Source organism: Arthrobacter sp. SW1, assembly GCF_001766675.1.
Taxonomy (GTDB): domain Bacteria; phylum Actinomycetota; class Actinomycetes; order Actinomycetales; family Micrococcaceae; genus Arthrobacter.
Window position 1 is genome coordinate 1 of the sequence record NZ_MJLT01000068.1, and the last position, 112873, is coordinate 112873.

105 protein-coding genes, 3 tRNA genes, 1 pseudogene and 1 riboswitch (1 of these 110 cut by a window edge) are annotated in these 112873 nt (G+C 67.3%); of the genes and pseudogenes, 73 read left to right on the top strand and 36 right to left on the bottom strand.

All coding sequences use genetic code 11. The annotated features are described in order from the left end of the window. Positions 1 to 299 precede the first annotated feature (299 nt). Positions 300 to 965, bottom strand: coding sequence for a response regulator (locus BIU82_RS17815; RefSeq protein WP_070350805.1), 666 nt, complete (start codon positions 963 to 965; stop codon positions 300 to 302). Further along, positions 962 to 2725, bottom strand: coding sequence for an ATP-binding protein (locus BIU82_RS17820; RefSeq protein ID WP_253182843.1), 1764 nt, complete (start codon positions 2723 to 2725; stop codon positions 962 to 964). Before BIU82_RS17820 ends, BIU82_RS17815 begins: the two co-directional genes overlap by 4 nt. Positions 2726 to 2892: 167 nt before the next feature. On the opposite strand from BIU82_RS17820, the gene BIU82_RS17825 reads away from it, so the two are divergent. Together BIU82_RS17825 and BIU82_RS17830 are read left to right on the top strand one after the other, a co-directional pair. Then, complete coding sequence (locus BIU82_RS17825) at positions 2893 to 4374, top strand: CitMHS family transporter (protein ID WP_070350806.1); 1482 nt, start codon at positions 2893 to 2895, stop codon at positions 4372 to 4374. Positions 4375 to 4551: 177 nt separating this feature from the next. Then, positions 4552 to 5397, top strand: a complete 846-nt coding sequence (locus BIU82_RS17830; protein ID WP_070350807.1) for an HAD family acid phosphatase — start codon at positions 4552 to 4554, stop codon at positions 5395 to 5397. Between the two features lie 76 nt (positions 5398 to 5473). Here BIU82_RS17830 and BIU82_RS17835 read toward each other — a convergent pair whose 3' ends face one another. Then, positions 5474 to 6913 (bottom strand): SLC13 family permease, encoded by a 1440-nt coding sequence (locus BIU82_RS17835; protein ID WP_070350808.1) that lies wholly within the window; start codon positions 6911 to 6913, stop codon positions 5474 to 5476. A 10-nt stretch (positions 6914 to 6923) separates the two neighbouring features. Beyond that, complete coding sequence (locus BIU82_RS17840; protein WP_070350809.1) at positions 6924 to 8042, bottom strand: PrpF domain-containing protein; 1119 nt, start codon at positions 8040 to 8042, stop codon at positions 6924 to 6926. Positions 8043 to 8282: 240 nt separating this feature from the next. On the opposite strand from BIU82_RS17840, the gene BIU82_RS17845 reads away from it, so the two are divergent. The 9 genes from BIU82_RS17845 (at position 8283) to BIU82_RS17885 (ending at position 18927) form a co-directional block, all read left to right on the top strand. Beyond that, positions 8283 to 9221: a LysR family transcriptional regulator gene (locus BIU82_RS17845; RefSeq protein WP_070350941.1), complete on the top strand. Its 939-nt coding sequence runs from the start codon at positions 8283 to 8285 to the stop codon at positions 9219 to 9221. A 108-nt stretch (positions 9222 to 9329) separates the two neighbouring features. Continuing rightward, a complete protein-coding gene (gene gatC, locus BIU82_RS17850; RefSeq protein ID WP_070350810.1) occupies positions 9330 to 9626 on the top strand; it encodes an Asp-tRNA(Asn)/Glu-tRNA(Gln) amidotransferase subunit GatC in 297 nt (98 codons plus the stop codon). A 4-nt stretch (positions 9627 to 9630) separates the two neighbouring features. Beyond that, positions 9631 to 11199: an Asp-tRNA(Asn)/Glu-tRNA(Gln) amidotransferase subunit GatA gene (gene gatA, locus BIU82_RS17855; RefSeq protein WP_070350811.1), complete on the top strand. Its 1569-nt coding sequence runs from the start codon at positions 9631 to 9633 to the stop codon at positions 11197 to 11199. Next, positions 11199 to 12707, top strand: a complete 1509-nt coding sequence (gene gatB, locus BIU82_RS17860) for an Asp-tRNA(Asn)/Glu-tRNA(Gln) amidotransferase subunit GatB (protein WP_070350812.1) — start codon at positions 11199 to 11201, stop codon at positions 12705 to 12707. The genes gatA and gatB overlap by 1 nt, the downstream gene beginning before the upstream one ends. A gap of 232 nt (positions 12708 to 12939) precedes the next feature. Further along, entirely contained in the window at positions 12940 to 13974 is a 1035-nt protein-coding gene (locus BIU82_RS17865) for an ABC transporter permease subunit (protein WP_070350813.1), read from the top strand. Between the two features lie 2 nt (positions 13975 to 13976). After that, a complete protein-coding gene (locus BIU82_RS17870; protein WP_070350814.1) occupies positions 13977 to 14888 on the top strand; it encodes a carbohydrate ABC transporter permease in 912 nt (303 codons plus the stop codon). 43 nt (positions 14889 to 14931) lie between these two features. Further along, entirely contained in the window at positions 14932 to 16590 is a 1659-nt protein-coding gene (locus BIU82_RS17875; protein WP_070350815.1) for a sugar ABC transporter substrate-binding protein, read from the top strand. 51 nt (positions 16591 to 16641) lie between these two features. Beyond that, the gene (locus BIU82_RS17880) at positions 16642 to 17664 is read left to right on the top strand and encodes a LacI family DNA-binding transcriptional regulator (RefSeq protein WP_070350816.1); all 1023 of its coding nucleotides are present in this window, start codon (positions 16642 to 16644) and stop codon (positions 17662 to 17664) included. 72 nt (positions 17665 to 17736) lie between these two features. Beyond that, on the top strand, positions 17737 to 18927 hold the full coding sequence (locus BIU82_RS17885; protein ID WP_070350817.1) for a Gfo/Idh/MocA family oxidoreductase: 1191 nt from the start codon (positions 17737 to 17739) through the stop codon (positions 18925 to 18927). 7 nt (positions 18928 to 18934) lie between these two features. Here BIU82_RS17885 and BIU82_RS17890 read toward each other — a convergent pair whose 3' ends face one another. Together BIU82_RS17890 and BIU82_RS17895 are read right to left on the bottom strand one after the other, a co-directional pair. Beyond that, the gene (locus tag BIU82_RS17890) at positions 18935 to 19867 is read right to left on the bottom strand and encodes a LysR family transcriptional regulator (protein ID WP_070350818.1); all 933 of its coding nucleotides are present in this window, start codon (positions 19865 to 19867) and stop codon (positions 18935 to 18937) included. A gap of 135 nt (positions 19868 to 20002) precedes the next feature. After that, positions 20003 to 21340, bottom strand: coding sequence for an amidohydrolase family protein (locus BIU82_RS17895; RefSeq protein ID WP_070350819.1), 1338 nt, complete (start codon positions 21338 to 21340; stop codon positions 20003 to 20005). Positions 21341 to 21551: 211 nt separating this feature from the next. Here BIU82_RS17895 and tdh point away from each other — a divergent pair, with 211 nt between their 5' ends. From tdh to hutI, 5 genes are all read left to right on the top strand, one after another. Continuing rightward, complete coding sequence (tdh, locus tag BIU82_RS17900) at positions 21552 to 22598, top strand: L-threonine 3-dehydrogenase (protein WP_070350942.1); 1047 nt, start codon at positions 21552 to 21554, stop codon at positions 22596 to 22598. Positions 22599 to 22607: 9 nt separating this feature from the next. Further along, positions 22608 to 23828 carry a glycine C-acetyltransferase gene (locus BIU82_RS17905; protein WP_070350820.1) on the top strand — a complete coding sequence of 407 codons (1221 nt, stop codon included), beginning with the start codon at positions 22608 to 22610 and terminating at the stop codon, positions 23826 to 23828. A 7-nt stretch (positions 23829 to 23835) separates the two neighbouring features. Then, complete coding sequence (locus tag BIU82_RS17910) at positions 23836 to 25197, top strand: 6-phospho-beta-glucosidase (protein WP_070350821.1); 1362 nt, start codon at positions 23836 to 23838, stop codon at positions 25195 to 25197. A 70-nt stretch (positions 25198 to 25267) separates the two neighbouring features. Next, complete coding sequence (locus tag BIU82_RS17915; protein WP_070350822.1) at positions 25268 to 26362, top strand: FAD-binding oxidoreductase; 1095 nt, start codon at positions 25268 to 25270, stop codon at positions 26360 to 26362. An 11-nt stretch (positions 26363 to 26373) separates the two neighbouring features. After that, positions 26374 to 27612: an imidazolonepropionase gene (gene hutI, locus BIU82_RS17920; protein ID WP_070350823.1), complete on the top strand. Its 1239-nt coding sequence runs from the start codon at positions 26374 to 26376 to the stop codon at positions 27610 to 27612. Positions 27613 to 27691: 79 nt separating this feature from the next. Here hutI and BIU82_RS17925 read toward each other — a convergent pair whose 3' ends face one another. Continuing rightward, a complete protein-coding gene (locus BIU82_RS17925) occupies positions 27692 to 31579 on the bottom strand; it encodes an endo-alpha-N-acetylgalactosaminidase family protein (RefSeq protein ID WP_070350824.1) in 3888 nt (1295 codons plus the stop codon). A 287-nt stretch (positions 31580 to 31866) separates the two neighbouring features. On the opposite strand from BIU82_RS17925, the gene BIU82_RS17930 reads away from it, so the two are divergent. The 5 genes from BIU82_RS17930 to BIU82_RS17950 are packed head-to-tail and all read left to right on the top strand — an operon-like array spanning position 31867 to position 36365. Next, a complete protein-coding gene (locus BIU82_RS17930; protein ID WP_070350825.1) occupies positions 31867 to 32811 on the top strand; it encodes an SIS domain-containing protein in 945 nt (314 codons plus the stop codon). An 8-nt stretch (positions 32812 to 32819) separates the two neighbouring features. Then, positions 32820 to 33764, top strand: a complete 945-nt coding sequence (locus tag BIU82_RS17935) for an ROK family protein (RefSeq protein WP_070350826.1) — start codon at positions 32820 to 32822, stop codon at positions 33762 to 33764. After that, on the top strand, positions 33761 to 34714 hold the full coding sequence (locus BIU82_RS17940; RefSeq protein WP_070350827.1) for a hexose kinase: 954 nt from the start codon (positions 33761 to 33763) through the stop codon (positions 34712 to 34714). Before BIU82_RS17935 ends, BIU82_RS17940 begins: the two co-directional genes overlap by 4 nt. After that, positions 34711 to 35550 (top strand): class II fructose-bisphosphate aldolase, encoded by an 840-nt coding sequence (locus tag BIU82_RS17945; protein WP_171906580.1) that lies wholly within the window; start codon positions 34711 to 34713, stop codon positions 35548 to 35550. The genes BIU82_RS17940 and BIU82_RS17945 overlap by 4 nt, the downstream gene beginning before the upstream one ends. A gap of 23 nt (positions 35551 to 35573) precedes the next feature. Beyond that, positions 35574 to 36365 carry a DeoR/GlpR family DNA-binding transcription regulator gene (locus BIU82_RS17950; RefSeq protein WP_070350828.1) on the top strand — a complete coding sequence of 264 codons (792 nt, stop codon included), beginning with the start codon at positions 35574 to 35576 and terminating at the stop codon, positions 36363 to 36365. Between the two features lie 29 nt (positions 36366 to 36394). Here the strand turns inward: BIU82_RS17950 and BIU82_RS17955 are convergent, their stop codons facing one another. After that, positions 36395 to 37075 (bottom strand): histidine phosphatase family protein, encoded by a 681-nt coding sequence (locus BIU82_RS17955; RefSeq protein ID WP_171906581.1) that lies wholly within the window; start codon positions 37073 to 37075, stop codon positions 36395 to 36397. A 49-nt stretch (positions 37076 to 37124) separates the two neighbouring features. On the opposite strand from BIU82_RS17955, the gene BIU82_RS17960 reads away from it, so the two are divergent. Next, positions 37125 to 37904, top strand: coding sequence for a CPBP family intramembrane glutamic endopeptidase (locus BIU82_RS17960; protein ID WP_070350830.1), 780 nt, complete (start codon positions 37125 to 37127; stop codon positions 37902 to 37904). A 29-nt stretch (positions 37905 to 37933) separates the two neighbouring features. Here BIU82_RS17960 and BIU82_RS17965 read toward each other — a convergent pair whose 3' ends face one another. Both BIU82_RS17965 and BIU82_RS17970 read right to left on the bottom strand, forming a co-directional pair. Further along, positions 37934 to 38221 (bottom strand): hypothetical protein, encoded by a 288-nt coding sequence (locus BIU82_RS17965; RefSeq protein WP_070350831.1) that lies wholly within the window; start codon positions 38219 to 38221, stop codon positions 37934 to 37936. A gap of 172 nt (positions 38222 to 38393) precedes the next feature. Further along, positions 38394 to 39032 (bottom strand): VOC family protein, encoded by a 639-nt coding sequence (locus tag BIU82_RS17970; RefSeq protein ID WP_070350832.1) that lies wholly within the window; start codon positions 39030 to 39032, stop codon positions 38394 to 38396. A gap of 192 nt (positions 39033 to 39224) precedes the next feature. On the opposite strand from BIU82_RS17970, the pseudogene BIU82_RS17975 reads away from it, so the two are divergent. Continuing rightward, positions 39225 to 40556 (top strand): annotated as a pseudogene (locus BIU82_RS17975) (bifunctional o-acetylhomoserine/o-acetylserine sulfhydrylase); the annotation flags it as partial. A gap of 118 nt (positions 40557 to 40674) precedes the next feature. After that, positions 40675 to 40791: riboswitch (SAM riboswitch) on the top strand. A gap of 13 nt (positions 40792 to 40804) precedes the next feature. Beyond that, on the top strand, positions 40805 to 41926 hold the full coding sequence (locus tag BIU82_RS17980; protein ID WP_070350834.1) for a homoserine O-acetyltransferase: 1122 nt from the start codon (positions 40805 to 40807) through the stop codon (positions 41924 to 41926). 24 nt (positions 41927 to 41950) lie between these two features. Here the strand turns inward: BIU82_RS17980 and BIU82_RS17985 are convergent, their stop codons facing one another. Genes BIU82_RS17985 through BIU82_RS18000 form a run of 4 tightly spaced genes read right to left on the bottom strand, consistent with a single transcriptional unit; the run spans position 41951 to position 44679 of the window. Beyond that, positions 41951 to 42253 (bottom strand): DUF1905 domain-containing protein, encoded by a 303-nt coding sequence (locus tag BIU82_RS17985; RefSeq protein WP_070350835.1) that lies wholly within the window; start codon positions 42251 to 42253, stop codon positions 41951 to 41953. A gap of 1 nt (position 42254) precedes the next feature. After that, the gene (locus BIU82_RS17990; RefSeq protein WP_070350836.1) at positions 42255 to 42659 is read right to left on the bottom strand and encodes a hypothetical protein; all 405 of its coding nucleotides are present in this window, start codon (positions 42657 to 42659) and stop codon (positions 42255 to 42257) included. A 27-nt stretch (positions 42660 to 42686) separates the two neighbouring features. After that, on the bottom strand, positions 42687 to 43826 hold the full coding sequence (locus BIU82_RS17995) for a winged helix DNA-binding domain-containing protein (RefSeq protein WP_070350837.1): 1140 nt from the start codon (positions 43824 to 43826) through the stop codon (positions 42687 to 42689). Between the two features lie 34 nt (positions 43827 to 43860). Further along, positions 43861 to 44679, bottom strand: a complete 819-nt coding sequence (locus BIU82_RS18000; protein ID WP_070350838.1) for an SGNH/GDSL hydrolase family protein — start codon at positions 44677 to 44679, stop codon at positions 43861 to 43863. A gap of 93 nt (positions 44680 to 44772) precedes the next feature. Between BIU82_RS18000 and BIU82_RS18005 the strand changes: the two genes are divergently transcribed. Further along, the gene (locus BIU82_RS18005; RefSeq protein ID WP_070350839.1) at positions 44773 to 45426 is read left to right on the top strand and encodes a phospholipase; all 654 of its coding nucleotides are present in this window, start codon (positions 44773 to 44775) and stop codon (positions 45424 to 45426) included. A 70-nt stretch (positions 45427 to 45496) separates the two neighbouring features. On the opposite strand, the gene BIU82_RS18010 is transcribed toward BIU82_RS18005, so the two are convergent. Beyond that, positions 45497 to 45724 (bottom strand): RNA-binding S4 domain-containing protein, encoded by a 228-nt coding sequence (locus tag BIU82_RS18010; RefSeq protein ID WP_070350840.1) that lies wholly within the window; start codon positions 45722 to 45724, stop codon positions 45497 to 45499. Positions 45725 to 45756: 32 nt separating this feature from the next. Here BIU82_RS18010 and BIU82_RS18015 point away from each other — a divergent pair, with 32 nt between their 5' ends. The 4 genes from BIU82_RS18015 to BIU82_RS18030 all read left to right on the top strand — a co-directional run bounded on the left by BIU82_RS18015 (position 45757) and on the right by BIU82_RS18030 (position 50705). Then, entirely contained in the window at positions 45757 to 46752 is a 996-nt protein-coding gene (locus tag BIU82_RS18015; RefSeq protein WP_070350841.1) for a DMT family transporter, read from the top strand. A 102-nt stretch (positions 46753 to 46854) separates the two neighbouring features. Next, on the top strand, positions 46855 to 48240 hold the full coding sequence (locus BIU82_RS18020; RefSeq protein ID WP_070350842.1) for a glycine--tRNA ligase: 1386 nt from the start codon (positions 46855 to 46857) through the stop codon (positions 48238 to 48240). Between the two features lie 2 nt (positions 48241 to 48242). Further along, positions 48243 to 49205, top strand: coding sequence for a GNAT family N-acetyltransferase (locus BIU82_RS18025; RefSeq protein ID WP_070350843.1), 963 nt, complete (start codon positions 48243 to 48245; stop codon positions 49203 to 49205). A 36-nt stretch (positions 49206 to 49241) separates the two neighbouring features. Next, positions 49242 to 50705 (top strand): YibE/F family protein, encoded by a 1464-nt coding sequence (locus BIU82_RS18030; protein ID WP_070350844.1) that lies wholly within the window; start codon positions 49242 to 49244, stop codon positions 50703 to 50705. Positions 50706 to 50719: 14 nt separating this feature from the next. Here the strand turns inward: BIU82_RS18030 and BIU82_RS18035 are convergent, their stop codons facing one another. Next, positions 50720 to 51505, bottom strand: a complete 786-nt coding sequence (locus tag BIU82_RS18035; protein ID WP_070350845.1) for an SDR family oxidoreductase — start codon at positions 51503 to 51505, stop codon at positions 50720 to 50722. Positions 51506 to 51660: 155 nt separating this feature from the next. Here BIU82_RS18035 and BIU82_RS18040 point away from each other — a divergent pair, with 155 nt between their 5' ends. The 6 genes from BIU82_RS18040 to BIU82_RS18065 all read left to right on the top strand — a co-directional run bounded on the left by BIU82_RS18040 (position 51661) and on the right by BIU82_RS18065 (position 57185). Further along, a complete protein-coding gene (locus tag BIU82_RS18040; RefSeq protein ID WP_171906582.1) occupies positions 51661 to 52323 on the top strand; it encodes a TetR/AcrR family transcriptional regulator in 663 nt (220 codons plus the stop codon). Between the two features lie 41 nt (positions 52324 to 52364). Further along, positions 52365 to 53546 (top strand): tRNA dihydrouridine synthase DusB, encoded by a 1182-nt coding sequence (gene dusB, locus BIU82_RS18045; RefSeq protein ID WP_070350846.1) that lies wholly within the window; start codon positions 52365 to 52367, stop codon positions 53544 to 53546. A gap of 9 nt (positions 53547 to 53555) precedes the next feature. Then, positions 53556 to 54866 (top strand): deoxyguanosinetriphosphate triphosphohydrolase, encoded by a 1311-nt coding sequence (locus BIU82_RS18050; protein WP_070350847.1) that lies wholly within the window; start codon positions 53556 to 53558, stop codon positions 54864 to 54866. 24 nt (positions 54867 to 54890) lie between these two features. After that, positions 54891 to 56837 (top strand): DNA primase, encoded by a 1947-nt coding sequence (dnaG, locus tag BIU82_RS18055; RefSeq protein ID WP_070350848.1) that lies wholly within the window; start codon positions 54891 to 54893, stop codon positions 56835 to 56837. Positions 56838 to 56900: 63 nt separating this feature from the next. Continuing rightward, a tRNA-Asn gene (locus BIU82_RS18060) sits at positions 56901 to 56973 on the top strand. A 139-nt stretch (positions 56974 to 57112) separates the two neighbouring features. Then, positions 57113 to 57185, top strand: a tRNA-Asn gene (locus BIU82_RS18065). Between the two features lie 90 nt (positions 57186 to 57275). Here the strand turns inward: BIU82_RS18065 and BIU82_RS18070 are convergent. The 3 genes from BIU82_RS18070 to BIU82_RS18080 are packed head-to-tail and all read right to left on the bottom strand — an operon-like array spanning position 57276 to position 59290. Further along, positions 57276 to 57683 (bottom strand): hypothetical protein, encoded by a 408-nt coding sequence (locus BIU82_RS18070; RefSeq protein ID WP_070350849.1) that lies wholly within the window; start codon positions 57681 to 57683, stop codon positions 57276 to 57278. 55 nt (positions 57684 to 57738) lie between these two features. After that, a complete protein-coding gene (locus BIU82_RS18075; protein ID WP_070350850.1) occupies positions 57739 to 57963 on the bottom strand; it encodes a glycine zipper domain-containing protein in 225 nt (74 codons plus the stop codon). 49 nt (positions 57964 to 58012) lie between these two features. Beyond that, the gene (locus tag BIU82_RS18080) at positions 58013 to 59290 is read right to left on the bottom strand and encodes a multidrug effflux MFS transporter (RefSeq protein WP_070350851.1); all 1278 of its coding nucleotides are present in this window, start codon (positions 59288 to 59290) and stop codon (positions 58013 to 58015) included. Between the two features lie 144 nt (positions 59291 to 59434). Here BIU82_RS18080 and BIU82_RS18085 point away from each other — a divergent pair, with 144 nt between their 5' ends. From BIU82_RS18085 to BIU82_RS18110, 6 genes are all read left to right on the top strand, one after another. Beyond that, a complete protein-coding gene (locus tag BIU82_RS18085; RefSeq protein ID WP_070350852.1) occupies positions 59435 to 60271 on the top strand; it encodes a phage holin family protein in 837 nt (278 codons plus the stop codon). A gap of 44 nt (positions 60272 to 60315) precedes the next feature. Next, positions 60316 to 60951 (top strand): CDP-alcohol phosphatidyltransferase family protein, encoded by a 636-nt coding sequence (locus tag BIU82_RS18090; RefSeq protein ID WP_070350853.1) that lies wholly within the window; start codon positions 60316 to 60318, stop codon positions 60949 to 60951. After that, positions 60951 to 61856 (top strand): DMT family transporter, encoded by a 906-nt coding sequence (locus BIU82_RS18095; protein WP_070350854.1) that lies wholly within the window; start codon positions 60951 to 60953, stop codon positions 61854 to 61856. Before BIU82_RS18090 ends, BIU82_RS18095 begins: the two co-directional genes overlap by 1 nt. A gap of 108 nt (positions 61857 to 61964) precedes the next feature. Next, positions 61965 to 63161: a glycosyltransferase gene (locus BIU82_RS18100; RefSeq protein WP_070350855.1), complete on the top strand. Its 1197-nt coding sequence runs from the start codon at positions 61965 to 61967 to the stop codon at positions 63159 to 63161. A gap of 107 nt (positions 63162 to 63268) precedes the next feature. After that, positions 63269 to 63342, top strand: a tRNA-Ile gene (locus BIU82_RS18105). A 152-nt stretch (positions 63343 to 63494) separates the two neighbouring features. Then, the gene (locus BIU82_RS18110) at positions 63495 to 64688 is read left to right on the top strand and encodes an acyl-CoA dehydrogenase family protein (RefSeq protein ID WP_070350856.1); all 1194 of its coding nucleotides are present in this window, start codon (positions 63495 to 63497) and stop codon (positions 64686 to 64688) included. Between the two features lie 12 nt (positions 64689 to 64700). On the opposite strand, the gene BIU82_RS18115 is transcribed toward BIU82_RS18110, so the two are convergent. After that, on the bottom strand, positions 64701 to 65219 hold the full coding sequence (locus BIU82_RS18115) for a M23 family metallopeptidase (RefSeq protein ID WP_074466464.1): 519 nt from the start codon (positions 65217 to 65219) through the stop codon (positions 64701 to 64703). Between the two features lie 425 nt (positions 65220 to 65644). On the opposite strand from BIU82_RS18115, the gene rpsB reads away from it, so the two are divergent. The 6 genes from rpsB (at position 65645) to BIU82_RS18145 (ending at position 70509) form a co-directional block, all read left to right on the top strand. Continuing rightward, on the top strand, positions 65645 to 66478 hold the full coding sequence (gene rpsB / locus BIU82_RS18120; RefSeq protein WP_070350857.1) for a 30S ribosomal protein S2: 834 nt from the start codon (positions 65645 to 65647) through the stop codon (positions 66476 to 66478). A gap of 120 nt (positions 66479 to 66598) precedes the next feature. Then, entirely contained in the window at positions 66599 to 67435 is an 837-nt protein-coding gene (gene tsf / locus BIU82_RS18125) for a translation elongation factor Ts (protein WP_070350858.1), read from the top strand. Positions 67436 to 67589: 154 nt separating this feature from the next. Then, positions 67590 to 68327: a UMP kinase gene (gene pyrH / locus BIU82_RS18130; protein ID WP_070350859.1), complete on the top strand. Its 738-nt coding sequence runs from the start codon at positions 67590 to 67592 to the stop codon at positions 68325 to 68327. A gap of 95 nt (positions 68328 to 68422) precedes the next feature. After that, positions 68423 to 68980 carry a ribosome recycling factor gene (frr, locus tag BIU82_RS18135; RefSeq protein ID WP_070350860.1) on the top strand — a complete coding sequence of 186 codons (558 nt, stop codon included), beginning with the start codon at positions 68423 to 68425 and terminating at the stop codon, positions 68978 to 68980. Further along, a complete protein-coding gene (locus BIU82_RS18140) occupies positions 68980 to 69903 on the top strand; it encodes a phosphatidate cytidylyltransferase (RefSeq protein ID WP_070350861.1) in 924 nt (307 codons plus the stop codon). The genes frr and BIU82_RS18140 overlap by 1 nt, the downstream gene beginning before the upstream one ends. A 21-nt stretch (positions 69904 to 69924) precedes the next feature. Beyond that, entirely contained in the window at positions 69925 to 70509 is a 585-nt protein-coding gene (locus BIU82_RS18145; RefSeq protein ID WP_070350862.1) for a DivIVA domain-containing protein, read from the top strand. On the opposite strand, the gene BIU82_RS18150 is transcribed toward BIU82_RS18145, so the two are convergent. The 5 genes from BIU82_RS18150 to BIU82_RS18170 are packed head-to-tail and all read right to left on the bottom strand — an operon-like array spanning position 70506 to position 75006. Next, on the bottom strand, positions 70506 to 71210 hold the full coding sequence (locus BIU82_RS18150; RefSeq protein ID WP_070350863.1) for a hypothetical protein: 705 nt from the start codon (positions 71208 to 71210) through the stop codon (positions 70506 to 70508). The genes BIU82_RS18145 and BIU82_RS18150 overlap by 4 nt on opposite strands. A gap of 42 nt (positions 71211 to 71252) precedes the next feature. Beyond that, complete coding sequence (locus BIU82_RS18155; RefSeq protein ID WP_070350864.1) at positions 71253 to 72716, bottom strand: cation acetate symporter; 1464 nt, start codon at positions 72714 to 72716, stop codon at positions 71253 to 71255. Further along, positions 72713 to 73093 (bottom strand): hypothetical protein, encoded by a 381-nt coding sequence (locus tag BIU82_RS18160; protein ID WP_070350865.1) that lies wholly within the window; start codon positions 73091 to 73093, stop codon positions 72713 to 72715. The genes BIU82_RS18155 and BIU82_RS18160 overlap by 4 nt, the downstream gene beginning before the upstream one ends. Continuing rightward, on the bottom strand, positions 73090 to 73809 hold the full coding sequence (locus BIU82_RS18165) for a LytTR family DNA-binding domain-containing protein (RefSeq protein WP_070350866.1): 720 nt from the start codon (positions 73807 to 73809) through the stop codon (positions 73090 to 73092). Before BIU82_RS18165 ends, BIU82_RS18160 begins: the two co-directional genes overlap by 4 nt. A gap of 30 nt (positions 73810 to 73839) precedes the next feature. Beyond that, positions 73840 to 75006 (bottom strand): histidine kinase, encoded by a 1167-nt coding sequence (locus tag BIU82_RS18170; RefSeq protein ID WP_070350867.1) that lies wholly within the window; start codon positions 75004 to 75006, stop codon positions 73840 to 73842. Positions 75007 to 75200: 194 nt separating this feature from the next. Here BIU82_RS18170 and BIU82_RS18175 point away from each other — a divergent pair, with 194 nt between their 5' ends. Together BIU82_RS18175 and BIU82_RS18180 are read left to right on the top strand one after the other, a co-directional pair. Further along, positions 75201 to 75581, top strand: a complete 381-nt coding sequence (locus BIU82_RS18175) for a DUF485 domain-containing protein (protein ID WP_070350946.1) — start codon at positions 75201 to 75203, stop codon at positions 75579 to 75581. 68 nt (positions 75582 to 75649) lie between these two features. Then, positions 75650 to 77206: a sodium/solute symporter gene (locus BIU82_RS18180; protein ID WP_070350947.1), complete on the top strand. Its 1557-nt coding sequence runs from the start codon at positions 75650 to 75652 to the stop codon at positions 77204 to 77206. 83 nt (positions 77207 to 77289) lie between these two features. Here the strand turns inward: BIU82_RS18180 and BIU82_RS20240 are convergent, their stop codons facing one another. Beyond that, positions 77290 to 78066 carry a hypothetical protein gene (locus BIU82_RS20240; RefSeq protein ID WP_074466466.1) on the bottom strand — a complete coding sequence of 259 codons (777 nt, stop codon included), beginning with the start codon at positions 78064 to 78066 and terminating at the stop codon, positions 77290 to 77292. Positions 78067 to 78193: 127 nt separating this feature from the next. Beyond that, positions 78194 to 78661 carry an Lrp/AsnC family transcriptional regulator gene (locus BIU82_RS18190; RefSeq protein WP_070350868.1) on the bottom strand — a complete coding sequence of 156 codons (468 nt, stop codon included), beginning with the start codon at positions 78659 to 78661 and terminating at the stop codon, positions 78194 to 78196. A gap of 252 nt (positions 78662 to 78913) precedes the next feature. On the opposite strand from BIU82_RS18190, the gene pdhA reads away from it, so the two are divergent. From pdhA to BIU82_RS18205, 3 genes are read left to right on the top strand one after another with little or no spacing between them, the layout of a single operon-like run. After that, positions 78914 to 80023, top strand: coding sequence for a pyruvate dehydrogenase (acetyl-transferring) E1 component subunit alpha (gene pdhA, locus BIU82_RS18195; RefSeq protein ID WP_253182848.1), 1110 nt, complete (start codon positions 78914 to 78916; stop codon positions 80021 to 80023). Further along, positions 80023 to 81033 carry an alpha-ketoacid dehydrogenase subunit beta gene (locus tag BIU82_RS18200; protein WP_070350870.1) on the top strand — a complete coding sequence of 337 codons (1011 nt, stop codon included), beginning with the start codon at positions 80023 to 80025 and terminating at the stop codon, positions 81031 to 81033. The genes pdhA and BIU82_RS18200 overlap by 1 nt, the downstream gene beginning before the upstream one ends. Continuing rightward, positions 81030 to 82394, top strand: coding sequence for a dihydrolipoamide acetyltransferase family protein (locus tag BIU82_RS18205; protein WP_070350871.1), 1365 nt, complete (start codon positions 81030 to 81032; stop codon positions 82392 to 82394). The genes BIU82_RS18200 and BIU82_RS18205 overlap by 4 nt, the downstream gene beginning before the upstream one ends. 20 nt (positions 82395 to 82414) lie before the next feature. Here the strand turns inward: BIU82_RS18205 and BIU82_RS18210 are convergent, their stop codons facing one another. Then, the gene (locus BIU82_RS18210) at positions 82415 to 83053 is read right to left on the bottom strand and encodes a TetR/AcrR family transcriptional regulator (protein WP_070350872.1); all 639 of its coding nucleotides are present in this window, start codon (positions 83051 to 83053) and stop codon (positions 82415 to 82417) included. 135 nt (positions 83054 to 83188) lie between these two features. Between BIU82_RS18210 and BIU82_RS18215 the strand changes: the two genes are divergently transcribed. Genes BIU82_RS18215 through BIU82_RS18245 form a run of 7 tightly spaced genes read left to right on the top strand, consistent with a single transcriptional unit; the run spans position 83189 to position 91029 of the window. Beyond that, positions 83189 to 84796 (top strand): carboxyl transferase domain-containing protein, encoded by a 1608-nt coding sequence (locus BIU82_RS18215; RefSeq protein WP_070350949.1) that lies wholly within the window; start codon positions 83189 to 83191, stop codon positions 84794 to 84796. A gap of 6 nt (positions 84797 to 84802) precedes the next feature. Then, positions 84803 to 86953 (top strand): biotin carboxylase N-terminal domain-containing protein, encoded by a 2151-nt coding sequence (locus BIU82_RS18220; protein WP_070350873.1) that lies wholly within the window; start codon positions 84803 to 84805, stop codon positions 86951 to 86953. Next, positions 86940 to 88103, top strand: a complete 1164-nt coding sequence (locus tag BIU82_RS18225; RefSeq protein ID WP_070350874.1) for an acyl-CoA dehydrogenase family protein — start codon at positions 86940 to 86942, stop codon at positions 88101 to 88103. Before BIU82_RS18220 ends, BIU82_RS18225 begins: the two co-directional genes overlap by 14 nt. 32 nt (positions 88104 to 88135) lie before the next feature. Beyond that, positions 88136 to 88924: a CoA transferase subunit A gene (locus BIU82_RS18230; RefSeq protein WP_070350875.1), complete on the top strand. Its 789-nt coding sequence runs from the start codon at positions 88136 to 88138 to the stop codon at positions 88922 to 88924. After that, positions 88921 to 89676 carry a CoA transferase subunit B gene (locus BIU82_RS18235; RefSeq protein WP_070350876.1) on the top strand — a complete coding sequence of 252 codons (756 nt, stop codon included), beginning with the start codon at positions 88921 to 88923 and terminating at the stop codon, positions 89674 to 89676. Before BIU82_RS18230 ends, BIU82_RS18235 begins: the two co-directional genes overlap by 4 nt. Next, entirely contained in the window at positions 89673 to 90191 is a 519-nt protein-coding gene (locus BIU82_RS18240; RefSeq protein ID WP_171906583.1) for a MaoC family dehydratase, read from the top strand. The genes BIU82_RS18235 and BIU82_RS18240 overlap by 4 nt, the downstream gene beginning before the upstream one ends. Then, entirely contained in the window at positions 90178 to 91029 is an 852-nt protein-coding gene (locus tag BIU82_RS18245; protein ID WP_070350877.1) for a CoA ester lyase, read from the top strand. The genes BIU82_RS18240 and BIU82_RS18245 overlap by 14 nt, the downstream gene beginning before the upstream one ends. Positions 91030 to 91102: 73 nt before the next feature. Here BIU82_RS18245 and BIU82_RS18250 read toward each other — a convergent pair whose 3' ends face one another. After that, positions 91103 to 92560 carry a lipase maturation factor family protein gene (locus BIU82_RS18250; RefSeq protein ID WP_070350878.1) on the bottom strand — a complete coding sequence of 486 codons (1458 nt, stop codon included), beginning with the start codon at positions 92558 to 92560 and terminating at the stop codon, positions 91103 to 91105. 57 nt (positions 92561 to 92617) lie between these two features. On the opposite strand from BIU82_RS18250, the gene dxr reads away from it, so the two are divergent. The 7 genes from dxr (at position 92618) to BIU82_RS18285 (ending at position 99348) form a co-directional block, all read left to right on the top strand. Next, positions 92618 to 93802: a 1-deoxy-D-xylulose-5-phosphate reductoisomerase gene (dxr, locus tag BIU82_RS18255; RefSeq protein ID WP_070350879.1), complete on the top strand. Its 1185-nt coding sequence runs from the start codon at positions 92618 to 92620 to the stop codon at positions 93800 to 93802. Positions 93803 to 93868: 66 nt separating this feature from the next. Continuing rightward, positions 93869 to 95200 (top strand): site-2 protease family protein, encoded by a 1332-nt coding sequence (locus tag BIU82_RS18260; RefSeq protein WP_070350880.1) that lies wholly within the window; start codon positions 93869 to 93871, stop codon positions 95198 to 95200. Positions 95201 to 95241: 41 nt separating this feature from the next. Further along, positions 95242 to 95535 (top strand): YciI family protein, encoded by a 294-nt coding sequence (locus tag BIU82_RS18265; protein WP_070350881.1) that lies wholly within the window; start codon positions 95242 to 95244, stop codon positions 95533 to 95535. Between the two features lie 44 nt (positions 95536 to 95579). Continuing rightward, entirely contained in the window at positions 95580 to 96746 is a 1167-nt protein-coding gene (gene ispG / locus BIU82_RS18270) for a flavodoxin-dependent (E)-4-hydroxy-3-methylbut-2-enyl-diphosphate synthase (protein WP_070350882.1), read from the top strand. Beyond that, entirely contained in the window at positions 96709 to 97593 is an 885-nt protein-coding gene (locus tag BIU82_RS18275) for a GNAT family N-acetyltransferase (protein ID WP_070350951.1), read from the top strand. The genes ispG and BIU82_RS18275 overlap by 38 nt, the downstream gene beginning before the upstream one ends. 129 nt (positions 97594 to 97722) lie before the next feature. Further along, on the top strand, positions 97723 to 98463 hold the full coding sequence (locus tag BIU82_RS18280) for a hypothetical protein (protein WP_070350883.1): 741 nt from the start codon (positions 97723 to 97725) through the stop codon (positions 98461 to 98463). Positions 98464 to 98646: 183 nt separating this feature from the next. Beyond that, positions 98647 to 99348 (top strand): hypothetical protein, encoded by a 702-nt coding sequence (locus BIU82_RS18285; protein WP_070350884.1) that lies wholly within the window; start codon positions 98647 to 98649, stop codon positions 99346 to 99348. A gap of 36 nt (positions 99349 to 99384) precedes the next feature. Here the strand turns inward: BIU82_RS18285 and BIU82_RS18290 are convergent, their stop codons facing one another. From BIU82_RS18290 to BIU82_RS18300, 3 genes are read right to left on the bottom strand one after another with little or no spacing between them, the layout of a single operon-like run. After that, positions 99385 to 100032, bottom strand: coding sequence for a TetR family transcriptional regulator (locus tag BIU82_RS18290; protein WP_070350885.1), 648 nt, complete (start codon positions 100030 to 100032; stop codon positions 99385 to 99387). Further along, positions 100029 to 100772 (bottom strand): ABC transporter permease, encoded by a 744-nt coding sequence (locus tag BIU82_RS18295; RefSeq protein ID WP_083292419.1) that lies wholly within the window; start codon positions 100770 to 100772, stop codon positions 100029 to 100031. Before BIU82_RS18295 ends, BIU82_RS18290 begins: the two co-directional genes overlap by 4 nt. A gap of 11 nt (positions 100773 to 100783) precedes the next feature. Then, on the bottom strand, positions 100784 to 101575 hold the full coding sequence (locus tag BIU82_RS18300) for an ABC transporter ATP-binding protein (RefSeq protein ID WP_070350952.1): 792 nt from the start codon (positions 101573 to 101575) through the stop codon (positions 100784 to 100786). Between the two features lie 142 nt (positions 101576 to 101717). Between BIU82_RS18300 and BIU82_RS18305 the strand changes: the two genes are divergently transcribed. Both BIU82_RS18305 and BIU82_RS18310 read left to right on the top strand, forming a co-directional pair. Next, entirely contained in the window at positions 101718 to 103529 is a 1812-nt protein-coding gene (locus tag BIU82_RS18305) for a proline--tRNA ligase (RefSeq protein WP_070350887.1), read from the top strand. Continuing rightward, on the top strand, positions 103526 to 104317 hold the full coding sequence (locus tag BIU82_RS18310; protein ID WP_070350888.1) for a TSUP family transporter: 792 nt from the start codon (positions 103526 to 103528) through the stop codon (positions 104315 to 104317). Before BIU82_RS18305 ends, BIU82_RS18310 begins: the two co-directional genes overlap by 4 nt. Positions 104318 to 104332: 15 nt before the next feature. Here BIU82_RS18310 and BIU82_RS18315 read toward each other — a convergent pair whose 3' ends face one another. Next, the gene (locus BIU82_RS18315) at positions 104333 to 105040 is read right to left on the bottom strand and encodes an alpha/beta hydrolase (protein ID WP_070350889.1); all 708 of its coding nucleotides are present in this window, start codon (positions 105038 to 105040) and stop codon (positions 104333 to 104335) included. A gap of 72 nt (positions 105041 to 105112) precedes the next feature. On the opposite strand from BIU82_RS18315, the gene BIU82_RS18320 reads away from it, so the two are divergent. Then, positions 105113 to 106498: an aminotransferase class V-fold PLP-dependent enzyme gene (locus tag BIU82_RS18320; protein WP_070350890.1), complete on the top strand. Its 1386-nt coding sequence runs from the start codon at positions 105113 to 105115 to the stop codon at positions 106496 to 106498. Positions 106499 to 106515: 17 nt separating this feature from the next. On the opposite strand, the gene BIU82_RS18325 is transcribed toward BIU82_RS18320, so the two are convergent. The 3 genes from BIU82_RS18325 to BIU82_RS18335 all read right to left on the bottom strand — a co-directional run bounded on the left by BIU82_RS18325 (position 106516) and on the right by BIU82_RS18335 (position 109616). After that, positions 106516 to 107538 (bottom strand): aminoglycoside phosphotransferase family protein, encoded by a 1023-nt coding sequence (locus BIU82_RS18325; RefSeq protein WP_070350891.1) that lies wholly within the window; start codon positions 107536 to 107538, stop codon positions 106516 to 106518. Positions 107539 to 107771: 233 nt separating this feature from the next. Then, positions 107772 to 108500: a VIT1/CCC1 transporter family protein gene (locus tag BIU82_RS18330; RefSeq protein ID WP_070350892.1), complete on the bottom strand. Its 729-nt coding sequence runs from the start codon at positions 108498 to 108500 to the stop codon at positions 107772 to 107774. A 51-nt stretch (positions 108501 to 108551) separates the two neighbouring features. After that, the gene (locus BIU82_RS18335; RefSeq protein WP_253182844.1) at positions 108552 to 109616 is read right to left on the bottom strand and encodes a DUF4439 domain-containing protein; all 1065 of its coding nucleotides are present in this window, start codon (positions 109614 to 109616) and stop codon (positions 108552 to 108554) included. Between the two features lie 113 nt (positions 109617 to 109729). Here BIU82_RS18335 and rimP point away from each other — a divergent pair, with 113 nt between their 5' ends. From rimP to infB, 4 genes are all read left to right on the top strand, one after another. Further along, complete coding sequence (rimP, locus tag BIU82_RS18340; protein WP_070350894.1) at positions 109730 to 110338, top strand: ribosome maturation factor RimP; 609 nt, start codon at positions 109730 to 109732, stop codon at positions 110336 to 110338. Beyond that, positions 110338 to 111318, top strand: coding sequence for a transcription termination factor NusA (gene nusA / locus BIU82_RS18345; RefSeq protein WP_070350895.1), 981 nt, complete (start codon positions 110338 to 110340; stop codon positions 111316 to 111318). The genes rimP and nusA overlap by 1 nt, the downstream gene beginning before the upstream one ends. A gap of 174 nt (positions 111319 to 111492) precedes the next feature. Beyond that, a complete protein-coding gene (locus tag BIU82_RS18350; protein WP_070350896.1) occupies positions 111493 to 111846 on the top strand; it encodes a YlxR family protein in 354 nt (117 codons plus the stop codon). A gap of 152 nt (positions 111847 to 111998) precedes the next feature. Beyond that, positions 111999 to 112873, top strand: the beginning of a protein-coding gene (gene infB, locus BIU82_RS18355; RefSeq protein WP_070350897.1) for a translation initiation factor IF-2. The gene runs 1948 nt beyond the window's last position; only the first 875 of its 2823 coding nucleotides appear in the window; the start codon lies at positions 111999 to 112001; its stop codon lies off the right edge, out of view.

Here is a 112873-nt window from a genome sequence, read left to right on the forward strand (position 1 = left end):
GCGGACCTCTTCCCCGTTTCCCGAGGCCCTTCAACCCAGCCTTCCGAACCCAGGCTGCCCCGGTCGCTGGATTAATCCCGCAAGCTTTAGCAGCCGCCGTCGTGTCCTGCAGACGATCAAACACTACGAAAAATGCGTCCTTATGTTCCTGCCGGTACCAGCCAGAACCTGATGAATCACCGCTTAAACGAACCACGGTCGTTGCAACTCCCGAAGTCAGGGTGTTGCAACGACCGCTAGAACCCGCCGCGCGTTTTCGGGGCCCCAACTGTACGTTCGCGCCGGGTTTTAAAGGGGATTCAGCGCTTTCCCGGGACGCCGTAGCGGTGTTCCGGCCGGCCGGTGGTTCCGTAGCGCAGTTGGATCTCGACGGCGCCGTCGTCCGCCAGCGAGGACAGGTACCTTTGCGCGGTAGCCCGGGAGACCCCCACCCGCTCGGCCACTTCCGCGGCGGAGTACTGCTCACCAGGTTCGAGGGATTCCAGCACGGCCGATTCCGTGGCCGAACGCGGTTTGCCCGACGACGACACCTCCCCGGCGAACAACGCCCGGCGCGCTTTTTCGATGGTGTCCTGGTCCACCGCCTGCTGCCGGTCCAGGATGCGCCGGTACCGCGCATAGGCGCGCAGCTGCTGCGAGAGTGCCTCGGCGGTGAACGGCTTCAGCAGGTAGGCCAGGGCGCCGCGGCGGGTGGCGGTGCGGATGGACTGCGCATCGGAGGCAGCCGTGAGCATCATCGCGTCCACATCCAGCTGCCCCAGCAGGTCCAGGCCGGATCCATCCGGCAGGTAGACGTCCAGCAGTACCAGGTCCGGACGCAGGCTGTGCACCGACTGCAGTGCCTGTGCCGTGGAGCCGGCCGGCGCCAAGGCCAGGAACCCCGCCACTGAATCCACGTAGGCCGCGTGCAACCGCGCCACGTGGAAGTCGTCGTCGACGATCAGCACCCTCAGGTCCGTGCTCATTCTTCCTCTTCCGTTCCGTTGCCGGCCAGGGATGTGACCCCTGGCAGCGATGCCATGAAAACCGCGCCCGGCCCGACGGGCGATCCCGGGTCCAGGACCCGCACCTCGCCGCCGCGCCGCCGGGCGAGTTTCCGGCTCAGGGCGAGCCCCAGTCCATGCCCGCCTGCCGCCGCGGACCCGGCTCCGCCGCCTGCCGCCGTCGTGAACCCTTCGGCGAACACGGCCTCGGGATCGTTGCCGCCCAGCCCGTCGCCGGAGTCCGCGACCACGATATGCAGCGTGCCGCCGTCGGCCCCGTTTCCGGCACGCGGCGGCTCGTCGAGCAACTCCACTTCCACCCACCGCTCAGCCGCAGAGCCGGCGACGGCGGCATTGACGGCGTTGTCGATCAGGTTGCCGAGCACGGTGGTGACGTCCTGGGGGTCGCTGACCGTGCCGCGCACCAGGGTTTCGGGCCCGATCCGCAGCACCACGCCGCGTTCGTCCGCGCCCACGCTTTTCGCCCCGATGAACGCCTGCAGGTACGGATCCTGCAGCAGCCCGGCCTGTTGCACCGGGAAGGTCAGCGGCCCGGTTTCGGAGATCTTCGCCAGGTACTCCTTGGCCTGTTCGTTGTGGCCGATGCTCAGGAAGCCCGCGATTGTGTGGAGCTGGTTGGCGAACTCGTGGCGTTGCGCCCGCAGGGCGGTGGACATGGTGCCGACGGCGTCCAGCTGGCGGGTGAGCTGCTGCAATTCGGTGCGGTCCCGCAGCATGACCACCCAGCCGAGGTCTTCCTTGCGGTGCAGGGCCTTGCGCGCGTTCACCACCAGCACCCGCCCGGCGGCCAGGATCTCCACCGCTTCGGCGTCGTGCATGGCGTCCCGGGTGAGCGCCTTGAGTTGTTCAGGTACGACGGCGGCCGCCCAGGGCTGCCCGATCCGCACCGAGGCGGCGGCCGGGGACGCCGGGCCGCCGCCGTCGTCGGGCAGCTCTTCTTCGGGAATGTCCAGCAGGCGCCGCGCGGCGGCGTTGAACACCGTGATGCGGCCGTCGGCAGAGACGCCGATGACGCCGTCGTCCACGCCCTGGAGGACGGCCACTTGGTCGTGGACCAGGGTGCTGATCTCCTCCGGTTCCATTCCGAGGGTGAGCCGCTGCAGCCGGCTCCGCAGCAGGAAGGACGCGAGCACTCCGGCCAGCAGGGCGCCGGCTGCGGTCAGCGCGATGGGCACGATGTCCTGCCGCAGGCTTTCGCCCAGGGACTCCATGGAATAGCCCACGCTGACTTCGCCCACCACGGTGTTTGTGCCGGGAGCGTAGACGGGCACCTTGGCGCCCGCGGACGGTCCCAGGGTTCCGGTGTTCCGGGTGGTGACTTCCTTGCCGGCCAGGGCTTCGCCGGGGTCGGTGCTGACGGGCTCGCCCAGGCGTTCCGGTTCGGGGTGGGCCAGCCGCAGGCCGGTTTCGTCCGTGACCACCACAAACAATGCCCCGGTGCGCTCGCGGGCCGCTTCGGCGGCCGCCATGATGGGACCCTTGGCCAGGATCTCCGCCGGGGGAGTGCCGCGCTCCTTGCTGATGGTCGCTACGGCCGAGCGGATGTCCGGGGCCGCGGCCACGGTGCGCGCCAGGGTGAGCGCCTGGTTCTCGGCCTCGGCGCCGATTCGTTGGTACACGAGCCAGGCGTGCACCGCGCCGCTGAGCAGAACCACCAAAAGGACGACGCCGAGCTGCAGCAGCAGCGTCTGGGTGGAAAACCGCATGGCGAACCGTGGCATGGCTCCATTGAATCACTGGCCGCGGCGATTTGAGCAAAACGAGCAAAATGCTGGCAACGAGCACTATGCCAATCAAATCCGGCAAACCCGGTGACCTGACTCACCCCGCCCTACATTCGTAATGCGCACCACACCGACGTGATGCCATTCATAGTTAGGAGCCGGCCGTGCTGGTACTGCTTGGATTCGCCATGATCGCGGTTTTCATGGCGCTGATCATGACGAAGAAGTTGACGCCAGTGCTGGCGCTGATCATCGTCCCCACCGTCTTCGGCCTGTTCGCAGGCGCCGGGCTCGGCATCGGCGACATGGTCATGGATTCGATGAAGTCCATGACCTCCACGGCCGCCCTGCTCATGTTCGCCATCGTCTACTTCGGCCTGATGATCGACGTCGGGCTCTTCGACCCGCTGGTGAAGTTCATCATCCGCAAGCTCGGCAACGACCCCGCCAAGGTGGTCCTCGGGACGGCAATCCTCGCCGCCGCGGTCTCCCTGGACGGTGACGGCTCCACCACCTTCATCCTCACCACCGCCGCGATGCTGCCGGTCTACCTGCGCCTGAAGATGAGCCCCGTGGTCCTGACCTGCGTGGCGGGCCTCGCCAACGGCACCATGAACATCCTGCCGTGGGGCGGCCCCACCGCCCGCGCCGCCACCGCGCTGAAGATCGACGTCAACGACGTCTTCGTTCCCATGGTCCCGTCGCTGATCGCCGGCCTCGTGGTGGTCTTCGCCTTCGCCTGGATCCTCGGCATCCAGGAGCGCAACCGCCTCCGCTCCACGGCTCCGGAAATCTGGGGCGAACTGGCCGACCTGGATGACGCGTTCGACGGCGGCGCCGGCACCCCTGCTGCGGGCGGCACCTCCCGCGGTGGTTCGGCCCGCCCAGCCGGCACCGGTGTGTCCGGCGCCCGGCCGTCCGGCAACGGCGGCGTCGCCGTCCTGGAACGCAAGGAAACCGAGCTGCTGGTCGATGACCACGACACCGCCATGGCGGATACCGCCCTCGATCCGAACCGCCCCACCCTGCGCCCCAAGCTGTTCTGGTTCAACCTCGGCCTCACGGCCGCCGTCATGACCATGCTGATCATGGACCTGGTTCCGCTGCCGTACGTCTTCATGGTGGGCTCCGCCATCGCCTTGCTGGTGAACTTCCCCAAGGTCAAGGACCAGGGCGCCCAGCTGATCGCCCACGCACCGTCGATCGTCGCCGTCGTCAGCATGGTCATGGCCGCCGCAGTCCTCACCGGTGTGCTCACCGGAACCGGCATGGTGGAAGCCATGTCCGCCTGGCTGGTGCAGATCATCCCCTCCAGCATGGGTCCGTTCATGGCGGTCATCACCGGCCTGCTGAGCATCCCGATGACGTTCTTCATGAGCAACGACGCCTTCTACTTCGGTGTGCTGCCGGTCCTGAGTGAAACCGCCGCCCACTACGGCATCGGCGCCGCGGACATGGCCCGTGCCTCCATCACCGGCCAGCCCTTCCACATGCAGAGCCCGCTGGTCCCCGCGATCCTGCTGCTGGTGTCCCTCTCCAAGGTGGAACTGGGCGACCACCACAAGAAGGTCCTGTGGCGCTCCGCCGTGGTCTCCGTCGTCATGCTCGGCGTCGGAATGCTGACCGGGGCCATCGGCATCGGCTGATTTCCCTTCAACCCCCCAACGCGGGGTCAGTTACGGCCCATGTTGCCGCCAAACATGGGCCGTAACTGACCCCGCGTTGCTGTGCGGCGACATAATCCGGCGGAGTCTGGTTACTCCCGATAAACATTGGTTTACTGGCGAACGTGACAAGGACGTCACCGTGATCAAGGAGGCTCAATGGGTATCGAACGCCGGACCATGCTGAAGGGACTGGGCGCAGGCGGAGTGGCAGGAGGCCTGGCGCTGTTCGCCGCCGGTCCCGCCAAGGCCGAGGCATCGCCGGAAGTGCAGAATATTCTGTCCGCCGCCGTGGCGTGGCGGGTCACCGCCGCCGAGCGCGACATGCTGTACCGGCAGGCCTTCAACATCGCCCGCGATCGGCTCGACAACGCCCTCCGCGGTGTCGGCCAGCAGCGGCGGGGCGCCAAACCGCTGGCGTTCATTTCCGACGTCGACGACACCGTCCTGTCCTCCAACCCCTACTGGGAGATGCTGATCGCCGCCGGCAAGCAGGCGTTCGACGACGAACTGTGGGACGCCTGGGTCCGGGAGAACGGCCCCACGGCGACGTCCGGCGCCGTCGAATTCACCCGTTACGCGGAAAGCCGCGGCGTGGAGGTTTTCTACGTTTCCCAGCGCGACCAGGGCCCGGACACCCAGCAGATCGGCGTCGCGAACCTGCGTCACGTGGGCCTGGCCTACGCCGACGACGAGCACGCCATCTTCCAGCGCGAGTCCTCCAACAAGGAGCCGGCCCAGCAGGCCATCGCGGACAAGTATCAGGTCATCGCCTTCCTGGGCGACAACCTGAACGACTTCCGCCGCCGCTACTACGTGAAGTCCGTCGAAGAGCGCCGTACCCTTGCCGCCGAGGACGCCGAGCGCTTCGGCCGCGACTTCATCCTCTTCCCGAACAACACGGATGGCCACTGGATGCGGGCCATCTTCGGCACCAGCGAGCCGGCGGACACCCCGGAATACCGCGCCCGGATGCTGCTGGCAGCCCAGGGCAAGGTCCTCTGACCCTCCCCAAAGACAAGGCAGGACGGCGAGTGCAAAGGTGCACTCGCCGTCCTGCTCTGTTTCAGGTCCGGGGAAGTTACACGAGGCCGGTGGGAACCAGGAGTGCCCAGGCCAAGCCGGGAGCCGCGAGGACAACGGCGCCCGCGTACATCATCAGCTGGCGGTAGACGCGCTGGCGGTCGTCTTCGCGGGCGTTGGCAACCACCAGCGCACCGTCGGTGGAGAAGGGCGAAACGTCCACCACCGTGGCGGCGATAGCGAGAGCTGCGACCGTGCCCGAGGCGCTCAGCGAACTGGTGGCCAGCAGCGGGCCGGCCATCGGGATGAAGGCGGTCAACAGGGCGGTGGAGGAAGCGAACGCGGAGCCGACGCCGATCACGTAGCAGAGGACCAGTGCGATCAGGAGCGGTGCGCCCAGTGCGAGCGCCAGCTCGGCGAGGGTATCGATCACGCCGACGTGCTGCAGCAGCGAAACGTAGGTGATCATGCCTGCCACCAGCAGGACCGTGGACCAGGAGACGCCGCCGATGAACGTCTTGTGTTCCTTGATGTTGACGAAGGCCAGGAGGAGGCCCGCCGAGAGGGCTACGAATCCGATCGGCATGTGGAAGCCCAGGGTGCACACCAGGATCGCGGCGATCAGGCCCAGGGTGAGGATCTGCTGGCCGTGCGGCCGCGTTGCCTGGGCGGTATCGATGCCTGTGTAGCTGTTGGCGTGGTTGTCGCGCAGCTTGCCGAGGAGTCCGAAAAGCACAAGCGTCAGGACCGAGAGGATGAAGTTGACGGCGAAGCTGGCCAGGAACAGTGCTTCCTGGGAAATGGGGAAGCCGTTCTTCAGGGCGATGTCGTGGACCAGCACGCCGGCGACGGACAGCGGGGAGAAGCCTCCCGCATGCGCTCCGTTGATGACGAAGGCGCCCATCACCACGGGGTGGATGCGTGATTCATAAGCCAGCCCCAGGGCGGCCGGGGCCAGGAGCGCGACGGCGGCCGGTGAGAAAGTGCCCAGTGCCGTCAGCGCTGCGGCCATGAGGAAGAACACCCAGGGCATGAGGAGCGTCCTGCCCCGGACCAGGCGCACGCAGGCCTGGACGATGATGTCGATGGTCCCGTTCCTCTGGGCCATGCTGAAGAAGTAGGTGACTCCGATGATCGTGATGACGATGTTGGCCGGGAAATCCGCGAGGATCTCTTTGTCTTTCATGCCCAGCATGAAGTAGCCGACGCCGAAGGAGGCAACCAGGCCCATGACCCCGATGTTCAGGGGCCACTTCGTGGCGACGATGAACATCCCGACGAGGATGATGAGCGGGATGATCTGCGTGGCGGTCATGGTCGGCTCCGATCCCGGGGCCGCCGCGGAGCTGGAGAAGACACCTCCAAGCAGGAGGGCAAGCAAGCCCAGGGCCGTGATGGCGGCTACCGTCACCAGAAGGATACGGCGGCGGCGGTCGGGCCGGGGGGAGCTGATCTCGTGGTTCGTGCTGGATGCAGTCTTTTCTGCGGTGTTGCTCATGGCTTTCTCCTCATTGAGTGGCGCCGGCGAAGGAGGCGTCAACGGCGCTGCCGAGGACCTCCGGAAGGTGGATGACGGTGCTGGCGATGGTGCGGGCGGTGCGGTCGACGCCGACCAGCAGTGACCCGTCCCGTTCTTCGCTCCAGGTTTCGATGACTCCGGCCGGCGTGCGCAGCCGGAGGGTGCTGTGGTGGGATGCGCGCGCCATCCCGTCCAGGACGGTGCCCGTGGTGCGGGCGGCGAGGGTCAGGGCGATGCTCCCGGTAATTGCCAGGGCCGGGTGCGGTTTGCCCATCGACAGCATCATGGCGCTGAGGTCACTGTCCGTGTCGGACCGGGCGGGAGGGGCGACGATCGCGACCTTCGGGATGGCGCGGGCGGCATCGCGAGTGGTCGCGGCCAGGCCCATGCGGACTGCGGCTTCGCGGCGGATCTCCTCCAGGAGCTGCAGCTGCGGCCCCACTGCGGCGGCCCAGCCTTCGTGGCGCTCCGGATCGAGGCCCAGATCCGCCGCGCGGAGAATGACGAGCGGCGCGCCGGCGTCGACCATCGAAACGGTCCAGCGGCGGCCGGACGCCGTCAGGGTGTCCGACGGCGAACCCGTCGGGAGCAGCGCGCCCGTGGTCTTGCCTGCGGGGTCCCGGAAGCCGAGTCCCACCCGGTATCCCGGGAACGGTACGCCCGGCATGTGCGCCTGCGGAACGATCGGAAGGGCGCCTGAGGGGGTGGAGACCTGCTGGATGATGATCTGCCCGGTGTTGGTATTGCGCGTCACGATCTGCGTGACGTCCCCGGTGGGAACCACCCAGCCCTTTTCGATGGCGTAGAGTCCGACGACGGCCGAGCAGTTGCCGCAGTTGCTGCCCCAGTCGACCGTGGCTTCTTCGATGCCGACCTGGGCGAAAGTGAAGTCGACGTCTACCTCTCCGCTGTGGGGTCGGTCCAGGATGACGGCTTTGCTGGTGGTCGACGTTGCGCCGCCGACGCCGTCGATCTGCCTGCTGTCGGGGCTGCCGAACAACCGTGGAAGAAGTATGTCCGGGCCGGCCGGGGCCTCGCCGAGCTGCGCGCCTTCAAAGACCCAGCACTTGCTGGTGCCTCCCCGCATCCACTCTGCTTCGATCTTCATGGTGTGTGTTCCTTGCCTTCAGTGCTGCCCGCGTGTGCCGGGCTGTTTCGAGATTGACGCAGATCACAAATGAAGACAATGTTGGATTTATGGACACATATGTAGCGATTCTTAATTCACTGCGGGAGTTGGCTTGGAAGGAGCAGTTTGGCGGTCTGTGCCGAGCGACGCTTCGCAATGCTGTAGCCGTCAAAGCACCAGCCTGCATAGGATGAACTGATCCATCAGGAGGGTGAAGTGTTGCTTAACGAAGAAGGTCAGGAATTATTCGACATCCGGCGGCTGGCACTGCTGGTGGAGGTCGTCGAGCAGGGCTCGGTGACGGCCGCGGCGGAGATGATGATGTACACGCCGTCGGCAGTGTCCCAGCAACTGCGGAAGCTGGAACAGGAAGTCGGCCAGCCCCTCCTCAACCGGAAGTCCAGGGGAGTGGTGCCCACGGAGGCAGGGCAGCTGCTTGCGGGACATGCCCGGAAGATCGTGGCCCAGATGCGCGCGGCCCAGGCTGATCTGGCTGAGATCGCCGGGCTGAAGCGCGGTTCCCTGGCGATTGGAACCTTTCCCACGCTCGCCGGATCGTTCCTGCCCGTGGTGCTCCGGACCTTCAAGAAGCGGTACCCGGCCATCAATCTCTCCCTGCGGAGCGCACGCTTCGATGACCTGGTGGCCGATCTGCACTCCGGCGCCACCGGGTTGTGCCTTCTCTGGGACTACCCGTGGAACCGCTTCCGGGACGATTCCATCCGCATCACCGAGGTCTTCGAGGAAAGTACCGTCCTGCTGGTTTCGCGCAACCACCCCCTGGCCGGCCGGGATGAGATCTCCATGGAAGAGCTCCGCAAGGAATCGTGGATCGTCCGCGCCGAGGCGCATCCCGTCGTCGAAGTGCTCCAGCGCGCCGCCCATGAGGCCGGCTTCGAACCAAGCATCGGCTTCCTGGCCAACGACTACCAGGAAGCCCAGGTGATGGTCAGCGTGGGGATGGGAGTGGCCATGGTGCCGAAGACGGCGGTGGCCCTGCAACACCCCGATGTCAGGGTCATCAGCCTCGGCTCCGCGGCCCCCTTGCGCAGGGTGTTCCTGGCCCAGCGCCAGGACAAGGTCTATGCGCCGGCGGAGGTGGCTTTCCATTCCACCCTGTTGGAGATTGCCCGCGAACGTGCTGCCGACTATCTGTAGGCAGCCGGCCAAGAGACCGTGCCGGGGAGCCGCCGGCCACCGTGCGGCGAGCCAGCCCAACCAAAGTAGACTGGTCCGGAAAACCATTTGAACTTGCAGGGGAGATCCATGGCTGCGATCAACCGTGACGATGTGGCGCATCTCGCGCGGCTCGCTCACATTGAAATGAGTGCCGAAGAGCTGGACCGGATGGCGGGCGAACTCGCCGTCATCGTGGACTCGGTGAAGTCCGTCAGCGAAGCCGCCGGGGACGATGTCCCGGCCACGTCCCACCCGATCCCGCTGAGCAACGTCTTCCGCGAAGACGTCGTGGGCCACACTTTCACCGCCGAGCAGGCGCTGTCCGGAGCACCGGACGCCGCGGAAGACCGTTTCAAGGTCCCGGCCATCCTGGATGAGGACTAAGACCATGAGTGAACTGACCAGCAACGAACTCATCCGCCTCTCCGCCGCGGCCCTGGCCGCAAAGCTGCGCGCCGGCGAGGTGACCTCCGTCGAGGTGACCCAGGCGCACCTGGACCGCATCGCCGCCGTCGACGGCCAGGTGAACGCCTTCCTGCACGTCAACGCGGAGGAAGCGCTCGCCGTCGCCGCCGAAGTTGACGCGATCCGCGCCGCCGGCGGGGCTGCCGCCGAAGAACTTCACGAACTGGCCGGCGTGCCGATCGCCGTCAAGGACCTGATCGTGACCATCGGCCAGCCCACCACGGCCGGTTCGAAGATCCTTGAGGGCTGGCACAGCCCGTACGACGCCACGGTCATCAAGAAGCTGCGCGCCGCGAAGATGCCGATCCTGGGCAAGACGAACCTGGACGAATTCGCCATGGGCTCCTCCACGGAACACTCCGCCTACGGCCCCACCCGCAACCCCTGGGACCTGGAGCGCATTCCGGGCGGTTCGGGCGGTGGCTCCGCTGCCGCCGTCGCCGCTTTCGAAGCGCCGCTGGCCCTCGGCACGGACACCGGCGGTTCCATCCGCCAGCCCGGCGCCGTCACCGGCACCGTCGGCGTGAAGCCCACCTACGGCGCGGTGTCGCGCTACGGTGCCATCGCCATGGCGTCCTCGCTGGACCAGATCGGCCCGGTCTCCCGCACAGTGCTGGACTCCGCGCTGCTGCAGGAAGTCATCGGCGGCCACGACCCCTTCGACTCCACCTCGCTGACCGACTCCTTCGACAACCTGGTGGAAGCCGCCCGCACGGGCAACGTCCAGGGCATGAAGATCGGCATCATCAAGGAACTGCACGGCGAGGGCTACCAGGCCGGCGTCGAGAACCGCTTCAACGAATCCCTTGAGCTCCTCAAGGAAGCCGGCGCGGAAATCGTCGAGGTCTCCTGCCCCAACCTCAAGTACGCCCTGGGCGCCTACTACCTGATCATGCCGTCCGAGGTGTCCAGCAACCTGGCCAAGTTCGACGGCGTCCGCTTCGGCCTCCGCGTGCTGCCGAAGGAAGGGCCCATGACCATTGAGCGCGTCATGGCTGCCACCCGCGCCGCCGGCTTCGGCGACGAAGTGAAGCGCCGCATCATCCTGGGCACCTACGCCCTGAGCGCCGGCTACTACGACGCCTACTACGGCTCGGCCCAGAAGGTGCGCACCCTGATCCAGCGCGACTTCGACGCCGCGTTCGCCCAGGCCGATGTGCTGATTTCCCCCACCGCGCCCACCACGGCGTTCAAGCTGGGGGAGAAGCTGGACGATCCGCTGGCGATGTACCTCAACGACGTCGCTACCATTCCGGCGAACATGGCCGGCATTCCGGGCTTGTCCCTGCCGGGCGGCCTGGCCGATGAAGACGGCCTGCCCGTCGGCATCCAGCTGCTCGCCCCGGCCCGCGAAGACGCCCGCCTGTACCGCGTGGGCGCCGTCCTCGAGGCACTGCTCGAAGAGAAGTGGGGCGGCCCGCTGCTGGCACAGGCGCCCTCGCTGGTCGAACCTGTCGAGACCCTCGTCGAAACCCACGGAGGTTCCAAGTAATGTCGACTGACACCATCCTCAGCTTCGAAGAAGCCATGGAGAAGTACGATCCCGTCCTTGGCTTCGAAGTCCACGTGGAACTGAACACCAAGACGAAGATGTTCTCCTCCGCGCCGAACGTCTTCGGCGACGAGCCCAACACCAACGTCAACGAAGTGGACCTCGGCCTGCCGGGCGTGCTCCCGGTGGTGAACAAGGCCGCCGTCGAGTCCTCCATCAAGATCGGCCTGGCGCTCAACTGCAAGATCGCCGAATCCTGCCGCTTCGCCCGGAAGAACTACTTCTACCCGGACACCCCGAAGAACTTCCAGACCTCCCAGTACGACGAGCCCATCGCGTACGACGGCTACCTGGACATCGAACTCGAAGACGGCACCGTCTTCCGGGTCGAGATCGAGCGCGCCCACATGGAAGAGGACGCCGGAAAGCTCACCCACATGGGTGGCGCTGCGGGCCGTATCCAGGGCGCCGACTACTCGCTGGTGGACTACAACCGCGCTGGCGTCCCGTTGGTGGAAATCGTCACCAAGCCCATCCAGGGCGCCGGCAGCCGTGCCCCGGAACTGGCCAAGGCGTACGTCTCGGCCATCCGCGAAATCGTGAAGAACCTCGGCGTGTCCGACGCCCGCATGGAGCGCGGCAACGTCCGCTGCGACGCCAACGTGTCCCTGCGCCCGCACGGCCAGGAACGCTTCGGCATCCGTTCCGAGACGAAGAACGTGAACTCGCTGCGCGCCGTCGAGCACGCCGTCCGCTACGAGATCCAGCGCCACGCCGCCGTCCTCGATTCCGGCCAGCCAGTCATCCAGGAAACGCGCCACTGGCATGAGGACACGCGGACGACGACGTCGGGCCGCGCCAAGAGCGACGCCGACGATTACCGCTACTTCCCGGAGCCGGACCTGGTTCCCGTCGTGGCCTCGCGTGAGTGGGTGGAGGAGCTGCGTGCCACGCTGCCCGAGCCGCCCGCCGAGCGCCGCAAGCGGCTGAAGGAAGCCTGGGGCTACTCCGACCTCGAGTTCCGCGACGTGGTGAACGCCGGCGTCATGGACTCCATCGAGGAGACTGTCGCCGCCGGTGCCAGCGCTTCGGCCGCCCGCAAGTGGTGGATGGGCGAGATCGTGGGCCGCGCCAAGACGGCCGACGTCGACCCCGCCGAACTCGGCGTGAGCCCGCAGACCATCGTTGAGCTCAACGGCCTGGTCGAAGAAGGCAAGATCAACAACAAGATGGCCTCCCAGGTGCTGGACGGCGTCCTCGCCGGCGAAGGTACCCCGGCCGAGATCGTCGAGAAGCGCGGTCTCGCCGTCGTGTCCGACGACGGTCCGCTGCTGGAAGCCATCGACGCCGCCCTGGCCGCCCAGCCGGACGTCGCGGAGAAGATCCGCGGCGGCAAGGTCCAGGCCATCGGCGCGATCGTCGGCGGCGTCATGAAGGCCACCCGCGGCCAGGCGGACGCCGGCCGCGTGCGCGAGCTGATCCTGGAGAAGCTCGGCGTCGAGGGCTGATAGCCTCCCAAGCCGCCAGGCCCGCGGCGCCTGCGTTCCATTGCGTGGACAGCAGGCGCCGCGGGCCTTGTGCATTCCGGGGCAGTGACCGCAGACCGCCGACTCGGCGGTGGATGAAACCGTACTTTTTCACGCAGTTTCAATCATTTTCTTGCAAAGGTGTCTGGCGTCACTTATGGTTTGTTAAACGGTTAACGAACGTGGCCTGAATCACAGGCACTGAGGAGACTCCATGAATTCCACGGCGGAAGCGCCCCCGGTACTGCCGGAAGCGGATGACGCGCAGGCGGGTGCAAGGGGCCGCCGCCCCGGTGGCCGCACGGTGACGAAGGACGCGGCGAGGCCGGGAAGGAAGAGCTTCCGCTCACGCCTGCGCCGTGACAAGCAGATGCTGCTGATGATGGTTCCGGGCGTCGTCTTCCTGCTGCTGTTCTTCTACATCCCGATCCTGGGCAACGTCATCGCCTTCCAGGATTACCAGCCGTTCCTCGGCATCGGGGACAGCATGTGGGTGGGCTGGCAGAACTTCGTGGACCTGTTCGCCAACCCGGACTTCCTGCGGGCGTTCTGGAACACCCTCTACCTGGCCGCATGGCAGCTGGTGTTCCTGTTCCCCGTGCCCTTGGTCCTGGCGCTGATTGTCGACTCGCTGATCAGCACCCGCGTCCGCCGGGTCTTCCAAAGCATCGCGTACCTGCCGCACTTCCTGTCCTGGGTCCTGGTCATCGCGCTCTTCCAGCAGATGCTCGGCGGTGCCGGCTTCGTGAACAACACACTCCGGCAATTCGGCATGGATCCCGTCCCGTTCATGACCAACCCGGACACCTTCCCCATCCTGGTGGTGGTCCAGATGATCTGGAAGGACGCCGGTTGGGCGATGATCATCTTCCTCGCGGCACTGGCCAGCATCGACGCCTCCCTGTATGAGGCCGCAGCAGCCGACGGCGCCGGACGCTGGCGCCGGATGTGGCACATCACGCTCCCGGGACTGCGTTCTGTGATCGTCCTGCTGTTGATCCTGCGGATCGGGGACATCCTCTCCGTGGGCTTCGAGCAGTTCATCCTGCAGAGGGACGCGGTGGGCGCCGGGGCCGCCGAGGTCCTGGACACCTTCACGTATTACACGGGCGTGGTCGGCGGCGGCTGGAGCTCCGGTGCCGCGGCCGGCCTGGCCAAGGGCGTGGTCAGCGCCCTGCTGATCTACGCCGCCAACAAACTCGCCCACCGTTTCGGCGAGGACGGCATCTTCGCAAAGAAAGTCGGCTGAGCATGGCAACCACACTTTCCCCCAAGCGCGCATTCTCCCCGAAGCGTCCCGTCTGGAAGGAACGGCCCTCGCCGCTCTACCAGACCATCAAGACCCTCGTGCTGCTCCTGTTCAGTGCGTCGATCATCGTGCCGATCCTGCTGGTCGTCTCCACCTCCCTGGCGGACAAGGAACAGCTGGCCCAGGCCGGCGGCTTCGTCCTGTGGCCCGAACGGCCCACCCTGGAAGCCTACGAAACCATCTTCAAGGGCCCCATGGTGCTGAACTCGCTGGGGGTCAGCGCCTTCGTGACGATCGTCGGGACCATCCTGGCCTTGTTCGTCACCATCACCATGGCCTACGCCACCAGCAGGCCCGTGCTGTTCGGCCGTCCGGTGGTCCTCGCGGTGCTCTTCACGCTGCTCTTCGCCCCGGGCCTCATCCCGTCCTTCCTGATGATCAAGGAACTGGGCCTCCTGGACAGCCTGTGGTCGCTGATCCTGCCGGGCATCTTCGGCGCCTTCAACTTCGTAGTGATGCGCTCCTTCTTCATGAACATCCCGCAGGAACTCATCGAAAGCGCCCGCATCGACGGCGCCTCCGACTGGACCATCCTGTGGCGCATCGTCATGCCGCTCTCCAAGGCGGTGATCGCCGTCGTCGGGCTGTTCTATGCGGTGGGGTTCTGGAACTCCTTCTTCAACGCCCTGCTCTACATCAACGACCACAGCAAATGGCCCATCCAGCTGCTGCTGCGCAACTTCGTGGTCCAGGGATCCGGCGCCGCCGACGGCCTGGGCATCTCCTCGGTGCCGCCCAGCCAGTCCATCCAGATGGCGGTCGTGGTGGTGGCACTGGTCCCGATCCTGCTGGTCTATCCCTTCCTCCAGAAGCACTTCACCAAGGGCGTCCTCACCGGCGCGGTGAAGGGCTGAGTTTCTTCCGAATTGTCCATACCCAATCGAAAGGCATGAACAGATGAGTGCACCACGCAACACCGGCTTCAGCCGGCGCGGCTTCCTCGGCCTGGCCGGACTTGCGGTCACGACGGCGGGCCTTGCCGCCTGCGGTGGCGGCGGCACCTCCGGCGGAAGCGGCGGAGCTGCCGCCTCCGCCGGGGTCAAGCTCCCCACCTACAAGGAATTCACCGGGGTCACCGCCGACCTCGCCGGCAATTCCAAGGGCCTGCAGGCTGCGTTCTTCAAGCTTCCCGAAGGCGTTACCTCCGTCAAGGACGCCCCGCTCAAGGGCAAGGTCACCGGCCTCACCGAGACCTTCGAAACCATGAGCCCCGGCATGAAGGACAACCCCTTCTGGCAGCGCCTGAACGCCAAGCTCGGAGGGGAGCTGGAACTGCAGATCGCCGAGGACATCGGCGACGGCTACCCGGCCAAGTTCGCCACCGTCCTGGCCAGCGACGACCTGCCGGACATGATGTGGGTGCCGCCGAACCAGGGCATCCCGAACGTCGGGCCCATGCTCGAGGCCAAGTTCCAGGACCTCACCAAGTACCTCTCCGGTGACGCCGTGCTCGAGTACCCCAATCTGGCCGCACTCAAGCCGGATTCCTGGAAGACCGCCGTCGTGAACGGCAAGATCTGGGGCGCGCCCATCCCGAGCACCCCCTTCGGGCAGATCATGTCCGGCCGCCGCGATGTCTGGGAGAAGGTAGGCGGTCTGACCGCCACCTCGGCCGAGGAGTTCCTGGAGAAGGCCAAGGAGCTCACCCGCCCGGCCGAACGCAAGTACGCTCTGGAACCGGCCTACATCAACATCCTGCACATGGTCACCGAGTGGTTCGGCGCACCCAACTCCTGGGCGGTCAACAAGGACCGCACCCTGACGCACCTGTTCGAAACCGAGGAATACGCCGCCGGCGTCGAATTCACGGCCAAGATGTTCGCCGCCGGGGTCTTCTACCCGGACACCAATGTCCCGGACATGCGCAACCGGGTGGCCAACGGCAGCGTGGCCGGCCAGGTGCTGGTGGGCCCGCACGACATCAAGGCTTACCGGGCGTTCAACAAGGACCAGGCGTTCGACATCCTGGTGCCGTTCAGCGCGGACGGCAAGGTCAAGCCCACCTATGACATGGGCTACGGAACCGTGGGCTTCACCCCGTTCAAGAAAGCGGATGAAGGAAAGATCCGCGAGCTCCTGGCGCTCATCAACTACCTGTCCGCGCCGTTCGGCACGGTGGAGTACATGCAGAAGAACTTCGGCGAGGTGGGCAAGGACTACACCCTGGACGCCAAGGGCAATCCGCAGCTCACGGAGTCCGGCTCCACCAACCTGCCGGGCCTGGTCTCCGCCCTGAACATCATGTCCAGCCCGGAGAACGTCATCTTCAACCCGGGCTTCGACGACGACACCAAGTACATCAACGAACAGCAGAAGAAGCTCCTGGAGATGGCCTGGCGCAACCCCACGAACGGCACGTACTCGGACACCAACTCCAAGGTGGGCGCCAAGATCACCAAGCAGCTGCGGGACAAGGTGGTGGACATCATCACCGGGCGGGCGAAAATCTCCGAACTGGAGGCCGCGGTCAAGCGCTGGAAGTCCGAAGGCGGCGACAAGATCCGCGACGAGTACCAGGCGGCTCTGCCGGCTGACGTCCCGGTCTTCCGCGCCTAGCCGGCCGCAGCAGGGCAGACTGGGGCTGCAGCGAAAGTGAAGGGGGAGAGCATGGCCAGGACAGCAGGCAGCGGAACACGCCCGACCATCCGCATGGTCGCCGCGGAGGCGGGTGTTTCCACGGCCACGGTGTCCTATGTGATGTCGGGCCGCCGGGGCGAAGGCGGGCCGGGCGTTTCGGATATCACCGTGGAGCGCGTGCGCGCCGCGGCCGAACGCCTGGGCTACCGCCCCAACCAGGCGGCCCGGGCCATCCGGACCGGGCGCACCAACACCGTGATCCTGTCCCTGACCATGCTCTCGGACCCCTGGTCCCTGTCCGTGATCGAGGCCGTGCAGCGGGTTGCCGCCCCCTTGGGGATCACGCCGATGATCCTTGGCGATGCCGATTGGGTGAAGGTGCTGCAGAGCCACGACGCCGATGCCGTGTTCGTGGACGCCGTCAGGCCGGAGCAACGCGGGGCCTTGGAAGGATTGGCCGCCCGGGGCACCACCCTGGTGGTGTTCGACGAAGAGCTCGGGGCCGAGGGCTTCGACGTGATCCGTTCCGTGGCGGGCCCCGGCTGCGCCCTAGCGATGCAACACCTGCTGGCGGGCCACCGCAAAGTGGGCTGCCTGGTTCCCGCCCGCGGCGGGACCCCGCCTGCCGGGCGCCGCTACGAGGCCTACACCTCGGCGCTCGCCGGCGCCGGCATCGCGCTGAACGAGGACTTCGTAGGCACGTTCGACGGCACCACCACCGGCGCCTATGCGGCCACGATGCGCCTGCTGTCCGGCGAAGACCGGCCCACCGCCCTGTACGCCACCTCCGACTATGCCGCCATGAGCGCCGTCAATGCCGCGCAGCGGCTGGGGCTGACCGTGGGCCGGGACGTGGACATCATCGGCGTCGGCAACGCGATCGAGGGAGAACGGATGACACCGTCGCTGAGCACGGTGGGCCCGGTGGACTTCTTCGAGCGGGTGGCCCGGCTGCTGCTGAAACGGGCGGTCGACGGCGGCACCCGGGAACCGGAGGTCCTGGACTTCCCGTGGCAGCTCTTCGTCCGCGAATCGGCGCCGCACCGCGCTTGAGGCGCCGCACCGCAGCGAAGGTCCCGCGCCGCGCTGACAACGACAGACTTTATTGAGAACAGAGAGAAGGACATGGGAAGCGAAGACATGAAGATCGGCGTGGTGGGCTTCGGCCTGCGCGCGGGGCTGTGGCGCCACGCGCACAAGCCGGGGCAGGGTTCGGAGGTGACAATCGTCTGCGACACCAGCGAACGCGGCCGGGCCGACGCCGCCGGGCGGATCCCCACCGCAAAGGTGACAGGTGACCTCCAGGAGCTGATCGACAGCGGCATCGACGCTGTCCTGGTGCTCACCCCGGACAGCCAGCACGCCGCCGTCGCGGTCCGCACGCTCAAGGCGGGCATTCCCACCTTCTGCGAAAAGCCGCTGGACATCACCATCGAGGCCGCCGATTCCATCCTGCAGGCCGCCTACGACAGCGGCACCCGGCTCTACGTGGGCCACAACATGCGCCACATGCCCGTGGTGGTGCAGATGCGCCAGCTGATCGAGCAAGGCACCATCGGCGAGGTCAAGGCCGTGTGGTGCCGGCACTTCGTGGGCCACGGCGGGGACTACTACTTCAAGGACTGGCATTCCGAGCAGAAGAACGTCACGTCCCTGCTGCTGCAAAAAGGCGCGCACGACATCGACGTCATCCACTGGCTGGCGAACGGCTACACCAGGCGGGTGTCCGCCGTCGGGGACCTCGCCGTGTACGGCGCGGTGACGGACCGCAGCGACAACAGCGCCAAGCGCATGGGCGAGTGGTTCTCCCTGGACAACTGGCCGCCGGCCGAACAGCACGGGCTGGCCGAGCACATCGATGTCGAGGACATCTCCATGATGAACATGGTGCTGGACAATGGCGTGCTCGCGTCCTACCAGCAGTGCCACTTCACGCCGGACTACTGGCGGAACTACACCGTGATTGGTACCAAGGGCCGGATCGAGAACTTCGGCGACGGCCCGGGGGAGCGGATCGGCGTCTGGACCACGCGCACCCTGGGTTACGCAGAACCGGAGGAGGTCATCACCATCCAGGACGGCGAGGGAGGTCACGGCGGCGCCGACCCGCGCCTGATCGCCGAGTTCCTGCGCTTCGCGGCCGACGGCGGACCCACCCAGACCTCGCCGGTCGCCGCCCGCCAGGCCGTCGCAGCCGGGGTGCTCGCCGCGGAATCGCTGCGGTCCGATGGCGGTGCCCGCGAGGTACCGGAGCTGCCTGCCGCACTGCTGGAGTACTTCGAGGACGGGCAGCCGGCGCGCGTGCCGAGCAGCTGAGCCGTTGTCAGGCGGGGGTGGACACCAGCTTGTCCACGACCTCCCGCAGCAACCCGGCGACGTGCTGGACCGCCTGGCGCCGTGCGTTCTCGGGACGGATCAGCATGTCGATGCGGCGCCGGGTGGCAATGCCCTCAAGCGGCCTGAGCACCACGCCCTGCGAGAGTGCCGCCGCGGCGGCGGTGTGCCGGGGAAGCAGCCCGAGCACGCCGCTGCCGGCCACCACGGCGGCGACTGTGGCGTAATCGTTGACCCGGTGCGCGATGTGCGGCGCCCGGCTCGCCACCGCGGCGACGGCGGCCAGCACATCCGCGGGAGAGTAGCCCGGGCGGCTGGAGACCCAGCTTTCACCGGCGACGTCGGACGGCGTGAGTGAGTCCTTGACTGCCAGCGGGTGCGTGGCCGGGAGTGCGACGTCGAAAGGTTCTTCCGCGAGCGGCAGCACCAGGATCCGGTCCGCCGGCCAGTCCTCGCTGTGCGCCATGCGGTGGGCGAGCACGATGTCGTAGCGGGCGGTGAGCGCGGGAAAGCCCTGCTGCGGAACGTCCTCGTCGGCCAAGCGGAGACGGGGCACACCGCCGTCGTCCGTTGTTTCGGAAGCGAGCCGCGCGGCAAGGCGGCCGAAAATCGCCTGCCCGGCGCTGTGGAAAGCACTGACGGACACGGTGCCGGCCGGATCGTCGTGGTAGCCGCCGATCGCCGCGTGCGCGTCGGCCATGGCGCGGATGACGGCGCCGCCGGCGTCCGCGAGCACTTGGCCCGCGTCGGTGAGGACCAGGTTGCGGCCTTCCTTGCGGGTGAGGGGCACCCCGGCGCTGCGCTGGAGGAGCGTGAGCTGCTGCGAGACGGCGGAGGGCGTGACCATCATGGCTTCGGCAACGGCTTTGACGCTGCCCAGTTCGCCGAGTTCACGCAGCACTTGGAGCTGGCGGACATCCATAAGCCAATCCTAAAGCGTGCGCCCACTCGGTGAAGGGTTCGCTCAACCGTCAACGTGCGCGAGCGTACAGCTGCGGCCCCGAAATCAGCGATTCCGGGGCCGCAAGTGTACGTTCGCGCTTAAGGAAGGGGGCGCTTAGAGCTCGTTGCGCACCACGACGCCCTGCGCGACGACGGCACGCACCTTTTCGAGGGCGCTTCCGTCGCTCAGCGGGTCGGCATCCACCACGACGGCGTCCGCGAAGCCGCCCGCCACGAGGCGGCCGGCGCGGCCTTCCCAGCCCAGCAGGCGGGCGGAATAGGTGGTGGCCGCGCGCATGGCTTCCAGCGGGGAAAGTCCGGCTTCGTTCAGGAGGCGGACTTCGACGCCCAGCGGGGTGACGTCGTTTCCGAAGGAGTCCGTGCCGGCAACGATCGTCACGCCCGCCTCGTGGGCGGCCTTGACGGCAGCCTTGTGGATGGGCGTGTACTCCTTGCCGCGGGCGGCGAGGACCGGGTTGCTGGAGCGGGCCATGCTGGAGATCGCGTCCATGGTGGGGGTGAAGTGGGTGCCGCGGCGGACCATCTCGGCGATGGTCTGCTCCGAGACGAACACACCGTGCTCGATGCTGGCGACGCCGGCGCGGACGGCGCCGTCAATGCCTTCGGCACTGTACGCATGGCAGAGAACGCCGGCGCCGCGGGCGGCCTTGACCACGGCGGAGAGCTGCTCGACGTCGTAGACCAGTTCGCGGGGATCCTGCTCCGGGAGCCCGGCGCGCGGATTGGCGCGGGTCTTGATGACTTCGGCGCCGCGGGCGAGGTTGACGCGGGTCAGGTAGGCCAGGTCCTGCGGATCGGTGATGCCGTTCTTGAGGGCGGCCAGGGGAGCGAGGTCCGGGTCGGCCAGGATCGAATCGCCCTGCTCGGGCGAGATGAACAGACCGGCCGGGCGGACGCGCGGGGAAGCACCCGGCACCCAGCCGGGCAGGGCGGCGAGGGCGACGTCCTGGTAGAAGCTGCTGGAACCGCTGCGGAAGGCGGTGACGCCGCCCTGCAGCAGGATCCGGGCGTCGGAAAGGGCGTTGGCGTGGACATGCGCATCCACCAGGCCCGGGGTGACCCAGCGGCCGGAGGCGTTCAGCACGGTGGCACGGCCGGCGACGTCGGCCACGGCCTTCCGGGTGGCGTCGCGGGTACCGACGGCGGTGACCTTGCCGCCGTCGAGCACCAGGACGCCGTCTTCGATCGCGTCTCCGGTAAGCGGGTCCACGATGGTGCCACCCTCGATGATGACGGCGCCGGGGGTGGCGGGGCGGCCGTGGTAGTTCGGTCCGGCGGGTGGTTCGGCGGCCTGGGCCGCGGGTGCCGAGCCGAGTTGGGCGGCGATGCCGGCCGCGGAAATACCGGCCAGTGCGGCCGCGCTGGCGAGGACTCCGCGGCGCGAGGGGGCAGCGGACGGGACAGCTGCACTGCTGTGGTCATGCAAGCACATGGTTACTCCTTGGGGAAGGCGCCGCCCTTGGGACAACAGGCGACGCCGGTGTACCCACCACCATATTTGGTATACCAAAGCGGATTCAAGCCTTTCCGGCGGGATGACGCGACGTTGTGGTCCCCCAGGGCTAATGGTGTAGCAATTCCTAAACTATTGAGTGAGATACTTGAGCTTGTTCTAAGTCATTGCAGGGCTTGTAATGGGAACCATGAAGGCTCTCTACAAGTCCGGCCCGCACGCCGGCTTCGAACTCGTCGACCGGCCCGAGCCCGAGGCCGGCCCGGGCGACGTCAAGATCCGCGTGATGACCACCGGCATCTGCGGCACCGACCTGCACATCCAGTCCTGGGACGCCTGGGCGCAAAGCATCATCGAAACCCCGCTCATCGCCGGCCACGAGTTCTACGGCGAGGTCGTGGCCGTCGGCGAAGACGTCCGCGACGTCAAGGTCGGGGACAGGGTGTCGGGCGAAGGCCACGTGGTCTGCGGCATTTGCCGCAACTGCCGCGCGGGCCGCCGCCAGATGTGCATCCACACCGTATCCGTCGGCGTCCAGCGCGACGGCGCGTTTGCCGAATACGTCGTCATCCCGGAAACCAACGTCTGGGTGCACCACGATCCTTCCGTCACTCCGGAACTCGGCGCCATATTCGACCCCTTCGGCAACGCCGTGCACACCGCCCTCAGCTTCCCGCTCGTGGGCGAAGACGTGCTCATCACCGGCGCCGGACCGATCGGCCTCATGGCGATCGCCGTCGCCCGCCATGCCGGCGCCCGCAAGATCGCCATCACCGACGTTTCCGCATCCCGGCTGGAACTGGCACGGACCATGGGAGTGGACCTCGCCGTCGACGTTTCCAAGATGCGCATCAGCGAGGCCCAGAAGGAACTGGGCATGCGCGAAGGCTTCGATATCGGCCTGGAAATGTCGGGACATCCCACGGCCCTGCCTGAGATGATCGACAACATGAACCACGGCGGACGCATTGCCATGCTCGGCCTGCCCAGCCAGTCGATCGACATCGACTGGGGCAAGGTGGTCACCCACATGCTTACCCTCAAGGGCATCTACGGACGCGAGATGTTCGAAACCTGGTATGCCATGAGCGCCATGCTGTCCTCCAACCCCGCACTGCACCGCAACATCTCCGCCGTCGTCACGGACAAGCTGTCCGCCACGGACTGGGAGAAGGGCTTCGAGATCGCCCGCGGCGGAACCGGCGGCAAGGTCGTCCTCGACTGGACCGAAATCTAAGGAGATCCCTTGTACACCTCGATCAAAGACCAGCTGCAGGGCGAACTGGACGAGATCCGCAGCGCCGGACTCTTCAAGAGCGAACGCCACATCGATTCCCCGCAGGCCAGCCACATCGCCGCCGGCCCCCTCGGTGAGCCGTCCCGGCAGGTGCTGAACTTCTGCGCCAACAACTACCTCGGCCTGGCAGACCACCCGGACATCATCGCCGCCGCCAAGTCCGCCATGGACGAGCGCGGCTTCGGCATGGCCTCCGTGCGCTTCATCTGCGGCACCCAGGACCTCCACCTGGAACTGGAGAAGAAGGTCTCGGAATTCCTTGGCACCGAGGACACCATCCTGTTCTCCAGCTGCTTCGACGCCAATGGCGGCGTGTTCGAATCGCTCTTCGGCCCCGAAGACGTCATCATCTCGGACTCGCTCAACCACGCCTCGATCATCGACGGCATCCGCCTGAGCAAGGCCAAGCGCTTCCGCTACGCCAACCAGGACATGGCGGACCTCGAAGCCAAGCTCCTTGAGGCCGCAGGCTCCCGGCGCAAGATCATCGTCACGGACGGTGTGTTCTCGATGGACGGCTACCTCGCCCCGCTCGCGGCCATCTGCGATCTCGCCGAAAAGCACGACGCCTTGGTGATGGTGGACGACTCCCACGCCGTCGGCTTCATGGGTGCCACGGGCGCGGGCACTCCCGAACACGCCGGCGTCAGTGACCGCGTGGACATCTACACCGGTACCTTCGGCAAGGCCCTGGGCGGCGCGTCAGGCGGTTACGTCTCCGGCCGCGCCGAAATCGTGGCGATGCTCCGCCAGAAGGCCCGCCCGTACCTGTTCTCCAACTCGCTGGCCCCGGCCATCGTGGCCGCCACGCTCAAGGCCCTTGAGCTGGTCCAGGGCTCCGGTGAACTCCGCACCAAGCTCTTCGACAACGCCGCGCTGTTCCGCCGCCGGATGAGCGAGGAAGGCTTCGAATTGCTCGACGGCGAACACGCCATTGTGCCGGTCATGTTCGGGGACGCCGTGGCCGCCGCGAAGGTGGCCGCCGAGATGCTCGAACACGGCGTGTTCGTCACAGCGTTCAGCTACCCGGTGGTCCCGAAGGGCGCTGCCCGCATCCGCGTACAGCTCTCCGCGGCCCACAGTCCCGAGGACGTGGAGGCCTGCGTGCAGGCGTTCGTGAAAAGCCGGGACGCCGTGAACTCGTCCGCGGGCCAGGCTGCCGGACTCTGACACGGCCATGATCCTCACACTGCTGGGCGGTGGCGGGTTCCGGGTTCCGCTGGTCTATTCAGCCCTGCTGAAGGACCGGCGGCCCGGGCGCGTCACCGAACTGCGGTTGTGGGACCACGACGCCGGACGGCTGGCCGTGGTCGCGAGCGTCCTGGAGGAGCAGGCATCCGGCATGCCGGACGCGCCGCGGGTGCGGCTGTTCACCGGGCTGGCCGAGGCACTGCCGGGCAGCGACTTCATCTTCTCGGCGATCCGGGTGGGCGGCATGGCCGGCCGGGCCGCCGACGAGCGGATCGCCCTGGAGCACGGCGTCATCGGCCAGGAAACCGTGGGCGCGGGCGGCATCTCCTACGCGCTGCGGACCATCCCTGTGGCGGTGCGGATCGCCGGAGCCGTGCGCAAGCACGCGCCCGAGGCCTGGTTCATCAACTTCACCAACCCCGCCGGGGTCATCACGGAGGTTCTGAACACCTTGCTCCAGGGCAAGGTGGTAGGCATCTGCGACTCCCCGGCAGGGCTGGCCCGGCGGGCGCTCGGCGCGGCGGGATTCCCGGGCCTGGACATCTACGCAGGCAACGTCGGAATCGACTACATCGGCCTCAACCATCTGGGCTGGCTGCGCGGTCTGACGGTGGACGGCGCGGACGTCCTGCCGGAGCTCCTGGCGGATGCGGCCGCCGTCGAATCCTTCGAGGAAGGCAAACTGTTCGGCGCGGCCTGGCTGCAAGCCCTCGGGGCGGTGCCCAATGAGTACCTGCACTACTACTACTTCCGCCGCGAGAACCTGCTGGCCGAACAGGAAGCCGCCGCCAGCCGCGGGGCCTATCTCGAACGGCAGCAGGCGGCGTTCTACGCCGCGGGCACCTCTGAAAGGGAATCGGCGCTACAGCGCTGGGAACGGGTCCGGATGGACCGCGAGCAGACGTACATGGCGGAAAACCGCGACGCCGTCGGGACCTTTGAGCGCGACGCCGAGGACCTGCAGGGCGGCGGCTATGAAGGGGTCGCCCTGTCAATCATGCGTGCCCTCAGCGGCGCTGAAGGCAGCGAAGCGCGGCTGATCCTGAACATGCCCAACGCGGGCACCCTGCCCGGCCTGGACCACGACGCCGTCATCGAAGCCCCTTGCCTGCTGGGCCCGGACGGAATCCGGTTGCTTCCCGCGGCGCCGCTTCCGGACTACGCCGCGGGCCTCGTCACCACCGTGAAGGCCGTGGAGCGGGCCACCATCGAAGCCGCGCTGGGCGGTTCCCGCAACGCCGCTTACCGTGCCTTCGCCATGCACCCGCTGGTGGATTCCGTCCGGGTGGCCCACGCTTTGTTGGACGGCTACATGGCGCACTTCCCGGAACTGGCCTACCTGCGCTGAACTACCGGCGCTGGCATCTACCTGCGCTGGCATCTACCTGCGTCAGGCGCCGGGCTGGCAAGATGGCCTGATGGCTTCGAATTACGATGTGGTGATTGTCGGCGGCGGTGTCGCCGGGCTGTCCCTGGCGTCCGCGCTCGCGGGCAAATGCTCCGTGGCGCTCGTGGAAGCGGAACAGACCCTCGCCTACCACACCTCTTCCCGTTCGGCGCGCCAGCTGATCCCCAGCTATGGGCCCGCCGTCGTGCAGGAACTCACCGTCCGCACGCTGGAACTGATCGCAGAGCGCGACGCCGGACGGGACGTTCCGGTCCTGACGCCCCGGCCCTTCATGATGGTGGGGGACGAAACAGAGCTGAAGGCCGAGGCCAGCGGGCACATGCGCCCCATCACGCACGCCGAGGCGCTGGAGCTCTGCCCCGTCCTCCGGCCTGAGGGCTTCACCCACGCCGGCCTGGACACCGGCTCCTTCGCCTGCAACGCCCCGGTCCTGCTGGAAGACCACCGCAGCCGCGCGGAAGCCGCCGGGGCCGACATCATTACCGGCGCCCGGGTCCACTCCGCCCAGCGCATCGGCTCCGCCTGGCAACTCGGCGCGGGAACCGAAGGGCTCGCCGCCGCCGTCGTGGTCAATGCCGCCGGTGCGTGGGCCGACGAACTGGCCGTCCTCAGCGGCGTGGAGAAAATCGGGCTGCAGCCCTACCGGCGCACCGCCGCCGTCGTGAACGTGGACCATCCGCTGCCGCCCGGCACGCCGATGGTCGCTGAAGCGGCGCACCGTTGGTACTTCCGTGCCGAGGGCGGCCAGGTGCTCGTTTCGCCCGCCGAAACAGTGCCGAGCGGGCCCGAGGACGCCAAGCCCCGGCCAGGTGACATCGAAGCGGTCGTGGAGCAGCTGAATTCGCTGACCACCCTTGGCATCCGATCGGTGGACCGGGCCTGGACGGGGCTCCGCACCGAGGCGGCCGACGGCGTGCCGGTGGTGGGCTTCGACGCCGAGGCCCCCGGCTTCTTCTGGCTCGCCGGCCAAGGCGGCTACGGCTTCCAGACCTCGTCCGCGATCGCCGAGTTGGCGGCCGCGGCAATCCTGGATTCCTCCGGCAGTAGTCCGGTATCCCGGACACCGTCGGAGTTGGCGGCCACCCGCTGGTCCGTCCGCCGATGAACAATTGATCCATGACTACGGGGCTCACCAGCGGACACGCAAGCACACTGATCCATAACATCGGCGAACTCATGACCCAGGACCGCGAACACCGCGTCCTGCGTGATGCCGCCGTCGTGATCGAGGGTGAGCGGATTTCGTGGATCGGTCCGGCATCGGAGGCACCCGCCGCGGATGCCGCCGTCGACGCCGAAGGCCGCGCCGTGCTGCCCGGCTGGGTGGATTCGCACTCGCACCTGGTCTTCGCCGGAGACCGTACCGCCGAATTCGAAGCCCGCATGGCGGGGGAGAGCTACAGCGCCGGCGGGATCGCCGTGACCATGGGAGCCACCCGTGCCGCCGGCGAAGAAGAACTCACCCGGCTCGTCCGGGAACGCGTTGCCGAAGCCGTGTCCCAGGGCACCACGTACCTGGAGAGCAAGACCGGTTACGGTCTGGACGTGGAGCACGAGGCGAGCAGCGCCCGGATCGCCGCCGCCACGGTGGACGAGGTCACCTACCTCGGCGCCCACCTGGTCCCGGCCGGCGTGGACCCGGAGGAGTACACGGAACTGGTGTGCGGGCCCATGCTCGACGCTGTCCTGCCGCACGTGCGCTGGGCGGACGTGTTCTGTGAACGCGGCGCCTTCAACGAAGACCAGTCCCGCCGCGTCCTCACCGCCGCACGCAACGCCGGCCTGGGCCTGCGCGTGCACGGCAACCAGCTGGGCGAAGGCCCCGGCGTGCAACTCGCCGTCGAGTTCGGCGCGGCCAGCGTGGACCACGTGAACTACCTGTCCGACGCCGACATCCAGGCGCTCGCCGGAACTTGGGCGGGCTGGGACGCCGCAGCCGGGACGGGTACCCGCGGTACGGTGGCCACGTGCCTGCCGGCCTGCGACCTTTCCACCCGCCAGCCGCTGGCCCCGGGCCGCGAGCTGATCGACGCCGGAGTGCAGATCGCGCTCGCCGCCAACTGCAACCCCGGCACTTCCTACACCAGCTCCATGGCCTTCTGCGTCACCACCGCGGTGCTGCAGATGCGCCTGAGCGTGCACGAGGCCGTCCGCGCCGCGACCTACGGCGGTGCCCTGGCCTTGGGCCGCGAGACCGGCAAGGACGTCGACGGCGAGCGCGCGGTGGGCTCGATCGCCGTCGGGCACCGTGCGGACCTGCACATGCTCAAGGCACCGTCCGCCACGCACCTGGCTTACCGTCCCGGCATCCCGATGACCCACGCGGTCTGGCGCGCCGGCGTCCGCGCAGTCTAAGCCGTCACCGTAAACGCGGGGTCAGTTGCGGCCCATTCCGATGCCTCGGATGGGCCGCAACTGACCCCGCGTTGCTGTTTTAAGGTGTGCAGCTGAACTTGGCGTCTGCCCAGTCGGCGTGGTCGTTGCCGTTGCCGTCGCCGGCGTCGTTGGCCACGAGGTCCACATACCGGGCGCCGCTGACGTCAACCGTGAGCGGCCGGGGAGCACTCGTGGCACCGAGGACCGGGGTGGTGACCTTGGTGGTGCCGTCCGCCACCACCGAGAACTTCACGCTGCCGCGGCTGGCCTGGGCGTCATCGATTCCCACCACAGCGGTGAACGTGCTGCAGTAGCCGCCAAGGTAGTAGCGGATGGTGCTGTTGGCGTGGGCGCCGAGGCCCTTGGCGAAAACGGTGCCGTTCAGTGTCAGCGGCTTGCCGTCGCCGCTGCCCTGTTCACCGTTGGACATGTCCTTCTCCACCGGACCCCAGCCGTTCGTGGCGCTCACCCAGGGGTGGTCGCTGGCGAACACGGTTGCCTGCGGAGGCTTGGGCAGGGTGCGCACCGTGGTGGTGGTGCTGATGGTCCGTTCCCCGGCCGGATCCGTGGTGGTGCTATAGCGGGCTGTGGCCTTCACCGGGTAGGCGCCGTCGGCGGAGGCGGGAGCCGTCAGTTTCCAGGTGGTGGCCAGCCGCCCGCCTGCCGGAAGCGTGCCCGCGGTGGCGGGGCTTGCCGGCGTCGCGGTCCAGCCCTCGGGGAGGGTCAATTCCAGGGTGAGGTCCTTGATGTCTGCCGGTTCATCGGAGACGAAGGTGGTCACGAAGTCCTGGGCCTTGCCCTGTTCGATCACATCGCCCTGGAGCGCGGCACTCAGCTGGGCACATGCGGGAACGGCATCGGACGCGCCCAGGTCCTCCACGAGGAAGTTGTCCAGGGTGAAGTCGGAGCCGCCGGAACTGCCGCTGCGCTGCAGCCCTACGAAGTAGTCCCCGCAGAAGCCGGCGTCAAGGATCTGCTCGAAGCGCGCCGTCGTGGTCTGCTTGGCGATCGGCTGGATCCCCGTGACGGCCGGACCGGCCGGGGAGTCGTAGCCGGACATCCAGGAGTACTGCCCGTCCTTGGAGTTCTGGTAGTCGAAGGAGATCCGATACTTACGGCCCGCCTGGAACGGCACCGTGGCTTCCGTGGTGCGGTAGACCATGCCGGGACCGCCGTTCGGGGCACGGTTTTCGTCGTGGGCGATCAAGGACCAGGTGCCGTCCAGCACTTCGTCGATCACGTTGGTGTGCCATCCCTTCTGGGTGAAGGGTTCGTGGCGTTCAGTGATGTGCGTGCGCGGGTCCGTGGAGCCACCGGCATTGCCCTTGACGAAGGGACCCCAGCCTTGGTCCACGTTCTCGAAGTCCTCGGCCACGACTCCGTTGGTGGCAACACGGGATGTCTTGACCGCACGGAAGTCATCCAGCCGGACCTTGGCTGTCCCTTCGCCGGCTGTGACGCGTACCGTCGGCCGGATGCCGTTCTGCGGGATATCCACCAGGACCCGGACGCGTTGGAACCGGGTGCCGGTCTTTTCGTCGGCCGCCACGTAGTTCTGGGCATTGGAGCTGTCGATCGTGATGGACTGGCTCTTGCCGCCCGGCACCTCCACCGTAAGGGTGGTGGGGCGCTTCTTCCCCGGTTCGATCTCCACGAAGGTGCTCACGGAGTAGGTACCGGACTCGAACGGGAGCAGTTTCTGCGACACGGAGGCCGTCCCGGCGCCCAGCTCAGCGTAGCGGTGGCCCAGTGCATGGCGGACGATCGTGGCATTGCCGGAAGGATTCCACTTGGCCAGATCGCTGGAGTTGAAGCCCGGGTCCATGAAACGGGTGCCCTCGCCGAAGGCGGAGTCGGCGGGAACGCTGACCGCCGCGGGATCCGCCGTCAGGACGTAGGGCTGCCCGGGCTCGGCGGCCAGGGTGACCTTGCCGTTGACCACGGGAACGTCGGCGACCTTGACCCGGCCGTTGTCCGTGAGCTTGAACTGCTGCAGCTTCGTGGCGTTGCCGAAGGCGTCAGTCAGCGCCCAGGTGCTGCTGCCGCCTGCGGGGTTGTAGTGGTAGAGCTTGTCTGTCGCTTCGCCGCTCTTGGACGCCCAGGGAAGCAGGTACTTGTCCCCGCTCAGCACGGACGTCCCTCCCACCGTGATGTTGCGTTCGGCCGCAGTGTTGCCGGTGACCCACACGCCGCCGGCCAGCTCGATGCGGTCATCAGTCCACTTGGTGATCTGGTGGTGCTGCAGGAACTTCGCGGGGAGGTTGGCTTCCCAGATGTTTTTGTAGAAAGCGGTGTAGTTGTTTTGGCCCGTCCAGCCTTCGAATTCCACGATGTGGCTGGTGCCCAGCTTGGGGTCGGGGTTCCAGACGTCCGATTGGCTGTTGTTGATGAAGCGCAGGATCCGGGAGTTGATGCCCTTGTTGCTGCTTCCGCCGTAGTTTTCATCGTTGGCCCAGTGGGACCAGGTGTTGTTGCGGGAGAGCTTGTCTGCCCATTCGGAGCCCACACGGAATCCGTTCTTCACGAGTTCCTGCTGCAGGCGCTCGGCGAGCCATCCGTATTCGTAGTAGACGTCCACGTACACGAAGTCCAGGTTGTCGTCCGTGGCATCGGCGAGTTCCTTGATGCGCTCGGCCAGTTTCCCGGAGGTCAGGTCATGCCGCTGGTTGATGTAGTAGGACTGGTCCAGCCAGTTCCAGCCCAGGGATTTATTGGCCGTCAGCAGGTCCTCGGCGAAGGACTTGGCCTCGGGGTAGATTTCCGTGGCGTTGATGTGGACGCCGAACTTCGCGTTCCATTCCTTGCCGGCGGACACCAGCTTGTTGAGGTCTTCCAGGCCGCCCGCCCGGGTGTTGAAGTTGTTCCCGTAATCGGTATTGGCGGAGTCGTGGCCCTCGGAGGTGTAGCCCTTGAGCATCGCCACCTGGCCCAGGCCGTCCGTGGCCAGCGAGATCCGCTTGACGTCGTCAAGGGTGCGCAAGAACGGGTGGGTGGCCTGCGAGGCGAAGTTGAAGGGGATATGGGTGACCACGTTGTCCGGGGTCTGTTCGCCCTTGTGGGCCTTCACCTGGATGGAGCGCATCGCGATGGCCGCGTCCTGCCAGTCCACCCCGCCGTCGGCGTTGGCATCGGCGGTGATGGCCACCCGGGTCCAGGGGAGTTCCTCGGTGGTGCGTGAGCCTTCGGCCCGGTAGAGCCACTGGCCGCTGGACACGCCCATGCGGACAGCGCCGCCGTCGTTCACGGCCTGCCGCCAGAAGCGGCCCTGATCCTTGCTGCCCGGCCCGGCTGAGGTGTCGTACAGGGCATTGGATTCCATGGCCGCGGCGAGTTCCGCGGTGTTGGCCAAGGCATAGGCCGAACTCTTCGGCGCCGCGTCGAGCGGAGTGGCTGCAGTGACCGGCGTGAACAGATCGCCGCTCTTCGCCCGGTCCACCGAGAGGTTGGCGGTGGAGATCTGCGCTCCCGGCTGGCCAGAAGTCACGGACACCAGCGTCAGCTGGGGCAGTTGCAGGGTCTTGACCTGGAACGCGTCGGCGTCGTTGATGGCGGTGACCTTGAAAGACACTGTGCTGCCCTCCACGGACAGCCGCGCATCGATCGTGATGTTGCCGAAGTCCGGGAGAGTCAGGACGTAGTCCATGGCGTTCCCGGCGGATTTCGACGACGTTGCCGAGACCCGCTGTTCCGTGCCGTTGACGGTGATGGTGGAAAGTCGGGCCGGCGTTCCGTCCAAGCGGGCACCGCTGGCTACATCGGTGTAACGCAGGACCTGGGGGAAGGACGTGGAGACCTCGACGGAGAGGTTTGCTGAGCTGAGGGTTTCGACGCCGGCGGCGGTCACCGCTGCCGCGGGCGCCGTGGCGGAAAAGGCGAGTGACGAGGTGGCCACCACGCAGGCGAGGCTCAGGCCTGCGAGGCGTTTCGAAGAGGGCAAGCGGGGCATTGTGCTCCTTCTTGATTTTTCCTTGTGAACATCGTGCATGTTCTTGCGGACGGCACCACTCTGCTTCAAGTGAACACAAGATGACAAGAGCTGAGCAAAAACAAGCTTTCTAAAACAAAAAGAAACAATCATGGGTACTGCGCATCCTGTGCTCAGGGCCACTCGCCGGGCCGGGTGACACGCGTCACTCGCGATCCTTGTGCGATTGAAGTTGATCGATTAGTGTTTTTATAGATCAAAAAACGTCAAATGCGCGTCGCGAGGCGCAGACAGGAACGGTACGCCGGATGAGCAACAGTGCCCTTGGTGCCTTCATGGAAGAAGAGCTGGTCTCGCAGCCGGACGTCTGGCTCCAGGCAATCGCCCAGGCAGGGGCGGATGCCGCCAAGGCCGAGGCGGCCGGAGAACCGCGGTTGCCCGCGGACGGCGAGCGGGTCGCCGTCGTCGGCTGCGGTACGTCCTGGTTCATGGCGCAGAGCTATGCCACGGCGCGCGAAGCCGCAGGAAAAGGTGTCACGGACGCTTTCGCTGCTTCCGAGGCTTTCCTGAACCACAACAGCGCCGGCCGCGGCTACGACGCCGTCATCGCCATCACCCGCTCGGGGACCACCACCGAGGTCATCGAGCTGCTGCAGGCGCTGCGTGGCACGGTCCGCACCGTCGCGCTGATCGGAGACATGGATTCGCCGGTCGCCACGCTGGCCGACGCCGTGGTGGGCCTGCCGTACGCGGACGAAAAGTCCGTCGTCCAGACCCGCTTCGCCACCACTGCCCTGGTGTACCTGCTGAGCAGCCTCGGGATCGACCTTTCCGACGCCGTCGAGCAGGCCCGCCCGGCGGTCACCGAGGCGGTGCCGCAGGAACTCCTGGACGCCGAGCAGTTCACCTTCCTCGGCACCGGCTGGACCGTCGGACTGGCGCACGAAGCCGGCCTCAAGATGCGCGAAGCAGTGCAGGGTTGGACCGAGTCCTACCCGGCCATGGAATACCGCCACGGCCCCATCTCCATTGCCGCCCCCGGCCGCGTGACCTGGCTCTTCGGAGAGCAGCCCGAGGGCCTGGACGCCAACATGGAAGCCACCGGCGCCCTGTACATCAACACCGGAAAGCACCCCTTGGCCGAACTGGCCCGCGTGCACCGCGTGACGCTCGAACGCGCCCGCGTCCGCGGCCTGAACCCGGACCTGCCGCGCAACCTCACCCGCTCGGTCATCCTCGACACCACCGCCTAGGGCCCGCGATGGTTCTCGGAGCCGCAGAGGCGGCGGTACTGGCCTTCGACGTCGGCGGCACCGACATGAAGGTGGGCCTGGTGGATGCCCAGGGGAACGTGCTCGGCCTGCGCCGTGTCAGCACCCCGCGCGATCCCAACCGTCCGGCGGATGCCATCCTGGACCGGATGGCCGAACTGGCCCGCGAACTCGAGGCCGAGTTTCCCGCGCTTCCCGTCCGGGCCGCCGGGGTGATCGTCCCCGGCATCGTGGATCCGGAATCCGGGGTGGGTCTGTACTCGGCCAACCTCGGCTGGCGGAACTACCCCTTCACTGCGGAAGCGGAGCGCCGGCTCGGGGTGCCGGTGGCCTTCGACCATGACGTCCGGTCCGCAGCCGCCGTGGAGCACCGTTACGGCGGCTCCCGCGAGTTCGACGACGTGGTGGTGATGGTGGTCGGCACCGGGATCGCCGCTGCCGTCTTCTCCGGAGGAAAGGCCGTGAGCGCCGGCGGATTCGCAGGAGAACTCGGGCATGCGCACGTCCCGGACCCTGACGGCAACGGCACCACCATCCTTGAAGCCGTCGGATCGGCCGGAGCCGTGGCCAAGCGCTACGCTGCCCGCTCCGGCACCCCCGTGGCCGGTGCCCGCGAGGTCCTGGAACGTGCCCGCACCGGCGAGGAACTGGCCGGGCGGATCTGGTCCGACGCCATCGACGCGCTCGCCTTCAGCATCTGCCAGTGCGTCAGCATCATCGGCACCGAAGCCGTAGTGATCGGCGGCGGCCTGGCCGAAGCGGGCGAGGAACTCCTCGAACCCCTGCGCGGCCGTGTGGACAGCATGCTCGACTTCCACCGCCGCCCCGTCATCCTGCGCGCCCAGCTCGGCCAGGACGCAGGACTGCTCGGCGCCGCGATGAACGCCCGCGAACTCCTCGGAAAAACAGGCCTCCTGGGGAAGCCGCTCGCATGAAGCGGATCATCACCGTCACCCCGAACCCCGCCATGGACCTGAGCTACCACGTGGCCGGCATCCGCCCCGGCGCGAGCCACCGCGTACCCGCTCCGCTCAGTCGCGCCGGCGGCAAGGGCCTCAACGTGGCCCGGGTGGCGCACCAGCTTGGCCTCCCCGCGCTCGCCCTGGCCCCGTACGGCGGAAGCTCCGGCGCCGAGTTCGCGGCCGAACTCGAAAGCAGCGGAGTGCCGCACAAGCTTGTGCCCGTAGCCGGCCCGACGCGCCGCAGCATCGCCCTCGTCGACACGGTGGGCGGCGAAACCTCCATCTTCAACGAGGAAGGCAGCCCCCTCTCACGCGGCGAATGGCAGGCGCTGGCCGCCGTCGTCGTCGACGCCCTGGCTGTCGAAGGGGAGGGCGCCCCCGGCGTCCTGGCCGCTTCCGGCAGTCTTCCGCCGGGTGCTCCCGCGGACTTTTACCCGGCGCTGGTGCGTTTGGCGCACGACGCCGGGATCCCGGCGATCGTGGATACCTCCGGTTCCGGGATCCTCGCCGCAGCCGAAGCTGGCGCCGACCTCCTCAAGCCGAACCACCACGAACTCGAAGAGGCCACGGGGGAGCGGGACCCCGTAGCCGCCGCGTGGCAGTTGATCGGGCTCGGCGCGAAGACCGTCCTGGTCAGCGCCGGAGCAGACGGCATGCTCGCGTTCAGCCACGCCACCCCGGACGGGTACTGGCGGGCAAGGCTCCCCGAAGCGCTCACCGGCAACCCCACCGGAGCCGGGGATGCCGCCGTCGCCGCAGCCGCCACGGCACTGGCCGAAGGCGTCACGGACACGAAAGAGATCCTCCGCCGGGCCACCGCATGGTCCGCCGCCGCCGTGCTGATGCCAGCCGCGGGGGAGATCTCGCCGCGCCATGCGGAACTCAAAGAACAACTCATCATCAGCTGGGAGGACCATCAGTGAGCCTGGCCATGACCCGGGACCTGGTTGAGGCGGCCGCTGCCGCCGGCACAGGGCAGGGCGCGTTCAACATCATCCACCTCGAGACCGCGGAGGGCCTGGTGGCCGGTGCCGAAGCGGCCGGGCTGCCCCTGATCCTGCAGATCTCGGAGAACTGCGCGAAGTTCCACGGAGGCCTGGAACCACTGGCCCTCGGCGCCCTCGCGATTGCCCGGGACGCCGCCGTTCCCGTGGCGCTGCACCTGGACCACGCCGAATCCGAAGAGCTGGCGTTGCAGGCCGTGGACCTTGGCTTCGGCTCGGTGATGTACGACGGCGCGCACCTGCCGTATGCGGAGAACGTCGAGGCCACCCGCCGCGTGGCAGCCTACGCCCATGAGCGCGGGGTGTACGTCGAGGCCGAACTCGGCAAGGTGGGCGGCAAGGACGGGGCACACGCACCCGGAGTCCGCACCGATCCGGGCGAGGCCCGCGACTTCGTGGCCGTAACCGGCGTGGATGCCCTGGCAGTCGCCGTCGGATCCTCCCATGCGATGACCGAACGCAGCGCTCAGTTGGACCTGGAACTGATCGCCCGGCTCAAGGATTCGGTGCAACGGCCGCTGGTGCTGCACGGTTCTTCCGGCGTAGCAGACGCGACGCTGGTGGCCGGGATCCGTGCCGGTATGACTAAGATCAACGTATCCACCCACTTGAACGGATTCTTCACGCGCGCGGTCCGGGAGTTCCTCGACGCCAATCCGGCAGTGGTGGATTCCCGCAAGTACATGGCTGCGGGCCGTGATGCCCTGGTGGCGGAAACCGCCCGCCTGCTGACGTTGTTTGCGAAAGTGAACTAGAAACCGCCTCCGGAAGGTTCGTGATGACCCGTACAGATCGGCTGACTGCCATTCTCGATCTCCTCGCCGAGTCGGGGCACGTCGAGGTCGAGGACATCGTGACCCGACTGGGGGTTTCGCCTGCCACCGCCCGGCGCGACCTCGACAGCCTGGCCAAGCAGCGCCTCCTCAGCCGCACCCGCGGCGGTGCCACGAAGGGGGCCGTCGCCTATGACCTGCCCGGCCGCTACAACCGGGACGACCATGCCGAGGCCAAGCAGCGGATCGCGATGGCGGCGTCCGAACTGATCGAACCCGGTGCCGTCGTCGGCCTCAGCGGCGGCACCACCAGCACCGCCCTGGCCCAGGTGCTCTCGACCCGCGAGGACCTGAACGCCCCCTCCAACAGGCCCATGCTCACGGTGGTCACCAACGCCATCAACATCGCCGCGCAGCTGGCTGTCCGGCCCAACATCAAGATCATGGTCACCGGCGGCATCCTGAACCCGCGCTCCTACGAACTGGTGGGCCCGTACACGGACGTCATCATGCAGAAGGTGGCGCTGGACATCGCCTTCATCGGCGTCAACGGGGTGGACCCGAAGATCGGGCCGACCATCACCGACGAAGGCGAGGCCATGGTGAACTCGGCCATGGCGCGGCGGGCCGCCGCTTCCTACGTGCTGGCGGACTCCAGCAAGATCGGCAAGCGCTCCTTTGCCACCATGGCAGGCTACGACTTCCGGCGGCTCATCACGGACAGCGGGATCAAGCCCGCGGACAAGGCCGCTTTCGAGGCCGCCGGCACCGAAGTGACGGTCGCTGAACTCGACTGATTCCGGGGCGGCGTCTGGAAGTTCAGCGTCTAGAAGTTCAGCTGCGGGGCGTCCAGCACCGTTTCGTCCACGCGCCGCTCAACCCACTGGCTGAAGGGCACGTCCAGCTCGTATTTGCCCTCGTCATTGCGCACCAGCGTCCGGAGCTCTGCGTTGCCCGGGTTGTTCAAGGACTCGAAGTACTCCACCGACCAGTGGAACCAGCGCATGCAGAACAGGCGCATCGTGAGGCCGTGGGTCACCAGCAGGGTGTTCGGGGCGTAATCCGGTTTCTCCCAGTGCCGGTACAGGGTTTCCATGAACGACGAAACCCGGTCGTACACATCGGAGCCGGATTCGCCTTCCCTGAAGCGGTAGAAGAAGTGGCCGTAGAGGTTCCGCAGTTCCTTCTGGTCCTCGATTTCGCCGGCGATCTGGAAGTTCGCCCAGTCCTGTTCGCGCAGCCGGGGTTCCTCGATCACCCTCTCCGTCAGGCCGTCCAACTGAAGGGCCTCAAGGGTCTGGTACGCCCGCAGGTACGGCGAGACGTACACGCACAGCTGCTCGCCGTCGAGCTTCCTGCGCAGTTCCTCACCGGTTTTCCGCGCCTGCTCAAGGCCCAGCTCCGTCAGCGGAATCCGGTAATCCGGCACGCGGTTGTAGATCGACGTGTCCACGTTCGCGGCCGATTGGCCGTGCCGGACCATGAAGATACGTGCTGGCGCGCTCATCCCACCAAGCATAGGCAAACACCCAGGGAAATGAAGGCAAGATAGGACCATGCTTGTTGCCTCCACGCGCCGGCTCCGCGCCGAAGTGCTTATTGTGCTGGGCCTGTCCCTCGGCCAGTCCGCGGTCTATTCCGTGGTGCAGCTGCTGGACAAGATGAGCCGGGCGCCGTTGGCCCAAGGCACCTCCACCCTGAACGCCTCCCGCAACAACCGGGAGTATTTCGACCTCACGTACCAGTTGCTGGACATCGCCTTCGCCCTGGTTCCTGTGGTGCTGGTGTTCTACTTCCTCTCCCTGCACCGTGACTCTTCATACCGCGGCCCGTCCGAGCACGAGTCGGGGTTCCAGCGCCTTGGCTTCACGCTGTCCCGCCCGGTCCGCGACCTGTTGCAGGGACTCGGCCTGGCGGCCCTCATCGGAATTCCCTCGCTGGGCCTTTACGCCGCGGGCCGCGCGCTCGGAATCACGACGGCGATCATCCCCAGCGCGCTCGACGCCTACTGGTGGACGGTGCCGGTGCTGATCCTTTCGGCGGTGCGACACGCCGTCGTCGAGGAAGTGATCGTGGTGGGCTACCTGCTGGACCGCTTCGGCAAGTTCGGTTGGAGCATGCCACTGGCCATCGGCCTGAGCGCCCTGCTGCGCGGCAGCTACCACCTCTACCAGGGCTTCGGCCCGTTCATCGGCAACGTGGTGATGGGCCTCGTGTTCGGCTGGGTCTACAGCCGCACCAAGCGGGTGACGCCGCTGGTGGTGGCGCACGCCTTGCTGGACATCGTGGCGTTCGTCGGCTTCAGCCTGTTCGGGAAGGCCGTGGGCCTGGGCTGAACGGGGCGCTGCCTCCCGGCCTGGTTCACTCAGGGGCGGAAGCCGGTGTGGCTCCGGGAAAAGCGGATGGCCCGGACCAGTCCGATGGAGAAGCGCACAAAGAACGCAAGAACAATTGCCAGCGCGAGCCACACCACCCAGTTCATGGGAACCTGGCGCTCGCAGGCCCCGCTGCCAGGACCTTCGCCCGCAGAACAGCCCACCGGGGAGAACAGGGGAAACGCCAGGACGCCGGCGCCGACCAGGAGGGTGCCGGCAAGAAAGAGAAGCCACAGCCATGGCCTGTTCCACGGCCACTCCGTTTGCTTGTTTTTCATGCGCACCCCCACGGCAAATGAAACCTCTTGTCCTGCAAGGGTACGGCCTGCCCGGCCCGCGGGGTCCAGGACTCCGGCTTAAATGGTTCGGCCGCCGTCGCCGGGTGACGCCATTGGCACCCGGTGATGGCGGCCGAAGCTATGGGGTGCCGCCGAAGCGGCACCCGAGGGGTCAGATGGTGACGGCCCCGTTTGCTGTTTCAAAGGTGACGGACATGATGCCCGGGACACCGTGCGGAGCGACCCACTGGACGGCGACGTCCTCGAGGGGCTTTTCCACCGGTTCGCCCAGCCATTCGGTCACGCGGGCCGCGGAGCCTGCGATGGTGAGGCTGGACATCTTGACGTCGCTCGCGTAAACGAGGGACGGGTGCAAGGACGGATCCCCTTCCCAGCGGAGCAGGTATGGGACCTGCGGGTCCGCGATCAGGCCAAGGATGCCGATCTGCTGCCAGACAAGTTCCCGTCCGTCAGGGAATTTGCGGTTTCCGGGAACCGCGGAGCGGCCCAGTCGTTCTTCGAAGGGGGACAGGTCGTCGACGGCGACGCACCATCCCATCCATCCACCGCCGGTGGCGGAGCGAGCCCGGACAGCTTGTCCGAACGGTGCTTTGTCCGACGCCGGGTGGTCCAGGACCTCCACAACTTCAAGGTATTTGTGGTCTGCGAGGGGAATGATCATGTTCCGCGTACCGAAGCGCGGGTGCACTCCGCCGCGGACCGCTTCCACTCCCAAAGCTGCGGAAATCCGCTCTGTCGTGGCCATCAGGCCATCTTGTTCACAAGCGTAAGAGACGTGATCCATGCGCATGTCTTTCATCTTGGCACTTTGTGATGGAGCTCTCAGCTTAGGCAAGCCTAAGTAAGATAGGACGTTCAAGGACCGTGTCCCGGAAGGTCATGCAGCGACGCGCCGGGACCGAAAAATACGCGCTTCTTCACAATGCTTCTGCGCCGTGCGTGAGCCTTCCTAGACTGGCCGGACGCCGGAAGAACCAACGCAGAGAAGGAGCAGGACATGTCCCAGGGATGGTCATTCGAAACGCGCCAGATCCACGCAGGGCAGGAGCCGGACGCAGCCGCCGGCGCCCGTGCACTGCCGATCTACCAGACCACATCGTTCGTTTTCCCGAGTGCCGAGAGTGCCGCGAACCGCTTCGCCCTCGCTGAGCTGGCACCGATCTACACACGTATCGGCAATCCCACGCAGGATGCCGTGGAGCAGCGCATCGCCAACCTCGAGGGCGGCCTCGCCGCGCTGCTGCTGAGTTCCGGGCAGGCCGCGGAGACCTTCGCCATCCTCAATGTCGCCGAGGCGGGCGACCACGTGGTGGCAAGCCCCAGCCTGTACGGCGGGACCTACAACCTGCTGGCCCACACGCTGAAGAAGTTCGGAATCTCCGTGACCTTCGTTGCCGACCCGGACGACCTGGGGCAGTGGCGGGACGCCGTGCAGGAGAACACCAAGCTGTTCTTCGCCGAAGTGGTGTCGAATCCGCGCCAGGACGTCCTGGACATCGAAGGCGTGGCCGCGGTCGCCCATGAAGCCGGTGTGCCCCTGATCGTGGACAACACCCTCGCCACCCCGTACCTGATCCGGCCCATCGAATGGGGCGCGGACATCGTGGTCCACTCGGCCACCAAGTACCTCGGCGGGCACGGCACGGCGATCGCCGGCGTGATCGTGGACTCCGGCAACTTCGACTTCGGAGCCCACCCGGAGCGGTTCCCGAACTTCAACACCCCGGACCCCAGCTACAACGGCCTCGTGTACGCACGGGACCTCGGCAAGGACGGAGCGCTCGGCGCCAACCTCTCCTACATCCTGAAGGCCCGCGTGCAACTGCTCCGGGACCTCGGTTCGGCAGTCTCGCCGTTCAACGCCTTCCTGATCGCCCAGGGGCTCGAGACGCTGAGCCTCCGGGTGGAGCGGCATGTGGAGAACGCCACCAAGGTGGCGCATTGGCTGGAAGGCCGGGACGACGTCGAATCCGTCGCCTATGCGGGGCTGCCGTCCAGCCCTTGGTTCGAACGCGGCCGCAAGTACGGTCCACGCGGAACGGGCGCCGTGGTGGCCTTCACCATCAAGGGCGGACTGGAGGCCGGCAAGCGCTTCGTGGACGCCCTCGAGCTGCACTCGCACGTGGCCAACATCGGCGACGTTCGCTCGCTGGTGATCCACCCGGCCTCAACCACCCACAGCCAGCTCACCGCCGAACAGCAGGCCGTGGCGGGAGTGGCTCCGGGACTGGTCCGCCTTGCCGTGGGAACCGAGCACATCGATGACATCCTGGCCGACCTGGAAGCCGGATTCCGGGCAGCCAAGGGCGCCTGACCCCGTCCCGCAACGGTCCGGGCCCGGGCAGGCAGCCCGCCGGCGCGGGCCCGGACCGTCACAAAGCTGTCACATTGTTCGCCTTCCCGGAGCCGCGTTTCCTACACTCGAAGCCATAGGTCACGAGTGCCAGCGCTAAACCCCGGTTTGCTGGCCGGCAACCCTCCTTCCGTGGCGGGGTGCCCCGGGTGAAGACCTGGCCCGCCGAACAGCTGTCGGCGGGCAAGCACGAGGTTCAGGGGTTCTCCATGACAATTGCCGCACCGTCGGTTACCAGCAAGCGCAGCGAAGATGGCACGGTCAAGTACCTTTCCGTCGGTGCCCTCGAGCTGGAGGCGGGAGGTTTCCTGCCGGAGGTTGTCCTCGCGTATGAAAGCTGGGGAACCCTGAACGCGGACGCCTCCAACGCGGTCCTCATCGAACACGCCCTGACCGGCAGCACCCACGTGGCCCGCGGCGACAGCGACGAAGAAGGCTGGTGGGAACAGCTCGTCGGGCCCGGACTCACCATCGATACCGAGCGCTGGTTCGTTGTCTCCGTCAACATCGTCGGAGGCTGCTACGGCAGCACCGGGCCGTCGTCGAACGCCCCGGACGGCAAACCCTGGGGCTCGCGCTTTCCGCTGGTGACGCTGCGCGACTCCACCGCCGCCGAGGCCAGGCTGGCCGACGCCCTCGGTATCAACCGCTGGCACGCGGTGATCGGCGGTTCCATGGGCGGGGCCCGCGCCCTCGAATGGGCCGTCAGCCACCCGTCCCGGGTGAAGAACTGCGCGGTGATCTCGGTGGGCGCCTACAGCACGGCCGAGCAGATCGCCTACGCGCAGGCGCAAACACTCGCGATCCGCCAGGATCCCGCTTTCAAGGGCGGCGACTACTATGGCGGCCCCGCGCCTGAGGCCGGCCTCGCCCTGGCCCGCCGGATCGCCCACATTACCTACCGCTCCGCCCAGGAACTGGACTTCCGCTTCGGCCGCAATGCCCAGGGCAGTGAAGCGCCGCTCCAGGCGCCTGCGCTGGGGGAGCGCGGCCGCTACCAGGTGGAAAGCTACCTCGACCACCAGGGCCGCAAACTGGTGCAGCGCTTCGACGCCAACAGCTACATCGCCATTACGGAAGCCCTCATGAGCCATGATGTGGCGCGGGGCCGCGGCAGCCTCAAGGAAGCGCTCTCGCTCACGGAAGCCACGTTCTTCGTTGCTGCCGTGGACTCCGACCGGCTCTACTTCCCGGAACAGTCGCGTGAGCTCGCCGAGGCACTGCCCGGAAACGTGGAGGTCCACACCATCGAGGCCCCGATCGGGCACGACGGTTTCCTCACCGAGATCGGCCAGCTTGGCCCGCGGCTTGGGGCGGCGTTTTTCGCCTAGGCATCCCGAAGGCTTAGGCCGTCCTCAAATGCCGGCGTCGACCTCGAGGTGGACGCTCACGGTGTCTCCGCTGTGGATTCCCGTGGCTGTGCGCACGGCTTTCTTGACGGGGAGCAAGTAGGAGCCGCTTTTGCTGTCCGGGAACACCGAGGTGCTCCAGCTGGTGCTGGCCACTGTTGCGGTGACCTTGATGGAACCGAAGCCCTTCCGCAGCTGCGCTGTTTCTTCGCGGAGATCGGCGGCGAGTTCCACCGGCAGGGTGATGAAATGCCAGCCGGCTTCCTCGGGGATGCGCCACAGCACAGCGTCGAAAGCGAAGGCCGCCACGTCAGCCGTTCATGATTTCCTGGCGGAGCTTCATGTACTCCTCCATGGCGATCTTTCCGTCGCTGAACTGGCGGTCGAGTTCGGCGAGCTTCCGGGCGCGGAATCCCTGCGGTTCCGAGGGGGCCGGGACCGGAATGGACGACGACGGCGGAGTCGCGGGCGCGTGGTACGGCGCCGGCGGCTCGGGCTGGCTTGGCTGGCCCGGATACGGCGACGGCGGGTATTGGCCAGGCGGATACTGGCCGGACACGTAGTCGGGCAGCCGGCCTGGGTAGCCGCCCTGCTGGAAGCGCCCGTCCGGATAGCCGCTGTTGTTGATCCGGCGCTGCTGGGAACGCCTGTACATGCGTATCCCGAGCGGGATCAGCCACGAGCAGACGATGATCCAAAAGAACAGACTGTTCACGGGGGCCTCCTAGCGCTTGGGCCAAGCTTAGCGCGGTGCCCCGACAAGCTTTGCGGGAACCCCCAGGAAGCGGCCGTACCGTTGCACGGCGTCCTCAAGCGCGGCCTGTTCCGCGGAATCCAAGGCGCGATCCATCCTGACGTCGAGTTCGCAGGCCTCGCCGGTGAACCTGTGCCGCCACCAGCCGGCCAGCTTGCCGTCCAGCAGCACCACGTGCATCGGTGCGTCGCTGGACGCGTAATAGGGTGCCGTTCCGCCGAGGTGGTTCCGTGTCTGCGAATAACCCATGACGTATTCGTCGTAGCACTGGATCAAATCGACAATGGGCGCCGCCCCGGGGGAGGCCTGGAGCGGGCCCGGGGCAACGGCGTCGAGCTCCTCGGCGGCGAGGTGGAATTCCAGGCCGTCCCGGGTAAACGATGCGAGGGCTCCGGGCGAGATGTCCTCCGCCAGCCGTAGCCCCTCCTTCACGTCCTTCATGGTCAGTCCGGACCACGCGGCACAGTCCTTGACGGTGGCCGGCCCGCGGCTGCGGAAGTACCGCAGGGCCAGTTGCGCCAAGGCGCTTTCCCGCCCGCCGCTGCCGGACCCCTGTGCCACCCGTTCCGGGAACGACGCATAGCTCTGCTTCAGGGCGCCGCCCGCGGAACGCACCGGAGCGCCGCTGACCAGGATCTTGCTGATTTCGGCGTGCATCAGCAGGTAGATGAAACCCAGCCCCTTGCCGGGATATCCTTCGGCAGCGAGGATGCCGGCCAGTTCCTCCCGGGTTTTGTGGGCGCCGCCGGCAACCGCCGCGGCGAGGATGTTCCCGCTGCGTTCGGCCGTTCCGGCGTCGATGCCTGTCTGCCGGTACATTCCCTTGTTGCCTTGGTGCAGGCGCGGCGCGGAGAGGTCCATCAACCAGTCGAGATCGTCCCGGTGGACGAAATGCCAGGTGGGCCGCAGGACATGGGTGCGCAGGATGGTGCCATCCGCAACCGCCCGTTCCAGTGTTGCGGCATCGCCGCCGCCGCGTTGCGCGAGGGACCATCGGGCATAGGCAAATTCCTGCGACTGGACTGCCAACAGGTTCTTCAGCGCGCCATCCGGGCTGTCCGCCTGCGGCGGGCGCAGTTGCTGCCGCCGCAGCCGGGTATCGATGAGCCAGTCAGCAGTGCCGTCCATCCTGCCTCCAGTCTGCCGGTTCCGCCACTCGGACTCAGCCGCGCGGCACGGCGGTGCCGGCAGGTCCGAAGACGGGTCCCGGCGTCGGGCGCTTGGGGGAGATGCCGTCCCCGGACGACTGGTGGCGGATCCGCCGGATTACCCACGGCACCAGGTACTCGCGGGCCCAGACCAGGTCTTCGCTGCGGGCTTCGCGCCAGCTGCGCACGGGGAGGGGTTTGGTGGTGTACGGCTCGAGCTTGTGGGGAACATTGAGCGCGTCGAGGACCATGGCGGCGATGGTGTGGTGGCCGAGCGGCGAGAAATGCAGCCGGTCTTCGTCCCACATCCGTGGATCGGCCAGCTCGCGCAGGGACCACATGTCCGCAACGACGGCGTCGTGCCGGGCTGCCACGGTGCGCAGGTTTTCGTTGTAGATGGCCACCTTGCCCCGGATGCGGCCCAGCACCGTGGATCCGGTGTCGGGGCCGTTGAAGAGCACCACGGTGGCGCCGTGCGCGCTCAGCCGCCCGACGGCGTCGTCCAGCTTGTCGGCCAGGGCGTCCGGATCGCCGCCGGGCCGGATGAGGTCGTTGCCGCCGGCGCTGATGGAAATCAGGTCCGGCTTCAGTGCGAGGCAGGGCTCAAGCTGTTCGTCGAGGATCTGCTGCAGCAGACGGCCGCGGATCGCCAGGTTCGCGTACGCGAAATCCTCGTGGCTGCGGCCCAGTTCCTCCGCCACCCGGTCGGCCCAGCCACGGTGCCCGCCGGGGCTTCGCGGCTCGGGATCGCCGATGCCTTCGGTGAAGGAGTCGCCGAGGGCGACGTATCGGCTCCAGGGATGAATCGGTTCGTCCACGGCGGGATGGGCCATGGGATCAGTGGCGCTCACGTTGTTGACCTGCCTCTTGATGCATAGCTACGCGACGGTAACTTGTTACTCGTGGGTAACTGTAAGAATAGTCCCATGAGTCAAGCAGCCGCCTTTCCTGCCCCTGTTGTCATGTGGTCCCACGAGGAAGGGGAGCGGGCCGGCAAGCCGCTGTTGGTCCTGCTGCACGGCTACGGTTCGCATGAAGGAGACCTGTTCAGCCTGGCAACAATGCTGCCGCAGGAGTTCGTTGTCGCCTCCCTGCGCGCACCGATTCCCATGGGCCCGGGCTTTACCTGGTTCCCGCTGACCGCTTCGATCGACTACTCCCTGGACGCCGTCAAGCTCGCCGCAGACTACGCCCTTGACTGGCTGGACACCGTCAAGCAGGACCACCCCTCGGTCACCCTGCTCGGATTCTCCATGGGCATGGCCATGGCCACCTCGATGCTTCGCAAGCGTCCGCGGGACTTTGCCGCCGTCGTCGGGCTGTCCGGTTTTGCCGTCGACGCCGGTGCTGACGCCGCCTTCCTGGACGCCGAACTGGACGGCTCGGTGCCGTTCTTCTGGGGCCGCGACCAGCAGGACCCCGTGATCACGCCGGACAAGATCGACTTCACCATGGGCTGGGTCCGCAAGCACACGGACCTCACCAAGGTGCTCTACACGGGCATGTGGCACGGCATCAACCAGCAGGAAATCGGGCACGTGGGCGAATTCCTCACCCACAAGGTGCTCAACCACGGCTAGCCCCGACGCGGGGTCACTTACGGCCCATGTTTGGCGCCAACATAGGCCGTAACTGACCCCGCGTTGCTCTTTAAGAGGTGACAATCCTCACGGTCTGGCCGTTCACCGTGACGGTGTCGCCGGCGTGTAGCTGGCGGCCGCGGCGTTCTTCGATGTCCCCGTTGACCTTCACCAGCCCGTTCTTGATGAGTTCGGTGGCTTCCACGCCGTCCTCCACCAGGTTGGCGAGCTTCAGCAGCTGGCCCAGGCGGATCATCTCGTCGCGGATGGGTACTTCGTCGATTTCGGGGTTGCTCATACAGCAATGATGCCTGACGTAAGGTGGTGAAAATGCCGAAGCCGTCACCCCGTCCCGCCCTGCCCCGCGTCGCCGGACTGCCCGTAGCGGTCGCCGCCGGACTGCTGATCCCTTTGCAGGGCCGCATCAACGGTGCGCTGGCGGTACGGCTCGACGACGGACTGGCGGCTTCCGTCGTGAGCTTCACCACCGGACTCCTGGTAATTGCCGCCGTCGGGTTCTTCCTGCCGAGGGGCCGGGCCGGCCTCCGGCAGGTCCTGCCCGCCGTGCGGGAGCGCCGTTTCCCTCGGATCTACGTCATGGCCGGCGCCATCGGTGCCGTGTTCGTGATCGCCCAGTCCTTCACCGTGGGCGTCCTTGGCGTTGCCCTCTTCACCGTTGCCGTGGTGACGGGACAGACCATGAGCGGACTGCTCGTGGACCGGCTCGGCATCGCTCCGGGCGGCAAGCGCTCCGTCACCACCATGCGGATCCTGGGCAGCGTGCTCACGGTCGCCGCAGTGGCCTGGGCGGTGTCCCCGCGTTTTTCGGCCACCACCGATCCAGCGGCCCTGGTGCTGCCGGTGCTGCTTCCTGTGCTCGCCGGGTTCCTCATGAGTTTCCAGCAGGCCATGAACGGAACTGCCACCGTCCACTATGGCAGCCCGATTGCCGCCACCTTCATGAACTTCGCCGCCGGCTCCGTGGTGCTGTGGCTCCTGCTGCTGGCCAAGTTCGCCATTGCCGGGCCGGGCAATCCGCTGCCGGCCGAGTGGTGGTACTACCTCGGAGGGCCGATGGGCTGTGTCTTCATCGCCCTGGCCGCGCTGCTGGTCCGCGGGCTTGGAGTGCTGATGACCGGGCTCGGCATGATCGCCGGCCAGCTGCTCGGATCCCTCGCGCTCGACGTCGTCCTGCCCGCCCCCGGCGCGGTGGTCGCCCTGCCCACGGTGCTGGGAACGCTGCTGACGCTCGTGGCGATCATCCTCGCCACCCTGCCCTGGCCCAAGGGCGCCCTGCGCGCCGGCCCCGGCGGCAAAGGCCGGTAGGCTAGGACAGGCAGCATTCCTGCCCAGCTTTCCTTCGCGCAGCACATTGTTGCGCACCAGCGCGGACCGCACCCAGCGGCCCTGTAGATCATTGGAGTACCCATGGCAGCAAAATCCGTCCTCGACCAGATCATCTCCCTCGCCAAGCGGCGCGGGTTCGTGTTCCAGGCCGGTGAGATCTACGGCGGTTCGCGCTCTGCATGGGACTACGGCCCCCTCGGCGCCGAGCTGAAGGAAAACATCAAGCGCCAGTGGTGGCAGTCCATGGTCCGCGGCCGCGAGGACGTGGTGGGCCTGGACTCCTCGGTCATCCTGCCCCGCCAGGTGTGGGAAGCCTCCGGCCACGTTGAGGTCTTCTCCGACCCGCTGGTCGAATGCCTCTCCTGCCACAAGCGCTACCGCGCCGACCACCTCGAGGAAGAGTACGAGGAAAAGAAGGGCCGACCGGCTGAAAACGGCCTGGCGGACATCGCCTGCGCCAACTGCGGCACCCGCGGCCAGTGGACCGAACCGCAGGAATTCTCCGGCCTGCTCAAGACCTTCCTGGGCCCGGTGGCCAGCGAAGAAGGCCTGCACTACCTGCGCCCGGAAACCGCCCAGGGCATCTTCGTGAACTTCAACAACGTGCTCACCACCTCCCGCAAGAAGCCGCCGTTCGGCATCGGCCAGATCGGCAAGTCCTTCCGCAACGAAATCACCCCGGGCAACTTCATCTTCCGCACCCGCGAGTTCGAGCAGATGGAAATGGAGTTCTTCGTCGAGCCTGGCACGGACGAAGAGTGGCATGAGTACTGGATGAAGGAGCGCATGGCCTGGTACACGGGCCTGGGCATCCGCGAGGAGAACCTGCGCTTCTTCGAGCACCCCAAGGAAAAGCTCAGCCACTACTCCAAGGGCACCACGGACATCGAATACCGCTTCGGCTTCCAGGGCTCCGAATGGGGCGAGCTCGAAGGCATCGCCAACCGCACCGACTTCGACCTCTCCACCCACTCCAAGGCTTCCGGCCAGGACCTGAGCTACTTCAACCAGGCCACCAACGAGCGCTACACCCCGTACGTGATCGAACCCGCGGCCGGCCTGACCCGCTCCTTCATGGCGTTCCTGATCGACGCCTACACCGAGGACGAGGCTCCCAACGCCAAGGGGGGCGTGGACGTGCGTACCGTGCTGAAGCTGGACCCGCGACTGGCCCCGGTCAAGGCCGCCGTGCTGCCGCTCAGCCGCAACGAGGACCTTTCGCCCAAGGCCAAGGAACTCGGCGCCCAGCTGCGCAAGAACTGGAACATCGACTTCGACGACGCCGGCGCCATTGGCCGCCGTTACCGCCGCCAGGACGAGATCGGCACCCCGTTCTGCATCACGGTGGACTTCGACACCCTCGAGGACCAGGCCGTGACCATCCGCGAACGCGACACCATGAGCCAGGAACGCGTCTCCCTGGACAAGGTGGAGGGCTACCTGGCCGCACGGCTGATCGGCGCCTGAGCATGGCGGTCGAATACCGGGAATGGCGCGACGGCGACGACCTCGCGCTCCTGGAAATCTGGGGCGGACCGGAAACCCTTCCGGCCCAGCAGTTCCGGGCAGCCCTCGCGCCGTCCAGCAACGCACCCTGGCGCCGCTGCATCGTGGCCGAAGACGTGGTGGACGGGGTCGCCATTCCGGTGGCGGCCGCCGTCGTCCACGAAGCGTCCTTGCACCCTGAGCGCCTGTGGGCGTACATAGAGGTGGCGAAGGACCACCGCCGCAGCGGCATCGGGGCCACCCTCCTGACCATGCTGCGCCGGGAAGCCGAGCTGGCGCCGTCGGGCGTGTCCAGGCTGCGCTGCAAGGTGGAGCCCGGCACCGCCGGTGCCGCCTTCGCGGAGTGGGCGGGCCTCGCGCCGATCCAGCGTTCGCGGCTGGTGGTGGTGGACCCCGAGCCGTTGAAGCTTCCGGTGTTCGGCGACGGCTCGGAAGAAGCCGCCTCGGAGCAGGTGGAGGACCTCGCCACAGGTTCGGTCGAACTCAGCGATGTGGTGGGCCGCTACTACACGGCCGTGCACCAGTGGGACAACCCGGGCGAAATTGGCATCCCCACCGTGCAGCGGATGTTCCTGGACGATCTCAGCGGAGCCCATGGGGCGGTTGTCCTGCGGGCGCCCAAGGCCAGCGCCTTCGGCGCCGGGGTTCCGGCCAGCCGCAAGGGGAAGATCCGTGCCTTCGCCGTCAGCTATGCGAGCGGCAACGCGGAGGAGCCTTCGGACGTCTTCCTCGGCCACGAGCCCGCGCTGAATGCGGACGAGGCCACGCAGGCGGTGGGTGAACTGCTGGCACTGATCGCCTACCAGCACCCCGTGCTGCTGGAAGTGGATGATTCCATGACGGCATTGCGCGCGGTGGTCGATCCGCTGCTGGCGCAAGGAAAAGCACACGTCAAGGGCGCCGACACGCAGGTCGTCAGCGACTGATTCTCCGGCGCGGCCGGAGGGATGGGGAAGCAAACAATGGGCCACGGGCACTCCCACGGACACCACGACGACGAGCTGTCACCACAGGCGCTCGCCGCGCGCAAGCGGGCCAACTGGCTGCTCGCTGCAGTGCTGGTGCCGTTGGGAGTGCTCACCACGGTGGCCATGCTGCTTCTCTGGCCCTCCGGAAGCAAGGAGGGGCTGACCCTCGCCAGCCCGTACCAGGCGGCGCCCGGGGTCACCTTCGACAGCGGCCGGATCCAGTCCGTGCTGCAGGAAAGCTGCAGCCAGGCCAACACCGGGGCGGAGATTCCGCAGCCCGGCCAGGGCCAGGACCCGCAGCAGGGATCGCAGTGCACCTTCGCCATGACCCAGCCCGACGCCGGCGGCAGCCCCGTGAAGGTGGTCATTAACCCGGATGTCGCCAAGAGCCACGGCGTCAAGGCCGGCGATGAAATCCGCTACCTGAACCTGTCCCGGGTGCAGGGCGCCGGCACGGGTTCTCCGGCCTACGTCTTCGTGGACTTCGTCCGGACGCTTCCCATCGCGCTGCTCGCAGTGCTCTACGCCGTGGTGGTGGTCGCGGTGGCCCGCTGGCGCGGCTTCCGCGCCCTGCTCGGCCTGGTGGGTGCCTACGCCGTGCTGGTCAGCTTCATGCTGCCGGGCCTGGTGGAGGGCAAGCCGCCGCTGCTCGTGGCGCTCGTGGGGTCCACGGCCATCATGATCGGCGTGCTGTATTTCGCGCACGGATTCTCGGCCCGGACTTCCACGGCGTTGCTGGGCACCATTTTCGGCCTCGGCATCACGGCGTTGCTCGCGGCCTGGGCGACCGGCGCCGCGAACCTGGCGGGCGTGGGCAACCACGACGCCGCCACGCTGATCAACATGTCGGACCGGATTTCGATTTCCGGGATCATCCTGTGCGGCCTGATCATCTCGGGCCTCGGCGTGCTCAACGACGTCACCATTACCCAGTCCTCGGCGGTGTGGGAGCTCTACGAGCTCGCTCCGGAGACTACCGCCCGGCAGCTCTTCAGCTCCGCCATGCGGATCGGCCGCGACCATATCGCCTCCACCGTGTACACCATCGCGTTCGCGTACGCCGGCGCTGCGCTGCCGATCCTGATCATCGTCATGCTTTACGACCGGCCGCTCGTGGACACCCTGACCAGCGCGGAGTTGTCGGAGGAAGTGATCCGGACCCTGGTCGGCTCCATCGGACTGGTGCTGGCGATTCCGGTGACCACGCTGATCGCCGTGCTCGTGGTGAAAGCCACCGGTCCCCGGCGTGCTGCCGCCGTCGGACCCACTGCTGTGGCGGAGGACGCCGACGCCGGACGCGTCCGTGAGTTGGAAAGCTCCCCGGCGACCGTGGAGGACTACGCCTCGCTGGACACCGGGGAGCTGGCTGCCGTCGTCGAAACCCGCCGCGCCCGCCGCGAAGCGGAACGCAAGGAAGCCGCGCGGCGCGAGGCGGAAAACCGCCGCCGCGGCGGCTAGGGGACCTGGCGCCCCTAGAAGTGGGTGCCGCCGTCGATCCGGATTTCGGTACCGGTAATGAAGGCGCCGTCGTCGCTGGCGAGCATGGCCACGACTCCAGCCACCGTGTCCGGGGAAGCGAATCCCTGGCCGAGTGCAGGAGCAAGCTTCATGAACAGGCCCATGTCGGCGTCTTCGGGCAAACCGGGGCCGACACTGCGGCGGCTCTCGCCGCTGCCGTCCGTCATGCCGGAGGAGATGGAGCCGGGCTGCACCGAGGTGAAGCGGATGCCGTCCTTGGCGAATTCAGCGGCGAGGGCGTGGGTCATGGACTGGATGCCGCCCTTGCTGGCCGCGTACGCCGCCATGTAGGGGTGCGCGAAGGCGGCGGAGGTGGAGCTGAAGTTCACCACGGCCGCGTTGCCGCCCTGCTTCAGCGCCGGAAGGGCCTCGCGGATGACCAGGAACGTGCCCACAAGGTTGATGCGCACCACCTGTTCGAAGGACTCCAGGCTGGTCTGTTCCGTGTGCGAGGAGCGGAGGATTCCGGCGGCGTTGACGAGCGCGTCCAGTCCGCCCAGGAACGCGATGGCCCCGGCAACGCCCTCCTTGACCGAGGCTTCGTCGGAAATGTCCATCGTGATGGTCTTCAGCCGGTCCGCGGCGTCCCCGGCCTTGGCCCGGGTGTCCGCAAGGCCTTGTTCGCTGACGTCGGCGGCCACCACCCGGCCGCCTTCGGCGAGCATGCGCAGCACGGTGGCTTGGCCGATTCCCGATCCGCCACCGGTGACGAGCGAGCGGCGGTCTGCATAACGGAGCATGATGTGTCCTTTCGTGCCGGCGGCCGGGGAGGGTGGTCGCCTGTGTCGGGCCGGTGAGTCCCCGGCCATGCGCTGTCCACCATACGCTTTGTGGCACGTTGTGCCAAGATGGCAAGAGATGTCTGTTTCGCCACATCCGGGGTACGATCTGGAACGTGGACGCCGAACAACCCAGCCTGCGTGAACGCCGCCGACTCTCGACCCGGCTCGAGATCGCCCGGGCCGCCGCGGAACTCTTCACGGCGCAAGGAGCCACTGCCACTACCGCGGAGGAAATCGCGACGGCGGGCGGCGTTTCCCTGCGCACCTTCTACCGCCATTTCAGGACGAAGGAAGAGGCCGTGGCGCCGCTCCTTGAGGTAGGCGCCGAGCAATGGCAGGCAGCCTTGCGCGCCGGCATCGCAGGGATGGACGCGGGCAGGGACGCCGATCCCGGCCCCGTCATCGCCCGGGCCATCGCCGCTATGCTCGCTCCCGCGGACGACGGCGGCGAACAGCTGGGCTGGGTGCGCGGGCTCCTCGTTGCTTCCCGCACGGACCCGGCGCTTGCCGAGGTCTGGTCGTCGGTGAACAGCCGCTCCGAAGCCGTGCTGAAGGACGTGATGGCCGGACTTCTTCCGGCGGCCGATCCGTTCACGCTCCGCCTCTATGCTGCTGCCGCCACCGCGGCCATCCGGCTCGCCTTCGAAAGTTGGGCGGACGACGACGCTGCCACCGGAGCAGCCGACGGAGCCCTGGCTGATGATCCCGGCGTCGCCCGCCTCGCCGTCGATGCCTTCGCGCGCCTGTCGCAAGGCCTGCGCAAACACCCGGCATGAGGGCCCGGGACTGATTTGCCCCGCTTTGACACAATGGATGGGTGACTGTTGTAGCAACCCCTCCTTCGCCGAAGCTCGAGCTGCCGCCCCTGCAGCTGGGAAATATCACCGTGGACACCCCCGTGATCCTGGCCCCGATGGCCGGCATCACGAATTCCGCGTTCCGGCGGCTGTGCCGCGAGTACGGCGGGGGACTGTACGTGGCGGAGATGGTCACCTCGCGCGCCCTCGTTGAGCGGACGCCCGAATCGCTGCGCATCATTTCGCACGACGACGACGAAAAGGTCCGTTCCGTGCAGCTCTACGGCGTGGACCCCAAGACGGTCGGCGCTGCGGTCCGCATGCTGGTCGAGGAAGACCGCGCGGACCACATCGACCTCAACTTCGGCTGCCCGGTGCCCAAGGTCACCCGCCGCGGCGGCGGCTCCGCCCTGCCGTGGAAGATCGACCTCTTCACCGCGATCGTGCAGACCGCGGTGAAGGAAGCCGCCAAGGGCGACATTCCGTTGACCATCAAGATGCGCAAAGGCATCGACGACGACCACCTGACGTACCTCGACGCCGGCCGGATCGCCCGCGATTCCGGAGTCGCCGCCGTCGCACTCCACGGCCGCACCGCGGCGCAGTTCTATTCCGGCCAGGCCGACTGGTCCTCGATCGCGCGCCTGCGCGAGGCGCTGCCGGACATCCCGGTGCTCGGCAACGGCGACATCTGGTCCGCCGAAGACGCCGTCCGCATGGTGCGGGAGACCGGCGTCGACGGCGTGGTGGTGGGCCGCGGCTGCCAGGGCCGGCCCTGGCTCTTCGGCGACCTGCAGGCGGCTTTCGAAGGCAGCGACCACCGCCACCGTCCGGGCCTCCGCCAGGTGTCCGAGGGTGTGTACCGGCACGCCGAACTCATGGTGGAAACCTTCGGCGGCGACGAATACAAGGCCCTGCGGGAAATCCGCAAGCACATGGCCTGGTACTTCAAGGGCTACGTGGTGGGCGGGGAACTGCGCGCCAAGCTGGCCACCGTGCCTACCCTCGAGGTGCTGCGCAGCCTGCTGGATGAACTGGACCTTGAGCTGCCCTACCCGGGCGTCGATTCCGAAGGGCCGCGCGGCCGCGCCGGCACGCCCAAGAAGCCGGCCCTGCCCAAGGATTGGCTGGACAGCCGCGCCCTGAACGAGGAACAGAGCCGCGACATCGCTGCGGCGGAACTGGACGTGTCCGGCGGCTAGGCTAGCCACATGGGAACCGAAGCATTGTCAGCAGCCGGCCGGAGCGGGACGGCCCAGGCCATGCCTGGCTACAGCGAGGCCGATTCCGCCCGCTGGGTGGCTGAGCCGCCCAAGAGCACCTACCGTTCGGATTTCGAGCGGGACCGTGCCCGGGTGCTGCATTCTTCCGCGCTGCGCCGGCTCGGAGCCAAGACCCAGGTGGTGGCGCCGGATACCGACGACTTCGTGCGCACCCGGCTGACCCACAGCCTTGAAGTCGCCCAGGTGGGGCGGGAACTTGGCCGCGCTCTGGGGTGCGATCCGGACGTCGTGGACACCGCCTGCCTCAGCCACGACCTCGGCCACCCGCCGTTCGGCCACAACGGAGAGTCCGCACTGAATGAGCTCGCCCACGCCATCGGCGGCTTCGAAGGCAACGCCCAGACCCTGCGCCTGTTGACCCGGCTCGAACCGAAGGTGCTCACCCCGGGCGGGGAACCTGCCGGGCTGAACCTGACCCGCGCCAGCCTGGACGCGGCGTCGAAATATCCGTGGTCCGCCGTGGACGCCCCGGTGATCCACGGCCACCGGACCAGCAAGTTCGGTGCTTACGAGGATGACCTGCCCATCTTCAACTGGCTGCGCGAAGGCGCCCCGGCCAACCGCTCCTGCATCGAAGCGCAGGTCATGGACCTGGCCGACGACATCTCCTATTCGGTGCATGACGTCGAGGACGCGATCGTGGCCGGCCACTTCCAGTTGAAATGGCTGGACAACCCGGACCACCGGGCCCGTGTGGTGGGCTACACCCGCCAGTGGTACCTGCCGCACAACGAGCCCGCCGAAATCGACGCCGCCCTGGCCCGCCTCGAAGCCACCAGTGTCTGGGTCCGCGAAGCGGACGGCAGCCGCAAGTCCATGGCCGCCCTGAAGAACATGACCAGCCAGCTGATCGGCCGCTTCTGCCAGAGCGCCCTGGAAACCACCCGCGCGCATTTCGGGCCGGAACGGCTCACCCGTTTTTCCGCCGAGCTCATGGTCCCGGAAGAAACCGTCACCGAGATCGCCGTGATGAAGGGCCTGGCCACCACCTTCGTCATCTCCACCGACCACCGCCAACCGGTCTACGAACGGCAGCGCGAGGTCCTGCACGCCCTGGTGGGCGTGCTCAACGCCACCGGTGACCGGCACCTGGAGCCGATGTTCGCCGCGGACTGGCGTGACGCCGTCGACGACGCCGCGCGGCTCCGCGTAGTGATCGACCAGGTGGCGTCCCTGACGGATGCCTCCGCGCTGGCGATGTACGAGCGCCTGGTGGGCAGCCTGCCGTCGCTCTGGTGAGTCCGCTCGGACTAGGATGGTCCAGTGGCTGGCTTGATCAAACGTGAGGATATCGACGAGGTACGCCAGCGCACGGACATCAAGGAAGTCGTCGACGGCTACGTGACCTTGAAGGGCGCGGGCCTGGGAACGTACAAGGGCCTGTGCCCCTTCCATGACGAGCGCTCGCCGTCCTTCACTGTCCGTCCCCAGGTGGGCCGCTACCACTGCTTCGGCTGCGGCGAAGACGGGGACGTCATCTCCTTCGTCCAGAAAATGGATCACAGTTCCTTCCACGAGGCCGTGGAAAAGCTCGCGGCCCGCATCGGTTACGAGCTGCGGTACGAGGACGGCGGTTCCGGGCCCAGCCGGGAGGAAGTCGGCAAGCGGCAGCGTCTGCTGGATGCCCACAAGATCGCGGACGAGTTCTTCCGCACCCAGCTCCTGACTCCCGGTGCGGCCGAGGGACGTGCCTTCCTGCACGGGCGGGGATTCGATCGGGCCGCTGCGGAGCAGTTCGGGGTCGGCTACGCGCCGCAGGGCTGGGATTCCTTGCTCAAGCACCTGCGCGGGCGTGGCTTCACGGATGCCGAGCTCAAGCTCACCGGCATGTTCTCCGAAGGCAACCGCGGCATCTACGACCGTTTCCGCGGCCGGCTCATCTGGCCCATCCGGGACATCGCGGGAGACACCATCGGCTTCGGCGCGCGCAAGCTCTACGAGGACGACCAGGGCCCCAAGTACCTCAACACACCGGAGACCACGCTCTACAAGAAATCCCAGGTCCTCTACGGCATCGACCTCGCCAAGCGGAACATCGCCAAAGACCGGCAGCTCGTGGTCGTGGAAGGCTACACGGACGTCATGGCCTGCCACCTCTCCGGCATCGCCACCGCGGTGGCCACCTGCGGCACCGCTTTCGGTGCCGAGCACATCAAGATCGCCCGCCGCCTCCTCTCGGACGACGGCAGCGGGGGAGAGGTCATCTTCACCTTCGACGGCGACGCCGCGGGTCAGAAGGCGGCGTTGCGCGCCTTTGAGGAGGACCAGAGGTTCGTTGCGCAGACATATGTGGCCGTGGAACCCACCGGCGCGGATCCCTGTGATCTTCGCCAAACGCGCGGGGACGCGGCGGTGCGGGAACTGATCAGCACCCGCAAGCCCCTGTTCGAATTCGCCATTCGGGCGTCCCTGAAGAGACACAACCTGGACACTGTGGAAGGCCGGGTGGCAGCCCTGCGCGAAGCCGCGCCGGTGGTGGCGCAGATCCGGGATTCCGGCCTGCGCCCGGCGTATGTGCGCGAACTTGCCGGGTGGCTCGGCATGCCCATCGAGGACGTCAGCCGCGCCGTGGGCGGGGCCCGGAAACGCGCCGAAGCCCAAGCGGCGGGCAATACCGGTGGCGGCCATGGAAGCACCCCGCACGGAGGTGGCCAGTACGCCTCCGGTGCCCCGCAGCAGGGCGGGCCGGGGCAGGGAGCCGCCGGGCCGTCGTCGGACCCCGGAGCGGCCTTCCTGCGGCCCGATCCGCGGGATCCGGTGGCAGCGATGGAGCGCCAGGCGCTTGAGGTGGTCCTGCAGGATCCCTCGGTGCTGGCCGGGGCCGCCTGGGACCGCTTTGAGATCTCCCGATTCGTCACTCCCGCCTATGCCGCGGTGCACGATGCGATCCGGGCCGCAGGGCTCGCCCGCGCGGCGGATCCCGTGGCCTGGGTGGAAGCTGTCCGTCAGGAGATGCCCGAACCGTTGCGCGGGCTGGTGTCCGAGCTGGCCGTGACACCGCTGCCGGCGAGCACCCCGGAGGCGATGCAGCGCTATTGCCGGGACATCCTGGCGCGGCTCTTCGAACTGCAGATCACCCGTATCAAGGCGGACAAGATGGGCCGGTTGCAGCGCCTGGACGCGGCGGCCAACCCTGAGGAATTCCAGCAGCTCAACCGTGAACTGATGGAGCTCGAGATGCAGCGCAGGGCCCTCCGGGCCGAGCTTTAGGCACCGCTGGAAGCCTCGATTTCGTTTCCCGGCGGGGCTTTGCTAAAGTCATAACCGCTTCATTCCTCCGTAGCTCAATTGGCAGAGCATTCGACTGTTAATCGAAGGGTTACTGGTTCAAGTCCAGTCGGAGGAGCTCCCGATGCCCCCGTTCCGAATCGCCGGAACGGGGGCATTTTTCATACCCCGGGAGGGTATTTTGGTGGAACGGGCCCTGCCTTCGGCACCGATTTCGCGAAGTGGCCCGACCTTTGCTAAAGTCATAACCGCTTCATTCCTCCGTAGCTCAATTGGCAGAGCATTCGACTGTTAATCGAAGGGTTACTGGTTCAAGTCCAGTCGGAGGAGCGCACAAGGCCCGTGCCGCGGAAACGCGGTGCGGGTCTTTTTGTTTTTCTGTCCGGTTTTCCGTCTCGTTTCAGGCGTCCCAAGCGGGCCTCAGACAAAGTCCATTTCGACCTGCAGGAACCTGGCGGCTTCGTCGACGGCGGCACGGAAGGCTTCGTCTTCCGTCGGGGGAGTGCGGGGTTCGCGGGGATGCCATTCGTGCGGCGAGGAGTGCACACGGGTGAATCCGCTGCCAGGAGGCGCGTAGAAGATCCCGAAACGCTGCACGGGCCATTCAGGGGACGTTTCCGGGGCCACGAGGAGGGCCGCTCCCGAGTCCGGGTTGAACCACTGGGCGATAGGGCGCCGGCGGTCCTCCGTGAACAGGCCGGCCGCGTAGAGGGCGGCTGACTGCGGGCTGGTCACTGAGCACAGCCGTTCCCACCACAGTGGCAGGATTCCGTCGTCCTGCCGCTGCCAGGGCGCTGGAACGGGGTGGGTTTCCTGCCAACGGGGCACAGTTCAACTTTATCGCCGGGCTCCGGAGCACAACAGGCCCGTGTTCAGGGCCGGGTCAGTCGCGTTTCCAGGGGCCCGGGTTGACCCGGTACATCAGCGCGGAGACGATCACCGCGCCGATCAATGCGCCGAAGACCGGGTTGCCGAGGTTGCGGCCCAGGAAGAAACCCGCGACGGCGCCAAGCACCGCGCCGAGGAACAGGCCCCGGCCGTTGCGGTGCGGTCGCTTGCGGTCCGGTTGCCCGGAATCGGGGCGCTTGCCGAAGGGGTAACGGGCCATGGCTCAAGCCTAGTCTCCGGCGCGTACCTGTCCTTGCTTCGCTTCGGGCCTAGTGGATCGACGGAACCGTGCGCGGGCGGACGATGAGCCACAGCGCGGCGGTGCAGCAGGCGATGCAGACAGCCTGGACGGCGCCCATCGGGGCCGCGGAGGCCACGCCGAGCACGCCGACCACCGGCGGCACGATGCCGGCCATCATGAAGTTGGAAGCGCCAAGCAGGGAAGCCGCGGTGCCGGCCTGGGCTCCGTGGTTGGCGAGGGCTACCACTTGGACGCACGGGAACATGAAGCCGGTGGCCAGGATGTAGAACCACAGCGGAATGACCACGCCCCACAGGCCCAGCTGCAGCACGTCGAAGAGCACGATGAGCAGGGCCATGAGCAGCATGAAGGCGGTGGCGGCGGCCATGATCCATTGCGGGGCCACGTGCTTGATCACGCGGGAGCTGATCTGTACGCCGGCCACGATGCCCAGTGAGTTGACGCCGAACAGCAGCCCGTACTCCTGGGGCGAGAAGGAGTACACCTGCTGGAACAGGAAAGTGGATGCGGAGAGGTAGGCGAACAGGCCGCCGAAGTTGAAACCGCCCACCAGGAGCATGCCCACGAAGATCCGGTCGCTGAACACCGCGCGGTACCGCTGGGCCGCCGTCGTTCCTCCCTGTTGCCGGAGTTCAGGCGGGTAGGTCTCGCGGATGAGGAACACCGCGGCGATGATCACCAGCAGCCCGTAAGCGGCCAGGAAGTAGAAGATGCCCGGCCAGGGCATGACCAGCAGCAGCTGTGACCCGATGATCGGCGCGAGGATCGGCGCGAGTCCGTTGACCAGCGACATCCGGGAGAACATCCGGACCATCGCGTAGCCGTGGAAGAGGTCCCGCACCATAGCCATCGCCACCACGCCGCCGCCCGCGGCACCGATGCCCATGAGGACGCGGAACATGGACAGCATGCCGATGTCCGTGGACAACGCGGCGCCGAGGGACGACGCGATATGCAGTGCCGTGGCCAGGATCAGCGGCATGCGCCTGCCGAACTTGTCGCTGAAGGGTCCGACGACGAGCTGTCCGATCGCGAAGCCCACCGTCGTGCCCGCCAGGGTCAGTTGGATCGCCGCCGCGGAGACCCCGAAGTGCTGCTCCAGCGCCGGAAACGCGGGCAAATACAAGTCCACCGTGAACGGTCCGAGGGCGGTGAGCGCCCCGAGCAGGAGGATGTACAGGAGCTTTTCGCGTCGGCTGAGGGCGTCACCGGGGGCAGGGGGAGTCGTCACGAAAACCAATCCTATGTGCGAAAGGTCATATCTCTTCGTGTATTTCGCCGACATTCCCGGGCTCCGGGAGCCACGCCGGAGAGCGGGCCGGAAAAGCGGAATTACGCTGAATGATAGTTTTGGGGGCAGGTGCCGGAATATGGGGCTCGGGTTTGGTACCGGAGACGGATACGTAGAGAGCAGTAAGGCGGGGAACTGATGAGCGGACGTCACAGGGGCAAGCCCGGAATGGGCCCTGGAATCGGGGCACTGCCGAGGACTCTGAAGCTTGCCGGCCGGCTGGTGCCGCGGCAGCTCAACGACGAAATCAATCTTGCAAAGCTTGAACTCAAGGACAAGGGCGTCAAGCTCGGCATGGCCGGTGCCTTCGTGGGCGTGGCTCTCGTGTTCCTGTCCCTGCTGGTGATCGCGCTCGTTGTGGCGGCGATTCTGGGCCTGGCCACGATCATGCCCGGCTGGCTCGCTGCGCTGCTGGTATCCGCGGCCTTCCTGCTGATCATCCTCATTGGGCTGCTGGTGGCCTTCCTCAAGTTCAAGAAGGCTCAGCCCTTGCTGCCGGCGGAAACCATCCGCGGGCTGAAGCACGATCTCGGGATCCTGAAGGAGGGTTCGGACTTCGACGCCAGCATCCTTGATCCAGGATCGGAAGCCTTCAAGGCTGCGAAAGCCGCCAAGGAAGAGGCCGCCCGCAAGGCCAAGGAAGAAGCAGCGGCCAAGGAAGAGGCCCGCAAGCGCGAAGAGCCGCCCGCGCCAAGCAAGGACGAACTGCTGCGCCGCCTGCAGCAGCGCCGCGAGCACCTGGCAGGCGTCCGCGACCAGCTCGGCTCCGAACTCGATTTCAAAACCCAGGGCAAGTTCTTCCAGGACCTTGCCAATGACAAGCTCGACGACGGCCGCAAGCTCGCCGAAGAGCTCAGCGGCAAACTGCCGGACGGATTGGGTGAACGGGTCGCCGGGCGCTGGAAGGAAATCCTGGCCTTCTTCGCCTCTGCCGCGGTCCTCATCGTGGGCCTGCGCAAGCTGTTCAAGAAGTAACCACACCACACCGCCACGCCAGGCAACGGAATTCAAGGGGACAGATGAAGTTCATCGGCGCCGGCGCCCGCCCGGGCCAGCCGCAGATCGACCACGATCTGGTCTTCACCGTTCCCAACGTCCTGACCGTGCTGCGCTTCATGGGCGTTCCCCTGTTCGTCTGGCTCGTCCTCGGTGCCCGCGAATACGGCTACGCCGTCCTGGTCCTGGCCATCATGGGCAGCACCGATTGGATCGACGGCTATGTTGCCCGGCGCTTCAACCAGACCTCGCGGCTCGGCCGCATCCTCGACCCCGCCGCCGACCGCCTGGCGCTCATCGCGGTTGCCGTCACCCTGGTGATCGCCGGCGTCGTCGAATGGTGGTACCTCGCCGCGCTCGTGGTGCCGGACGTCGTCCTCGGCTCCGTGTCGCTGTTCTACTTCCGCAACCACCCCGACCTCCCGGTCAGCCGGATCGGCAAGATCCGCACGGCTTTCCTGCTGCTGGGCACGCCGTTGCTGCTGCTCTCCAAGCTGTCCTTCCCGCTGGCGGACGCCAGCTTCGTGGCGGCCTGGATCTGCCTGGGCCTCGGCCTTGCGGGGCACTGGATCGCAGCGTGGAACTACTTCTGGGCCATCCGCCGCAAGGGCCGTGAGCTGCGGGAGCAGAACGGCAAGAACGACGGCGGTCGCGGCTGATGGTCTGGTTCGCCGTACTTCTCGCTGTGCTCGGCGCCTTCTGCCTTGCCATTGGCGCCCAGCGCCAAGGCAGCGCGGTCAAGGCAGACACCGGCGGCCTTGCCCTCAGCTCGCAGGGTTTCCTGCGGCTGCTGCGCAACCCGCGCTGGGTCCTGGGGCTCCTGCTGTTGTGCGCCGGAATGGTGATGAACGCCGTCGCGCTCGTCAGCGCACCGCTGACGGTTGTCCAGCCGATCGGCGCGATCGCGCTGGTGATCACCACGATCGTCAACGCCAAGGACCAGGGCCTCACCATCAACCGGGGTACCGTGGTGGCGATCGCCGCCTGTGTCACCGGTTCTGCGCTCTTTGTGCTCCTGGCGGTCTTTGTCACCCAGGAGAACCACCACGTCAGCGGCGAGGACGAGCTGACCATCGTGCTGCTGCTGGCACTGGCCGTGGCCATCTTCGGGACGCTGGCGGTGCTGTTCAAGCACCGCATGAGCGCCTTCGTCTACATCCTCGGCGCCGGCGTGCTGTTCGGCTTCGTGGCGGTGTTGACCCGGATCATCGGCAAGCACCTGCTGGACCCCAACGGCCAGTTCCTGCTGAATGTCTCGCCCTACTCCGTGGTGGCCATCGCGGCCGCGGGCGGCCTGGGCTCCTGGTTCGTGCAGAGTGCGTACTCCAGCGGGCCTCCTGACCTGGTCATCGCGGGCCTCACGGTGATCGATCCGATCGTGGGAATCGCCATCGGAATCGCCATTCTTGGTGAGCTTCGTCCCGATGTCCACGCCGTGACCGCAATCGCCATGGCTGCGGCTGCTCTCCTTGCTATCGTGGGGGTTATTGCCCTGAGCCGGCACCATCCGGAAGTCACCAAGCGGAAACGGGACGCCAAAGCGGCCGCCGCTCGGAAAGCCTAGGGCAAGCTTCACCACTGCACCGCCACATTCCGGCGGCGCATGCGGCGAAGGCACCGCGAGGCACAGCTTCCCGTGGTGTTCACACCGTGACCAACAGGAGTTCTCCACGTGACCATTCCCGGCAACAGCAAACCGCTCACCATCCTGATCGCGGCTGACACCTATCCGCCGCACGTCAACGGTGCGGCACAGTTCGGGTACCGGCTCGCGAAGGGCATGACGGGGCGCGGCCACAACGTCCATGTGCTGGCCTGCCGGCAGGACAAGGGAAAGAGCTTCACCGAATTCCGCAGCGAAGCCACGGTGCACCGCCTCCGCTCGCACGGCGTTCCCACGCACGAGTACTTCCGGATCTGCTTCCCCTGGGAGATCAAGAAGGAAATCAGCCTGCTGTTCGACAAGGTCCAGCCCGACGTCGTGCACATCCAGAGCCACTACATGATCGGCGAACACGTCCTGTACGAGGCCGTGAAGCGCGGCGTGCGGATCGTGGCCACCAACCATTTCATGCCGGAGAACCTGAACCCCTTCCTGCCGTTCCCGCAGTGGTTCAAGGACATCATCGGCCGCATCTCGTGGAAGGACATGGGCAAGGTCATGGGCCAGGCCGACGTCGTCACCACGCCCACTCCGCTGGCCGCCAAGGCGATGCACGAGCACGCCTTCCTGCGCAAGGTGCTGCCGCTGTCCAACGGCATTGATTCCGCAGCGTATGAACTGCAGCCGGGCGAAACCATCGAGCCCCATGAGCACCCCACGGTCCTCTTCGCCGGCCGCCTGGCCGAGGAGAAGCACGTGGACGTGCTGATCGACGCCATTGCCAAGACCCCGTCAGAACTGAATGTCCACCTGGAAATCGTGGGCGGGGGAGAGGTGCGCCCCGCACTTGAAGCCCAGGTGGCGCGCCTTGGCCTGCAGGGCCGCGTGAAGTTCCTGGGCCTGGCCAGCGACGAGGACCTCCGCAAGGCCTACATCCAGGCCGACATCTTCTGCATGCCCGGCACCGCCGAGCTCCAGTCCCTCGTGACGCTCGAGGCCATGTCCGCCTCAACTCCGGTGCTGCTTGCCAACGCCATGGCCCTGCCGCACTTGGTGCGCGACGGCGAGAACGGCTACTTGTTCACGCCCGGAAACAGCAGCGAACTGGCCGCCCGCATCGCCGAGCTGGTCCGCTTGCCCAAAGCGGAACTCGAGGCGATGGGCAAGGCCAGCCGCTCCATGGTGGAGCCGCACAGCATCCAAGGCACCCTGCAGACCTTCGAGGACCTCTACCGCGGGGCGTCCTACGAAGACAAGGTGGTCTAGCCGCGGCTGCCTGCCGGTGACGCACACGGCACCACGGTTAGCTACTAGTATTGCTAGGGTGCTTTCGGCCCGAAGCCCGCTGGTCAGCAGCGGCCTGGCGCCGTCACGGGGCTATAGCTCAGCTGGTTAGAGCGCGGGACTCATAATCCTAAGGTCCTCGGTTCAAGTCCGAGTAGCCCTACATCCACGGAACCCCCGGAGATCAATCGATCTCCGGGGGTTCTTTCTTTGTCCCGGCCGATGCGGTATGTTACTCATCAGTAACTTACCGTCAAGTAGCTCCGGCTGCCCGAAGGCGCCGGGAACTTGCGCCGCACCAATGGAGGAGCCCGCATGTCCAAGACGACCGCCATCGATCCAGACAACCTTCCTTACGCCGACGGCGACTTCTACGGTTTCGAGCAGCTGCTTACCGAAAAGGAGCGGGACCGGCTCTCCGAAATCCGTGACTTCCTGGCCCGCGAGGTCAAGCCGATCGCCGTCGACTGCTGGAACCGCGGCGAGTTCCCGATGGAGCTGATTCCCAAGCTCGCCGAGATCGACCTGGTGAGCCCGGTGCGCCGCCAAGGCTTCTCGAACCTCTTCGCCGGCTTGGTGCATGCCGAGGTCACCCGGGCCGACACCTCGATCGCCACCTTCATGGGCGTTCACGACGGACTCTTCACCGGCTCGATCGAAGCCCTGGCCTCGCAGGAGCAGCAGGACGCCTGGCTGCCGGACATCTACGCCATGAAGAAGATCGGCGCCTTCGGCCTGACTGAACCGCTCGGCGGCTCCGATGTGGCCGGCGGCACCAGGGCCACGGCGCAGCGCGACGGCGACACCTGGATCCTCAACGGCGCCAAGCGCTGGATCGGCAACGCCACCTTCTCCGACTGGGTGGTCATCTACGCCCGTGACGTCGCCGACAACCAGGTGAAGGCCTTCCTCGTGGACACGAAGCTCCCGGGTTATTCGGCGAGCAAGATCGAAAACAAGATCTCCCTGCGCACCGTCCAGAACGCCGACATCGTCCTGGACAACGTGGTGGTTCCGGACTTCTTCAAGCTGGCCAACGGCAACAGCTTCCGCGACACCAACAAGGTCCTTAAAGTCACCCGCCTGGCGGTCGCCTGGCAGGCTGTCGGCCAGCAGCTCGCCGCTTTCGACGTCGCCCGCCGTTACGCCGTTGAGCGGATGCAGTTCGGCCGCCCGCTGGCTTCCTTCCAGCTGGTCCAGCAGCAGCTGGTGCAGATCCTCGGCAACGCCGTCAGCTCCATGGGCATGATGGTCCGCCTGGCGCAGCTCGAAGACGCCGGTGCGGCCAAGGACGAGCAATCGGCCCTGGCCAAGGCCTTCACCACGGACCGCATGCGGGAAAGCGTGGCCATCGGCCGGAGCCTCCTGGGCGGCAACGGCATCGTCACCGACTACGAGATGGCCAAGATCTTCGCCGACGCCGAGGCGATCTATTCCTACGAAGGCACCTACGAGATCAACACCCTCGTCACCGGCCGCGCCATCACCGGCATCTCGGCCATCGTCTAGACCGCCGGGGCCTCAGGGGCCCCTGAGCGGGAGCAATACCGACGGCCGCAGGTCCATCACGAAGGCCAGGGGATCGACGTACTCCTCGCCGCGCCGCACGCCCCAGTGCACGCACGGCAGCTGTCCGCAATGGCCGGGCAACAGGACACCGATCTCCTGGCCTTTCGTTACGGCGGAGCCTTGGCGGAGCCCGCTGCGCACCGGTTCAAAGCTGCTCCGCAGCCCGTCCCCGTGGTCGATCGTGATCACCGGGCGGTCCACCACCACGCCCACGAAGGACACCACGCCGTCGGCAGGCGAGGTGACGGAAACGCCGTCGGCGGCTGCCTGCAGATCCACGCCGCGGTGCCCGCTCAGCCATGGCTTGGGCGGCGGATCAAAGGGCCGCACGACGGCGGGCGTGGGGGAGAGCGGCCAACTCCAGGACGGCCGGACGGACACCTCCGAAGCGGGCGCCGCCGGTGCCGCGCCGGCCGGAGCGGCGAGCGTTCCGGCGAGCAACAATGCGATCATGAAGGACTTGAGTTTCATGCCCACCAGCGTCCGGTTCCCGGGCGGCCTGCTGGTAGCCGTCAACGTCCGTATGTGGAAAACCGTGGGGTCTTTTTCCGATGCGGCAGGCACGCGAAGGGCGCACGGTGGAAGGCGGCGGCTGTAGTACACTTGGGAGTGCAGTTTGCCGTGCCCTCAAGCTGTTTCAGGATCGTGGCTCATTCAGCCGCGCGGGGGCCTCAAGCTGACTACGCGTATCCAGCCCTCCAATTCCAGATCCCTGGTGGATCCATGCTGCGGAGGATTGTGCCTCTTGCGGTCCGGCGTCATCGTCCGGATGAGGGGTGCAAGGGATGCCAGGAGTTAGGGCCCGTCCGGGCCCGCTAATCAACCGTCAACTAGTGGCAGGGTAAGAGCAGCCCGCGAGGCTCTCTCATGAATGACCTGCCGGAAGGAGCGTCGGCATGCCCGTCGTAACCATGCGCCAGCTGCTTGACAGCGGCGTCCACTTTGGACACCAGACCCGTCGTTGGAACCCGAAGATGAAGCGCTTCATCTTCACCGAGCGCAACGGCATCTACATCATCGACCTGCAGCAGTCGCTGTCCTACATCGACCGCGCTTTCGAGTTCGTCAAGGCCACTGTGGCCCACGGCGGCACCGTGCTGTTCGTCGGCACCAAGAAGCAGGCCCAGGAAGCAATCGCAGAGCAGGCCACCCGCGTTGGCCAGCCCTACGTCAACCAGCGCTGGCTGGGCGGTATGCTCACCAACTTCTCCACCGTTGCCAAGCGCATCCAGCGCATGAAGGAACTGGAAGAGATCAACTTCGAGGATGTCGCCGGCTCCGGCTACACCAAGAAGGAACTCCTGCTCCTCAAGCGCGAACTGACCAAGCTCGAGGCCAACCTCGGCGGTATCCGCAACCTGAGCAAGACCCCGTCCCTGCTCTGGGTTGTCGACACCAAGAAGGAACACCTCGCCGTTGACGAAGCCAAGAAGCTCGGCATCCCGGTTGTTGCCATCCTGGACACCAACTGCGATCCCGACGAAGTCGACTTCCCGATCCCGGGCAACGACGACGCCATCCGCTCCGTGAACCTGCTGACCCGCGTTGTTGCCGACGCTGTCGCAGAGGGCCTTATCGCCCGCAACCAGCGCGCTACCGGTGCTGCAGAAGCTCCGGAAGAGCCGCTGGCTGAGTGGGAGCGCGAGCTCCTCGAAGGCAGCAAGGCTGAAGCCGCTGCTGCTGAAGAGGCACCGGCTGCCGAAGCCGCTGCCGGCGAAGAAGCAAAGTAAATCCGGACTTTCCCGTAGCCCCCAAAGGCATCGGGAGCTACTGACAGGATGGTGGCCCGCCAGTCGGGCTGCCGTCCTGTCAGTCCGTAAACACATAAATTTCTAGACAGAGGGGTTCACATGGCGAACTACACTGCTGCAGACATCAAGGCCCTGCGCGAGCGCACCGGCGCCGGCATGATGGATGTCAAGAAGGCTCTTGACGAAGCCAACGGCGACGCCGAGAAGGCCATTGAAATCATCCGCATCAAGGGCCTCAAGGGCGCTACGAAGCGTGAAGGCCGCGCCACCGCTGAAGGCCTGGTTGCCGCCAAGGTCACCGGCAACGTCGGCGTGATGGTCGAAGTCAACTGCGAAACCGACTTCGTTGCCAAGGCTGACAAGTTCATCCAGCTGGCCGACAAGGTCCTGGCCGTGGCTGTCGAGTCCGGCGCTGCCGACCTCGAAACCCTCCTGGCAGTCGACGTCGACGGCAAGCCGCTGTCCGAGGTCGTCGTCGAAGAAGGCGCCGTTCTCGGCGAGAAGGTCGCCGTCCGCCGCATCGCCCGCATCGAAGGCGCCACGGTTGACGCTTACCTGCACAAGACCTCCAAGGACCTCCCGGCCCAGGTCGGCGTCCTGTTCGCTGTCGACGGTGAAGGCGAAGCCGCTGCCACCGCCGCACACGACGTCGCCGTCCACGTTGCCGCCATGGCCCCGAACTACCTCACCCGCGAAGATGTTCCGGCTGAGCTGGTCGAGTCCGAGCGCCGCATCGCCGAAGAGACCGCCAAGGCCGAAGGCAAGCCGGAAGCCGCCCTGCCGAAGATCGTGGAAGGCCGCGTGACCGGCTTCTACAAGGGTGAAGTCCTCCTGGACCAGGCATTCGCCAAGGACTCCAAGAAGACCGTTGCCCAGGTCCTCGAAGAGGCCGGCGTCAAGGCAACCGCCGTCGCACGTTTCCGCGTCGGCAACTAGTCGCACGCAACAAAGGGGTGGTCACTTCGGTGGCCGCCCCTTTTGCATGCGCCTCGCAGCATGCGGCAAGCAAGCCGCCTGCGCCCGCCGGGCCGCTTTCTGCCCCGGCACCCAGCAAGATAATCTAGCCAGAGTCCACCAACGGGAAGGCATCATGGAATCCGAGAACACAGCAACCCAGCCCGAGAAGACCAAGCGCCGCGTACTCCTGAAGCTGTCCGGTGAGGTCTTCGGCGGCGGCAAGCTCGGTGTGGACCCTGAGACCATCCGCTCCATCGCCAAGCAGATCGCGGCAGCCGTCTCCCAGGTGGAAATCGCCGTCGTGGTCGGTGGCGGCAACTTCTTCCGCGGCGCCGAACTCTCGCAGAGCGGCATGGACCGCTCCCGCGCCGACTACATGGGCATGCTCGGCACCGTGATGAACAGCCTGGCCCTGCAGGACTTCCTGGAGCAGGCCGGCGTGGACACCCGCGTCCAGTCCGCGATCTCCATGGCGCAGGTGGCCGAGGCCTACATCCCGCGCCGCGCCATCCGCCACATGGAAAAGGACCGCGTGGTGATCTTCGGTGCCGGCGCCGGCCTGCCGTACTTCTCCACCGACACCGTTGCCGCGCAGCGCGCACTCGAGGTGCGTGCCGACGTCGTGCTGATGGCCAAGAGCGGCGTGGACGGCGTCTACACCGCCGACCCCAAGAAGGACCCCTCCGCCGAAAAGCTGGAGACGCTCAGCTACGATGACGCCCTGCGCCGCGACATCCGCGTCATGGACCAGACCGCCATGACCATGTGCAAGGACAACAAGCTCTCCATGGTGGTCTTCGGCATGGAAGGCGAAGGCAACGTCACCCGGGCGATCCTCGGCGAGAAGCTCGGAACGCTCGTCACCCCCTAGCAACGGCTAGGATACCTTTAGGACCATCCGCCCTCCGGGGCGGACTTTACTGTGCACCCGGTGAAACGGGATGCGACTACATCTGAGGAGAAACCGTGATCGAAGAAACCTTGCTCGAAGCCGGGGAAAAGATGGACAAGGCGGTCGAGGTAGCCAAGGAGGACTTCGCTTCGGTCCGTACCGGTCGTGCCAACCCGGCCCTCTACAGCAAGGTGATCGTGGAGTACTACGGCACCCCGACGCCGCTGCAGCAGCTGGCCTCCTTCGCTGTGCCGGACGCCCGCACCATCCTGATCACCCCTTACGACAAGACCGCCCTGCGGGACATCGAAAAGGCGCTGAGCGATTCCGAGGTGGGCGCCAACCCGTCCAACGACGGCAACGTGATCCGCGTGGTCATCCCCGAGCTGACCCAGGAACGCCGCAAGGAATACGTCAAGATCGTCAAGGGCAAGGGCGAAGACGCCAAGGTCTCCATCCGCAGCATCCGCCGCAAGGCCAAGGACTCCCTGGACAAGCTCGTCAAGGACGGCGAAGCCGGCGAGGACGAAGGCTCGCGCGCCGAGAAGGAACTGGACGGCATCACCAAGGCACACGTCGATGCCATCGACGAACTGCTCAAGCGCAAGGAAGCCGAGCTCCTCGAGGTCTGATGAGCCAGGCTGAGCCAGCGCCCGCGCACGGTACCTCCCGCGCCAGGCGGAAAAGCGGCAACCCGACGCCGAAGGCAGGCCGGAACCTCCCGGCGGCCATCGGCGTCGGGCTTTTCCTGTTGGTGATGGTCCTGGGCGGGTTGCTGTTCCTGCCGCTGGGCTTCGTGCTGGTCACAACCGCGTTCGCGGCGCTCGGCGTCTGGGAGATCTTCCGGGCGCTGGACGCCCACGGCGGAACCCGGCTGCCCGTCGTGCCGGTCCTGACCGGCACGGTCGCCATGCCCTTTGCCGCATATTTCGGCGGACTTGAGAGCCTGCTCTTCGCGTTCCTGCTCAGCTGCGGCGCCGTTCTGCTGTGGCGATCCCTGGAGAGCGCTGCGGGCGCCCCGCGCAGCATCTTCGCCGGCGTCTTCACGCTCGCCTGGGTGCCGTTCCTGATCAGCTTCGCCGTGCTTCCGCTGCACGCCACCGGAGGAGCGACGACGGCGGGGCCTTGGCCGGGTGGCCAGATCCCCGAGGGTGCCTGGCAGATCGCCGTCATGCTGCTCCTGGTCGTTTCGAACGATACTTTCGGCTATCTCGTGGGCGCCCTGTACGGCAAGCACCCGATGGCGCCGAAGATCAGCCCGAAGAAGAGCTGGGAAGGCTTCGCCGGCTCCGTGGGCGGGGCCATGCTGATCGGTATCCTGGCCAGCATTTTCCTCCTGGGCCGCCCGTGGTGGGTGGGGGTGGTGCTCGCGGTCGGAATGGTCGCCGCTGCCACCGCCGGCGACCTCGCCGAATCCATGGTCAAGCGCGAGCTCGGGGTCAAGGACATGAGCAGCATCCTGCCCGGGCATGGCGGCGTCATGGACCGACTGGACTCGATCGTTTTTGCCGCCCCGGTGGCGTTCATTCTTTTCGCGCTGCTGAGCGGCGCCTGACAACAATCCGGAGGGACAACAGTGGCAATGGATGTTCGTCGCCAGATTCCCGCGGCCTTCGAGCGCGTGGAACGCAACAAGTACGGGTACAACGCCAAGCAGGTGGACCAGTTCTTCCAGCGGGCCCGGGTGTCCTTCGAGGACCCCGCGGCCGCTGAGGTGAAGATGGGCAGCAAGGATGTCCGCACCGTTGCCTTCGACGCGGTGAAGGGCGGGTATGACGCCGCTGTGGTGGACGCGGCCCTGGACCGGCTGGAGGATGCCTTTGCCCGCCGCGAGCGGGACGAACTGATCGAGGCCGAAGGCGAAGAAGCCTGGCTGCGCCAGATCGGCCGGCTGTCCGGCGTGTTGCGGGCCCGCCTGCACCGGCCCGCGGGGCAGCGGTTCCGCCGCCCCGAGAAGAAGCGGGTCCGCAGCTACGATGTGGCCGACGTCGATGCCCTCTGCGAACAGCTGATCGGCTACCTCGAACAGGACCAGCCGTTGAGCGTGGACAACGTCCGGCGCGCTGCCTTCCGTGCGGCCAAGGGCCCCGAAGGCTACGAAGAAGCCCAGGTGGATGCGTTCCTGGACCGCGTGGTCGAGCTGATGGCCGCCATCGACTAAGCGCCTTCCGGCGGCGTGGGGGACAGGGGCGTGAAGTTCCGCCACGTGGCGCTGTACCTGCGGTAACCCTGTGCCAGCGACCACCCGGCGAACGCCAGGCCGCCGACTGCGGCCAACGGTATCGCCAACGGCAAGGGGACGCCCGGAAGGACGAGCACCGTCCCCAGCAGCAAGGCGATGAGGGCGGCATTGACCGCGGTGATGAACGTCATGCTGCTCCCGGCGACATGCCGGAACGTCGTACTGCCGCCCAGGAAGTCATAGGTCTTCATGGAGCCGGCTTCGTCGTCATGGTATTCGGCCATCAGGTACCGGGCCAGGCCGGGGTCGAGCTCGACGTACGCCGCGCGGAGCCGGTTCATCGCGATGACGTACATCAGGTCCTCCATGCCCACGTTCATGACCCGGATCTGGGTGAGCAGGCCGATCGCCAGGTCGATGCACAGCACCACGATGCCGAAGGTGATGAAGGTGTCGGAAAACCTGGTTGCCTGGCCCACGAGCGCCGCGCTGAGCAGGCTCGCCGAGGTGAACGTGAGGAACATGCTGATCCGGGTCAGCACTTCGCCCTGCGTGGTGCTGCGCGAGGCCAGCAGGCTCCAGTGCTCGGTGGCGAGGAGCTGGGCGCGCACCGCGGCCGGCGTAGCTGACGGCGGAACTCCGGCGTCGCCGTCGGGGGCTGCTTCATCCCTGGGGGACATGCCGCTATTGTCCGCCTTCCGGACGCCGCCCGCGAGGGTTTCCTAGCGTCCGTCCGCGAGCGGACGCTCCGGAACGTGCAGGCGGGTCATGACCCGGGTGACCGTGCCGGGAATCCGCTGCCTGGTGGCCAAGGACACCAGGACCATGACGGCGAACGCCGCAGGAACCGTCCAGGCCGCGGGCTGGGCGAGCCAGGCCGGCGCGGTGCCGCTGCCCAACAGCGTGGCCGCCACCATGGCGCCGCCGCATAGCACGGCGCCGGTGAGCATCCCGGCGATCGCGCCCGCGTCGCTCAGGCCCCGCCACCAGATGCCCAGGAGCAGCACCGGGCAGATGGTCGAGGCCGTGAACGCGAACACCAGGCCCACGCTTCCGGCCAGGCCCAGCGAGTCCGTCACCAGGGCGAAAACCAAGGGGACGACGGCGGCCAGCAGGGCCGCGATGCGGAAGCCGCGGACGTTGCCGCCCAGGAGGTCCTGGCTGATGACGCCGGCCAGCGACACCATGAGCCCGGACGTGGTGGACAGGAACGCTGCGAAGGCGCCGGCCACCACCAAAGCCGAAAGGAGCTCTCCGACGGTGCCGCCCACCAGCTCTCCCGGCAACAGCAGCACGAGGGCGTCCGAGCGGCCGCCACGGGCAAGCTCGGGGGCGTACATGCGCCCCAGCAGCCCGGCCGCCGTCGGGAACAAATAGAAGACGGACAGCAGGCCCAGCACGATCAGGGTGGTCCGCCGTGCAGAACGGCCGTCCGGGTTGGTGTAGAAGCGGACCAGCACATGGGGCAGGCCCAGCGTTCCAAAAAGCAGCGCCACCAGAAGCGAGACGGTCTGGTAGCCGCCGGCCGCGGGCAGCCCTGTTGGATTCACGGCTTCCGGAACCGGGATGGCCGTCCCGCCGCTCTGGTGCAGGAGCAGGAAGACCACCGGGACGGCGAGGGCCGTGAGCTTGAGCCAGTACTGGAAGGCCTGGACGAAGGTGATGGATCGCATGCCGCCGGCAGCCACCGTCAGGTACACCACCACGACCACCGCCAACGCCCCCACCCAGGACGGCAGTCCTGTGCTGATCCGGATGGTGAGCCCCGCACCGTGCAACTGCGGCACGATGTACAGCCAGCCCACCGCCACCACCACCAGGCTGGTCACCCGGCGCACGGCTTTGGATTCCAGGCGGGCCTCGGTGAAGTCCGGAATGGTGTAGGCGCCGGAACGGCGCAGGGGAGCGGCCACGAACAGCAGCAGCATCAGGTAGCCGGCCGTGTAGCCCACCGGGAACCAGAGGGCGTCCGTGCCGGAGAGCAGGATCAGGCCGGCGACGCCCAGGAAGCTCGCCGCGGACAGGTACTCGCCGCCGATCGCGGACGCGTTCCACCACGGCGGGACCGTGCGGGAGGCGACATAGAAATCGCCGGTGGTGCGCGAGATGCGCAGCCCGTAGAAGCCGACGACCGCCGTCGCGATCACCACCACGAGGAACGCCGCGAGGCCGACCGGGGGGCTCACCGTTCGTCCACCAGCTCCCGGTACCGGGCCTCATTCCGGGCGGCGGAACGGTTGTAGAGCCAGGCGGCCAGCCCGATCACCGGATACAGCCCGGCCCCCAGGATCAGCCAGTTCACCGGGATGCCCAGCAGCCTCAGCCGCGCCAGGTCCGGGACCAGGGCCACCATGAGCCCGCATGCCGCCAGCACCAGGAGGAATCCGGCCGCCACCACGATCGCCAGGCGCAGCTGGGACCGGATCAGCGAACGGACATACAGGCGGCCGACCTCGGAGTCGACGGCGGCATCGCGCCCGCCCGCGAAGCCGTCCCTGCCGGAGAGGTACCCGCCCGGGCGCCGTCCGGCGGACTGCGGGGCGGTGACACGGACCCTGGTCATCCCTGCGGCCGAATCCGAGTGGCTTCGAGCTTGTCCCTGACCGAGGGCAGGTGCCGGCGGCTGATCGGCAGCCCGGCACCGGCCACCGTGACGCTGGGATGCGCGGCACCGAGTTTCAGGTGCTCCACATGGTTCAGGGAGATCAAGTAGGAGCGGTGGATGCGGATGAACCCGGCCTCGGCCCATTGCTGCTCGAGGTCGCTCAACGGGACCCGGATGAGGTAGCTGGAGTCGGCAGTGTGGAGGCGGGCGTAGTCGCCTTGGGCCTGGACGTAGCTGACGTCGTCGCGCCGGATCATCCGGGTGGTGCCGCCTTGGTCCACGGTGATCATCTCCGGGGCCGTGTTGCCGTCGCGGATCAGCTCGCTGACCCGTCCGAGCGAGCGGGCGAGCCTTTCGGCACGCACAGGCTTGAGCAAGTAGTCGACGGCGGCCAGTTCGAAGGCCTCCAGCGCACAGTCTTCGTCCGCGGTGACGAACACGACGGCGGGCGGTACCGGAATGCGCGAAATGGCCCGGGCGATGTCCAGGCCGGAGAGGGCGGGCATGTGGATGTCCAGGAACGCGACGTCCACGGCTTCGTTTTCGAGCACGCGAAGGGCTTCGGAACCGGAGGAGGCGCGGTGGATGGTGCCCACCCGCTCATCCTTGCCCAGCAGGAAGGCGAGTTCTTCAACAGCGGGGAGCTCGTCGTCGGCGACGAGGACGTTGATCATGACAGCAGCTTAACCCTCCGGAAACGGCGATCAGGCATCGTGCTTCGGCTGGGATTTGGGCACCCGCAGGGTGATCAGCGTTCCTTCGCCGGGAGCGGTTTCGATGACCAGGCCGTGCTCGTCGCCGTACACCTGGCGCAGCCGTGCGTCCACGTTGCGCAGGCCCACGTGTTCGCCGTCGGCATGGCCGGCCAGCACGGAACGCAGGTGTTCCGGGTCCATCCCGACGCCGTCGTCCTCCACCGTGACTTCCGCGTACGCGCCGGAATCGTAGGCGCGGATGGTGATATGCCCGGGCCCTTCCTTGGCTTCCAGTCCGTGCCGCACCGCGTTCTCCACCAGGGGCTGCAGGCTCAGGAACGGAATGACGGTGCTCAGGACCTCGGGAGCGATCTGCAGGTTGACCTGCACGCGCTCGCCGAAGCGGGCCCGTTCCAGGAGCAGGTAGCGGTCGATGCTGCGCAGTTCCTCGGCCAGCGTGGTGAAGTCGCCGTGCCGCCGGAAGGAGTAGCGGGTGAAATCGGCGAACTCCACCACCAGTTCACGGGCGCGGGCCGGATCGGTGTTGATGAACGAGGCGATCGCGTTGAGCGAGTTGTAAATGAAATGCGGGCTGATCTGTGCCCGGAGCGCACGGACCTCGGCCTCCATCAGGAGCGTGCGGGAGGCATCCAGCTCGGCGAGCTCCACCTGGGTGGCCACCCACCCGGCCAGTTCGCTGGTGGCGCGCACCAAGCCGGCACCGGCGTGCGGGGCGAGCGCGGCAACGCAGCCCGCCACCCGGTTGTCCGCCCGGATCGGGGCGATGACGGCCTTCAGCGACGGCGACGCGTCCAGCAGCACGGTCCTGCCGTCCGCAAGCACCGGCGCGGCCAGGGCCATCAGCTGCGGCTTCAGTTCCTCCGCGGCACCGTCCCAGGCCAGCACCGTGTCCACGTCGGTGATCGCGAGGGCGTCGCAGCCCAGCAGCAGGCGGAGTTGCCGGCTGGCCTTCGCCGCGCCCGCCGGCTGCAGCCCCGTGCGCAGGTGGGCGCCGGCCCGCGACGCCGCGTGCAGGGTCTTGTAGGTGGCCCGCTCGGCGTCCGTGCCCAGGTCCCGGAAGGAGCGGATCACCATGAGGCCGACGCCGACCGCGGCCGCCACCGCCAGGACGATGACGGCGATCGCGGCGGCGGTCAGGAGCGGGGAATCGGGCATGGAGCAAGAGTAGCGAACCGTGCGGCCCGGCCCGCCGGGGCACTGCGGCGATGCCGTTCACCGCACCATCGTGCCCGTTGGGCGACGCCGCGGCGCGTAACTCTGGAAGGCCCGCCTCCTCCGTTGAATAGTGATTCCAATCACACGACCCGATGGCGGGACCCGTTGTGGAGACGTCAATCCAGGAGGAAACCATGGGTAATGAGGCCCAGCCGGCGGACGCAACGCAGTCCGTGGATTTCCAGCAAGTGCAGCAAACCGAACAATTCCGCGAACTGCGCCGGCGGCACCGCAGTTTCGTCTTCCCGATGGCCGTCGCCTTCCTGCTGTGGTACTTCGGCTACGTGCTGCTGGCCGACTACGCCGTGGGATTCATGTCCACCAAGCTGTGGGGCAACATCAACGTGGGCCTGGTGCTCGGCCTGCTCCAGTTCGCCACCACCTTCGGGATCACGGCCTGGTATGTGAGCTACTCCAACCGCCGGCTTGATCCGATCGCCGCGGAGATCCGCAACGAAATCGAAGGCCACGAATTCGATACGCACGGCCAGCCGGTCAAGGGGGTCCGCCAGTGAGCGCCACGGTTTTCGCCTCGGTTCCCGCGGTCAACGTGGCCGCGCTGAAGGACACCACCCTGCTGAACATGGGCATCTTCGCCCTGTTCGTCTTGGTCACCATGGTGATCGTCTTCCGTGCCAGCCGGAACAACAAGACGGCCGCCGACTACTACGCCGCCGGCCGTTCCTTCACCGGATCGCAGAACGGCACAGCTATCGCCGGCGACTACCTTTCGGCGGCATCGTTCCTCGGCATCACCGGTGCCATCGCCATCAACGGCTACGACGGCTTCCTGTACTCCATCGGCTTCCTGGTGGCCTGGCTCGTAGCGCTGCTCCTGGTGGCCGAGCTGCTGCGCAACACCGGTAAGTTCACGATGGCCGATGTGCTGTCCTTCCGGCTTCGTCAGCGGCCGGTCCGCATCGCCGCGGCCCTGTCCACACTCGCTGTCTGCTTCTTCTACCTGCTCGCCCAGATGGCCGGCGCCGGCAGCCTCATCTCGCTCCTGCTGGGCATCAGCGACTGGGGTGGACAAGCATTGGTGATCATCGTCGTCGGCGCCCTCATGATCATGTACGTGCTGATCGGCGGCATGAAGGGCACCACCTGGGTGCAGATCATCAAGGCAGTCCTGCTGATCTGCGGCGCTGCCGTCATGACCCTGTGGGTGCTCTCCATTTACGGCTTCAACCTGTCGAACCTGCTCGGCTCCGCCGCCGAAGCCGCCAACAACCCCAACGTCCTCAACCCCGGCCTGCAATACGGCAAGAGCGAAACCACCAAGCTGGACTTCATGTCCCTGGGCCTGGCGTTGGTCCTCGGCACCGCAGCCCTGCCGCACGTGCTGATGCGCTTCTACACCGTGCCCACGGCCAAGGAAGCCCGCAAGTCCGTGGTCTGGTCCATCTGGCTGATCGGCCTGTTCTACCTGTTCACCCTGGTGCTCGGCTACGGTGCCGCAGCGCTGGTCGGTGCGGACACCATCAAGGGCGCTCCCGGCGGCGTCAACTCCGCCGCCCCGCTGCTGGCCTTCCACCTGGGCGGCCCGCTGCTGCTGGGCTTCATCTCCGCGGTCGCCTTCGCCACGATCCTCGCCGTGGTGGCCGGCCTGACCATCACCGCCGCGGCCTCCTTCGCGCATGACATCTACGCGAACGTGATCGCCAAGGGCCAGGCCGACGCCGGTACCGAGGTCAAGGTGGCCCGGCGCACCGTGGTGGTGATCGGCGTCCTGGCGATCCTGGGCGGCATCTTCGCCAACGGCCAGAACGTTGCCTTCCTGGTGGCGCTCGCCTTCGCCGTGGCCGCCTCGGCGAACCTGCCCACGATCGTGTACTCGCTGTTCTGGCGGAAGTTCACCACCCAAGGCGCGGTATGGAGCATGTACGGCGGCCTTGCCTCGGCGATCATCCTGATTGCGTTCTCGCCCGTTGTCTCCGGAGCCAAGACCTCCATGATCCAAGGCGCGAACTTCGCGATCTTCCCGCTGAGCAACCCCGGCATCGTGTCCATCCCGCTCGCCTTCTTCCTCGGTTGGCTTGGAACGGTCCTGGACAAGCGCAAGGAGGACGCCGCCAAGCAGGCGGAGATGGAAGTCCGCTCGCTTACCGGCGTCGGTGCCGAGAAAGCGGTGGACCACTGAGCCTCTCCTGATAGTCCTGCTATCGGAAACGCCGAAGCCCTCCTGCAGTCAGCTGCAGGAGGGCTTCGGCGTGTTGGCTGTGGCTATTTGCGGGGTTTCACCCGGATGGCATCCATCTTCAGCTCGCTGCCCACGAAGCCGTAACGGAGCTCGATGATCCGGCCGCTGCAATCCAAGGTGCCGGACACCTCGGCTTCATTGCTGCCGTTGTTCGACTGGGCCTCGACCGAGTTGAAGGCAGCCTTGCAGTCACTGTCCAGGTCCAGGCCGTTGATGCCGCGGACGAAGCTGGCCTTGGTGAGGTCCGCCTTCAAGGCGTCCGAGAGGAAGCGGTCGTAGGCTTCCTCGGTTTCGCCGTTCACCAGGAGCTTGGTGAACTCCTCGGCCTGGCCCTTGGCCTTGTTGGTGGCATTGCCCACCAGGCCGACCAACAGGATGACGCCGACTACGACCAGCACCAGCACGGCGGCAATCACGCCGAGCAGGATCCACAAGGTCTTGCGGTTTTTCGGTGCCGGAGCGGCAGGCTGGCCGAACTGCTGGCCGTACTGGCCGCCGTCGTACTGTTGCTGGCCGTAAGGAGGCTGGCTGTACTGGGTCTGACCATGCGGCGGCTGACCATGCGGGGTCTGGCCGTAAGGCTGCTGGCCCGGCTGTCCATACTGGGGCGGGGTCGGCTGTCCGTAGGGAGGCTGGCCATACCCGGGCTGGCCCTGCTGCGGCGGTCCGAACTGGGGCCCTCCGAACTGTGGCGCTCCGAACTGGGGTCCTCCGAACTGCGGGGGAGCGGCCGGGGGCGGTGGCACTGGAGTGCCGTCGGGGTTCCGCGGGGGCAGTTGTGGGTCCTGGGGAGTGCTCACGATGGTTCGCCTTTCCGGCCGCCTGCGCCGCCAATGCCTTGAACCGCGGTTCGCCCCGGCGGTCCGTTTGAATCAAACCGCATTCCGGGGCGGCGGGGCAAACGGCGGTGGCGGGGGAAAGGCCCGGTCAGCCGCCGGTTTTGCGCAGCAGCGGCTGCATCCGGAACGGGATCATCTCCTGCATGGCCAAGGCGGTATCGGTGCGTTCAACGCCGTCGCACGCCAGGATTTTGCCGTTGATGCGGAAGAGGTCCTCGGCATCGAGGGCCACCACGCGCAGCAGCAGATCGGCCGAACCGGTCAGGCCGTGCCCTTCGAGGATTTCGGGGATTTCGGCGAGTTCCTCTGCCAGCCGGCCCAGCTTCTGCTGCTGGACATGGACCGAAATGAAGGCGAGGAGCGGGTAGCCGAGGGCTGTCGGATTGATGCGCCGCTCAAACGACAGGAAAGCGTGCTTCTTCTCGAGCTGGGCCATCCTGGCCTGGACTGTGTTCCTGGACAAGCCGAGCTTCTGTGCCAAGGCCACCACGGTGCCCCGCGGATCCTTCGCCATGGCCGAGAGCAGCCGGGTGTCTGTGCCATCCAAAGCTTGCATACTGCGCAACATTAGCACGGTGATGATGGCCGCGTTAGGGCATTATGCTCAGAATCCGTGGCGGTGGTTGTACCCAATGAGCATTGTGAGTAGGGTCACAATTATCCGGGCGAAGGGGCCCGGGCCGCTGCTGCCCGCAGGACCAAAAGTCCCCCGTGGCAACCGCAAAACAGAACAAGCCGAAAGGTGCGATCAACAGTGTTGACGGACGAAGCCGGCCGGGACCGCAAGGCTCCGGAACCCGCGAAGAGTGTGACGAATCCACGCCGGACCGGGGGAGACCTGGTCCAGTTGCTGTCCCCCTCCGGGGAGCGGATCAGCCATCCGGAATTCGATCTGTGGATCAGCGATGTCAGCGACGAGCAACTGTGCTCCCTGTACGAGGACATGGTGGTGGTCCGCCGCATCGACACCGAGGCCACGGCGCTGCAGCGGCAGGGCGAGCTGGCACTCTGGCCGCCGCTGCTCGGCCAGGAAGCCGCCCAGGTCGGTTCGGGGCGTGCGTTTCGCAGTGACGACTTTGTTTTCCCCACCTACCGCGAAAGCGGCGTGGCCTACTGCCGCGGGGTGGCTGCCCCGGACATGGTGAAGGCCTGGCGCGGAAACGCCCTGTTCGGCTGGGACCCGTACCGCTACAACATGGCCACGCAGCAGATCATGATCGGCTCGCAGGCACTGCACGCCACCGGTTATGCCATGGGCATCCAGCATGACGGCGCCGATTCCGTGTCCGTGGGTTACTTCGGCGACGGCGCCACCAGCGAAGGCGATGTCAGTGAGGCTTTGGTCTTCGCGGCCAGTTTCCAGGCGCCGGTGGTGTTCATTTGCCAGAACAACCACTGGGCCATCTCCGAGCCGGTGACGCTCCAGTCCCACGTACAGCTCGCGGACCGCGCCGCCGGTTTCGGCATCCCCGCCATCCGCGTGGACGGTAACGACGTACTGGCTGTCCTGGCCGCCACCCGCGTTGCCTTGGACCGTGCCCGCAAGGGCGGCGGACCCACCTTCATCGAAGCAGTCACCTACCGCATGGGACCGCACACGACGGCGGACGATCCCACTCGCTACCGCGACGCCAATGAGCTCGAAGACTGGGCCGCGAAGGACCCGATCGCCCGGCTCAAGGCGCTGCTGGAACGCAAGGGCCTGCTGGACGAACAATTGGAAACCCGCGTCAAGGCAAAGGCGGACGAGGTGGCCGCGGAGCTTCGCAGCGGCACCATCAACATGCCCGAACCTGCCGCGATGGACGTCTTCAAGCACGTGTACGCCGAAGAGAATTCCTGGCTGGAACGCCAGAAGGACCACTACGCCCGCTACCTCGAAAGCTTCAGCGGATCCGCCCAGGAAGGTGCCCTCTGATGAGCCAGTTGACTTTCGCCCGCGCCATCAACGCCGGGCTTCGCAAATCCCTCGAATCCGACCCCAAGGTCATCCTCATGGGCGAGGACATCGGCAACCTGGGCGGCGTCTTCCGCGTGACCGACGGCCTGCAGAAGGACTTCGGCAAGCACCGCGTCGTGGACACGCCCCTGGCCGAATCCGGCATCATCGGCACGGCCGTGGGCCTGGCGTACCGCGGGTACCGGCCGGTGTGCGAGATCCAGTTCGACGGCTTCATCTACCCGGCCTTCGACCAGATCGTGTCCCAGGTGGCCAAGATGCACTACCGCACGCAGGGCAAGGTGAAGATGCCCATCACCATCCGCGTGCCGTTCGGCGGCGGCATCGGTTCCCCCGAGCATCATTCCGAATCGCCGGAGGCCTACTTCACGCACACCTCCGGGCTGCGCGTCATCAGCGTGTCCAACCCGCAGGACGCGTACACGATGATCCAGCAGGCCATCGCCTCTGATGATCCCGTGCTCTACTTCGAGCCGAAGCGCCGCTATCACGACAAAGGCGAGGTGGATGAAGCCGCCCCGCTGGCCCAGGCGTTCCCGATGGGCAGCGCACGCGTGGCCGCCGTGGGCGCCGACGTCACCTTGGTGGCCTACGGCCCGCTCGTGAAAACCGCGCTCGACGCCGCCCTGGCCGCCTCCGATGAGGGCGTGTCCATCGAGGTGGTGGACCTCCGCTCGCTGTCTCCGGTGGACTACGCCACCGTGGAGGCCTCCGTGCGCAAGACCGGACGGCTCGTCATCACCCATGAAGCCGGGCAGTCCGGCGGCCTGGGCGCGGAGATCGCAGCCAGCATCACCGAACGGTGCTTCCACTACCTCGAGGCCGCGCCCGTCCGGGTCACCGGTTTCGACGTTCCGTACCCGTACTCCAAGCTCGAATCGCACCATCTGCCGGACCTGGACCGCATCCTGGACGGCGTGGACCGCGCCCTCGGCCGGCCGAACTCCCTGAGCGGACTGGAAGGATGAGCCCCGCCATGATCAAGGAATTCCGTCTGCCGGACCTCGGCGAAGGGCTCACGGAGTCCGAAATCCTCAGCTGGCGGGTGTCCGTCGGCGACACCGTGGAACTGAACCAAGTGATCGCCGAGGTGGAAACCGCCAAGGCAGTGGTGGAGCTGCCCTCGCCGTTCGCCGGTACGGTGGCGGCCCTGCACGAACAGCCGGGCAGCGTCGTCGAGGTCGGCAAGCCGATCGTCTCCTTTGAAGTGGACGACGCCGGTGCCGCGCCTTCCGGTGAAGGTGCCGCTCCGGGCGGTGCGGCCGGGGCCGACGAACCGAAGCGCGAAGCCACCCTGGTGGGATACGGCGCGGCCGTCGAAAAAGGCGGACGCCCCGCACGCAAGGCACGCACCTTCGCGACTCCGGCAGCCGCGCCCCAGGAGGCACACCCCGCGGAAGCCGCCGCCGCGCAGGCAGCACCCGCCGCCGTCGTTCCCGCTCCGGAAACCACGGGCGAACGTCCGCGCTCCACGCCGCCGGTGCGGAAGCTGGCGCGGGATCTCGGCGTCGACCTCACAAGGGTTCCCGGCACGGGCGAGCGCGGGCTGATCACCCGCGAGGACGTGCAGCGCTTTGCCGCCGGCTCGACTGAGGGAGCGGCTCCGGCAGCCGTCCGCCCGGCAGGGGAACGGGAAATCCGCACGCCGATCAAGGGCGTCCGGAAGTACACCGCAGCGGCCATGGTGCAGAGCGCCTTCACGGCACCTCATGTCACGGAGTTCCTGACCGTGGACGTCACCGCTGCCATGGAATTGCTGGAGCGGCTCAAATCGAACCGTGCGTTTGCCGGCTACAAGCTCACCCCGCTCACCCTGGCGGCCAAGGCGGTGCTCATCGCCCTGAAGCGCAACCCCACGCTCAACTCGCGTTGGGACGACGCCGCGCAGGAGATCGTCCAGTTCAATTACGTGAACCTGGGCATCGCTGCGGCAACGCCGCGCGGGCTGACGGTCCCTAATATCAAGGACGCGGACACGATGAGCCTGTTGGAGCTTTCCGCGGCCCTGTCGGAGCTCACGGATACCGCCCGCGCGGGCAAGACCACGCCGGAGGACCTCTCCGGCGGCACCATCTCGATCACCAACATCGGTGTCTTCGGGATCGATGCCGGCACTCCGATCCTCAACCCGGGGGAGGCGGCGATCATCGCCCTCGGCGCAGTGCGGAAGGCCCCGTGGGTGCATAACGACGAACTTGCCGTCCGCCAGGTCATGTCCCTGAGCCTGTCCTTCGATCACCGCCTGGTGGACGGGGAGCAGGGCTCGCGCTTCCTGGCCGATGTGGGCGCCATTCTCTCGGACCCGGGCATGGTCTTGACCATGGTGTAGGCGGTCCGGCTACCCGGACTTCAGTCCACTGTCAGCGCCGCCAAGGCCATCTGCTCCAGGAGGGGGCGGGCGGCCTTGGCGGCGATTCTGCGTCCATGGCTGCGCAAGGAGTGCGGCGTGGAGTTGATCAGTCCGAACACTGCGTGGGCCCGCAAGCGGAGTTCCTGGGTGTCCGTGCCTGGATGGAGCTGTTCCAGTACGCCAACCCACAACTCGACATAGGCCCGCTGTAGCGCGCGGACCTCAGCCCGGTCGGAGTCGGAGAGGCTGTCCAGGTCCCGGTCCTGTACCCGGATGACGTCCGGGTTGCCCAAGGCGAACTCCACATGGAACTCCACCAGCCCCCGCAGCACCTCCGCGGGATCCTCGGGTCCGGCGGCGACGGCGCGGCCGCCGTCGAGCAGTCCGCGGCTGACGCTCAGCAGCAGCTCGGCGAGCACCGCCTGCTTTCCGGGGAAATGCCGGTACACCGCAGGGCCGCTCACGCCAGCCGCGGCGCCCAGGTCCTCGAGCGACACCCTGCTGAAACCGTTGGCGGCGAACAGGGCCGCCGCTGCCGAAAGCAGCGCCTTCCGGCGGGTCTCCTTCGCCTGGCTGCGTTGCGTGGGTGCGGGGGACATCGGCGCGCCCTCCGGCGGCTCCTCCTGGGGTGCGATCATGGCTCCTCCTCGCGCGGCGTGCCCGCCCGGCGTGGTGGACATCACAGTTAATAGAGACTAAGCTAAATTTCAGTTACTTGTCATTAACTGAAACCGCCGTTGGCCGGGAATCCGGCCGGGATGGGAAGCATGTCGATGGAGACACTCGCCAGCCGGGCAGATCCCCGCAGCGCAGCGTTCGAGTCCAATGCCAAGGCTCAGCAGGCCCTGGTGGAGGAGCTCCGGGAACGCCTCGCAGCGGCGGCGCTCGGCGGACCCGAAAAATCGCGCCAGCGCCACGTGGCCCGCGGAAAGCTGCTGCCGCGCGAACGCATCGAGCAGCTGCTCGACGACGGCAGCCCCTTCCTGGAAATCGCACCGCTCGCGGCAAACGGCATGTACAACGATGATTCGCCGGGCGCGGGCGTGATCGCCGGCATCGGCCTGGTACACGGCCGCCAGGTGCTGGTGATCTCCAACGACGCCACGGTCAAGGGCGGCACCTACTACCCGATGACGGTCAAGAAGCACCTGCGGGCCCAGGAAATCGCGCTTGAAAACCGCATTCCCTGCATCTACCTGGTGGACTCCGGCGGCGCCTTCCTGCCCCGGCAGGACGAGGTCTTCCCGGACAAGGAACACTTCGGCCGGATCTTTTTCAACCAGGCGCGGATGTCCGCGGCGAAGATCCCGCAGATCGCCGCCGTCATGGGTTCCTGTACCGCCGGCGGCGCCTACGTGCCGGCCATGAGCGACGAAACCGTGATTGTCCGGAACCAGGGCACCATCTTCCTGGGCGGCCCGCCGCTGGTGAAGGCCGCCATCGGTGAGATCGTCACGGCGGAAGAGCTGGGCGGCGGCGAGGTCCACGCGAAAATCTCGGGCGTCAGCGACCACCTGGCCGAAAACGACGAGCACGCCCTGCAGATCGTTCGGGACATCGTGGCCACCCTGCCCCGGCCGCAGGAACCGGCCTGGGATGTCAGCACCGCGGTGGAGCCCGACGTCGGTCCTTCCACCCTCTACGGCGTGGTCCCCGTGGACGTGAACGAGTCCTATGACGTCCGGGAAGTCATCGCCCGCCTGGTGGACGGTTCCCGCTTCCACGAGTTCAAGCGGGAGTACGGCACCACGCTCGTCACCGGATTTGCCCGCCTGCACGGCCACCCCGTGGGCATCGTGGCGAATAACGGCGTGCTCTTCAGCGAATCCGCGCTCAAGGGCGCCCATTTCATCGAATTGTGCGATCAACGAGGCATCCCGCTGGTCTTCCTGCAGAACCTTTCCGGCTTCATGGTGGGCAAGGATTACGAACACGGCGGGATCGCCAAGAACGGCGCCAAGATGGTCACCGCCGTCGCCACCGCGCGGGTGCCCAAGCTGACCGTGGTGATCGGCGGCTCCTTCGGGGCAGGCAACTACTCCATGTGCGGACGCGCCTACGGCCCCCGCTTCCTATGGATGTGGCCGGCTGCCCGGATCTCCGTGATGGGCGGCAACCAGGCGTCTTCCGTGCTGGCCACCGTGAAGCGCGAACAACTTGAGGCCGCCGGCCAGGAATGGTCCGCGGAAGAGGAAGAAGCCTTCAAGGCGCCCATCCGGCAGCAGTACGAAGACCAAGGCAGCCCGTATTACTCCACGGCCCGGCTCTGGGACGACGGCATCATCGACCCCGCGGACACCCGCCGCGTCCTGGGCCTCGCCCTCGACGTCGTGTCCCGCCAGACCCTGCCGGACACCTCCTTCGGCATCTTCAGGATGTGAGCCCCCATGCCTGAACTCTTTGACACCGTCCTGGTGGCCAATCGCGGCGAAATCGCCTGCCGCGTCATCCGCACGCTGAAATCCATGGGGATCCGTTCGGTCGCCGTGTATTCGGATGCCGACGCCGGAGCCCGCCACGTGCGGGAAGCGGACACTGCCGTCCGGATCGGCACGGCGAGCGCCGCGGACAGCTACCTGAACATCGACGCCATCATCGACGCCTGCCTGCAGAGCGGTGCCCAGGCCGTGCACCCCGGTTACGGTTTCCTCGCCGAGAACGCGGAGTTCGCCAAGGCGCTTGATGCCCATGGCATCGCGTTCATCGGCCCGCCCGTGGAGGCGATCGAGCTGATGGGGGACAAGATCCGCTCCAAGAACCACGTGATGGGCTACGGCGTGCCCTGCGTTCCCGGGGTCGCCGAAGCCGGCATGGATGACACCGCCTTGCTCGCCGCGGCGGACACCGTCGGCTTCCCGTTGCTCATCAAGCCTTCGGCGGGTGGCGGCGGCAAGGGCATGCATGTGGTGGAAAGCGCTGCCGACATGCCCGCCGCGCTCGCCACGGCGCGCCGGGTGGCGGCCGCCGCTTTCGGCGACGACACGCTCTTCCTCGAACGCCTCGTCCGTACGCCGCGGCATATCGAGGTGCAGATCCTGGCCGACAAGCACGGCAGGGTGGTCCACCTCGGCGAGCGCGAATGCTCGCTGCAGCGCCGCCACCAGAAAGTGATCGAAGAAGCGCCGTCGCCGCTGCTCGAATCGGTGCCCGACGGCGCCGGCATCCGTGCGCGGATCGGCGAGGCCGCCTGCCAGGCAGCCCGCTCGGTCAACTACAGCGGCGCCGGAACCGTGGAATTCCTCGTCTCGGACGAGGACCCCGGGCAGTTCTACTTCATGGAAATGAACACCCGCCTGCAGGTGGAGCACCCGGTGACGGAGATGGTCACGGGGATCGACCTCGTCGAATGGCAGGTACGGATCGCCGCCGGTGAGGAGCTCACCCTGGAGCAGTCGGGCATTGCGCTGGACGGGCATGCCGTGGAAGCCCGGGTCTACGCGGAGGACCCCGCCCGGAACTTCCTGCCGTCCGCGGGCACGGTGTTGCTGCTGGACGAAGGGCAGCTCCCGGACGAAGAAGGCGGCCGCCCGGCCGCCGGCACGAAGCTGCGCGTCGACTCCGCCCTGCTGCCCGGGCTCGAGGTGACCGGCGACTACGATCCGATGCTGTCCAAGGTCATCACCTGGGGCCCGGACCGTAACGCAGCGCTGGATGCCCTCGACCGTGCCCTGGGGAACTACACGCTGCTGGGCCTGCACACGAACGTTGAGTACCTGCGCCTGCTGATCAACGATGACGACGTCCGCGCCGGCCGGCTCGATACCGGACTGATCGGGCGCAAGCTGCCCGCCATGCAGTTCCGGCAGCCCGGCGACCCGGAACTTCGTGAGGCCGCGCGACTGGCGCTGGACTCCGCAGGCGGGCGCCCGGCGTCAGGCCATCCGGTGGACGCCGCCCCGCCCTGGCACGCCGGCGACGGCTGGCGGCTCGGCGCCCCGGCCCCGCGCCGGGTCCACCTGGCGGTTCCCGGAGCGGTTCCAGGTGCGGTACAGCCCGACGGCGGCCCTGCCGGCGAGCGTCTGGTGACCGTCGAGCTGCACCCACAGGACGCCGTCGGGATCAACAGCGCGGCGCACCGCTATAGCGCGGTCTTCGAAACCGCGGCCGGCGGTGCGCGCGGACTCTGGCTGGGCGAGGGCGGCTGGTCCTGCCGGCTGGAGGTCCTGGACCGCGAGGCCCGGCTGCAGCGGGTCCTGGCCGGGATCCAACGCGAGGAAGGCGCCGCAGATCCCGAGGTGCGTTCGCCGATGCCCGGCACTGTGGTGTCCGTGGCTGTTCGGGACGGCGAGTCCGTCGAAGCGGGCCGGCTGCTGCTCTCGGTCGAGGCGATGAAGATGGAGCACCAACTCACGGCGGCACTGGCCGGCACCGTACACCTCACGGCCGGCACCGGAGACCTGGTGAAAGCGAACCAGGTCCTGGCCACCATCCACCCGGCGGATAATCCCGCCGCAGAAACCACACCCCAGGAAGGCCGGGAGATCCCCGGCTCCGATCCCACCCTGAAAGGCGAGGAACCCCGCCATGGCCGGCTTTGATCTCAGCGACGAATACCAGGACCTCAGCGATTCCGTCAGGGAATTCGCCGACGAAGTGGTGGCCCCGGTCTCCACCAAGCACGACGAAGAACACAGCTTCCCGTATGAGGTGGTGCGGCAGATGGGGGAGATGGGTCTCTTCGGCCTGCCCTTCCCCGAAGAATTCGGCGGCATGGGCGGGGACTACTTCGCCCTGTCACTCGCGCTGGAACAGCTGGGCCGCGTGGACCAGTCCGTGGCCATCACCCTGGAGGCCGGGGTGTCCCTGGGCGCCATGCCGGTCTACCGCTTCGGAACGCAGGCCCAGAAGGAGGAGTGGCTGCCGCAGCTCGCCTCGGGCCAGGCGCTCGCCGGCTTCGGCCTGACCGAGCCGGAGGCGGGCTCGGATGCGAGCGGCACCAAGACCCACGCCCGCCTGGAAGACGGCCAGTGGGTGGTCAACGGCACCAAGGAGTTCATCACCAACTCCGGAACCGACATCAGCCGCCTGGTCACGGTCACCGCGGTCACCGGAGAACAGACCGGCAAGGACGGCAGCCCCCGCAAGGAGATCTCCACCATCCTGGTGCCCACCTCCACTCCGGGCTTCACGGCGGAGAAGGCCTACAACAAGGTGGGCTGGAACGCCTCGGACACGCATCCGCTGACTTTGGCAGACGTGCGTGTGCCGGAGGAGAACCTGCTGGGTGAACGCGGACGCGGCTACGCCAACTTCCTGTCGATCCTGGACGAAGGCCGCATCGCCATCGCCGCGCTCGGCACCGGCGCGGCACAGGGTTGCGTGGACCTGTCCGTGAAATACGCCAAGGAACGCAGCGCTTTCGGCAACAACATCGGCAAGTACCAGGCCATCCAGTTCAAGATCGCGCGCATGCAGGCCAGGGCCCACACGGCCCGCCTCGCGTACTACGACGCCGCCGCCCGGATGCTCGCCGGGAAGCCGTTCAAGACCGAAGCGGCCATCGCTAAGATGGTCGCAGGCGAGGCGGCCATGGACAACGCCAGGGACGCCACGCAGGTGTTCGGCGGCTATGGCTTCATCAACGAATTCACGGTGGCCCGCCACTACCGCGACTCCAAGATCCTGGAAGTCGGGGAAGGCACCACCGAGGTCCAGTTGATGCTCATCGCCCGCGAGCTGGGTCTCTAGGGCTGCTTTCCCCCTCGAAGGAAGGATCACCGATGATCGACAAAGTTGTTGCCAGCGCCGCGGACGCGGTGAAGGACATTCCGGACGGTGCCTCGCTGGCCGTGGGCGGCTTCGGCCTCTGCGGCATTCCCGTGGCCTTGATCGATGCCCTCCATCAACAGGGCACCAAGGAGCTGGAAACGGTCAGCAACAACTGCGGCGTGGACGACTGGGGCCTGGGCATCCTGCTCAAGGACGGCCGCATCCGCCGCACCATCAGCTCCTACGTTGGGGAAAACAAGGAATTCGCCCGCCAATACCTCTCCGGCGAACTCGAAGTGGTGCTCACCCCGCAGGGCACCCTGGCTGAGAAATTGCGCGCCGGCGGTGCCGGAATCCCCGCGTTCTACACGGCGGCCGGCGTCGGGACCCAGGTCTCCGAAGGCGGCCTTCCGCAAAAGTACGACGCCGACGGGAACGTCGCGCTCGCATCCTCTCCCAAGGAGGTGCGCAGCTTCAACGGGGCCGACTACGTGCTGGAGGAGTCGCTGACTCCGGACTTCGGGCTTGTCCACGCCTGGAAGGGCGACCGCCACGGCAACCTCGTCTTCCACGCCACGGCCATGAACTTCAACCCGCTGTGCGCCATGGCCGGGCGGATCACCATCGCCGAAGTCGAAGAACTCGTCGAACCCGGCGAACTGGACCCGGAGCATATCCATGTCCCCGGCATCTTCGTCCAACGCGTGGTCCTCGCCCCGGAGGGCGAGAAACGGATCGAGAAACGCACCGTGTCCCTCGCAGCATCCACCACCCCGAGCCAGGCAGGAGCAGGAGCATGACCATGGAAGGCATTCCGGCTGAAGCACCTCCGCGTCCGGAAGCGGTCCGCCACGGCTACCGGGAGGCCGCCGTCGGGCACTCCGAACCGGACGCGGGCACCAAAGGCTGGACCCGCAACGAACTCGCCGCGCGCGTGGCCAGGGAACTGAGCAACGGCCAGTACGTCAACCTCGGCATCGGCATGCCCACGCTGATCCCCAACTACATTCCGGACGGCGTGGAAGTGGTGCTGCACTCGGAGAACGGCATCCTGGGCGTGGGCCCATACCCGGCCGAGGATGCCGTGGACCCGGACCTCATCAACGCCGGCAAGGAAACCGTCACGGTCAACAAGGGTGCCGCGTTCTTCGACTCCGCCCAGTCGTTCGGGATGATCCGCGGCGGGCACGTGGATGTGGCCGTGCTCGGGGCCATGGAGGTGGCGCAGAACGGCGACCTTGCCAACTGGATGATCCCCGGCAAGATGGTCAAGGGCATGGGCGGCGCCATGGACCTGGTGTTCGGCGCCAAGAAGGTGATCGTGATGATGGAGCACGTGGACCGCAACGGCAACCCGAAGATCGTGGAGCGGTGCTCCCTGCCGCTCACCGGCAAGGGTTGCGTCAACCGGATCATCACGGACCTCGCCGTCCTGGACGTCACGGAGGCCGGGCTGGTGCTGCGTGAGCTGGCACCGAACGTCACCGTGGAGGACGTCGCCGCGGCCACCGGGGCACAGGTATTCGAAGAGGACCAGGAGCTGACGGTTTGACGGATTCCCAGAGAGCGGGGGAGGACCTGCCGGTGATCCTGCAGCGCGGGCTGTACTTCGAGGAAATCCAGGAAGGCGTGGTGTACGCGCACCGCCCCGGCCGCACGGTCACGGAGACGGACAACGTCCTCTTCACCACGCTGACCATGAACACCCAGGCGCTCCATTTGGACGCTGCATGGAGTGCCACCCAGCCCTTCGGGCAACGGTTGGTGAACTCGATGTTCACCCTGGCCACCGTGGTGGGGCAGTCCGTGCCGCAGCTGACGCAGGGCACCATCGTGGCGCAGCTGGGCCTGGGCGACGTCTCCTTTCCGCACCCGCTCTTCCACGGCGATACCCTGTACACCGAAACCGTGGTCACCGAAAAGCGGCTCTCCAGCTCACGCCCGGGCAAGGGCGTGGTGACCATGCGCCACACCGGCCGGAACCAGGACGGGGTGGTGGTGGCCCTGGCCACGCGCACCTGCCTGATGTGGACCAAGGAGGCTCACGAAACCCATGCCAGCAGCTGAAACTTTCACCATGGGCCCGGCGCTGCTGTTCTGCCCGGCGGACCGTCCCGAACGCTTCGGGAAGGCCGCTGAACGCAGCGACGCCGTCATCCTGGATCTCGAAGACGCCGTGGCGCCGGACGCCAAGCAGAGGGCGCGCGGCGCGATCCTGGCACTTGTGGCGGCCGAAGGGCAGGCTGCGGAACTGGACCCCAGCCGTACCATTGTGCGCGTCAATCCGGCCGGCAGCGAGGACTTCGCCAAGGACCTGCATTGCCTGGCGCATACCCCGTACCGCACGGTCATGCTGGCCAAGGCCGAATCCGCTGAGCAAGTGCGTGAACTGGCGGACTACCGGGTCATCGCGCTCTGTGAAACCGCCAAGGGAATCCTGAACGCCGCAGCCATCGCCGCCGAACCCAACGTGGTCGCCTTGATGTGGGGCGCCGAGGACCTTATCGCCTCCATGGGCGGCACCTCCAGCCGGAAGGCCGACGGCGGCTACCGGGCCGTGGCGGTTCACTCGCGTTCCACGGTGCTGCTCGCCGCAAAGGCCCACGGCAAGGAAGCCATCGACGCCGTCTACGTGGACATCCCGGACCTCGACGGACTCGCCGCGGAATCCTCCGACGCCGTGGCCAGCGGCTTTGGTGCCAAGGCCTGCATCCACCCGAACCAAGTGGCCGCCGTCCGCGGCGCCTACGCTCCCACGGAGGAGGCGCTCACCGAGGCCCGTGAACTGCTTGGCGCCGCAGCCGCCGCGGGCACCGGGGTGTTCCGGTTCAAGGGCAAGATGGTGGACGGACCCATCCTCCGTCACGCCGAAGCCACCCTGCGCCGCGCCGGCGAAAACCACTAACCCACCGCGCGAACGTACAGTTGAGGCCCTTAAATCGCGGATTTTGGGGCGCCAAGTGTACGTTCGCGCTTCCCTAGTTGCGGGAATGCGGGCGGGACAACGGGGGAATGGCCTCGTACAGTTCCATCCGCACCCAGCGCTCGCCGCTCTCCCGGAACTCCGCCCGGCTCGCGAAACGGTACAGGAAGGTGCGGGCACGCACCCAACGCGGCCGGGCGCCGTCGAACGGGTCCGAACTCAACAGGCGCAGGGTGGCGGGATCGGCGTCGAGCAGCTTGTGCAGGAAGGCGTAGAACCACGGCTCGTGGATGGTGCGCAACGGCAGGAACCACATGAGCCAATCCAGCCGCAGATGGTACGGAGCCCATTGCCGGGGCAGGCGGCGGGGATCACCGGGCTTGCCCTTGAAGCCGTACTCGCGCCATTCGGCGTCGCTATCCGGGTCCGCGTCCGGCGTCCCTTCCACTACCACTTCCACCCGGTGCTTCGTGACCGTGCCGAACGCCCCGTAGGTGTTGACCAGCTGCCAGCGGTTGAAGCTGGCGTTCATCAGCTGCCCGCTGGAGAGCAGGTTGCGCAACGGCCGGTAGCTGAGCACCAGCAGCAGCACCGTCACGGCCAGGACGACGGCGGTCCACCACACCGGGGACTGCAGGCCGGAGCCGGGGGCCGCCGGAGTCGGGGCGGCCAAGCCGAACACCGCCCGCAGCACGGAATCGCTGAACCCGCCGCACGCCAGGACGATCGCTGCCCAGTTCAGCCAGGCGAAATTCCCGGTGGCCACCAGCCAGAGCTGGGTGAAGATGATGATCCCGGCCGCCACGGAGGCCAGCGGCTGCGGCGCGAACAGGAAGAACGGCACCACCAGCTGCGCGAAGTGGTTGCCCAGCACTTCCATGCGGTGCAGGGGTTTCGGGAGCAGGTGGGCCTGGCGGCTGAGGGGCCCGGGCATCGGCTGGGTTTCGTGGTGGTAGTACAGGGCGGTCAGGTCCCGCCATTCGCTGCCGCCGCGGATCTTGATCATGCCGGCACCGAACTCCAGCCGGAACAGCAACCAGAGCAGCAGGACCAGGACCGGCGTGGGCGGAGGGAGCTGCTCGGAGCCAAGGAACGCCACGGTGAAGCCGAGTTCCAGGAGCAGCATTTCCCAGCCGAAGCCGTAGAAGGTCTGGCCCACGTTCACGATCGACATGTAGAGCAGCCACAGCGCCAGGAACATCAGCAGCGGCACCCACGGCGGCCCCAGTTGCGGCAGGCCGGCCACCAGGGGAAGCGCAAGGGCCATGCCGGCCAGGCACACCAGGCGCAGGAGCCGGTCCGAATACCGCCAGCGGAACAGGCTGGGCCGCCCGAAGCCCCGCGAACGCTCCACGTAGCGCGGAACCGGAAGGAGCCCGTGCTCGCCGAGCAGCGCCGGGAACTGATTGAAGGAGGACAGGAACGCGATGAAGAACAAGGCCGCCGTGCCGCGCTGCAGGGCCTGCCGGGCGAACCCATAGTCCGGCGCTTCCAGGAGCCACAGCCAGTCCACGGTTCCAACGCTACGCCCGTGCTCCTACGGGTCAACCGCGTGCGGGATACTTGATCCATGCAGCCCCGCAAGATCGTCCTCCTCGGCTCCACCGGTTCCATCGGCACCCAGGCGATTGACGTCGTCGACGCCGCCCCGCACCTTTTCGAAGTTGTGGCACTGAGCGCGGGCGGAGGAAACCTCGCGCTGCTTGCGCAGCAGGCCGTCCATACCCGGGCCGCCGCCGTCGGGATCGCCGATGGCGAGCCGCGCGCGCTGCAGGAACTGATCGACGCCGCTGCTGCCGCCGCCGGTGTGCGGAACTACCGCCCGGAGATCTTCAGCGGACCGGACGCCTCCGCGAAGATCGCGGCGGTCCCGGCCGACGTCGTGCTGAACGGCATCACCGGCTCCATCGGCCTGGCGCCCACGCTCGCCGCCCTGAAGTCCGGCGCCACCCTGGCGCTGGCGAACAAGGAATCCCTGATTGTCGGCGGCGCGCTGGTGAAGGCCGCGGCCGCCGAGGGGCAGATTGTTCCTGTCGACTCCGAACACTCCGCGCTGGCCCAGTGCCTGCGCTCCGGCACCGCAGCCGAGGTGGAGAAGCTTATCCTCACCGCCTCCGGCGGGCCCTTCCGGGGCCGCAGCCGCGAGGAACTGTACAACGTCACCCCGGCGGAGGCGCTGGCACACCCCACCTGGGACATGGGCCTCATGGTCACCACCAACTCCGCCAGCCTGGTCAACAAGGGCCTCGAAGTGATCGAGGCGCACCTGCTTTTCGATGTTCCCCTGGACCGCATCGACGTGGTGGTGCACCCGCAGTCCGTGGTGCATTCCATGGTGCAGTTCGTGGACGGCTCCATCATCGCCCAGGCCTCTCCGCCGGACATGCGCCTGCCCATCGCCCTGGGCCTCGGCTGGCCGGACCGCGTGCCGCACGCCGCCAAGGCCTGCGACTGGAGCAAGGCCACCAGTTGGACCTTCGAACCCCTTGACCCCGTGGCGTTCCCCGCCGTGGACCTCGCCAAGGACGCCGCCAAGCAGGGGAGCACTTTCCCGGCCGTGTTCAACGCCGCCAACGAAGAAGCGGTACAGGCCTTCCACGCCGGCCGAATCCGCTTCACGGACATCGTGGACACGGTGGAGGCCGTCCTCAGCGAGCACCCAGGTTCCTCGGAGCTGACGCTGGAGTCCGTGTTGGATGCTGAACTGTGGGCACGCACGCGCACCCACGATCGTTTAGCCGACAGCCGCGTTTAAGCGGCTGTTCCCGTACGGACAACCGCAACACGAAGAACCGCAACGCAGGAAGCAGCACCAGCAGGCATGAGCCCAGTCATTCTCTTCATTCTCGGAGTCGTCTTCGTCGCCATCGGCGTGGCGGCCTCCATCGCGCTCCACGAGGTAGGGCACCTGCTTCCGGCCAAGCTGTTCAAGGTGCGCGTCACCAAGTACATGATCGGCTTCGGCCCCACCATCTGGTCCAGGCGGAAGGGCGAAACCGAATACGGCTTCAAAGCCCTCCCTCTGGGCGGCTACGTGGCCATGATCGGCATGTACCCGCCCAACAAGGAGGACGGCAGCGTCCGCCCCTCCAGCACCGGCATGTTCCAGACCCTCGCCAGCGAAGCCCGCTCGGCAGCGCATGAAGAGGTCGGCCCGGGCGACGAAAACCGGGTGTTCTACAAGCTGCCGGTGTGGAAGAAGATCATCGTCATGCTCGGCGGGCCGGCCATGAACATGCTGATCGGCCTGGCCCTGACGGCCGTGCTGCTCATGGGGTTCGGGATTGCCACCCCCACCACGACGCTCGCCGATGTCTCCAAATGCCAGGTCAAGGAAGGCGAAACCGTCGATCCCGATTCCGCCGCCTGCACCCCGACGCCTGCCGCGCTCGCGGGCCTGAAGCCGGGCGACCAGATCGTCAGCTTCGACGGCAAGCCCGCCGGAACCTGGCCCGAACTGACCGCCCGGATCCGGGCCTCCGCGGGCCGGACCGCGGACATCACCGTCCGCCGCGACGGCAGGGACATCACCTCCCAAATCACCCCGGTGCTGTCTGCCCGCCCGGTGATCGGCGACGACGGCCAGCCCGCCAAGGGTGCCGACGGCAAGCCCCTGTACCAGGAGGTCGGTTTCCTCGGCATCGTCTCGCAGACTGCCCTGGTGCCCCAGCCGGCGTCGAGCGTCCTGCCCATGGCGGGGGAGAACATCAAGCAGATCACCGGCGTCATCCTCAACCTCCCGGCCCGGGTGGCCGGCGTCGCGCAGGCCGCCTTCAGCTCCGAGCCGCGCGATCCCAACGGTCCCATCAGCGTGGTGGGCGTCGGCCGCGTGGCCGGCGAGGTCGCGGCCATGGAAGAGGTCCCCGCGCAGTCCCGCATCGCCACCCTGGTGGGCCTGCTCGCCGGGCTGAACTTCGCGCTGGCGGTCTTCAACCTGATCCCGCTGCTGCCGCTGGACGGCGGACATATCGCCGGGGCCCTCTACGAAGGCGTGCGGCGGCGGATCGCCAAGCTGTTCGGCAAGCCGGATCCGGGCGCCTTCGACATCGCCAAGCTGCTCCCGCTGACCTACGTGGTGGCGGCCCTGCTGATGGCGATGGGCGCGCTGCTGATCTACGCGGACATCGTCAAGCCCGTGAATCTGTTCGGTTGAACGGAATCTGTCCGACCGGGTCTTGGCGATAGGGTATCGGTATGACTGTTTTCGCTGTTGAGTACGTGTACGACGCCGAATCCGCACCGGTGCGCGACGAGCACCGCCCGGCGCACCGCGCCTGGCTCGCGGAGCTTGCGGGGCAGGGAACCCTCCTGGCCTCCGGCCCCTACGCCGACGGATCCGGCGCCCTGCTGCTTTTCAGCGCGGCCGATGAAAGCGAACTGAACTCCATCCTGAAGCAGGATCCCTTCGCCGTTGCCCAAGGCCTGGCCAGCATCCGCACCAGCGCCTGGAACCCCGTGATCGGCGTCCTCGCCGCCCACGCCTCCTAACGAACCACCCTCCCGTTCCACCCTCTTCACCCCAAGGAGTCCACGTGACCTCGGTCAGCCTGGGAATGCCGTCCGCCCCGCCACCCGTTCTTGCGCCGCGCCGCAAGACGCGCCAGATCAAGGTGGGGCCCGTGGGCGTCGGCTCCGATTCGCCCATCAGCGTGCAGTCGATGACCACCACCCCCACCACGGACATCAACGCCACGCTGCAGCAGATCGCCGAACTCACGGCCTCCGGCTGCGACATCGTCCGTGTCGCCTGCCCCTCCGCTGATGACGCTGAAGCGCTGCCCATCATTGCGAGGAAGTCCCAGATCCCGGTCATCGCGGACATCCACTTCCAGCCGAAGTACGTCTTCGCGGCGATCGAAGCCGGCTGCGCCGCGGTGCGCGTGAACCCGGGCAACATCCGCAAGTTCGACGACCAGGTCAAGGAAATCGCCCAGGCCGCCAAGGACCACGGCACGTCCATCCGCATCGGCGTGAACGCGGGCTCCCTGGAGCCGGGCATCCTGAAGAAGTACGGCAAGGCCACCCCGGAAGCCCTGGTGGAGTCCGCCGTCTGGGAAGCTTCCCTGTTCGAGGAACACGGCTTCCGCGACTTCAAGATCTCGGTCAAGCACAACGACCCCGTGGTCATGGTTGCGGCCTACGAGATGCTCGCCGAACAGGGCGACTGGCCGCTGCACCTTGGCGTCACCGAAGCCGGCCCCGCCTTCCAGGGCACCATCAAGTCGGCCACGGCCTTCGGTGCCCTCCTGTCCAAGGGCATCGGCGACACCATCCGCGTGTCCCTGTCGGCCCCGCCGGTGGAGGAAATCAAGGTCGGCAACCAGATCCTGCAGTCGCTGAACCTGCGCCCCCGCAAGCTCGAGATTGTGTCCTGCCCGTCCTGCGGCCGCGCCCAGGTGGACGTGTACACGCTCGCCGAACAGGTCACTGCCGGCCTGGAAGGCATGGAGGTTCCGCTGCGCGTGGCCGTCATGGGTTGCGTGGTGAACGGCCCGGGCGAGGCCCGCGAAGCCGACCTCGGCGTCGCCTCCGGCAACGGCAAGGGCCAGATCTTTGTGAAGGGCGAAGTCATCAAGACCGTGCCCGAGAGCCAAATTGTTGAGACACTGATCGAAGAGGCCATGCGTATCGCTGAAGAGATGGGGGAGGCCGATGGCGAAGATGCTGTCAAGGGTAGCCCCGTGGTTAGCGTCTCGTAACGGGACTGCGCCGGACGGAATTTCCGTCCGGCTGCTTGAGGGCGCCGACACGGCGCAGCTGCGTGCGCTCGCGTTGGAAGACCCCGTGGCGAATGTGTTCATTCTGTCCCAGCTCGGGTCCCACGGGAGTGCCTCGCCGACGGCCGCGGGCGCCCGGATTTTCGGAGCGTTCGACGGCGGCACCCTCCTGGGTGCCTGCTGGGCCGGGGCGAACCTCGTGCCGGTCCAGCTCGATCCCGGCCTCGCCCCGTATGTCGCCGAGGCGATACACCGGGCCGGGCGGCGCTACGCCTCGATTTTCGGCCCGGCGGAGACGGTCCTGGCGCTGCATGCAGCACTGGAACCGCACGGCCACCTGGCGCATGAGGTCCGGGCCGAGCAACCGTTGATGGCCATCACCGGCGATCCCGTGGTGCCGGCGAACCCGGACCTTGGCTTCGGGGACATGGCGGACTTCGAACTGATCCTGCCCGCCTGTGCCGCCATGTTCGAAGAGGAAGTGGGCTATTCGCCGTTCCTCGGCGGCGAGGACTTCTACAGCCGGCGCGTGGCCGGGCTGATCCGGCAGGGCCACTCCCTGGTGCATATCGACCACGGCAAGGTGCTCTTCAAAGCCGAACTCGGGGCGGTGACTCCCGAGGTGAGCCAGGTGCAGGGCGTCTGGCTCAATCCCGAAATCCGCGGGCGGGGCCTGAGCGCCGGCTACATGGCCGCCGTCGTGATCCTTGCCCGGAGGTTCGCCCCGGTCACCAGCCTGTACGTCAACCACTACAACCTGCGTGCCCGGGCCAGCTATGAGCGCGTGGGCTTCGAGCAGCTCGGAACTTTTGCCACGGTGCTTTACTGACAGAGCTTTACTGACGGACTCGTTACGGATCATCCCCGACTTTACAAGGCGCTTTGTGCGGCGTGGTTTACCCTGTCCCGCGGGGGACACTCGCATACCCAGCAGAACCGCAACCTCATCGGGGAGTCCATGAAGAACGCACGTCGCATTGTCCTGGCAGTTTCTGCTGCCGCCGTCCTGTCCGTCACGGCCTGCTCCGCACCCGCCCCGTCGGCGTCCCCCGAAGCGCAGGCCCAGCCGGTCCAGCTCCCGCTCCAGGAGAGCGCCGCCTTCAAGAAGCGCACCGAGGCCGAACTTACCGCCCTGCTCAAGGCCGCCAAGGACGCGGACGGCAAGCCTTTCACGGTGATGCCCGCCGCCCAGCTGAAGAAGGGCGTCGACGCTGCAAAGTCCATGGCCTCCTCCACCAAGGTGACTCCGGCGGAATGCGCCAGTGCCAGCGCGAGCTTCTCCGGCGGTCTCCAGGCCCTCACGGGGGCAAGCTACGCGGCCGCGACCTCCCCGGCCAACAAGCAGGGTGTCCCGGCCCAGACCATCAGCCTGGTATCCGGCCTGAGTGAGGAACAACTCAACGCCGATCTCGAAAAGAACGCCACCCAGGCCGAGAAGTGCAAGAACGTGACTGTCGAGGTCATGGGCCAGAAGGTGGAAGCTTCCGTGGAGAAGCTTGACGTCGCATCGGCTGTTCCGGGTGCCATCGCCCTCAAGACCGTCACCAAGAGCGGGGCCGGCGAAAGCACCCAGCTCCTCGTGGCGGCGGTCAAGGGCGGAGTAGCCTTGTCGAGCCTTTACGTCAGCACCGGCGATGCTGCCGAAGAGCTCAAGAAGGCGGCTGCCACCTTGGACACCGTGGCGGCGGGAATCAAGTAGCGTTCACCGCCAGGGCCGCCCGGTGGCTGGTCTGCCGGGACGGCCCGTGACGGGACCGTAGCCGCCGCCTGGCAATGGGGAGTTCTGCCCGTCGCCCGCGGAACAGAACGTCCAACGATTGGAATAGTCTGGACCGCGGGAGCGCCTGCTCCTTCCTGAACCGTAACCTCACCGGGGGAACCTATGAAGAACGCACGTCGCATTGTCCTTGCCTTGTCCGCAGCCGCCGCACTCTCTGTTACCGCTTGTTCCGCTCCGGCCCAGCAGCCCTCCGGGCAGAACGCCGCAGCATTCAAGAAATACAGCGAAGCCGAGCTGACGGCCCTCCTTGAACAGGCAAAGGACTCCGAGGGCAAGGCCCTCACCGTCATGCCTGCGGCGGAACTGAAGAAGGGCCTCGAACTGACCAAGTCGATGGCGGCCAGCACCAAGGTCACCCCTGCCGAATGCGCTTCCTCGAACGTGACGGGCGGGCTCCAGGCCCTGTCCGGCGCCACCGCTGCCGCTGCCACCTCGGCGCCCGACGCCACCGGAGTGCCCCTCGAAACGGTCAGCCTCGTCTCCGGCCTGAGCGAAGACGCCCTCACCGGCGACGTCGACAAGATGAAGGAGCAGGCCGAGAAGTGCAAGGCCGTGACGATCGAGGTCGCCGGCCAGAAGGTCGAAGCGGGCTTCGAACCGATTGAGATCTCCTCGGAAACGCCCGGCGCTGTCGCCATCAAGTCGACCACCAAGGCATCCGGCGCGGAAAGCACTCAGGTCATCGTTGCCGCAGTGAAGGGCGGCGTGGCCGTGTCCAGTGTGTACGTCAGCACCGGCAGCGCCGAGGCTGACGCCAAGAAGGCCGTGGCCACCCTCGACTCCGTGGCAGCACTCATCAAGTAGCCCCCGGCCCGAACCACGCCCCGGGCGTCCGGCCCCTCACGGTTCCTTGGAAGAATCCTCTTCCAACGGCTCCGCGAGGTAGCGCCGGATGTTCGGGGCGATCATCTTGACCACCTCGTCCGGGGCCGCCGAGGCCAAGGGCTCCAAACGGATCACGTAGCGGACCAGCATGAGCCCCACCACCTGTGTGGCCACGAGGTTGCCGCGCAGGGCACGTTCCGCGGGGCTTCCGGGCAAGCCGTCCATGATTCTTTGCAGGATGGTCCGGGAGACCAGCTCGCGCAACAGGGCCGTCTTGGCCTTGGACCCGATGGTGCCGCGCAGGAACGCCACCAGGCTGTGTTGTGCCGGGCTTTCCCACAGACGCAGCACGGCCAGCACGATTTCCTCGGCACGCCGCGCGGGGTCGGGGGAGCTGACGCCGGAAAGGACCTGGACCGGATCCGCCGGCAGGTCCACGCTGAAGGCGAAAAGTTCGTCTTTGCCTTTGAAGTAATGATGGACCAGGGCAGGGTCCACTCCGGCCTCGCGGGCCACCTGCCGCAGGCTGGTGCCGTCGAAGCCATGCTCGGCGAACAGCCTGCGCGCCGCCGCCAGGATGGCCGCACGGGAATCGTTTGCTCCGCCGCGCCGGCCGCGGCGGCCTGCGGGAGCATCGGCAGGTACCGGAAGCTGGCCGCTCATCGGGTCTGACGCCGCAGGGTCAGGGATGCCAGGACAAGAACCACAAGCACAATGATGCCAATGGTCGTCGCGTCGTCCCACATCAAGCGGGTGGCTTCCTCGTTCGTGGCGATTTCCTTGAGCGCATCCACCGAGAACGTCAGCGGCAGCACGTTGGAAATGTTCTCCAGCACCTCATTCATCTGCTCCCGCGGCACGAACAGGCCGCACAGCAGGATCTGCGGAACCACCACCACGGGCATGAACTGCACGGCCTGGAACTCGGTCCTGGCAAACGCAGAGCACAGCAGGCCCAGCGCCACCCCCAGCACCGCGTTGATCACGGCGATCATCACCACGTAGCCCGGGCTGCCTTTGATGTCGAGGTTGAACACCCAATACGCCACTGCCGTCGCGACCAGCGACTGCAAGGCGGCCATGACCGAGAACGCGATCGCATAGCCGAACAGCAGGTCCGCCTTGTGGATCGGCGTCGTCAGCAGGCGCTCGAGGGTCCCGGTGGTCCGTTCGCGCAGCATGGTGATCGAGGTGACCAGGAACATCACCACGAAGGGGAAGATCGCCAGCATCATGAGGCCCACGCGGTCGAAGGTGCGGGGCATGCCCGGAGGCAGCGTCTCGTTTTCGAACAGGTAGTAGACGGCGGTCAGCAGCAGGGCCGGGACCACCAGGATCAGGGCGATGCTGCGGTGGTCGTGGCGCAGCTGCTCCAGGACCCGGCGGCTGGTCGCCAGCATCATCCGGGGGTTCATCACGCAACCTGGCTTTCGTTGTGGTTCCGGCCGGGGCGGCCCTCCGCCTCCCGGATCAGGTGCAGGAACGCCTGTTCGAGGTCTGCGCTGTGGCCGCGTTCGCCGAGTTCCGCCGGTGTGAGGCCGGCCATCAGCTCGCCGTTGCGCAACAGCAGCAGGGACGAACAGTGCGAGGCTTCCTCCATTACATGGCTGGAGACGAGCAGGGCGGTGCCGGACTCGGCCATCGCCGCGAAGCGTTCCCACAGCTCGGCACGCAGCACGGGGTCCAGGCCCACGGTGGGTTCATCGAGCACCAGCAGCTTGGGCTTTGCAACCAAAGCGCATGCCAGCGACACCCGGCTGAACTGCCCGCCGGACAGGTCCGCGGTGCGCTGCCGGGCGAAGTCCGTGAGCCCGACGGCGGCAATCGCCTCTGCGGTGCCGGCCGCCGTCGCGCGGTGCATCGCCCCGAAATACCTGACGTTCGCTTCGACGCTCAGGTCGGGATAGACGCTGGGGGACTGGGTGACGTACCCGACCTCGTGCCGCAGGGCGGCGGAGCCGGCTGGCTTGCCGAGGACGGTGACCGTTCCCGAGGAGATCCGTTGCGCACCGACGATGGCGCGCATGAGCGTGGTCTTTCCGCTGCCGGAGGGGCCGAGCAGGCCGGTGATCCGGCCGGCGTCGATGGTGAAATCCAGGCCGCGCAGGATCTTTGTCCGGCCTCGGGTGACGTGAAGATCCCTGGCCAGGACGGCCGGTCCGGGGCCGGGCTGCTCCGCTGCGTGCCGGGCTGTTCGATTAATCATGGCAACCTCCACGAATGAATTCATCACCTGATGAATTCAAGGTAGGCGCGTGTCTGTCTGCCGTCAATGGCCCCTGCGGGCAGCCGGTAGATTAGTACACAGTAGTTTTAGCCATCCCTTGCCACAGAAACGGATTCTGCCCGTGGTCGTTCGCCTCTCCCAGCTGTTCCTGCGCACCTTGCGTGAAGATCCCGTCGACGCCGAGGTCGCCAGCCACAAGCTGCTCGTCCGTGCGGGCTACATCCGCCGCGCCGCCCCCGGCATCTACACCTGGCTGCCGCTGGGCCTGAGCGTGCTGCGCAAGGTCGAACAGATCATCCGTGAGGAAATGGCCGCCATCGGTGCCCAGGAAGTGCACTTCCCGGCCCTGCTGCCCAAGGAACCCTACGAGGCCACCAACCGCTGGACCGAATATGGCGACGGCATCTTCCGCCTGAAGGACCGCAAGGACGCGGACTACCTGCTGGCGCCCACGCACGAGGAAATGTTCACCCTCCTGGTCAAGGACCTGTACTCCTCGTACAAGGACCTGCCCCTGAGCATCTACCAGATCCAGAACAAGTACCGCGATGAAGCCCGCCCGCGGGCCGGCCTGCTCCGCGGCCGCGAGTTCATCATGAAGGACTCCTACTCTTTCGACGTGGACGACGCCGGCCTGGACGCCAGCTACGCCGCGCACCGCGCCGCCTACATCCGCATCTTCGAGCGCCTCGGCCTCGAGGTTGTTCCGGTCGCCGCTACCGCCGGCGCCATGGGCGGTTCCAAGAGCGAGGAATTCCTGCACCCCACCGAGATCGGCGAGGACACCTTCGTGCGCTCCGCCGGCGGCTACGCGGCCAACGTGGAAGCCGTCACCACGGTCGCGCCCGAGCCGATCGACTTCAGCAACGCGCCCGCGGCCCGCGTCCTGGACACCCCGGACACGCCCACCATCGACACCCTCGTCACGGCGTCGAACGTGCTCGCCCCGCGCAGCGAGGCCGACGGCGGCGCGTGGACTGCCGCGGACACCCTCAAGAACGTCGTGCTCGCCGTAACGCTGCCCACCGGTGAACGCCAGCTCGTCGTCATCGGCGTTCCCGGCGACCGTGCCGTGGACCTCAAGCGCGTCGAAGCCAACATCGGCGCCTTCCTGCCGGTCGCCGGCGAGATCGGCCTGGAAGCAGCCAACGACGACGACCTCAAGAAGCAGCCCCTCATCGTCAAGGGCTACCTCGGCCCCGGCCTCACGCTGGACGAACCCCTCCTGGGCAGCGAGAGCGCCACCAAGCTCCTGTACCTCGTTGATCCCCGCGTTGTCAGCGGCACCACCTGGATCACCGGAGCCAACGAAGCCGGCAAGCACGTCTACGACCTGGTGGCCGGGCGCGACTTCAGCTGGGACGGCGTCATCGAATGCACCGAGGTGCGCGAAGGCGATCCCGCCCCGGACGGCAGCGGCCCCCTGGAGCTGGCCCGCGGCATCGAGATGGGCCACATCTTCCAGCTTGGCCGCAAGTACGCCGAGGCCCTGGACCTGAAGGTCCTGGACCAGAACGGCAAGCAGGTGGTGGTGACCATGGGCTCCTACGGCGTGGGCGTGACCCGTGCCGTGGCGGCCCTGGCCGAATCCAACAACGACGACCGCGGCCTGATCTGGCCGCGTTCCGTGGCACCGGCCGATGTCCACGTGGTGGCCGTCGGCCGCGGCGAGGAAATCTTCGAAGCTGCAGAGAAGCTCTCCGCCGAGCTCGAAGCAGCCGGCCTGGACGTCATCTACGACGACCGGCCCAAGGTTTCCCCCGGCGTGAAGTTCGGCGACGCGGAACTCGTAGGCGTGCCCACCATCCTCGCCGTCGGCAAGGGCCTGGCGAACGGCGTGGTGGAGGTCAAGGACCGTCGCAGCGGCGAGGCCGAGGACGTCGCCGTCGAAAAGGCCGTGGACTACGTGGTCAACGCCGTCCGCCAGAAGTGATTTCCGGCTTCGAATCCATCGAGGCCGCCACGCTCCTGATGATCGTGGTGGCCGGATTCGCCGCAGGCTGGGTTGACGCCGTGGTGGGCGGCGGGGGACTGATCCAGCTCCCCGCCCTCCTCCTGGTTCCCGGCATCACCCCGGTCCAGGCGTTGGCCACCAACAAGATGGGCTCCATCTTCGGCACCGCCACGAGCGCCACCACCTACTACCGGCGGGTCGGCCCGGACCTGAAAACGGCCGTGCCGATGGCGGTGATCGCCCTCGCCGGAAGCTTCGGCGGGGCGCTGCTCGCGGCGAACCTGCCGGCGTCGGTCTTCAAGCCGATCATTGTGGTGGCGCTCGTCGTCGTCGCGCTGTTCACCGCCTTCCGGCCGAACGCCGGCGAGCTCACCGCCCTCCGGCACGACGGCCACAAGCACTACGTGGTTGCCTGCCTGATCGGTGCGGTGATCGGTTTCTACGACGGGCTGATCGGCCCCGGTACGGGCTCCTTCCTGGTGATCGCCCTCGTCTCGGCGATGGGCTACGCCTTCCTCGAAGCCAGTGCCAAGGCCAAGATCGTCAACATGGCCACCAATGCCGGTGCGCTGCTGTTCTTCCTGCCGCACGGCTCGCTGCTCTGGGGTGTAGGACTGCTGTTGGGCGCCGCCAACATGGCAGGCGGCTACCTGGGCGCCCGCACCGCGGTGAAGAAGGGAAGCAAGTTTGTCCGCGCGGTCTTCCTCCTGGTGGTTGCCGCGCTGATCATCAAGCTCAGCATCGACGTCTGGCAGGATCTCGCCTGAAGGCCGCCCGTGCCGTCAGGATTCAGTCCCGTTGACCGCTGCTAGGATCGCTTCGCCGAGCTCCCGCGGGCGGGTGAACTGCGGCCAGTGCCCGGTGGGCAGGTCCATGTAGCTGACGTTCTTCATGCGGGCGAGCTCGGCGGTGAACGGCGAGCCGTCCTCGATCCACTCAAGCAACATGCTGGACGGGAACTCGCAGGCGATGATCGTGGCCGGAACCCCGTAACGGCGCTCGTCCTGCAGGCGCTGCTTGTCGTAGGCCACGCCCTTCGGCTGGGGGATGGCGCGGTTGCGGAACATCTCGCGCAGCTCGGCGTTCAGGTCCACCAGATCGGCCTCCTCGAACAGATCCCACGGAGGCAGCGGGATCTCATCGCCCCGGGCCGGCAGTTCATCGTTGATGACGCCGCCCTCGCCCAGCGGCCCGGCGTCCACGTAGATGGCGCGTGCAACCCGGTCCGGCCGGGCATCCAGCACGCCGTGGATGATCGCGCCACCGCCTGAGTGGCCCACCAGGACCACAGGATCCTCAGCGGCATCCACGGCGGCGGTAACCGCGTCGATGTGGTCCCGCAGGCCGATACCGGCGCGCGGCGCATCAACAGACTCAAGCCCCGGCAAGGTCAGGGGCATGACCCGGTGGCCGGCCTCGGTGAGCGGCGGGGTCACCTCCGACCATGACGAAGCATCCAACCAGAACCCGGGAACAAGGATGATGTCCATGGTCGGTACCCTACGCGGAGCCACTGACAGGAAGCCATGTTTTCCCGGAGCCCGCAGGCGTAGCATGCTCGCATGTGGGCCGATTCGGGTGAATACGAGCGGGTTCTCGGGCGGGCAGCGGAGCACGCCAAGGACTGGTTGAAGGCGTTGCCGGAACGGCCCGTCAGGCCGTCGCTCACGGCGGACCAGATCGCGGATCTCTTCGGTGGTCCGCTCCCCGCTGAAGGCATGGATCCGGAAAAACTCCTCGACTTCCTGGCCCGGAACGCCGAGCCCGGGCTCATGGCGATGCAGTCCGGCCGCTTCTTCGGTTGGGTCATCGGCGGAACCCTTCCGGCAGCCATGGCAGCCGACTGGCTGGTCTCAGCCTGGGACCAGAATTCCGGCCTGCGCTTCGCGACTCCCGCCACCGCCGGAATCGAGGAAGCGGCCGGCCTCTGGCTGCTCGAACTGCTCGGTTTGCCCGAAGGGTCCGACGTCGGCTTCACCACGGGCGCGAGCATGGCCAACTTCACCGCCTTGGCCGCGGCGCGGTGGCGGCAGCTGGACTCCGCCGGCTGGGACGTGAACGCCAGGGGGCTCAACGGCGCTCCGCAGCTGCGGGTCCTGGCCGGCGCGGAACGGCACGAAAGCCTGGACATGGCGTTGCGCTTCCTCGGGCTGGGTGCCCCGGAGATTGTGCCTGCCGATGCCCAAGGCAGGATCGACCCGGATGCCCTCCGCCGCGCCTTGGAGACCGGTAGCGGCCCGGCCATCGTGTGCCTGCAGGCCGGGAACCTGCATAGCGGTGCCTTCGATCCGTTCCCGGAGGCCGTCGCGGCCGCCAAGGACCACGGCGCGTGGGTCCACGTGGACGGCGCCTTCGGCCTGTGGGCCGCGGCGGTACCGGAGCTCCGCCACCTGTGGAACGGCGTTGCTTTGGCGGACTCCTGGGGAACCGATGCGCACAAGACCCTCAACGCCCCGTACGACGCCGGCATCGTCGTGGTGCGCGACGCCGCCGCGCTGCGCCCCGCCATCGGGATGCATGCCGAATACCTTCCGCAGGATGCTCGCGGGCCAGGCGATCCGATGGAGAAATCCCCGGAGCTCTCCCGCCGTGCCCGTGGCGTTCCGGTCTGGGCCGCCTTGCGTTCCCTCGGGTCCGACGGCGTCCGCGCCCTGGTTGCCGGACGCGCGGCCTGTGCCGCGGAACTGGCCGACCGGCTCGCCGCCGTGCCCGGCGTCGAGATCCTCAACGACGTCGCCTACACCCAGCTGTCCCTGGCCTTCGGCAGCGACGCCCGCACCAAAGCCGTGACCGCCTACATCATGGCCGACGGCCGGGTGTGGATGTCCGGTTCGCGCTGGCACGGCCGGGACATCCTCCGCGTCTCGGTCAGCAATTGGGCCACCGACAGCGCGGACCTGGACGTCGCAGTGCAGACCATCAAGGACGCCCTGGCCGCCACCGCGTAGCCGCTTGCGCGTACGGGCTAGCTGAGTGCGGCGCCGCCCGGCGCCGGCAGATCGTGTGCGGCCGGAAGCCCGTCGAGGGTGCGGCCTGCGAGCGTACTGGCGACCCACAATGAACGGGCCAGGTCGCCGTCGTGCCCCGGCTTGGCTGCGGACCACAAGGCGTTTTCGACCTCGCGGGTGAGGCTCCACTGCCGGGCGGCTTCCGGATCCAAGCCCGCGGCATGGCTGAAGTCATTGCACCGCTCCAGCAGCCCCAGCTCGGGGGAGGACCGCGGCAGCTCCGCGATCCGGTTCCACAGCACGGGCGCCACCCCGAACTCCGCCTCCCCGATGACCGGCTGCGGGTCAATGGCGCGGTAACTGCCGGCGTCGGGAACATCCGGGGTGTCCGGCCGCGGCAGGATGTTCATGAAGTGCAGGTCCGCATGGACCAGCACATCCTTGCCGGTCCGCCGGCCCACCGCTCCGCGTGTCTGGCATACTTCCAGCGCGGCCTCCAGCAGCCAGCGCGGGAACGGCCTGCCAAGCTGCTCCCAGTCGGCCGGAAGCTCGTCGCTCCAACGCTCGGCCCGCGCGGCGGCATGCTCGAACCCCTCCCAGGCGGGACCTTCGCCGGCGTCGATGCTGAGCCTGCGCATCACGGATCCCCAGGCATCACGCGCCCGGTCCATCGGTACATCCTGCAGCCAGCGCGCGGCATCCAGGCGTTCCAACAGCATGGAACACGAGTCCTGATCGGCGGCCAGCAGGCGGACAGCGCCATGGCCGTCCCACAGCGCCAGCGCCTGGCTTTCGGGCAGGGCCTCCGGATGCGGGAAGGCGACCTTCAGGACGGCCCGGGTGTTGCCTTGCCGCACAGGAACGACGATTCCGCCATGGCCGTTCCACGGTTCCACGCCGTTGGGAAGATCCACGGTGAGGTCCCACCGGTCCAGGCCCGCCTGAAGGTAGCCGGGCAGCGCGGCCAGCCAGGCCCTGCCCTCGGCAGTGCGCGAATACCGGGCTTGCAGGTCCCCAGGAATCGGAATATGTCTGCTCATCAGGGCAAGCCTATTCCCCGCTGCCTCCCTTGCCTCGTTCCTCGGCCAGGGAACCCGGGCAGCGTGGGTCCACCCGCGCCTGGCTTGCCTCGTTCCTCGGCCAGGGAACCCGGGCAGCGTGGGCCCACCCGCGCCTGGCTTGCCTCGTTCTCGGCCAGGGAACCCGGGCAGCGTGGGTCCACCCGCGTCTTGCTTGCTTCGTACCTCGGCCAGGGAACCAGGCCAAGGGAAACCTAGATCACCCCGCTGGATCCCAGCAGGCTACCCAGGCTGAACGTCGCGGCGAGGGCAAGGGCTCCACCGAGCACCACCCGCAGCGCGGCCCGGAGCCGGGAGCTGCCCCCGATCCACGCACCCACGGCACCCGTCAGCGCCAGCGCCAGCAGCACTGCGATGAACGTCAGGGGTACACGCAGTGAAGGCGGCGGCAGCAGGATCGAGAGCAAGGGGAGCAGGGCGCCCAGGGTGAAGGCAATGGCCGAGGCGAACGCAGCGTGCCACGGGCTCACAATGCCGTCCTCGTCGATGTTCAGCTCGGCGGACAGGTGCGCGGCCAAGGCATCGTGCGCGGTCAGCTCCTTCGCCACCGTCCATGCGGTCTCCGAACTCAAACCCTTCGCCTCGTAAATGGCGGCGAGCTCGGCAAGTTCCTCTTCAGGCTGTTCCTCAAGCTCCCGGCGTTCCTTCTCCACCAAGGCCTTCTGGCTGTCGCTCTGGCTGCTGACGGATACGTATTCGCCCAGCGCCATGGACACTGCGCCACCGAGCGCACCGGCCGCGCCTGCCGCGAGGATGGCGCCGGTGTTGGTGGTCGCGCCCGCGACGCCCACCACGATCGCCGCTACGGACACAATGCCGTCGTTGGCCCCGAGCACCCCGGCGCGCAGCCAGTTCAAGCGGCGGGCAACATCGTTCTCATGGGGTTCGTTGTCGTGGAGCGCGGCCTTTTCGCTGGATGCCATGGCTCCAGCCAAGCACTCCGGCGCGGTCGGCGCCAGCAAAGAAAGGCTGTCCTACGGCAGGGGAGAGGCGCTGGCCTGCGGCAGCGGAGGCAGCGCGGCGGGATCCACCGACAGGCCCGGCAGCGCACCAGGAGGGCTGCCCATGGCTTCAAGCCTGCGTGCGGAATCGAAGAGTCCGGCCATTGCCCAGCGGCGGGTTGCGCCATCGCTGAGCGCCACCAGTTCGCCGTAGGCCGGGAGGGCCGCCGTTTCCTGTTCGGCAAGTGTCGCTTGGGCCTGGCTGGCGAAGCCGGCGGGCAGCTGGTACCCGGCTTCGCGCGGCGGCACTTTGGCGCATTGCTGCCGGGCCAACGCTTCGGCTTCCCGCAGGAGCAACTGGTGCTGCTCCAGGTCCGAGGCCGCCGCGGCGGCTGAGGCGCCCTCCAAGCGGGTGAGGGCCACCTGGTAGAGGTAGACGGCCTTCTGTTCGGCCCCGACGACGGCGGCCAGGGCATCAGCTGTCGTAGCGGCTGCCGCCGGGCCTTGGGAAGAGGCGGCCGGGGAAGCTGCGCTGGGCGAGACGGCACCAGCCGCGGCCGTGCAGGAAGGCTCCGGCGTCGGAGCGGCCGGAACTGACGCCGCCGCTGACGGAAGGGGCGTCGCGGGAACCGGCAGGCTCCACGCCTTCGCGAGCCTCACGGACTCCAGGTGCTGCGCGGTCCCGACGGCGGCAAGCAGCCGGGCCGGTCCGCCGTCGCTCTTTCCGGCGTCGGCGAGGCGCTGCGCGGCACTGCGGGACAACCCGCTGAGGAAGGTGGATTTGGACGCCGGTGTGGCAGTTCCCGACGAAGGTGCCGTGGCGGTGGGGTCGGGTGCAAGGAGGGCACGCGCCTGGGTCTCCAGGAGGGTGACCGTTGCGGCGGGGCTGCCGGCACGGGCAGCCTCCGCTGCCAGCGTCACCGTGTCCTCGTAAGCGGCGGCCCGCGCCGTTTCGGAGAACGGCGGCTCCGGCTCGGGACCCTCGGCCGGCGGCAGCAGGACCGCCCCGGTGCCCAGGACGAGAACTGCGAGCAACGCCACAAGCGAGGCCTTCACCCAGCCTGGCGCCCCGTGTTTTTCCGCAGTCTCGTCATTCACAACAGTCCATGGTGTCATGGGTGGGGGCCGCCGGCGGAACCGTGTGCACCACCCCGCCGCGAAACTCGATACCCTAGTACTCACAACATCATCGAACGGGAGGCGGCTGGCCAGTGAGTCATTCGGAAGCCAGGACTTCAACAGACCAGGCTGGAGAACAGGCGGCAGTCGCCGGCAACCCGGAAGAGAGCAGGCTCAAGGCGCTGCTGGAGCCTGTGGTCCAGGCCAACCGGCTCTACCTCGAGGACGTCACCGTCCAGGTGGCCGGATCGCACCGCACCGTGCAGGTGGTCATCGACCTCCCGCAGGAGGAAACCGGCGGCGTGAGCCTTGATGTGATCGCCGAGATTTCCCGGGCCCTGTCCGATGTGCTGGACAACGATCCGCACGACGACGGCCGCCCCTACGACCTCGAAGTCTCCTCGCCCGGCGTCTCGCGCCCGCTGACCGAACCCCGCCACTGGCACCGCGCCCGCGGCCGCATGGTCAAGGTCAACGTGATCCAGGGCGACAACCTCACCGGCCGGATCCAGTCCGTCGACGACGACGGCGTCACCCTGGTTCCGGAGCTTGAGGTCAAGAAGGGGATGAAGCCCAAGCAGGGCGACCCCGTGAAACTTCCTTTCGACAGGATCCGGCATGGAAAAGTCGAAATTGAATTCAGCCACCTCGATGAAGGCGGGCTGGTAGACGAGCACAATGGACCTTCCGAGGAGGCCTAATGGATATTGACATGAGCGCGCTGAGGCTTCTGGAACGTGAGCGCGAAATCCCGCTGGACCTCCTGATCCCCACCATCGAGCAGGCGCTCCTGGTGGCGTACCACAAGACGCCCGGCGCCTATGAGAAAGCCCGCGCGGAACTTGACCGCAAGAGCGGCCACGTGACCATCTGGGCCACCGAATTCAACGAAGACGGCGAAGCCGTGGGCGAGTTCGAGGACACCCCGGCGGGCTTCGGCCGGATCGCGGCCAGCACCGCGCGCCAGATCATCCTGCAGCGCCTGCGCGACGTCGAGGATGACAACGTCCTGGGCGAATTCAAGGGCCGCGAAGGCGAGCTCGTGGCAGGCCTGATCCAGCAGGGCAACAACCCGCACATGATCCAGGTCAACCTCGGCACCGTCGAAGCCTTGCTGCCGCCGCCCGAACAGGTCCCCGGTGAAAAGTACACCCACGGCAGCCGCCTGCGCGCCTACGTCGTGGACGTCCACCGCGGAGCCAAGGGCCCTTCCATCACCCTGTCCCGCTCCCACCCGGGCCTGGTCCGGAAGCTCTTCGAACTCGAAGTGCCGGAAATCGCGGACCGCTCCGTGGAGATCGTCGCGCTGGCACGCGAAGCCGGCCACCGGACCAAGATGGCCGTCAAGGCCAACGCCGCCGGGATCAACGCCAAGGGTGCCTGCATCGGTGAAATGGGTTCGCGTGTGCGGGCCGTCATGACCGAACTCAACGACGAAAAGATCGACATCGTCGACTTCAGCGAAGATCCGGCGACCTTTATCGCCAACTCGCTGTCGCCGTCGCGCGTGAATTCCGTCACTATCATCGACGAAGCCACCCGCTCGGCACGCGTCGTGGTGCCGGACTACCAGCTGTCGCTCGCCATCGGCAAGGAAGGGCAGAACGCCCGCCTCGCGGCCAAGCTGACCGGCTGGCGCATCGATATCGTCTCCGACGCCGCGCAGGGCCAGGGCAACTAGGCACCGGCCGGGCCTCACGCGAGGCCCGGCTGCGGCGCGCCCGGATTCGGCCCGGGAGCGTCCGGGGGACTAGACTGGTGGGAGCCGGGCTTGCGTCCGGTATCCGTTTTGCTTGGCACCGTTTTCGTCGTGCCGGGAAACAGGAACGAATGAAGGGCAGGTCAGGCACTGAGGATGGTCGAACACCCAGTGGCTGAACGTTCTTCACGCGGGCAGCAGCCCGTCCGGACCTGCATCGGATGCCGGAAACACGGGGCCCGGAATGAGCTGATCCGGCTGGTCGCCTCAGGCGGCGGGTCACCCGTCGTCCTGGTGGATGAACGACGCCGGATGGCTGGCCGGGGTGCGTGGCTGCATCCCAGCGGCAACTGCCTGATGCTGGCAATCAAGCGGCGCGCCTTCGCCAGGGCCCTTGCGGGCGCAAGCGATGCGGCCGCTGTCGAACGCTATATCGAAGGCATGCCACCCGCGGAGGCTCCGGCCACCGCGGACCAACCGTCCAAACCTGAAAGCGGGTCAGAAAACTGATGGAAACCCGATGAGTTCCCAGCGATGAGTACGCAACGATGACAACTTTGTTGCGCTCTGCACAGGGCCTTTCAGCTGCATCCGCGGCGGAGGCCCGCAGTAAGAAGTAGACGGTTCGTGCCTGGCTCGGTGCGGACCGAGACAGGAGAAAAGTGGCCAAGTACCGCGTCCACGAGCTCGCGAAAGAGCTCGGAATCACCTCCAAGGAAGCAGTGACCAAACTGCAGGAACTGGGCGAATTCGTCCGTTCCGCTTCCTCCACCATTGAGGCTCCCGTCGTGAAGAAGCTTCGCGACGCATACCCGGGTGCGGGTGCCGCCAAGGCAGACGCCCCGGCACCCAAGGCTCCGGCCGCCCCGAAGGCTCCGGCCGCCGCTGCCCCGGCAGCCCCCGCCGCTTCCCGCCCGGGTCCGGTTCCCGGCCCCGCAGCCCCCAAGGCTCCGGCTCCGGCAGCCCCTGCTGCTCCGGCCGCATCCGCTCCGGCTCCGGCCGGTCCTGCAGCGGCCAAGCCCGGCGCCCGCCCGGCTCCGCGCAGCGAAGCTCCGGCTCCGGCGCGTCCCGGCCAGGCACCGCGTCCCGGCGGCCCCCGTCCGGGCAACAACCCCTTCGCCACGTCCCAGGGCATGCCCCGCGGCCGCGGCGACTCCGACCGTGCACCGCGTCCGGGCAACAACCCGTTCGCTACCTCGCAGGGCATGCCCCGTCCGGGTGGACCGCGCACCGAAGGTGAGCGTCCCGGCGGACCGCGTCCCGCAGCCGGTGCCGGCGGTCCCCGTCCGGCAGCAGGTGCGGGCGGTCCCCGTCCGGGTGCTCCGCGCCCGGGCGCACCCCGCCCCGGCGCACCGCGTCCGGGTGGCCCCCGACCGACTCCGGGCATGATGCCCAACCGCACTGAGCGTCCGGCTCCCGGCGCAGGTCGTCCGGGCGGCGCAGGCCGTCCCGGTGGTCCCGGCCGTCCGGGCGGTGCTCCCGGCACCGGCGGCGGCGGAGCTCCCGCAGGCGGCGGCTTCGGCAAGGGCGGCCGCGG

Bases quoted from the DNA above. Each gene is read 5' to 3' on its own strand.
- BIU82_RS17960 (WP_070350830.1), top strand. From the start codon at position 37,125: ATGCTTGTTGCCTCCACGCGCCGGCTCCGCGCCGAAGTGCTTATTGTG.
- BIU82_RS18020 (WP_070350842.1), top strand. From the start codon at position 46,855: ATGGCAGCAAAATCCGTCCTCGACCAGATCATCTCCCTCGCCAAGCGG.
- BIU82_RS18150 (WP_070350863.1), bottom strand. From the start codon at position 71,210: ATGTCCCCCAGGGATGAAGCAGCCCCCGACGGCGACGCCGGAGTTCCG.
- BIU82_RS18160 (WP_070350865.1), bottom strand. From the start codon at position 73,093: ATGACCAGGGTCCGTGTCACCGCCCCGCAGTCCGCCGGACGGCGCCCG.
- gatB (WP_070350812.1), top strand. From the start codon at position 11,199: ATGTCGACTGACACCATCCTCAGCTTCGAAGAAGCCATGGAGAAGTAC.
- BIU82_RS18300 (WP_070350952.1), bottom strand. From the start codon at position 101,575: ATGATTAATCGAACAGCCCGGCACGCAGCGGAGCAGCCCGGCCCCGGA.
- BIU82_RS17885 (WP_070350817.1), top strand. From the start codon at position 17,737: ATGGGAAGCGAAGACATGAAGATCGGCGTGGTGGGCTTCGGCCTGCGC.
- BIU82_RS18280 (WP_070350883.1), top strand. From the start codon at position 97,723: ATGAAGAACGCACGTCGCATTGTCCTGGCAGTTTCTGCTGCCGCCGTC.
- BIU82_RS18205 (WP_070350871.1), top strand. From the start codon at position 81,030: ATGAGCCCCGCCATGATCAAGGAATTCCGTCTGCCGGACCTCGGCGAA.
- BIU82_RS17935 (WP_070350826.1), top strand. From the start codon at position 32,820: ATGGTTCTCGGAGCCGCAGAGGCGGCGGTACTGGCCTTCGACGTCGGC.
- BIU82_RS18170 (WP_070350867.1), bottom strand. From the start codon at position 75,006: ATGCCCGATTCCCCGCTCCTGACCGCCGCCGCGATCGCCGTCATCGTC.
- BIU82_RS17995 (WP_070350837.1), bottom strand. From the start codon at position 43,826: ATGGACGGCACTGCTGACTGGCTCATCGATACCCGGCTGCGGCGGCAG.
- tdh (WP_070350942.1), top strand. From the start codon at position 21,552: ATGAAGGCTCTCTACAAGTCCGGCCCGCACGCCGGCTTCGAACTCGTC.
- BIU82_RS18140 (WP_070350861.1), top strand. From the start codon at position 68,980: ATGAGCCAGGCTGAGCCAGCGCCCGCGCACGGTACCTCCCGCGCCAGG.
- BIU82_RS18080 (WP_070350851.1), bottom strand. From the start codon at position 59,290: ATGTCGGCGAAATACACGAAGAGATATGACCTTTCGCACATAGGATTG.
- BIU82_RS18165 (WP_070350866.1), bottom strand. From the start codon at position 73,809: ATGATCAACGTCCTCGTCGCCGACGACGAGCTCCCCGCTGTTGAAGAA.
- BIU82_RS18235 (WP_070350876.1), top strand. From the start codon at position 88,921: ATGACCATGGAAGGCATTCCGGCTGAAGCACCTCCGCGTCCGGAAGCG.
- BIU82_RS17890 (WP_070350818.1), bottom strand. From the start codon at position 19,867: ATGGATGTCCGCCAGCTCCAAGTGCTGCGTGAACTCGGCGAACTGGGC.
- BIU82_RS17950 (WP_070350828.1), top strand. From the start codon at position 35,574: ATGACCCGTACAGATCGGCTGACTGCCATTCTCGATCTCCTCGCCGAG.
- BIU82_RS18265 (WP_070350881.1), top strand. From the start codon at position 95,242: ATGACTGTTTTCGCTGTTGAGTACGTGTACGACGCCGAATCCGCACCG.
- gatA (WP_070350811.1), top strand. From the start codon at position 9,631: ATGAGTGAACTGACCAGCAACGAACTCATCCGCCTCTCCGCCGCGGCC.
- BIU82_RS18325 (WP_070350891.1), bottom strand. From the start codon at position 107,538: ATGAGCAGACATATTCCGATTCCTGGGGACCTGCAAGCCCGGTATTCG.
- BIU82_RS18025 (WP_070350843.1), top strand. From the start codon at position 48,243: ATGGCGGTCGAATACCGGGAATGGCGCGACGGCGACGACCTCGCGCTC.
- BIU82_RS18210 (WP_070350872.1), bottom strand. From the start codon at position 83,053: ATGATCGCACCCCAGGAGGAGCCGCCGGAGGGCGCGCCGATGTCCCCC.
- BIU82_RS17840 (WP_070350809.1), bottom strand. From the start codon at position 8,042: ATGAAGATCGAAGCAGAGTGGATGCGGGGAGGCACCAGCAAGTGCTGG.
- BIU82_RS18180 (WP_070350947.1), top strand. From the start codon at position 75,650: ATGGGCATCTTCGCCCTGTTCGTCTTGGTCACCATGGTGATCGTCTTC.
- BIU82_RS17875 (WP_070350815.1), top strand. From the start codon at position 14,932: ATGAGTGCACCACGCAACACCGGCTTCAGCCGGCGCGGCTTCCTCGGC.
- BIU82_RS18200 (WP_070350870.1), top strand. From the start codon at position 80,023: ATGAGCCAGTTGACTTTCGCCCGCGCCATCAACGCCGGGCTTCGCAAA.
- BIU82_RS18000 (WP_070350838.1), bottom strand. From the start codon at position 44,679: ATGGCCCATCCCGCCGTGGACGAACCGATTCATCCCTGGAGCCGATAC.
- nusA (WP_070350895.1), top strand. From the start codon at position 110,338: ATGGATATTGACATGAGCGCGCTGAGGCTTCTGGAACGTGAGCGCGAA.
- BIU82_RS17915 (WP_070350822.1), top strand. From the start codon at position 25,268: ATGGCTTCGAATTACGATGTGGTGATTGTCGGCGGCGGTGTCGCCGGG.
- BIU82_RS17830 (WP_070350807.1), top strand. From the start codon at position 4,552: ATGGGTATCGAACGCCGGACCATGCTGAAGGGACTGGGCGCAGGCGGA.
- BIU82_RS18230 (WP_070350875.1), top strand. From the start codon at position 88,136: ATGATCGACAAAGTTGTTGCCAGCGCCGCGGACGCGGTGAAGGACATT.
- BIU82_RS17865 (WP_070350813.1), top strand. From the start codon at position 12,940: ATGAATTCCACGGCGGAAGCGCCCCCGGTACTGCCGGAAGCGGATGAC.
- BIU82_RS17835 (WP_070350808.1), bottom strand. From the start codon at position 6,913: ATGAGCAACACCGCAGAAAAGACTGCATCCAGCACGAACCACGAGATC.
- BIU82_RS18050 (WP_070350847.1), top strand. From the start codon at position 53,556: ATGGGAACCGAAGCATTGTCAGCAGCCGGCCGGAGCGGGACGGCCCAG.
- BIU82_RS17970 (WP_070350832.1), bottom strand. From the start codon at position 39,032: ATGCGCATGGATCACGTCTCTTACGCTTGTGAACAAGATGGCCTGATG.
- BIU82_RS18275 (WP_070350951.1), top strand. From the start codon at position 96,709: ATGCTGTCAAGGGTAGCCCCGTGGTTAGCGTCTCGTAACGGGACTGCG.
- BIU82_RS17965 (WP_070350831.1), bottom strand. From the start codon at position 38,221: ATGAAAAACAAGCAAACGGAGTGGCCGTGGAACAGGCCATGGCTGTGG.
- pyrH (WP_070350859.1), top strand. From the start codon at position 67,590: ATGGAATCCGAGAACACAGCAACCCAGCCCGAGAAGACCAAGCGCCGC.
- BIU82_RS18090 (WP_070350853.1), top strand. From the start codon at position 60,316: ATGAAGTTCATCGGCGCCGGCGCCCGCCCGGGCCAGCCGCAGATCGAC.
- BIU82_RS17910 (WP_070350821.1), top strand. From the start codon at position 23,836: ATGATCCTCACACTGCTGGGCGGTGGCGGGTTCCGGGTTCCGCTGGTC.
- BIU82_RS17895 (WP_070350819.1), bottom strand. From the start codon at position 21,340: ATGTGCTTGCATGACCACAGCAGTGCAGCTGTCCCGTCCGCTGCCCCC.
- BIU82_RS17930 (WP_070350825.1), top strand. From the start codon at position 31,867: ATGAGCAACAGTGCCCTTGGTGCCTTCATGGAAGAAGAGCTGGTCTCG.
- BIU82_RS18220 (WP_070350873.1), top strand. From the start codon at position 84,803: ATGCCTGAACTCTTTGACACCGTCCTGGTGGCCAATCGCGGCGAAATC.
- BIU82_RS18110 (WP_070350856.1), top strand. From the start codon at position 63,495: ATGTCCAAGACGACCGCCATCGATCCAGACAACCTTCCTTACGCCGAC.
- BIU82_RS18035 (WP_070350845.1), bottom strand. From the start codon at position 51,505: ATGCTCCGTTATGCAGACCGCCGCTCGCTCGTCACCGGTGGCGGATCG.
- BIU82_RS18095 (WP_070350854.1), top strand. From the start codon at position 60,951: ATGGTCTGGTTCGCCGTACTTCTCGCTGTGCTCGGCGCCTTCTGCCTT.
- BIU82_RS18215 (WP_070350949.1), top strand. From the start codon at position 83,189: ATGGAGACACTCGCCAGCCGGGCAGATCCCCGCAGCGCAGCGTTCGAG.
- gatC (WP_070350810.1), top strand. From the start codon at position 9,330: ATGGCTGCGATCAACCGTGACGATGTGGCGCATCTCGCGCGGCTCGCT.
- BIU82_RS18190 (WP_070350868.1), bottom strand. From the start codon at position 78,661: ATGCAAGCTTTGGATGGCACAGACACCCGGCTGCTCTCGGCCATGGCG.
- BIU82_RS18085 (WP_070350852.1), top strand. From the start codon at position 59,435: ATGAGCGGACGTCACAGGGGCAAGCCCGGAATGGGCCCTGGAATCGGG.
- BIU82_RS17940 (WP_070350827.1), top strand. From the start codon at position 33,761: ATGAAGCGGATCATCACCGTCACCCCGAACCCCGCCATGGACCTGAGC.
- BIU82_RS18295 (WP_083292419.1), bottom strand. From the start codon at position 100,772: ATGATGCTGGCGACCAGCCGCCGGGTCCTGGAGCAGCTGCGCCACGAC.
- BIU82_RS18260 (WP_070350880.1), top strand. From the start codon at position 93,869: ATGAGCCCAGTCATTCTCTTCATTCTCGGAGTCGTCTTCGTCGCCATC.
- BIU82_RS17880 (WP_070350816.1), top strand. From the start codon at position 16,642: ATGGCCAGGACAGCAGGCAGCGGAACACGCCCGACCATCCGCATGGTC.
- BIU82_RS18005 (WP_070350839.1), top strand. From the start codon at position 44,773: ATGAGTCAAGCAGCCGCCTTTCCTGCCCCTGTTGTCATGTGGTCCCAC.
- BIU82_RS18225 (WP_070350874.1), top strand. From the start codon at position 86,940: ATGGCCGGCTTTGATCTCAGCGACGAATACCAGGACCTCAGCGATTCC.
- BIU82_RS18330 (WP_070350892.1), bottom strand. From the start codon at position 108,500: ATGGCATCCAGCGAAAAGGCCGCGCTCCACGACAACGAACCCCATGAG.
- BIU82_RS17980 (WP_070350834.1), top strand. From the start codon at position 40,805: ATGACAATTGCCGCACCGTCGGTTACCAGCAAGCGCAGCGAAGATGGC.
- BIU82_RS17815 (WP_070350805.1), bottom strand. From the start codon at position 965: ATGAGCACGGACCTGAGGGTGCTGATCGTCGACGACGACTTCCACGTG.
- BIU82_RS18315 (WP_070350889.1), bottom strand. From the start codon at position 105,040: ATGGACATCATCCTTGTTCCCGGGTTCTGGTTGGATGCTTCGTCATGG.
- tsf (WP_070350858.1), top strand. From the start codon at position 66,599: ATGGCGAACTACACTGCTGCAGACATCAAGGCCCTGCGCGAGCGCACC.
- BIU82_RS17820 (WP_253182843.1), bottom strand. From the start codon at position 2,725: ATGCCACGGTTCGCCATGCGGTTTTCCACCCAGACGCTGCTGCTGCAG.
- BIU82_RS18285 (WP_070350884.1), top strand. From the start codon at position 98,647: ATGAAGAACGCACGTCGCATTGTCCTTGCCTTGTCCGCAGCCGCCGCA.
- BIU82_RS17870 (WP_070350814.1), top strand. From the start codon at position 13,977: ATGGCAACCACACTTTCCCCCAAGCGCGCATTCTCCCCGAAGCGTCCC.
- BIU82_RS18320 (WP_070350890.1), top strand. From the start codon at position 105,113: ATGTGGGCCGATTCGGGTGAATACGAGCGGGTTCTCGGGCGGGCAGCG.
- dxr (WP_070350879.1), top strand. From the start codon at position 92,618: ATGCAGCCCCGCAAGATCGTCCTCCTCGGCTCCACCGGTTCCATCGGC.
- BIU82_RS18350 (WP_070350896.1), top strand. From the start codon at position 111,493: ATGGTCGAACACCCAGTGGCTGAACGTTCTTCACGCGGGCAGCAGCCC.
- BIU82_RS18175 (WP_070350946.1), top strand. From the start codon at position 75,201: ATGGGTAATGAGGCCCAGCCGGCGGACGCAACGCAGTCCGTGGATTTC.
- BIU82_RS18010 (WP_070350840.1), bottom strand. From the start codon at position 45,724: ATGAGCAACCCCGAAATCGACGAAGTACCCATCCGCGACGAGATGATC.
- BIU82_RS18075 (WP_070350850.1), bottom strand. From the start codon at position 57,963: ATGGCCCGTTACCCCTTCGGCAAGCGCCCCGATTCCGGGCAACCGGAC.
- BIU82_RS18015 (WP_070350841.1), top strand. From the start codon at position 45,757: ATGCCGAAGCCGTCACCCCGTCCCGCCCTGCCCCGCGTCGCCGGACTG.
- BIU82_RS17955 (WP_171906581.1), bottom strand. From the start codon at position 37,075: ATGAGCGCGCCAGCACGTATCTTCATGGTCCGGCACGGCCAATCGGCC.
- BIU82_RS18290 (WP_070350885.1), bottom strand. From the start codon at position 100,032: ATGAGCGGCCAGCTTCCGGTACCTGCCGATGCTCCCGCAGGCCGCCGC.
- BIU82_RS18030 (WP_070350844.1), top strand. From the start codon at position 49,242: ATGGGCCACGGGCACTCCCACGGACACCACGACGACGAGCTGTCACCA.
- BIU82_RS18115 (WP_074466464.1), bottom strand. From the start codon at position 65,219: ATGAAACTCAAGTCCTTCATGATCGCATTGTTGCTCGCCGGAACGCTC.
- rpsB (WP_070350857.1), top strand. From the start codon at position 65,645: ATGCCCGTCGTAACCATGCGCCAGCTGCTTGACAGCGGCGTCCACTTT.
- BIU82_RS17925 (WP_070350824.1), bottom strand. From the start codon at position 31,579: ATGCCCCGCTTGCCCTCTTCGAAACGCCTCGCAGGCCTGAGCCTCGCC.
- hutI (WP_070350823.1), top strand. From the start codon at position 26,374: ATGACTACGGGGCTCACCAGCGGACACGCAAGCACACTGATCCATAAC.
- BIU82_RS18245 (WP_070350877.1), top strand. From the start codon at position 90,178: ATGCCAGCAGCTGAAACTTTCACCATGGGCCCGGCGCTGCTGTTCTGC.